At 69.3% G+C, this 109,087-nt stretch carries 113 protein-coding genes and 1 tRNA gene (1 of these 114 running past the window's edge); 52 read left to right on the top strand and 62 right to left on the bottom strand.

Annotation, left to right across the window (positions count from 1 at the left end):
* The 3 genes in view from AACZ75_RS03985 to AACZ75_RS03975 are tightly spaced (at most 20 nt apart) and all read right to left on the bottom strand, a layout consistent with a single transcriptional unit that may run on beyond the window.
* Positions 1-391, bottom strand: partial view of a TadE/TadG family type IV pilus assembly protein gene (locus AACZ75_RS03985; RefSeq protein WP_339871377.1) — the 5' portion only. 152 nt of this gene lie to the left of the window's left edge; only the first 391 of its 543 coding nucleotides appear in the window; its start codon is at positions 389-391; the stop codon falls past the left edge of the window.
* Positions 391-942, bottom strand: a complete 552-nt coding sequence (locus tag AACZ75_RS03980) for a TadE/TadG family type IV pilus assembly protein (RefSeq protein ID WP_339871376.1) — start codon at positions 940-942, stop codon at positions 391-393. Before AACZ75_RS03980 ends, AACZ75_RS03985 begins: the two co-directional genes overlap by 1 nt.
* A 20-nt stretch (positions 943-962) precedes the next feature.
* Positions 963-1,373 (bottom strand): pilus assembly protein N-terminal domain-containing protein, encoded by a 411-nt coding sequence (locus AACZ75_RS03975; RefSeq protein WP_339871375.1) that lies wholly within the window; start codon positions 1,371-1,373, stop codon positions 963-965.
* A 256-nt stretch (positions 1,374-1,629) separates the two neighbouring features.
* Between AACZ75_RS03975 and AACZ75_RS03970 the strand changes: the two genes are divergently transcribed.
* The 10 genes from AACZ75_RS03970 to AACZ75_RS03925 all read left to right on the top strand — a co-directional run bounded on the left by AACZ75_RS03970 (position 1,630) and on the right by AACZ75_RS03925 (position 11,127).
* Positions 1,630-1,809 (top strand): Flp family type IVb pilin, encoded by a 180-nt coding sequence (locus AACZ75_RS03970; protein WP_339871374.1) that lies wholly within the window; start codon positions 1,630-1,632, stop codon positions 1,807-1,809.
* Positions 1,810-2,032: 223 nt separating this feature from the next.
* Complete coding sequence (locus tag AACZ75_RS03965; RefSeq protein ID WP_339871372.1) at positions 2,033-2,212, top strand: Flp family type IVb pilin; 180 nt, start codon at positions 2,033-2,035, stop codon at positions 2,210-2,212.
* 116 nt (positions 2,213-2,328) lie between these two features.
* Positions 2,329-2,859: a prepilin peptidase gene (locus tag AACZ75_RS03960; protein ID WP_339871371.1), complete on the top strand. Its 531-nt coding sequence runs from the start codon at positions 2,329-2,331 to the stop codon at positions 2,857-2,859.
* Positions 2,860-2,985: 126 nt separating this feature from the next.
* The gene (cpaB, locus tag AACZ75_RS03955) at positions 2,986-3,885 is read left to right on the top strand and encodes a Flp pilus assembly protein CpaB (protein ID WP_339871370.1); all 900 of its coding nucleotides are present in this window, start codon (positions 2,986-2,988) and stop codon (positions 3,883-3,885) included.
* Entirely contained in the window at positions 3,882-5,306 is a 1,425-nt protein-coding gene (locus AACZ75_RS03950) for a type II and III secretion system protein family protein (protein WP_339871369.1), read from the top strand. The genes cpaB and AACZ75_RS03950 overlap by 4 nt, the downstream gene beginning before the upstream one ends.
* An 8-nt stretch (positions 5,307-5,314) precedes the next feature.
* Positions 5,315-6,007 (top strand): CpaD family pilus assembly protein, encoded by a 693-nt coding sequence (locus tag AACZ75_RS03945; protein WP_339871368.1) that lies wholly within the window; start codon positions 5,315-5,317, stop codon positions 6,005-6,007.
* A 7-nt stretch (positions 6,008-6,014) separates the two neighbouring features.
* Positions 6,015-7,523, top strand: coding sequence for a CpaE family protein (locus AACZ75_RS03940; RefSeq protein WP_339871367.1), 1,509 nt, complete (start codon positions 6,015-6,017; stop codon positions 7,521-7,523).
* 11 nt (positions 7,524-7,534) lie between these two features.
* A complete protein-coding gene (locus AACZ75_RS03935) occupies positions 7,535-9,160 on the top strand; it encodes a CpaF family protein (protein WP_339871366.1) in 1,626 nt (541 codons plus the stop codon).
* Positions 9,161-9,164: 4 nt separating this feature from the next.
* Complete coding sequence (locus AACZ75_RS03930) at positions 9,165-10,139, top strand: type II secretion system F family protein (RefSeq protein WP_339871365.1); 975 nt, start codon at positions 9,165-9,167, stop codon at positions 10,137-10,139.
* Positions 10,140-10,155: 16 nt separating this feature from the next.
* A complete protein-coding gene (locus AACZ75_RS03925) occupies positions 10,156-11,127 on the top strand; it encodes a type II secretion system F family protein (RefSeq protein ID WP_339871364.1) in 972 nt (323 codons plus the stop codon).
* Here the strand turns inward: AACZ75_RS03925 and AACZ75_RS03920 are convergent.
* Genes AACZ75_RS03920 through AACZ75_RS03910 form a run of 3 tightly spaced genes read right to left on the bottom strand, consistent with a single transcriptional unit; the run spans position 11,124 to position 13,250 of the window.
* Entirely contained in the window at positions 11,124-11,561 is a 438-nt protein-coding gene (locus AACZ75_RS03920) for an SRPBCC domain-containing protein (RefSeq protein WP_339871363.1), read from the bottom strand. The genes AACZ75_RS03925 and AACZ75_RS03920 overlap by 4 nt on opposite strands.
* 40 nt (positions 11,562-11,601) lie before the next feature.
* Complete coding sequence (locus tag AACZ75_RS03915; protein WP_339871362.1) at positions 11,602-12,933, bottom strand: MFS transporter; 1,332 nt, start codon at positions 12,931-12,933, stop codon at positions 11,602-11,604.
* Positions 12,930-13,250 carry a hypothetical protein gene (locus AACZ75_RS03910; protein WP_339871361.1) on the bottom strand — a complete coding sequence of 107 codons (321 nt, stop codon included), beginning with the start codon at positions 13,248-13,250 and terminating at the stop codon, positions 12,930-12,932. The genes AACZ75_RS03915 and AACZ75_RS03910 overlap by 4 nt, the downstream gene beginning before the upstream one ends.
* Between AACZ75_RS03910 and AACZ75_RS03905 the strand changes: the two genes are divergently transcribed.
* Positions 13,243-14,562, top strand: coding sequence for an amidohydrolase (locus AACZ75_RS03905; protein ID WP_339871360.1), 1,320 nt, complete (start codon positions 13,243-13,245; stop codon positions 14,560-14,562). The genes AACZ75_RS03910 and AACZ75_RS03905 overlap by 8 nt on opposite strands.
* Here AACZ75_RS03905 and dapE read toward each other — a convergent pair.
* Complete coding sequence (dapE, locus tag AACZ75_RS03900; protein ID WP_339871359.1) at positions 14,559-15,722, bottom strand: succinyl-diaminopimelate desuccinylase; 1,164 nt, start codon at positions 15,720-15,722, stop codon at positions 14,559-14,561. The two genes, AACZ75_RS03905 and dapE, sit on opposite strands and share 4 nt — an antisense overlap.
* Before the next feature lie 50 nt (positions 15,723-15,772).
* On the opposite strand from dapE, the gene AACZ75_RS03895 reads away from it, so the two are divergent.
* Both AACZ75_RS03895 and AACZ75_RS03890 read left to right on the top strand, forming a co-directional pair.
* Positions 15,773-16,249, top strand: coding sequence for a cupin domain-containing protein (locus AACZ75_RS03895; protein WP_339871357.1), 477 nt, complete (start codon positions 15,773-15,775; stop codon positions 16,247-16,249).
* A complete protein-coding gene (locus AACZ75_RS03890) occupies positions 16,233-17,498 on the top strand; it encodes an MFS transporter (protein WP_339871356.1) in 1,266 nt (421 codons plus the stop codon). Before AACZ75_RS03895 ends, AACZ75_RS03890 begins: the two co-directional genes overlap by 17 nt.
* 10 nt (positions 17,499-17,508) lie before the next feature.
* Here the strand turns inward: AACZ75_RS03890 and AACZ75_RS03885 are convergent, their stop codons facing one another.
* Complete coding sequence (locus tag AACZ75_RS03885) at positions 17,509-18,420, bottom strand: DMT family transporter (RefSeq protein ID WP_339871354.1); 912 nt, start codon at positions 18,418-18,420, stop codon at positions 17,509-17,511.
* A gap of 92 nt (positions 18,421-18,512) precedes the next feature.
* Positions 18,513-19,541, bottom strand: a complete 1,029-nt coding sequence (locus AACZ75_RS03880) for a 2'-deoxycytidine 5'-triphosphate deaminase (RefSeq protein WP_339871353.1) — start codon at positions 19,539-19,541, stop codon at positions 18,513-18,515.
* Positions 19,542-19,621: 80 nt separating this feature from the next.
* On the opposite strand from AACZ75_RS03880, the gene apaG reads away from it, so the two are divergent.
* Entirely contained in the window at positions 19,622-20,029 is a 408-nt protein-coding gene (gene apaG, locus AACZ75_RS03875) for a Co2+/Mg2+ efflux protein ApaG (protein ID WP_339871352.1), read from the top strand.
* 231 nt (positions 20,030-20,260) lie between these two features.
* Here the strand turns inward: apaG and AACZ75_RS03870 are convergent, their stop codons facing one another.
* Positions 20,261-20,779: a GcrA family cell cycle regulator gene (locus tag AACZ75_RS03870; protein WP_339871351.1), complete on the bottom strand. Its 519-nt coding sequence runs from the start codon at positions 20,777-20,779 to the stop codon at positions 20,261-20,263.
* Positions 20,780-20,992: 213 nt separating this feature from the next.
* Here AACZ75_RS03870 and AACZ75_RS03865 point away from each other — a divergent pair, with 213 nt between their 5' ends.
* The 3 genes from AACZ75_RS03865 (at position 20,993) to argF (ending at position 24,044) form a co-directional block, all read left to right on the top strand.
* Positions 20,993-21,814 (top strand): ABC transporter permease, encoded by an 822-nt coding sequence (locus AACZ75_RS03865; protein ID WP_339871350.1) that lies wholly within the window; start codon positions 20,993-20,995, stop codon positions 21,812-21,814.
* A gap of 136 nt (positions 21,815-21,950) precedes the next feature.
* A complete protein-coding gene (locus AACZ75_RS03860; protein WP_339871447.1) occupies positions 21,951-23,126 on the top strand; it encodes an aspartate aminotransferase family protein in 1,176 nt (391 codons plus the stop codon).
* Between the two features lie 3 nt (positions 23,127-23,129).
* Complete coding sequence (gene argF / locus AACZ75_RS03855) at positions 23,130-24,044, top strand: ornithine carbamoyltransferase (protein WP_339871349.1); 915 nt, start codon at positions 23,130-23,132, stop codon at positions 24,042-24,044.
* Between the two features lie 40 nt (positions 24,045-24,084).
* On the opposite strand, the gene AACZ75_RS03850 is transcribed toward argF, so the two are convergent.
* A complete protein-coding gene (locus tag AACZ75_RS03850; RefSeq protein WP_339871347.1) occupies positions 24,085-24,588 on the bottom strand; it encodes a pyridoxamine 5'-phosphate oxidase family protein in 504 nt (167 codons plus the stop codon).
* A gap of 73 nt (positions 24,589-24,661) precedes the next feature.
* On the bottom strand, positions 24,662-24,868 hold the full coding sequence (locus tag AACZ75_RS03845) for a hypothetical protein (protein ID WP_339871345.1): 207 nt from the start codon (positions 24,866-24,868) through the stop codon (positions 24,662-24,664).
* A 220-nt stretch (positions 24,869-25,088) separates the two neighbouring features.
* Here AACZ75_RS03845 and AACZ75_RS03840 point away from each other — a divergent pair, with 220 nt between their 5' ends.
* From AACZ75_RS03840 to AACZ75_RS03830, 3 genes are all read left to right on the top strand, one after another.
* Complete coding sequence (locus tag AACZ75_RS03840) at positions 25,089-27,881, top strand: hypothetical protein (RefSeq protein ID WP_339871343.1); 2,793 nt, start codon at positions 25,089-25,091, stop codon at positions 27,879-27,881.
* Between the two features lie 124 nt (positions 27,882-28,005).
* Complete coding sequence (locus tag AACZ75_RS03835; RefSeq protein WP_339871342.1) at positions 28,006-28,929, top strand: sulfite exporter TauE/SafE family protein; 924 nt, start codon at positions 28,006-28,008, stop codon at positions 28,927-28,929.
* A complete protein-coding gene (locus AACZ75_RS03830; RefSeq protein ID WP_339871341.1) occupies positions 28,929-29,735 on the top strand; it encodes a TIGR02186 family protein in 807 nt (268 codons plus the stop codon). The genes AACZ75_RS03835 and AACZ75_RS03830 overlap by 1 nt, the downstream gene beginning before the upstream one ends.
* Here AACZ75_RS03830 and AACZ75_RS03825 read toward each other — a convergent pair.
* The 5 genes from AACZ75_RS03825 to AACZ75_RS03805 are packed head-to-tail and all read right to left on the bottom strand — an operon-like array spanning position 29,695 to position 36,811.
* Positions 29,695-30,957: a winged helix-turn-helix domain-containing protein gene (locus AACZ75_RS03825; RefSeq protein WP_339871340.1), complete on the bottom strand. Its 1,263-nt coding sequence runs from the start codon at positions 30,955-30,957 to the stop codon at positions 29,695-29,697. The genes AACZ75_RS03830 and AACZ75_RS03825 overlap by 41 nt on opposite strands.
* A gap of 7 nt (positions 30,958-30,964) precedes the next feature.
* Positions 30,965-32,080 (bottom strand): histidinol-phosphate transaminase, encoded by a 1,116-nt coding sequence (gene hisC / locus AACZ75_RS03820; protein ID WP_339871339.1) that lies wholly within the window; start codon positions 32,078-32,080, stop codon positions 30,965-30,967.
* Positions 32,081-32,095: 15 nt separating this feature from the next.
* On the bottom strand, positions 32,096-32,803 hold the full coding sequence (locus AACZ75_RS03815; protein WP_339871338.1) for a hypothetical protein: 708 nt from the start codon (positions 32,801-32,803) through the stop codon (positions 32,096-32,098).
* On the bottom strand, positions 32,803-33,861 hold the full coding sequence (locus AACZ75_RS03810; RefSeq protein WP_339871337.1) for a DUF2125 domain-containing protein: 1,059 nt from the start codon (positions 33,859-33,861) through the stop codon (positions 32,803-32,805). Before AACZ75_RS03810 ends, AACZ75_RS03815 begins: the two co-directional genes overlap by 1 nt.
* Before the next feature lie 49 nt (positions 33,862-33,910).
* Positions 33,911-36,811 (bottom strand): ATP-dependent DNA helicase, encoded by a 2,901-nt coding sequence (locus tag AACZ75_RS03805; RefSeq protein ID WP_339871336.1) that lies wholly within the window; start codon positions 36,809-36,811, stop codon positions 33,911-33,913.
* Positions 36,812-36,869: 58 nt separating this feature from the next.
* Here AACZ75_RS03805 and AACZ75_RS03800 point away from each other — a divergent pair, with 58 nt between their 5' ends.
* Complete coding sequence (locus tag AACZ75_RS03800) at positions 36,870-39,545, top strand: ligase-associated DNA damage response DEXH box helicase (protein ID WP_339871335.1); 2,676 nt, start codon at positions 36,870-36,872, stop codon at positions 39,543-39,545.
* A complete protein-coding gene (gene pdeM, locus AACZ75_RS03795) occupies positions 39,542-40,273 on the top strand; it encodes a ligase-associated DNA damage response endonuclease PdeM (RefSeq protein ID WP_339871334.1) in 732 nt (243 codons plus the stop codon). The genes AACZ75_RS03800 and pdeM overlap by 4 nt, the downstream gene beginning before the upstream one ends.
* Here the strand turns inward: pdeM and AACZ75_RS03790 are convergent.
* From AACZ75_RS03790 to AACZ75_RS03775, 4 genes are read right to left on the bottom strand one after another with little or no spacing between them, the layout of a single operon-like run.
* Positions 40,200-40,982 (bottom strand): 1-acyl-sn-glycerol-3-phosphate acyltransferase, encoded by a 783-nt coding sequence (locus AACZ75_RS03790; protein ID WP_339871333.1) that lies wholly within the window; start codon positions 40,980-40,982, stop codon positions 40,200-40,202. The genes pdeM and AACZ75_RS03790 overlap by 74 nt on opposite strands.
* A complete protein-coding gene (locus tag AACZ75_RS03785; RefSeq protein WP_339871332.1) occupies positions 40,979-41,614 on the bottom strand; it encodes a YdcF family protein in 636 nt (211 codons plus the stop codon). Before AACZ75_RS03785 ends, AACZ75_RS03790 begins: the two co-directional genes overlap by 4 nt.
* A gap of 8 nt (positions 41,615-41,622) precedes the next feature.
* Positions 41,623-42,528 (bottom strand): FtsX-like permease family protein, encoded by a 906-nt coding sequence (locus AACZ75_RS03780; RefSeq protein WP_339871330.1) that lies wholly within the window; start codon positions 42,526-42,528, stop codon positions 41,623-41,625.
* The gene (locus AACZ75_RS03775; protein ID WP_339871328.1) at positions 42,525-43,235 is read right to left on the bottom strand and encodes an ATP-binding cassette domain-containing protein; all 711 of its coding nucleotides are present in this window, start codon (positions 43,233-43,235) and stop codon (positions 42,525-42,527) included. The genes AACZ75_RS03780 and AACZ75_RS03775 overlap by 4 nt, the downstream gene beginning before the upstream one ends.
* 72 nt (positions 43,236-43,307) lie before the next feature.
* On the opposite strand from AACZ75_RS03775, the gene AACZ75_RS03770 reads away from it, so the two are divergent.
* The 5 genes from AACZ75_RS03770 to AACZ75_RS03750 all read left to right on the top strand — a co-directional run bounded on the left by AACZ75_RS03770 (position 43,308) and on the right by AACZ75_RS03750 (position 47,396).
* On the top strand, positions 43,308-44,270 hold the full coding sequence (locus tag AACZ75_RS03770; RefSeq protein WP_339871327.1) for an MJ0042-type zinc finger domain-containing protein: 963 nt from the start codon (positions 43,308-43,310) through the stop codon (positions 44,268-44,270).
* Complete coding sequence (locus tag AACZ75_RS03765) at positions 44,263-44,808, top strand: phosphoribosyltransferase family protein (protein WP_339871326.1); 546 nt, start codon at positions 44,263-44,265, stop codon at positions 44,806-44,808. Before AACZ75_RS03770 ends, AACZ75_RS03765 begins: the two co-directional genes overlap by 8 nt.
* Before the next feature lie 77 nt (positions 44,809-44,885).
* The gene (hmgA, locus tag AACZ75_RS03760; protein WP_339871325.1) at positions 44,886-46,184 is read left to right on the top strand and encodes a homogentisate 1,2-dioxygenase; all 1,299 of its coding nucleotides are present in this window, start codon (positions 44,886-44,888) and stop codon (positions 46,182-46,184) included.
* On the top strand, positions 46,181-46,552 hold the full coding sequence (locus AACZ75_RS03755) for a hypothetical protein (RefSeq protein WP_339871324.1): 372 nt from the start codon (positions 46,181-46,183) through the stop codon (positions 46,550-46,552). The genes hmgA and AACZ75_RS03755 overlap by 4 nt, the downstream gene beginning before the upstream one ends.
* Before the next feature lie 40 nt (positions 46,553-46,592).
* Complete coding sequence (locus AACZ75_RS03750; protein WP_339871323.1) at positions 46,593-47,396, top strand: DUF1295 domain-containing protein; 804 nt, start codon at positions 46,593-46,595, stop codon at positions 47,394-47,396.
* Between the two features lie 102 nt (positions 47,397-47,498).
* Here AACZ75_RS03750 and AACZ75_RS03745 read toward each other — a convergent pair whose 3' ends face one another.
* Genes AACZ75_RS03745 through AACZ75_RS03685 form a run of 13 tightly spaced genes read right to left on the bottom strand, consistent with a single transcriptional unit; the run spans position 47,499 to position 59,613 of the window.
* The gene (locus tag AACZ75_RS03745) at positions 47,499-47,756 is read right to left on the bottom strand and encodes a hypothetical protein (protein WP_339871322.1); all 258 of its coding nucleotides are present in this window, start codon (positions 47,754-47,756) and stop codon (positions 47,499-47,501) included.
* A 54-nt stretch (positions 47,757-47,810) separates the two neighbouring features.
* Positions 47,811-48,809: a glucokinase gene (gene glk / locus AACZ75_RS03740; RefSeq protein WP_339871321.1), complete on the bottom strand. Its 999-nt coding sequence runs from the start codon at positions 48,807-48,809 to the stop codon at positions 47,811-47,813.
* Entirely contained in the window at positions 48,806-50,704 is a 1,899-nt protein-coding gene (gene edd / locus AACZ75_RS03735; protein WP_339871320.1) for a phosphogluconate dehydratase, read from the bottom strand. Before edd ends, glk begins: the two co-directional genes overlap by 4 nt.
* Positions 50,704-51,414: a 6-phosphogluconolactonase gene (gene pgl, locus AACZ75_RS03730; protein WP_339871319.1), complete on the bottom strand. Its 711-nt coding sequence runs from the start codon at positions 51,412-51,414 to the stop codon at positions 50,704-50,706. The genes edd and pgl overlap by 1 nt, the downstream gene beginning before the upstream one ends.
* Positions 51,415-51,450: 36 nt before the next feature.
* Entirely contained in the window at positions 51,451-52,917 is a 1,467-nt protein-coding gene (gene zwf / locus AACZ75_RS03725) for a glucose-6-phosphate dehydrogenase (protein WP_339871318.1), read from the bottom strand.
* Positions 52,918-52,952: 35 nt separating this feature from the next.
* Positions 52,953-53,573 (bottom strand): bifunctional phosphoribosyl-AMP cyclohydrolase/phosphoribosyl-ATP diphosphatase HisIE, encoded by a 621-nt coding sequence (hisIE, locus tag AACZ75_RS03720; RefSeq protein ID WP_339871317.1) that lies wholly within the window; start codon positions 53,571-53,573, stop codon positions 52,953-52,955.
* A complete protein-coding gene (gene hisF / locus AACZ75_RS03715; RefSeq protein ID WP_339871316.1) occupies positions 53,570-54,337 on the bottom strand; it encodes an imidazole glycerol phosphate synthase subunit HisF in 768 nt (255 codons plus the stop codon). Before hisF ends, hisIE begins: the two co-directional genes overlap by 4 nt.
* Positions 54,334-55,065, bottom strand: a complete 732-nt coding sequence (locus tag AACZ75_RS03710) for a 1-(5-phosphoribosyl)-5-[(5-phosphoribosylamino)methylideneamino] imidazole-4-carboxamide isomerase (RefSeq protein ID WP_339871315.1) — start codon at positions 55,063-55,065, stop codon at positions 54,334-54,336. The genes hisF and AACZ75_RS03710 overlap by 4 nt, the downstream gene beginning before the upstream one ends.
* Positions 55,062-55,664 (bottom strand): imidazole glycerol phosphate synthase subunit HisH, encoded by a 603-nt coding sequence (hisH, locus tag AACZ75_RS03705; protein ID WP_339871314.1) that lies wholly within the window; start codon positions 55,662-55,664, stop codon positions 55,062-55,064. The genes AACZ75_RS03710 and hisH overlap by 4 nt, the downstream gene beginning before the upstream one ends.
* Positions 55,661-57,097: an imidazoleglycerol-phosphate dehydratase HisB gene (gene hisB / locus AACZ75_RS03700; protein WP_339871313.1), complete on the bottom strand. Its 1,437-nt coding sequence runs from the start codon at positions 57,095-57,097 to the stop codon at positions 55,661-55,663. Before hisB ends, hisH begins: the two co-directional genes overlap by 4 nt.
* The gene (gene hisD, locus AACZ75_RS03695) at positions 57,094-58,401 is read right to left on the bottom strand and encodes a histidinol dehydrogenase (RefSeq protein WP_339871312.1); all 1,308 of its coding nucleotides are present in this window, start codon (positions 58,399-58,401) and stop codon (positions 57,094-57,096) included. The genes hisB and hisD overlap by 4 nt, the downstream gene beginning before the upstream one ends.
* Positions 58,401-59,282: an ATP phosphoribosyltransferase gene (gene hisG, locus AACZ75_RS03690; RefSeq protein ID WP_339871311.1), complete on the bottom strand. Its 882-nt coding sequence runs from the start codon at positions 59,280-59,282 to the stop codon at positions 58,401-58,403. The genes hisD and hisG overlap by 1 nt, the downstream gene beginning before the upstream one ends.
* A gap of 10 nt (positions 59,283-59,292) precedes the next feature.
* Positions 59,293-59,613 carry a YerC/YecD family TrpR-related protein gene (locus tag AACZ75_RS03685; protein ID WP_339871310.1) on the bottom strand — a complete coding sequence of 107 codons (321 nt, stop codon included), beginning with the start codon at positions 59,611-59,613 and terminating at the stop codon, positions 59,293-59,295.
* 269 nt (positions 59,614-59,882) lie between these two features.
* Between AACZ75_RS03685 and AACZ75_RS03680 the strand changes: the two genes are divergently transcribed.
* Entirely contained in the window at positions 59,883-61,085 is a 1,203-nt protein-coding gene (locus tag AACZ75_RS03680; protein ID WP_339871309.1) for an FAD-dependent oxidoreductase, read from the top strand.
* 10 nt (positions 61,086-61,095) lie between these two features.
* Here the strand turns inward: AACZ75_RS03680 and AACZ75_RS03675 are convergent, their stop codons facing one another.
* Both AACZ75_RS03675 and AACZ75_RS03670 read right to left on the bottom strand, forming a co-directional pair.
* A complete protein-coding gene (locus tag AACZ75_RS03675; protein WP_339871307.1) occupies positions 61,096-63,117 on the bottom strand; it encodes a TonB-dependent receptor in 2,022 nt (673 codons plus the stop codon).
* A 4-nt stretch (positions 63,118-63,121) separates the two neighbouring features.
* The gene (locus AACZ75_RS03670; RefSeq protein ID WP_339871306.1) at positions 63,122-64,525 is read right to left on the bottom strand and encodes a Mur ligase family protein; all 1,404 of its coding nucleotides are present in this window, start codon (positions 64,523-64,525) and stop codon (positions 63,122-63,124) included.
* Positions 64,526-64,606: 81 nt separating this feature from the next.
* On the opposite strand from AACZ75_RS03670, the gene AACZ75_RS03665 reads away from it, so the two are divergent.
* Positions 64,607-65,428, top strand: a complete 822-nt coding sequence (locus AACZ75_RS03665) for an LD-carboxypeptidase (RefSeq protein ID WP_339871304.1) — start codon at positions 64,607-64,609, stop codon at positions 65,426-65,428.
* Here AACZ75_RS03665 and AACZ75_RS03660 read toward each other — a convergent pair.
* Both AACZ75_RS03660 and AACZ75_RS03655 read right to left on the bottom strand, forming a co-directional pair.
* Entirely contained in the window at positions 65,425-66,273 is an 849-nt protein-coding gene (locus AACZ75_RS03660; protein WP_339871303.1) for a neutral zinc metallopeptidase, read from the bottom strand. The genes AACZ75_RS03665 and AACZ75_RS03660 overlap by 4 nt on opposite strands.
* 79 nt (positions 66,274-66,352) lie before the next feature.
* Positions 66,353-66,742 carry a hypothetical protein gene (locus tag AACZ75_RS03655; RefSeq protein WP_339871302.1) on the bottom strand — a complete coding sequence of 130 codons (390 nt, stop codon included), beginning with the start codon at positions 66,740-66,742 and terminating at the stop codon, positions 66,353-66,355.
* A 146-nt stretch (positions 66,743-66,888) separates the two neighbouring features.
* Between AACZ75_RS03655 and AACZ75_RS03650 the strand changes: the two genes are divergently transcribed.
* Positions 66,889-67,068, top strand: coding sequence for a hypothetical protein (locus tag AACZ75_RS03650; RefSeq protein WP_339871301.1), 180 nt, complete (start codon positions 66,889-66,891; stop codon positions 67,066-67,068).
* Here AACZ75_RS03650 and AACZ75_RS03645 read toward each other — a convergent pair.
* A complete protein-coding gene (locus AACZ75_RS03645) occupies positions 67,065-67,718 on the bottom strand; it encodes a methyltransferase (RefSeq protein ID WP_339871300.1) in 654 nt (217 codons plus the stop codon). The genes AACZ75_RS03650 and AACZ75_RS03645 overlap by 4 nt on opposite strands.
* A gap of 129 nt (positions 67,719-67,847) precedes the next feature.
* Between AACZ75_RS03645 and AACZ75_RS03640 the strand changes: the two genes are divergently transcribed.
* The 3 genes from AACZ75_RS03640 (at position 67,848) to AACZ75_RS03630 (ending at position 70,865) form a co-directional block, all read left to right on the top strand.
* Positions 67,848-68,927, top strand: a complete 1,080-nt coding sequence (locus tag AACZ75_RS03640) for a LuxR C-terminal-related transcriptional regulator (RefSeq protein WP_339871299.1) — start codon at positions 67,848-67,850, stop codon at positions 68,925-68,927.
* 132 nt (positions 68,928-69,059) lie between these two features.
* Positions 69,060-69,554 (top strand): hypothetical protein, encoded by a 495-nt coding sequence (locus AACZ75_RS03635; protein ID WP_339871298.1) that lies wholly within the window; start codon positions 69,060-69,062, stop codon positions 69,552-69,554.
* Positions 69,555-69,563: 9 nt separating this feature from the next.
* Positions 69,564-70,865: a surface-adhesin E family protein gene (locus tag AACZ75_RS03630; protein WP_339871297.1), complete on the top strand. Its 1,302-nt coding sequence runs from the start codon at positions 69,564-69,566 to the stop codon at positions 70,863-70,865.
* Here AACZ75_RS03630 and AACZ75_RS03625 read toward each other — a convergent pair.
* The gene (locus tag AACZ75_RS03625) at positions 70,862-71,821 is read right to left on the bottom strand and encodes a fatty acid desaturase family protein (RefSeq protein WP_339871296.1); all 960 of its coding nucleotides are present in this window, start codon (positions 71,819-71,821) and stop codon (positions 70,862-70,864) included. The genes AACZ75_RS03630 and AACZ75_RS03625 overlap by 4 nt on opposite strands.
* Before the next feature lie 133 nt (positions 71,822-71,954).
* Between AACZ75_RS03625 and AACZ75_RS03620 the strand changes: the two genes are divergently transcribed.
* Genes AACZ75_RS03620 through AACZ75_RS03610 form a run of 3 tightly spaced genes read left to right on the top strand, consistent with a single transcriptional unit; the run spans position 71,955 to position 73,520 of the window.
* Positions 71,955-72,359 carry a hypothetical protein gene (locus AACZ75_RS03620; protein ID WP_339871295.1) on the top strand — a complete coding sequence of 135 codons (405 nt, stop codon included), beginning with the start codon at positions 71,955-71,957 and terminating at the stop codon, positions 72,357-72,359.
* Entirely contained in the window at positions 72,359-72,556 is a 198-nt protein-coding gene (locus tag AACZ75_RS03615; protein ID WP_339871293.1) for a helix-turn-helix transcriptional regulator, read from the top strand. The genes AACZ75_RS03620 and AACZ75_RS03615 overlap by 1 nt, the downstream gene beginning before the upstream one ends.
* 37 nt (positions 72,557-72,593) lie before the next feature.
* Positions 72,594-73,520: an alpha/beta hydrolase gene (locus tag AACZ75_RS03610; protein ID WP_339871292.1), complete on the top strand. Its 927-nt coding sequence runs from the start codon at positions 72,594-72,596 to the stop codon at positions 73,518-73,520.
* Between the two features lie 6 nt (positions 73,521-73,526).
* Here the strand turns inward: AACZ75_RS03610 and AACZ75_RS03605 are convergent, their stop codons facing one another.
* The 6 genes from AACZ75_RS03605 to AACZ75_RS03580 all read right to left on the bottom strand — a co-directional run bounded on the left by AACZ75_RS03605 (position 73,527) and on the right by AACZ75_RS03580 (position 80,094).
* Positions 73,527-74,348 carry a DUF3298 domain-containing protein gene (locus AACZ75_RS03605; protein WP_339871291.1) on the bottom strand — a complete coding sequence of 274 codons (822 nt, stop codon included), beginning with the start codon at positions 74,346-74,348 and terminating at the stop codon, positions 73,527-73,529.
* A gap of 11 nt (positions 74,349-74,359) precedes the next feature.
* Complete coding sequence (gene ubiA / locus AACZ75_RS03600) at positions 74,360-75,292, bottom strand: 4-hydroxybenzoate octaprenyltransferase (protein ID WP_339871290.1); 933 nt, start codon at positions 75,290-75,292, stop codon at positions 74,360-74,362.
* A 115-nt stretch (positions 75,293-75,407) separates the two neighbouring features.
* Positions 75,408-75,611, bottom strand: coding sequence for a cold-shock protein (locus AACZ75_RS03595; RefSeq protein ID WP_300445832.1), 204 nt, complete (start codon positions 75,609-75,611; stop codon positions 75,408-75,410).
* Between the two features lie 232 nt (positions 75,612-75,843).
* Positions 75,844-76,605 carry an extensin family protein gene (locus AACZ75_RS03590; RefSeq protein WP_339871288.1) on the bottom strand — a complete coding sequence of 254 codons (762 nt, stop codon included), beginning with the start codon at positions 76,603-76,605 and terminating at the stop codon, positions 75,844-75,846.
* 43 nt (positions 76,606-76,648) lie between these two features.
* On the bottom strand, positions 76,649-77,761 hold the full coding sequence (locus AACZ75_RS03585; RefSeq protein ID WP_339871287.1) for a serine hydrolase domain-containing protein: 1,113 nt from the start codon (positions 77,759-77,761) through the stop codon (positions 76,649-76,651).
* Between the two features lie 71 nt (positions 77,762-77,832).
* The gene (locus AACZ75_RS03580) at positions 77,833-80,094 is read right to left on the bottom strand and encodes a TonB-dependent receptor (RefSeq protein WP_339871286.1); all 2,262 of its coding nucleotides are present in this window, start codon (positions 80,092-80,094) and stop codon (positions 77,833-77,835) included.
* Between the two features lie 152 nt (positions 80,095-80,246).
* Between AACZ75_RS03580 and ppk2 the strand changes: the two genes are divergently transcribed.
* Positions 80,247-80,996 carry a polyphosphate kinase 2 gene (gene ppk2 / locus AACZ75_RS03575; RefSeq protein WP_339871285.1) on the top strand — a complete coding sequence of 250 codons (750 nt, stop codon included), beginning with the start codon at positions 80,247-80,249 and terminating at the stop codon, positions 80,994-80,996.
* On the opposite strand, the gene gluQRS is transcribed toward ppk2, so the two are convergent.
* Both gluQRS and AACZ75_RS03565 read right to left on the bottom strand, forming a co-directional pair.
* Entirely contained in the window at positions 80,997-81,842 is an 846-nt protein-coding gene (gene gluQRS / locus AACZ75_RS03570; RefSeq protein ID WP_339871284.1) for a tRNA glutamyl-Q(34) synthetase GluQRS, read from the bottom strand. It lies immediately after the preceding gene.
* Between the two features lie 4 nt (positions 81,843-81,846).
* Entirely contained in the window at positions 81,847-82,992 is a 1,146-nt protein-coding gene (locus AACZ75_RS03565) for a cupin domain-containing protein (RefSeq protein WP_339871282.1), read from the bottom strand.
* 45 nt (positions 82,993-83,037) lie between these two features.
* Here AACZ75_RS03565 and AACZ75_RS03560 point away from each other — a divergent pair, with 45 nt between their 5' ends.
* The 4 genes from AACZ75_RS03560 to AACZ75_RS03545 all read left to right on the top strand — a co-directional run bounded on the left by AACZ75_RS03560 (position 83,038) and on the right by AACZ75_RS03545 (position 86,036).
* On the top strand, positions 83,038-83,691 hold the full coding sequence (locus tag AACZ75_RS03560; protein WP_339871280.1) for a DNA-3-methyladenine glycosylase 2 family protein: 654 nt from the start codon (positions 83,038-83,040) through the stop codon (positions 83,689-83,691).
* Positions 83,688-84,344: a trimeric intracellular cation channel family protein gene (locus tag AACZ75_RS03555; RefSeq protein ID WP_339871279.1), complete on the top strand. Its 657-nt coding sequence runs from the start codon at positions 83,688-83,690 to the stop codon at positions 84,342-84,344. The genes AACZ75_RS03560 and AACZ75_RS03555 overlap by 4 nt, the downstream gene beginning before the upstream one ends.
* Positions 84,345-84,479: 135 nt before the next feature.
* A complete protein-coding gene (locus AACZ75_RS03550) occupies positions 84,480-85,040 on the top strand; it encodes an HNH endonuclease (RefSeq protein ID WP_339871278.1) in 561 nt (186 codons plus the stop codon).
* Between the two features lie 189 nt (positions 85,041-85,229).
* The gene (locus AACZ75_RS03545; RefSeq protein WP_339871277.1) at positions 85,230-86,036 is read left to right on the top strand and encodes a transglutaminase family protein; all 807 of its coding nucleotides are present in this window, start codon (positions 85,230-85,232) and stop codon (positions 86,034-86,036) included.
* Between the two features lie 297 nt (positions 86,037-86,333).
* On the opposite strand, the gene AACZ75_RS03540 is transcribed toward AACZ75_RS03545, so the two are convergent.
* Together AACZ75_RS03540 and rpmB are read right to left on the bottom strand one after the other, a co-directional pair.
* Positions 86,334-88,070, bottom strand: a complete 1,737-nt coding sequence (locus AACZ75_RS03540) for a M1 family metallopeptidase (RefSeq protein WP_339871276.1) — start codon at positions 88,068-88,070, stop codon at positions 86,334-86,336.
* Positions 88,071-88,194: 124 nt separating this feature from the next.
* Positions 88,195-88,491, bottom strand: a complete 297-nt coding sequence (gene rpmB / locus AACZ75_RS03535; protein WP_339871275.1) for a 50S ribosomal protein L28 — start codon at positions 88,489-88,491, stop codon at positions 88,195-88,197.
* A gap of 225 nt (positions 88,492-88,716) precedes the next feature.
* Between rpmB and AACZ75_RS03530 the strand changes: the two genes are divergently transcribed.
* Positions 88,717-89,184, top strand: a complete 468-nt coding sequence (locus AACZ75_RS03530; RefSeq protein WP_339871274.1) for a DUF3617 family protein — start codon at positions 88,717-88,719, stop codon at positions 89,182-89,184.
* A gap of 11 nt (positions 89,185-89,195) precedes the next feature.
* Here the strand turns inward: AACZ75_RS03530 and AACZ75_RS03525 are convergent, their stop codons facing one another.
* The 5 genes from AACZ75_RS03525 to AACZ75_RS03505 form a co-directional block, all read right to left on the bottom strand.
* Entirely contained in the window at positions 89,196-89,612 is a 417-nt protein-coding gene (locus tag AACZ75_RS03525) for a hypothetical protein (RefSeq protein ID WP_339871273.1), read from the bottom strand.
* A gap of 86 nt (positions 89,613-89,698) precedes the next feature.
* Positions 89,699-90,271, bottom strand: coding sequence for a CarD family transcriptional regulator (locus AACZ75_RS03520; protein WP_339871271.1), 573 nt, complete (start codon positions 90,269-90,271; stop codon positions 89,699-89,701).
* 299 nt (positions 90,272-90,570) lie between these two features.
* A complete protein-coding gene (gene fdxA, locus AACZ75_RS03515) occupies positions 90,571-90,912 on the bottom strand; it encodes a ferredoxin FdxA (protein WP_339871270.1) in 342 nt (113 codons plus the stop codon).
* Positions 90,913-90,984: 72 nt separating this feature from the next.
* Positions 90,985-91,278 carry an RNA-binding S4 domain-containing protein gene (locus tag AACZ75_RS03510; RefSeq protein WP_339871269.1) on the bottom strand — a complete coding sequence of 98 codons (294 nt, stop codon included), beginning with the start codon at positions 91,276-91,278 and terminating at the stop codon, positions 90,985-90,987.
* Positions 91,275-93,755: a helicase-related protein gene (locus AACZ75_RS03505; protein ID WP_339871268.1), complete on the bottom strand. Its 2,481-nt coding sequence runs from the start codon at positions 93,753-93,755 to the stop codon at positions 91,275-91,277. The genes AACZ75_RS03510 and AACZ75_RS03505 overlap by 4 nt, the downstream gene beginning before the upstream one ends.
* Before the next feature lie 143 nt (positions 93,756-93,898).
* On the opposite strand from AACZ75_RS03505, the gene AACZ75_RS03500 reads away from it, so the two are divergent.
* The 3 genes from AACZ75_RS03500 to AACZ75_RS03490 all read left to right on the top strand — a co-directional run bounded on the left by AACZ75_RS03500 (position 93,899) and on the right by AACZ75_RS03490 (position 97,510).
* Positions 93,899-94,390, top strand: a complete 492-nt coding sequence (locus AACZ75_RS03500; protein WP_339871267.1) for a hypothetical protein — start codon at positions 93,899-93,901, stop codon at positions 94,388-94,390.
* A 251-nt stretch (positions 94,391-94,641) separates the two neighbouring features.
* Positions 94,642-94,718: transfer RNA gene (locus AACZ75_RS03495), tRNA-Arg, on the top strand.
* A gap of 245 nt (positions 94,719-94,963) precedes the next feature.
* The gene (locus AACZ75_RS03490) at positions 94,964-97,510 is read left to right on the top strand and encodes an ATP-binding protein (RefSeq protein WP_339871266.1); all 2,547 of its coding nucleotides are present in this window, start codon (positions 94,964-94,966) and stop codon (positions 97,508-97,510) included.
* A 5-nt stretch (positions 97,511-97,515) separates the two neighbouring features.
* On the opposite strand, the gene AACZ75_RS03485 is transcribed toward AACZ75_RS03490, so the two are convergent.
* Positions 97,516-97,938, bottom strand: coding sequence for a DUF983 domain-containing protein (locus AACZ75_RS03485; RefSeq protein ID WP_339871265.1), 423 nt, complete (start codon positions 97,936-97,938; stop codon positions 97,516-97,518).
* Positions 97,939-98,067: 129 nt separating this feature from the next.
* On the opposite strand from AACZ75_RS03485, the gene AACZ75_RS03480 reads away from it, so the two are divergent.
* Complete coding sequence (locus AACZ75_RS03480; RefSeq protein WP_339871264.1) at positions 98,068-100,980, top strand: hypothetical protein; 2,913 nt, start codon at positions 98,068-98,070, stop codon at positions 100,978-100,980.
* 12 nt (positions 100,981-100,992) lie between these two features.
* Here the strand turns inward: AACZ75_RS03480 and AACZ75_RS03475 are convergent, their stop codons facing one another.
* From AACZ75_RS03475 to AACZ75_RS03465, 3 genes are all read right to left on the bottom strand, one after another.
* Entirely contained in the window at positions 100,993-101,271 is a 279-nt protein-coding gene (locus tag AACZ75_RS03475) for an HU family DNA-binding protein (protein WP_339871263.1), read from the bottom strand.
* A gap of 112 nt (positions 101,272-101,383) precedes the next feature.
* Entirely contained in the window at positions 101,384-102,184 is an 801-nt protein-coding gene (gene fliP / locus AACZ75_RS03470; RefSeq protein WP_339871446.1) for a flagellar type III secretion system pore protein FliP, read from the bottom strand.
* A 23-nt stretch (positions 102,185-102,207) separates the two neighbouring features.
* Entirely contained in the window at positions 102,208-102,498 is a 291-nt protein-coding gene (locus AACZ75_RS03465; protein ID WP_339871262.1) for a flagellar biosynthetic protein FliO, read from the bottom strand.
* A 160-nt stretch (positions 102,499-102,658) separates the two neighbouring features.
* Here AACZ75_RS03465 and flgB point away from each other — a divergent pair, with 160 nt between their 5' ends.
* Genes flgB through fliE form a run of 3 tightly spaced genes read left to right on the top strand, consistent with a single transcriptional unit; the run spans position 102,659 to position 103,834 of the window.
* Positions 102,659-103,063 (top strand): flagellar basal body rod protein FlgB, encoded by a 405-nt coding sequence (flgB, locus tag AACZ75_RS03460; protein WP_339871261.1) that lies wholly within the window; start codon positions 102,659-102,661, stop codon positions 103,061-103,063.
* A 25-nt stretch (positions 103,064-103,088) separates the two neighbouring features.
* Positions 103,089-103,505: a flagellar basal body rod protein FlgC gene (flgC, locus tag AACZ75_RS03455; protein ID WP_339871260.1), complete on the top strand. Its 417-nt coding sequence runs from the start codon at positions 103,089-103,091 to the stop codon at positions 103,503-103,505.
* A gap of 8 nt (positions 103,506-103,513) precedes the next feature.
* Positions 103,514-103,834, top strand: coding sequence for a flagellar hook-basal body complex protein FliE (gene fliE, locus AACZ75_RS03450; protein ID WP_339871259.1), 321 nt, complete (start codon positions 103,514-103,516; stop codon positions 103,832-103,834).
* 14 nt (positions 103,835-103,848) lie between these two features.
* Here the strand turns inward: fliE and AACZ75_RS03445 are convergent, their stop codons facing one another.
* Genes AACZ75_RS03445 through AACZ75_RS03435 form a run of 3 tightly spaced genes read right to left on the bottom strand, consistent with a single transcriptional unit; the run spans position 103,849 to position 106,798 of the window.
* Complete coding sequence (locus AACZ75_RS03445; RefSeq protein ID WP_339871257.1) at positions 103,849-104,997, bottom strand: acyltransferase; 1,149 nt, start codon at positions 104,995-104,997, stop codon at positions 103,849-103,851.
* A gap of 57 nt (positions 104,998-105,054) precedes the next feature.
* Entirely contained in the window at positions 105,055-105,642 is a 588-nt protein-coding gene (gene folE, locus AACZ75_RS03440) for a GTP cyclohydrolase I FolE (protein ID WP_339871255.1), read from the bottom strand.
* 46 nt (positions 105,643-105,688) lie between these two features.
* A complete protein-coding gene (locus tag AACZ75_RS03435; protein ID WP_339871254.1) occupies positions 105,689-106,798 on the bottom strand; it encodes a 2OG-Fe(II) oxygenase in 1,110 nt (369 codons plus the stop codon).
* A gap of 158 nt (positions 106,799-106,956) precedes the next feature.
* Here AACZ75_RS03435 and fliQ point away from each other — a divergent pair, with 158 nt between their 5' ends.
* From fliQ to flhB, 3 genes are read left to right on the top strand one after another with little or no spacing between them, the layout of a single operon-like run.
* A complete protein-coding gene (gene fliQ, locus AACZ75_RS03430; RefSeq protein ID WP_339871253.1) occupies positions 106,957-107,220 on the top strand; it encodes a flagellar biosynthesis protein FliQ in 264 nt (87 codons plus the stop codon).
* 7 nt (positions 107,221-107,227) lie between these two features.
* Positions 107,228-107,998 carry a flagellar biosynthetic protein FliR gene (gene fliR / locus AACZ75_RS03425; RefSeq protein ID WP_339871252.1) on the top strand — a complete coding sequence of 257 codons (771 nt, stop codon included), beginning with the start codon at positions 107,228-107,230 and terminating at the stop codon, positions 107,996-107,998.
* Positions 107,991-109,067, top strand: coding sequence for a flagellar biosynthesis protein FlhB (gene flhB, locus AACZ75_RS03420; protein ID WP_339871251.1), 1,077 nt, complete (start codon positions 107,991-107,993; stop codon positions 109,065-109,067). Before fliR ends, flhB begins: the two co-directional genes overlap by 8 nt.
* The last annotated feature ends 20 nt before the right edge of the window (positions 109,068-109,087 follow it).

Genomic DNA, 109,087 nt, shown 5'->3' with positions numbered 1-109,087 from the left:
CGTCGGGAATGACGACCGTGCTGCCCGTTGTGCGGGCCGTCATGCCCGCGCCCTGGCTCCAGTCGACCTTGACCACACCATTGGCGTCGCGGGTCAGGCTGGAGGCCCGCTGTTGCAGGGGCGCGCTGGAAAAGGGCTTCATCACAAGGTCGCCGACCTTGAACACGTCGGCCATCTGGCTGGATTTGATCGAGTCGCTCTGGGCTACGAGGTCGGCCACCACGGCCGAGGCATGGCCCATCCGCTTCTGCGCCATATAGCCCTGGCAGAATTCAGCGAGGCCGAAATAGAAGGCGATCATCACCGGTGCCAGCATGGCGAACTCGACCGCCGACACCCCGCGCGGATCGTCACGCAGTCGGGCAAACAGGGATTTGCGCGCGGCGGCCATCAGTTGAACGGCTCGTTGCGGAACACGGCGGTGGCGGTGAGGTAGGCCGAGCCGTCCTTCAATCGCGACAGTCCCTCGTTCATGAAGGGGGTCACCAGCGGCTGTTTGTACCAGACGCGGATCAGCATCGTGCTGCCGGCGCTGCCGTCGTCATAACCCAGCCCGCTGGTCTGGAAGCTGCCGGAGGCCATCGGGTCGGGCGGGTTCGGCGTGCTGAAATTGGGAATGACCCGGACATCGACCGTCGCCCGGGCGTCGCAGTCGGCCTGGAATATGCTCATGCGGCCACACAGGGTGGTCTTGAACTGTTCCGCCGTCATTCCCGAGCTCTCGGCCCGACCGGTGCGGACCAGCCGGGACGTTTCCGCCGTGGCGTTGTCGAGGATCGAGTCGATCACGAAGACGAGGCCGAGCTCAAGAATGGCGAACATCATGAAGAAGAAGGGCAGGGCGACCATGGCGAACTCGACCGCGGTCGATCCGTCGCGGGCGCGCCAGAAACCGGTGCGCCGACGAAGGCCGGACCGAAGCGGGGCGCGCGGGCGGATCATGGCGACGCTCGCTCCGGCGATCAGGGGGTCGGGGTCGCGCGGAGCGAAGGCGAGCAGGATGAGGCGCAGGCCATTTCGGTCGCCTGGCCACCGCGCCAGATGCGGACCTGGCCGGCGCCGCTGCCGGCGGTGACGACGACCTGGCTTTGGAACACGGTGCGTCCGATGCTGTCGACGGCGACGATCTCGGTCACGCCGTAGCCCTTGCCGGTGATGTAGAGGGTGTTGGCGTCGACGACCGTGACGTCGGCGATCTGCGGATTGCCGACGATGACCGAACCGGCCGGGCCGCGGAGCTGGACCCGGGTCGACTGGTCGATGCCGACGTTCAGCGGCTGGGCCTGGGCCAGGGCCAGCCCCGGCAGGGCAAGGACGGCGACGGCCAGAACGGCCAGCCGGGCGAGGGGGCGTGTGGCGACGGATCGGGACATGGCGGCGGGGTTCCACTTTATCGAGGGCGCGCGCGAGGCGACGCGGACGAAGGTGCCTGCCAAACCTCAACAAAGTCTGAAACGGTCGGGTGGTATAGTAAACGCAGTGTAACTGAAAACTGACAGAGATTTCGTGGACGCTTTACTCGACTTTAATCAAGGTGCTGCATTGTCGGAATGTAAGTAGGGGTCAAGCGGGCAAACCGATGGCCCTCCTGGTGGAAATCGACTGCTCGCTCAAAGAAGGATACTGACCATGACCAACTTCGTTTCGCGCTTCATTTCGGATGAATCCGGTGCCACGGCCATCGAGTATGGCCTGATCGCCGCCCTGATCGCCGTCGTGATCATTTCGGCCGTGACCGCCCTGGGCTCGACCATCAAGACCAAATTCAATGCCGTCGTGACCGGCATGGGTGGTACCGCCGGCGCCTAAGGCCCCGACAGTCGTCTTGAAACCGGGAGGGCCGGAGCGGAAACGCTCCGGCCCTTTCGCTTGTCGGACCCGCCAACGAATTCAAGTAAACGTCCAGTAACCACGCCTGGCGACCCGACCTTAACCCACATGGGCGATTGTGATCCTGCGTTTTGGGGGTCAGGCGGGCTACCGGCTCCCCCGCCAACTGCTCGCTTCACTTCCACCCATGAGGAAAATCCAGATGACCAAATTTGTTTCGCGTTTCATGTCGGACGAATCCGGCGCCACGGCCATCGAGTATGGCCTGATCGCCGCCCTGATCGCCGTCGTGATCATTTCGGCCGTGACCGCCCTGGGCTCGACCATCAAGACCAAATTCAATGCCGTCGTGACCGGCATGGGCGGAACCGCCGGCGCCTAACGGCTCCGTCAGTCGTCTTGAAACCGGGAGGGCCGGAGCGGAAACGCTCCGGCCCTTTTGGTGTCCGGCGTGGCCATGGCCGGCACCGGGTCGAAACCCCGCTTTAACCGGCGCTCATGCACAACGGTCCGATGGACACCCTGACCCTGATCCTGCTCAGCATTCTTCCGGCCCTGGCCATCACGGCCGGATTGAAGGACCTGATCAGCATGACCATCCCGAACTGGATATCGGGCCTTCTGGTCGCCGGCTTCTTTCCCGCGGCCCTGGCGGTCGGCCTGGCACCCGTGGCCATGGCGGCCCATGTCGGCGTGGCGATCGCCGCCCTGTTCATCGGTGCCGGCATGTTCGCCCTGCGCTGGATCGGCGGGGGCGACGCCAAGCTGATCGCCGCCTCGTGTCTGTGGCTGGGCGTGACCGGTTCGGGCATGTTCCTTCTGTGGACCGGCCTGGTCGGCGGGCTGTTCTGTGTGGTTCTGATCTTCGCCCGCTTCTATTCCCGCCCCTATCTGCTGGGGGCACCCGGCTGGGTGGTCCATCTGATGGAGCCCCGGGGCGACATCCCCTACGGCGTCGCCATCGCGATCGGGGCCCTGATGGCCTATCCGTCCAGCGCGCTGCTCGAGAGCTTTTCGGCCGGCCTGTGAGCCGGTTCCGCCCGTTGCGGGGGTCTGTGCGGGCTTAGGGGCACGTTAACCCGCGCGCTTCATGGTCATTAACGGCAGGGGCCGGAACCCGAATCCGCGTCCGGGCGCGCCTGCCGGAGACCTTCGATGAAGCCCGCCCGTATCGTCGTCATCTGTATCGCCGCCGTTTCGGCCATCGGCCTCGCCCTCGTGGTGCGGTCCATGGGGTCCGGTGCGCCGACGGCCGTCGCCTCCGCCGCGCCGATCGTCGCGGCCGTCCCAATGGCCAAGGTCCTGGTGGCCGCCCGTGATCTGGAGCCCGGTCGCCGGCTGGCCGATTCGGACATGGACTGGAAAGACTGGCCCGCCGCCGACGTCAATCCGATGTTCATCACCGACGGCACCGTGCAGGTGCCGGGTGCCGAGGCCCCCGAGGCCAAGCCCGAGGGGGCCGTCGCCAGCGTCACCCGTGCCGCCACCAACCTGGCCACCGGCGGTGCCAAGAGCGACTATGTCGGCTCGGTCGTACGTGAACCCATCCTCGCCGGCGAGCCGATCGTGGGCCGCAAGATCGTCCGCGCCGGCGACAGCGGCTATATGGCCGCCTATCTGGAACCCGGTAAGCGGGCCATGGCCATCCGCGTAACCGTGGAGACCGCCGCCGGCGGCTTCATCCTGCCCGGCGACCGCGTCGACGTGCTGCTGACCCGCGAGACCAATCTGTCGAACGTCGGCAACGACGACTCCGACCGCTCAAAATTCACCTCCTCGACCGTGATGCAGAACGTCAAGGTCCTGGCCATCGACCAGTCGACCCGCGCCGGGGACGACGAACAGGCCGTGGTCGGGGCCACGGCGACCCTGGAGTTGGGGCCGCGCGACGCCGAGTCGCTGGCCCTGGCCAAGTCCGAGGGCGAGCTGTCGCTGGTGCTGCGGTCCTATGCCGACACGGGCGGTCCGTCCGGCGGCGTCGGTTCGGCGAACCGGCAATCCCAGGCCGTCCGCATCTATCGCGGCGGTGCCCCTGAAGTGGTGGTGGTCCAATGATGCGCCTGACCCTGCCCTGTATCGCTACAGCCGCCTGCGCCGCCGTGCTGGCCCTGGGCGGGCTCGCGCCCGCCTCGGCGCTCGCCCAGACCCGCTCGACCGTGGCCATGGGCGCGGCCCCGCAGCTGATCAATCTGCCGCGCGGTTCGTCGATGGCCATCGACCTGCCCAGCGATGCCCGCGACGTGATCGTGCCCAACCCGGTCGTGGCCGAGGCCATGCTGCACTCGCCGCGGCGGATCACCATCATCGGCCTGCAACCGGGCGAGACCGACGCCGTGATCCTCGATGGCACCGGCCGCACCATCCTGTCGCTGCGCATCCGCGTCGACGCCGGGGTTTCGGCGCTGCAGGACACTTTGAACCGGATCCTGCCCGGGTCGAATGTCCGTGCCGAGGCGGTCAATGACAGCATCATCCTGACCGGATCGGTCACCAGCCCCGGCGAGGCCGACCGGGTGACCCAGATCGCCCGCGCCTTCGTGGCGGCCCCTGAAAAGGTGCTGAACATGATGACCATTGCCGGTTCCGACCAGGTCATGGTCAAGGCCCGGGTGGTCGAGGTGCAGCGCACCGCCATCAAACAACTGGGTCTCGACGTCAGCGCCGTGCTGAACAACGTCGGCGACGGCCTGTCCTTCGCCCAGGCGGCGACCTTCGGCGTCGCCGGCAGTCAGCTGGGCGGCGGGGTTGCGACCTATACGGACAACTCCGGCGACGGGAATACGCTGACCGGCACGCTGCGGGCCTTCGAACGGGCCGGACTGGTGCGGATCCTGGCCGAGCCCAACCTGACCTCCGTCAACGGCGAGAACGCCGAGTTCCTGGCCGGCGGTGAGTTTCCGGTCCCTGTCGGTCGCGATGATCGCGGCAATATCCTGATCGAGTTCAAGCCGTTCGGTGTGCGCCTGGCGTTCCGCCCGATCGTGCTGTCGCAGGGTCGAATCTCCCTGCAGCTGTCGACCGAGGTGTCGGAGCTGACCACCTCGGGGGCCTTCACCCTGGGCGGCACCGCCAGCAATGCCCTGGTCGTGCCCGCGCTGAACGTCCGCCGGGCCTCCAGCACGGTGGAACTGCCGTCCGGCGGGTCCCTGATGATCGCGGGCCTGCTGCGCGAGGACACCCGCCAGAACATCGACCAGATCCCCGGTGCCGGTGACCTGCCCGTTCTGGGGGCGCTGTTCCGCTCGCGCGACTATCTGTCGGGCGAGACCGAACTGGTGATCATCGTCGAGGCCTACATCGTTTCGCCGACCGCGCCCGGCCGCCTGCAGACGCCGGCCGACGGTCTGCAGACGGCCACTGACGCCCAGACCATCCTGTTCGGGCAACTGAACCAGCAATACGGCCGCGCCGCCGATGCCGTCCCCGCCACCGCCCAGTCCGGCTGGCAGGGCCCCGTGGGCTATGTGATCGAATGAGGACGCCCGTGACCATCGTCAGATCCCCTGTGACCGTCGCGGCCGCCCTGGCCGCCGTTTTCGCCGCCGGCCTGGTCGTGACCGGGTGTGGCGGCGTGACCGCGGATGGTGCCGCCATGCCGCTGACCCCGATCTCGCGCTATTCGCTGCAGGTCGAGCCGGATCTGGACCGCATCGCCCTGGCCGTTCACGAGAGCGGCCTGTCCGGCACACAACGCGCCGCCCTGACCGCGCTCGCCGGCCGGTTCAACGCCGCCGGTGCCGACCATATCCGCATCGAGGCCCCGTCCGGCGACGATCCGGTCTCGGGCGAAGCCGCCTGGGGGGCCCGCGCCGCCCTGGAACAGGCCGGTGTTCCGAGCGATCGTATCCGCGTCGCCGCCTATACCGCGCCCGATCCGCGGGCCCCGGTCCTGGCCGGGTTCGAGACCTTTACCGCCCGGGTCCCGAACTGTGCCAGCCGCCAGGGCGACCTGGGCGGACGCTTCTCGAATCAATCCTCGGCCGGCCTCGGCTGCGCCATCACCGCCAATATGGCGGCCCAGATCGCCGATCCGCGCGACATCGTGGCTCCGCGGGCCATGACGCCGTCCGACTCGGGTCGGGCCGCCGTGATCTTTGACAACTACCGCAGCGGTCAGCCGACGTCGGCACCCCAGGATTCCCTGGTGGCCGGGCGGATCGCCCGAGCGGTGGAATAGCGACACCATGAGCAGCGCCTTCGCTCCCACGCCCTTCGAAGTCTCGGACGACGAGTTCGACCTCGACATGGACTTTGCCGCCGACGCGTCCGGGGCCCCGGTCGGGGCGTTTCCCGATGCGTTCGCCGCCGACATCAGTCCGCGCGAACGGCTGCAATTCACCAGTCCGGACGCAGCCGAGGCGGTGCCGGCTGTGGCCGGGTTCAATCCGGTCGGCGAGCTGGTGGCCGGGGCGTCGGCGGCCTTTTCCGCTCCGGTCCCGTCCGGTCCGGCGGGCATGCCGAGCATCGGCGAGGTGTCGGTACCGCGCATCGCCATTCACGTCTTCGCCGAACGGCAGGACACCCTGGCCGCTGCCGAGCGCGCCGGTCAGGACCGGCGCCTGTCGCGTGCCACGACCCAGATCCGCATCGGCGGCGTGGCCGCCGCGGTCGAGGCCTATCAGCATGAGCCGACACCGCCGCTGATCATCGTCGAATGCCTGAGCGACCCCGACACCCTGCTGCACGAGGTCGACCTGCTGGCCCAGGTCTGCGACTCCGGCACCAAGGTGGTGGTCATCGGCGCGACCAACGACATCCTGCTGTTCCGCGAGCTGATGCGGCGCGGGGTCAGCGAATATCTGGTGGCCCCGGTCCAGCCGCTGCAGCTGATCTCGGCCATCGGCGGTCTGTTCGCCGATCCGGCCCAGCCGTTCATCGGTCGTTCGATCGCCTTCGTCGGGGCGCGCGGCGGTACCGGTTCGTCGACCGTCGCCCACAACACCGCCTATGCGATGAGCGAGCGCATCGGGGCCAATACCGTCATCGTCGATTTCGACCTGCCGTTCGGCACCGCCGGGCTGGATTTCAACCAGGACCCGCTGAACGGCGTGGCCGACGCCCTGAGCCAGCCGGACCGGCTGGATTCGGTGCTGCTGGACCGGATGATGGTGCGCTGTACCGACAAGCTGAGCCTGTTCGCCGCGCCCGCGACCCTGGACACCGACTGGGACATCACCCCCGACGCCTTCGAGGAGGTCACGACGCGGATCCGTTCGACGGCCCCCTTCGTGGTGCTGGACCTGCCGCACACCTGGAACGCCTGGATGCGTCGTAGCCTGATCTCCGCCGACGAGGTGGTGGTGGTGGCGACGCCGGACCTGGCCTCCCTGCGCAACGCCAAGAACATGATCGACCTGATCCGCACCGGACGGCCCAATGATGCCCCGCCGCGTCTGGTGCTGAACCAGGTCGGTGTGCCCGGTCGACCGGAAATCCCGGCCAAGGACTTCGGGGCTGCCCTGGGCGTGCATCCCAGCCTGATCATTCCGTTCGAGCCGAAGGTGTTCGGGGCCGCCGCCAACAACGGCCAGATGATCCTCGACGCCGGGGGCAAGTCCAAGGCGGGCGAGGCGTTCCAGACCCTGGCCCAGATCGTTTCACGGCGCGAGCTTCCGCTCGTCGCCGGACCCAAGGGCAAGAGCGGGGCCGCGGGCACCGGCTCGCTCTTCGGCAAGCTGTTCAAGAAGCGCTGACGGGAACGCGAGTGTTCGGTAAACGTACAGCCCAGCCCGGGAGTGTCGCTCCCGCCCCCCGTCCGGCACCCAAGCCGGCCGCGGCGGCGCAGCCGACGGCCGGTATCCAGACGGAATCGTTCGGCTTCGGTGACGAGGATACCGCTCCCGTCCAACAGGCCACGGCGGGTGCGACCGCGGCAGGTTCGGCCGCCTCCTACGCGGCCAAGCCGGCCTCGCCGGCGGCCGATCGTCTCGATGCCCTGGCCGCGCGCCCGAAGGCGGCGGCCCAGCCCGAGGCCGGTTCCGGTGGTCCCGGCCCCAAGGCCACCCCGGGCTTCGAGCAGCTGAAGAAGGCCCAGGCGGTCGAGGTCGTTCGCGAGCAGTCCGACTATTACCATGCGACGAAGACCACCATCTTCAACGCGTTGATGAACACCATCGACCTGGCCCAGCTGGCCCAGCTCGACACCAAGGCCGCGTCGGAGGAAATCCGGGACATCGTCGCCGAGCTGGTGGCGATCAAGAACGTCTCCATGTCCGTGGCCGAGCAGGAGCATCTGGTCCAGGACATCGTCAACGACGTCCTCGGCTACGGGCCGCTGGAGCCGCTGCTGGCCCGCGACGACATCGCCGACATCATGGTCAACGGGGCCGGCCGAGTGTTCATCGAGGTCAACGGCAAGGTCCAGCTGACCAATGTCCGCTTCCGTGACAACACCCAGCTGATGAACATCTGCCAGCGGATCGTGTCGCAGGTCGGCCGCCGCGTCGACGAGAGCTCGCCGATCTGCGACGCCCGCCTGCCCGACGGGTCGCGCGTCAACGTCATCGCCCCGCCGCTGGCCATCGACGGCGCGACCCTGACGATCCGGAAATTCAAGAAGGACAAGCTGACGATGCGCAACCTGGTGGAGTTCAACTCCATCAGTCCCGAAGGGGCGCGCGTCCTCGGCGTCATCGGGGCCTCGCGCTGCAACCTGGTGATCTCGGGCGGCACCGGCTCCGGCAAGACGACGCTGCTCAACACCCTGACCGCCTTCATCGATCCGACCGAGCGGGTCATCACCTGCGAGGACGCGGCCGAGCTGCAACTGCAACAGCCGCATGTGGTGCGTCTGGAGACCCGCCCGCCGAACCTCGAGGGCCAGGGCATGATCACCATGCGGGATCTGGTCAAGAACTGCCTGCGCATGCGTCCCGAGCGGATCATCGTCGGTGAGGTGCGTGGCCCGGAGGCCTTCGACCTGCTGCAGGCGATGAATACCGGTCACGACGGCTCGATGGGCACGCTGCACGCCAACTCGCCGCGTGAGGCCATCAGCCGGATGGAATCGATGATCACCATGGGCGGCTACGGCCTGCCGTCCAAGACCATCCGCGAGATGATCGTCGGCTCGGTCGACGTCATCATCCAGGCCGCGCGTCTGCGTGACGGCAGCCGGCGCATCACCCACATCACCGAGGTCGTCGGCCTGGAAGGCGATGTGATCGTGACCCAGGACCTGTTCGTCTACGAGATCACCGGCGAGGACGAAAACGGCAAGATCATCGGCCGCCACCGGTCGACCGGCATCGCCCGGCCGCGCTTCTGGGACCGGGCCCGCTACTACGGCCTGGAACGGGAACTGGCCGAAGCCCTCGACGCGGCGGAGTAGCAGCATGTTGCCGATCCTCGCCGCCGTCCTGGCCTTCATCACCATCGGCAGCCTCGGTTGGGTTTTCGTCGGCGGCGACGACTCCAGCAGCGAGGCCGTGAAGCGGGCCCAGAGTTTCGGTACCCCCAAGGTCACCAACGCGCGCAAGGCGGCCACGGCGGCCAACACGCCCGAGGCCCGCCGCAAGCAGATCATGACGCAGCTGCAGGAGGTCGAGCGCAAGGAGCGCAAGGCCCGCATGACCATGGCGGCCAAGTTGAAGCACGCCGGACTGGCCATGACCATCCGCACCTTCTGGCTCGTCAGCGGCGGCCTCGGCGTGAGCGCCCTGCTGCTGGTCGTGCTGTTCACCTCCAACCTGCTGCTCGCCCTGGGGGCCAGCATTGTCCTTGGTCTGGGCCTGCCCCGCTGGGTGGTCGGCTTCCTGGGCAAGCGGCGGATGAAGAAATTCTCGTCCGAGTTCGCCAATGCCGTCGACGTCATCGTACGCGGCATCAAGTCCGGCCTGCCGGTCCACGACTGCTTCAAGATCATCGGCCGCGAGAGCCCGGCCCCGCTGGGTCCGGAATTCCAGCACCTGGTCGAGGGCATGGGCGTCGGCCTGACCCTGCCCCAGGCGCTGGACAAGATGTACGAGCGGATGCCGACGCCGGAGCTGAAATTCTTCGCCATCGTCATCTCGATCCAGCAGAAGACCGGCGGCAATCTGGCCGAGGCCCTGACCAATCTGTCGACGGTGCTGCGGGCGCGGCGGATGATGGGCGAAAAGATCAAGGCCCTGTCGTCGGAGGCGACGGCGTCGGCCGGCATCATCGGCTCGCTGCCGCCGGCGGTGATGATCCTGGTGACCATGACCACCCCCGCCTACATGATGGTGCTGTTCACCGACCCGCGCGGGCAGTTCATGCTGTTCGTGGCCGCCTCGATGATGGGCCTGGGCGTCTTCGTGATGAAGAAGATGATCGCGTTCAAATTCTGATGGGCAGGTCCTCGACATGATCGCGTTTTTCACCGACCCCCGGAACCTGTTGAGCCTGGGCGTGGCCCTGGCCGTGTTCGCCACCCTGGTCAGCCTGCTGGGGTCGTTGGGCGGCGAGGTCAAGCTGGAGAGCCGGATGAAGGCCGTCGCCCTGCGTCGCGACGAGCTGAAGCGCCGTTCGCGCCAGGCCATGGCCACGGGGCCCGGCGGCCTGCGACACACCGACGACGGCTTCAAGAAGCGCGTTGTCGACCGGCTGAACCTGAGCAAATTGATCGAGGATCCCAAGGTCACCGAACAGATGGCCCAGGCCGGCTACCGGGGACCGAAACCCCTGACGACCTTCTATTTCTTCCGCTTCTCGATGCCGTTCGCCTTTATGGCCTTCACGGCCTTCTATCTGTTTGTGTTCAATGATTTCGGCCTGCCGACGATGACGCGGGTGACGGCGGTGATGGCCTCGGCCCTGGCCGGCTTCTATGCGCCGAACATGTATATCTCGAACCGGATCTCGCAGCGCCGGACCTCGATCATGCAGGCCTTTCCGGACGCGCTGGATCTGCTGCTGATCTGCGTCGAGGCCGGGATGTCGATCGAGGCGGCCATCCAGAAGGTCAGCCAGGAGATCGGGGGCTCATCGATCGATCTGGCCGAGGAACTGACCCTGCTGTCGGCCGAGCTGAGCTATCTGCCCGACCGGCGCATGGCCTATGAGGGCCTGGCCAGGCGCACCAATCATCCGGGCGTCCGTTCGGTGGCCACGGCCATGACCCAGGCCGAGACCTATGGCACGCCGCTGGGCACGGCCCTGCGAACCATGGCCAAGGAGAACCGGGACCTGCGCCTGTCGGCGGCCGAGAAGAAGGCCGCGGCGCTGCCGGCCAAGCTGACGGTGCCGATGATCCTGTTCTTCCTGCCGGTTCTGTTCATCGTCATTCTGACCCCGGCGATCATCAACATCCAGGATACGATGGCCAAAGGCGGCTAGGGGGCGGTCAGGGCCTCGCGGCGCAGGCCCTCGGCCACCGCCTCGCAGGCGGCGCGCAGGGTCTTGCGGTGCCGGTCGTGGAACAGTTCGCCGCGCAGGCCGGAGAAGATGAAGCCGTTGGCGACGATACAGCTGCCCGGGACCAGCTCCTCGATCTCGAAATAGCGGACCACATCGAAGGCCCAGCCACGCTTCTCGGCCCAGATCAGCTGGGCATAGGGCTGCCAGTCGGCGATGCGCACCGTGGTCGGCCGCTGGGTCAGGCCGGGAATGGTCTCGGTCAGGCTGATCCGGCCGCCGAAGGCGATGGCACCTTCCAGTCCGGTCTCCACCGGATTCCAGCGGTTCCAGCCGGGCAGGTCGGACAGGATGTCCCAAAGCCGCTCGGTGCTGGCCTGAACTCCGACGCGTTTCTCGATCTTGGCAGTCTCCATGGGCGGGGTTTCGCACGGCTCCGTTGCGGAAGGAAGATGCTCAGCGGTTGCCTTCCGGACCCGGCTGGGACGCCGGAGGGGTCACGGACGACGGGCCATCGGCGGCGGGCGTCGCGGCCAGGGTCAGGCGACGCAGCTGCGGGCTGGTGAAGCAGACCAGGAAGGCGATCGCCAGCAGCACCGCGTTGGCCAGGAAGGGGGCGGGCATCGCCAGCTGGTACAGGGCGACGCCGATCACCGGCGGGCCGAGGAAGCTGAGACCGGCGACCGACATCATCAGCCCGGCCACGGAGCCCTGCTCATGATCGCCGACCGCCAGGGACGACCCGGCGGTGAAGCCCGGCCGGGCGAAGCCGATCCCCATAGAGATCACCGCATAGCCGACCACGGCCCCGAAATAGCCCGGCGCGGAGATGCTGAGCAGATTGCCGATCAGGGCGATCGCCGCCCCCCAGCGCATCAGGGCGTGGGGTTGCAGCTTCAGCAGCGGGATCAGGCCCCACTGCACCATCAGCGTGCCCAGCGCCCCGGCGAACATGGCCAGGCCGATAAAGGGCTGGGCCGCGCTGACGCTGGTCCCGCCGCGCCCCATCTCGTCGATGATGTGAAAGCCCAGCACCGAGATGTTGACCGCCTGGGTGCCGGTGACCAGCAGGCCGTAGATCAGGAAGGCTCGGACGCGACGGTCCTTCCACAGGCCCCGGCCGACCGCGTGGTCCGGCTTGCCGCTGGGCGAGGGGATACGCACGACCTCGCCGCTGGGCAGGCGTCGCCAGACCAGGAACAGTACCGCGGCCCCGAGGGCGGCGAAGGCATACATGGGGCCGGCCAGGCCGATCAGGGGCAGGACGAAAAAGGGAGCCAGCACCGGCCCGGCGACCGTGCCCAGCCCCTGGGCCGAGGCCAGCAACGACATGGCCTGGGTGCGGTCCGCCGGTCCGGTCCGGTCGGCGACATAGGCCTGGGAGGCGATCGGCGCGGCCGAGCCGAACACGCCGTAGACCGTCCGGGCCAGCACCATCAGCACGAAGGCCACGCCGACGCCGAGCCAGCCCTCGATCCCCGAGGTCACGGCCAGGCCGAATCCGGCCATGGAGGCGGTGAAGCCGCCGAGGCCGATCATGATCACCCGCTTGCGGCCCAGACTGTCCGACAGCCGGGCCCAGAAGGGCGAGGCCAGGGTCCACATCAGGGCCGAAATGGCGAAGGCGGCGGCGACGAGGGTGTCGGCCAGGCCGAACTCGCGACCGATGGCCGGCAGCACCGACTGCAGGCCCATATTGCCGGCCGCGGCGACCAGGCTGACGGCGAACAGGATCATGAAGGCCGGGGAGCGGGCGCTCAGGCTCCGGGCGGCGACGGGCTCGCTCATGCGGTGGCGCTGCCGCGGAGCGTGGGCCGCTTCAGGCGGATGTCGAATGGAGGAGTCTGGGTCACGACCGATTGCGCCTCCCGGGCCTTGCCGGCCGTCAGATCCATCCAAAGCGCCCTTGTCCGCACCGGGTTCCCCCCGACGCTGAAACGACCGGGCAGCGTCACGGCGCATCGGCGGCACCTCCGCGCCACGCTGCACACCCGGGCTTTCGCGAAGTCGATGGCCATCGGGTCAGGATCGGCGTTCGCCGCGCCTTGCACAAGGGATCGCGTACGGCCCATCATCACCCCGAACCGGGAGATGCCGATGTCCATTCGCCAGCTGATCACCGGGACCGCGCTCGCGCTGGTCCTGTCGGCCGGAGCCGTCCAGGCCCAGACGACGCATCCGGCCGCTGACACCGCCGTCGTGGCCGCCGCAGTCGAGGGGATGATGCCGGAGGTGGTCGGCTGGCGCCGCGACTTCCACCGTCATCCCGAACTGGGCTTTGCCGAGGTCCGCACCGCGGCGATCATCGCCGCCCATCTCGAGTCGCTGGGCATGGAGGTGCGCACCGGGGTCGGACGCACCGGGGTTGTCGGCATTCTCAGGGGCTCGCGGCCCGGCCGCACGGTAGCGCTGCGCGCCGACATGGACGCCCTGCCGGTGCTGGAAGCCACGGGTCTGGCCTTCGCCTCGACCGATACCGGCCAGTACATGGGCCAGACGGTGCCGGTGGCCCACGCCTGCGGCCACGACGCCCATATGGCCATGCTGATGGGCGCGGCCGGGGTGCTGGCCGGTATGAAGGACCAGATCGCCGGCACGATCGTCTTCATCTTCCAGCCGGCCGAGGAAGGGGCACCGCCGGGCGAGCCGATGGGCGGGGCGGCCCTGATGATCGCCGAGGGGGCCCTGGCCGATCCGCAGCCCGAGGCCATCTTCGGCCTGCATGTGGTGCCGGGTCGTCCGGGCACCATCTTCTACAAGCCGCAGGGGTTCATGGCCGCCTCGGACCGGATCGACATCACCCTGCACGGCAAACAGACGCACGGAGCCTGGCCGTGGCGCGGCATCGACGTGATCGCCGTGGCCGGGCAGGTGGTCGAGACGCTGAACACCCTGACCGCCCGCACCGTCGACCCGACCACCACCCCGACGGTGCTGACCATCGCCACCATCAATGCCGGGGTGCGCTACAACATCATTCCCGACGAAGCGGTGCTGTCGGGGACGTTGCGCACCTTCGACATCGCCCAGCGCGACGCCCTGGTGGCCCGGGCCGCGGCGGCGGTCGGTCATGTGGCCGAAGCCTATGGGGCCACGGCCGGGTTCGCGGTGAAACAGAATGCGGCCCTGGTCTATAACGACCCGGGCCTGTCCGCCTGGATCGCCCCGGTGCTGACCGAGGCGGCCGGCGCGGGCCAGGTCAATCCGGCCAGTCCGCCGACCACGGTGGCCGAGGACTTCAGCTATTTCCAGCACGAGGTCCCGGGCGTGTTCTGGCATCTGGGGGCCAGTCCCGACGGCGTCGACCCCGCCACCTCGGCCCCGAACCATTCACCGCAGTTCGACGTCAATGAAACGGTGCTGGCGGTCGGCGTCCGCGCCCATGTGCTGACGGCGCTGCGGTTCCTTGAGCGTTAGCCGAGCCGTTCGAACACGGTGGTGATCACGCGCTGGTAGACCTCGGTCAGGGCCTCGATCTCGGCCACCGGCACGCGTTCGTCGATCTGGTGCATGGTCTGGCCGACCAGCCCCAGTTCCAGCACCGGGCACATGGCGCGGATGAAGCGGGCGTCGGAGGTGCCGCCGGTGGTCGAGGCCACCGGGCGGTGGCCGCACGCCGCCTCGACCGCATCCTGCACGGCGTGGATGAAGGGGCCCGGCTCGGTCAGGAAGGCATTGCCCGAACACAGGTGTTCCAGCTCGATCCTCTGGCCCGAGGCGACCTGGGCCAGGCCGGCCTGGACATTGAGCCAGGCGATCAGCTCGTCACCGGTATGGGTCGGGTTGAAGCGGATGTTGAGCCGGGCCCGGGCCTCGGCCGGAATGACGTTGCTGGCGTCATTGTCGATGCTGATGGTGGTGATCTCGAGGTTCGACGGCGGGAATTCCGGATAGCCCTCGTCCAGCACGTGATCGTTCAGCGCCGTCAGCAATTTTGCCAGCACCGGGGCCGGATTGGCGGCGCGATCGGGATAGGCGACGTGGCCCTGTTTGCCGTGGACGGTGATCCAGCTGTTCAGCGAGCCGCGCCGGCCGATCTTGATCATGTCGCCCAGATGCATCGCGGACGACGGTTCGCCGACGACACAGGCGTCGATGGTCTCGCCCTCGGCCATCAGGGTCTGGACCACCCGCTTGGTGCCGTGCAGGGCCGGGCCCTCCTCGTCCCCGGTGATCAGGAAGGATAGGGAGCCGGCCGGCTCCCCCTCGGCCAGCAGACGCGAGACGGCGGCGATCCAGGCGGCGATTCCGCCCTTCATGTCGACCGCGCCGCGCCCATACAGGATGCCGTCGTGGATCTCGGCCTCGAACGGGGCGGCGGTCCAGGCGGCGGCCGAGCCGGTCGGCACCACATCGGTATGGCCGGCGAAACACAGGTTGGGCGAGGCCGCGCCGCGCCGGGCGTACAGGTTCTCGATGCCCTCAAAGGGCATACGACGGCAGTGGAAGCCGAGGCCCGTCAGCAGGGTCTCGATCAGGTCCATGGCCCCGGCGTCGACCGGGGTCACCGACGGTCGGCGGATCAGGTCGCGGGTCAGGTCGACGGGATCGATCAGGGCAGGGGGTGCGTCACTCATGGTCCTATGCTTTAGGGACATCGGACCAGCGCGAGAAGGGGCGACCCGACATGCCGAAGATCGAGATCGACACCGCCCCGACGGTGAACGGCACCACCTATCCCGAGGAATTCGCCGCGCCGTGCAAGCCGCGCCGTCGCCGGCGACTGGGCGAGGCGGTCGGACTGGACCAGTTCGGGGTCAATCTGCTGCGCCTGCCGGCCGGAGCCTGGTCGAGCCAGCGCCACTGGCATGAGACCGAGGATGAGTTCGTCTGGGTCGTGTCCGGCGAGGTGGTGCTGGTCGAAAACGACGGCGAGACGGTGCTGAGCGCGGGCGACTGCGCCGGCTGGAAGGCCGGGGTGGCCAACGGCCATGTGCTGCAGAACCGCTCGGACTCCGAGGCCGTGTTGCTGGAGGTCGGCAGCCGCAATCCCGGTGGCGACGGGGTCGACTATGCCGACATCGACATGGTCCTGGTGCGGGGCGGTGACGGCTACCAGCATCGCGACGGCACGCCCTACCCCAAACATGACCGACGCAGCTGAGCCGGCCCCGCCGGGGGCATCCGGCAGCGATCCGTGGAAACTGCGCGATTTCCGCCTGCTGTGGCTGGGGCGGCTGGCGGCCGTGTTCGGCATCCAGGTCCAGTCCTCGGCCCTGTTGTGGCAGGTCTATGAGATCGCCCGGCGCGACCATCCCATAGAGCAGGCCAGCCTGTATCTGGGACTGGTCGGTCTGGTGCAGTTCCTGCCGATGCTGGCCCTGACCCTGCCGGCGGGCGAGATGGCCGACCGGCGCGACCGGCGGATGACGGTGGTCGCCTCCATCAGCGTCGAGGGGGCCTGCGCCGTCGCCTTCCTGGCCATGGCGCTGCACGGCTCACCGCCGCTCTGGGGGTTGCTGACGGTGGCCTGTGTCTTCGGGGCGGCGCGCGCCTTTCTGGCTCCGGCCAGTCAGGCCTTCCTGCCGATGGTGGTGGGGATGAAGGCCCTGCCCAAGGCCATTGTCGCCCAGTCGCTGGCCTTCCAGACCGGGGCCATCGCCGGGCCGGCCCTGGGTGGGGTCATTGTCGGGGTCTCGACGCCGCTGGCCTATGGTGTGTCGCTGGGCATGTTCGCGGTCGGTCTGGCGGCCATGCTGCTGATCCGCACCAGCGGCCGACCGGTACGGCTGAACGGACTGATCCGGCGCTGGGCCGCGGTCAAGGAGGGGCTGCACTACGTCTGGTCGACGCGCATCGTCCTGGGCGCGATCTCGCTGGACCTGATCGTGGTGCTGCTGGCCGGGGTGGCCCTGCTGACCCCGGTGTTCGCCCGCGACATATTAATGATCGGACCGGAGGGCTTCGGTCTGCTGCGCGCGTCGTTCGGGGTCGGGGCCCTGGTCATGGCCCTGTATCTGGGACGGTTTCCGATCCTGCGGCGCGGCGGCGTGTGGATGTTCGGGGCGGTGGCGGTGTTCGGCCTGTGCACCCTGGTTTTCGGCCTGTCCAAGGTCGCCTGGCTCAGCGCCCTGGTGCTGTTCATCGGCGGGGCCGCCGACATGATCAGCGTCAACATCCGCCAGACCCTGATCCAGATCGCCACGCCCGATCACATGCGCGGCCGGGTCTCGTCGGTGTCGATGCTGTTCATCGGGGCCTCCAACGAACTGGGCGAGGCCTATTCCGGGGTCATGGTCCGGCTGATGGGACCGATCGGCGCGGCGGTGTTCGGCGGGGCCGCCGCCCTGGGCGCGACCGGCCTCTGGGCCAAATTGTTCCCGGGCCTGCGCAAGGCCGACCGGCTGGGCTAGGGGCGGATGCCTAGGCCGGCGCGCCGGGGTTGAGGGTCGGGACCACCTTCGGATCGGTCGTCAGGACCGCGCCGACGGAAGCCACCACGATACAGACGATGGCCAGCCATTGCAGGCCGCTGAGCTGTTCATGCAGCAGGAACAGACCCGCGACGGCCCCAAGGGCCGGTTCGGCGGACAGCAGGACGCCGAAGGTCCGCTTGGGGATGTGGCGGAGGGCGATCATCTCCAGCGAATAGGGCAGGGCGCTGGACACCAGGGCCACGCCGAGCCCCAGCAGCAGGACGGACGGGACCAGCAAGGCCGGACCGGCGCTGACGATGCCGAACGGCAGGATGACCACGGCGGCGGTGCTCATGCCCAGGGCAACCGACTGGCCGGCGTGCATGTGCGACAGCCGCTGTCCGAAGATGATGTACAGGGCCCAGAACAGGCCCGCCGTGGCCGCAAAGGCAATGCCGACCGGATCCAGCGCAAACAGGCCGCCGCGCAGCGGCAGCAGCAGCCCGAGGCCGATGACCGCGCAGGCGACCCAGACGAAATGGATCCAGCGTCGGGCATGGACCAGCGCCAGGGTCAGGGGGCCGGCGAATTCGATGGCGATGGCCGGACCCAGCGGAATGGTGCGCAGGGACAGGTAGAAGGTCAGGTTCATCAGCCCCAGAACCAGGCCGTACATCAGCACCCGCCCGGCGTCGGCCCGGCTGAGCCGGAACCGCCACGGTCGCCAGACGCAGACCAGCACCAGCGCCGACAGGCCGACCCGCAGGGTCGAGGCTCCTTCGGCACCGATGACCGGGAACAGCTGTTTGGCCCACGACGTCCCCACCGTCAGCGACACCATCCCGCCCAGCAGGGCCAGATAGGGCAGGGCCGTTATCGGGTGCGGAGTCGGGGCGGGGTGCGGGTCGGCGATCGACATGGCGACCGATATAGCGGGCCGGGCGAACCTTGCACCGCGGAAATCAGGCCCGGGTCATCCGGCGGCCGTGGCGGACTCCGGGGTCCGGTCCCTCACCAGGGCCGGAAATGCTTGCTCAGCTTCAGGCCCTGGCTCTGGTAGTGGCTGCCGCCCTCGCCGTAGAGGCGGGTCGGGCGTTCGATCAGGGGCTCATAGACCAGCCGCGCAACGATCTGGCCGTGTTCCAGCAGGAAGGGGGTGTCGTGGGTCCGCACCTCCAGCACGCCCTTGGAGCCTGCGCCGTGCGCCTCGTCCGTGCCGAAGCCGGGGTCGAAGAAGCCGGCGTAGTGGACCCGGAACTCGCCGACCGAGGGATCGATCGGGGTCATTTCGGCGGCCTGGTCGACCGGGATCTCGACATCATCGCTCGAGGCCAGAATATAGAATTCGCCCGGGTCCAGCAGCAGCTGGCCGGCGCGCAGGCTCAGGGGCTCCCAGAAGTCGCGCGGGTCGTGGCCGTCGATATGGTCGAGGTCGACGACGCCGGCGTGACGACGCCCGCGGAAGCCGACGATGCCATCGGTGGTGCCGTCCAGGTCGACACCGACGCTGCGGGTCTCCAGCTTGGGCGGTTCGCCGGCCTTGAGGCGCAGCTGGTTCAGCCGGGTGCCGGGCCGGACCAGGATGGAAAAGGTCTGGGGCGCGATCTCCAGATACAGGGGGCCGTCATAGCCTTCGGCCACATCGTCGAACCGGGCCCCGGAGTCGGTCAGCAGGCGCACGAAGACATCAACCCGGCCGGTCGAGCTCTTGGGGTTGGCGCGGGCGATCAGGCCTTTGGGCAGGGTCAGCCGCTCCTGCAGGCGGGCGATATAGACGCAGCCCTTTTCCAGCACGAAGCCGCCGGACAGGTCGATGGTGTGCATCGAGACGTCGGCGATCCGGTCCTCGACCCTGCGGCTGCCGGGCAGGAAGGAGGCGCGCACGCGCCAGGCCTGGTCGGACAGGCGCAGGTCGAGGCTGGCCGGCTGGACCTGATCGACGTCAAGCGGGGTGTCCGAGGTGATCGCGCCACCGGCGATCAGGGCCTCGATCGACTGGCAGGGCAGGATGCCGGGCGGGGTGTTTTCAGAGAACTGCATAGGGTCTGATTACACGTTTTTGCGGCCGGTCTAACCCCCGGGATGCTTGACGGCGGCGTCGGTTGCGGGACCATGGGGCCATGCATGACACCCACGCCTATGAAGCCGAGACCGACGGGATCGTCGTACGGGTCCGCCCCTCCTATCTGGCCGGCCAGTCCGACCCCGACTCCGGACGTTGGGTCTGGGCCTATCAGGTCGAGATCGAGAACCGCGGCCCGGCGACGGTGCAGCTGATCGCGCGGCACTGGATCATCACCGACGCCCGCGGCCAGATCGAGGATGTGCGGGGTCCTGGCGTGGTCGGGGAACAGCCGACCATTCCGCCCGGCGACAGCTATTCCTACACCTCGGGCTGTCCGCTGGGCACGGCCTCGGGCTCGATGGCCGGCAGCTATTCGATGACCGATACCGAGGGGCGAACCTTCGAGGCCGCGATTCCCGCCTTCAGCCTAGACGTTCCGGGCGAGCGGCGGGTGCTGAACTAGGCCGGGTCTCAAGCCCCGAAGGGGCGGGTGAGGGACTGCGTCAACCCGGATAACCGCAGTCCCGCCCCGTGTCCCGCCGGCGCAGGGCCAGCGGGGCGGACGGCGGCTCCATAGGAGCCATCTGTGTTGGTCGTTTGACCAAATTGCAAAGGGCGCACGAAACGAATCCGTGCGCCCCCGGCGCGTTCACGCGCCCGCGCTCAAGTAGCGCGAAGCGCGATAGCGCCCTTGTTAGATATACCGACGCAGGCTGCGGGCCAGTTCGGTGGCACCGTCCTTGTTGCCGCGGCGCACCTGGGGCTGGTAGGCGACCCGGGCGTGCTCGATGCAATAGACGCCTTCCGAGGCGCGGCGGCCGCAGAAGCTGAACTCGCGCGACGACGGATCACCGATCGGCCATTTGCACATGTGCGCACCCAGGGTCATCACCGTGGCGGTGCCGGGCATTTCCGGCGGACGCTCGGGCGTCGGCGGCACGGGAACGTTCGGGCGCAGCTGGGCCGTCTCGATGCGGCGCGGGGCCGACGGCTGGGCCGGAGCGTCCGGCCGCGGACGGGCGGCGCGGAAGGTGGTGCGCGCCGGCTGCGACGGCGCGGCACGGCCTGACAGGCCGAGGCGGTGCACCTTGCCGATCACGGCGTTGCGGGTCACGCCGCCGCCCAGTTGTTTGGCGATCTGGCTGGCGGATTGCCCCTCAAGCCAGAGCTTCTTCAGCGCGCCTACGCGGTCTTCGGTCCAGCCTGCGGTCATGCCACCCTCCCCGGGGTAAAACAGATCAATATCTAGGGGGCTGGCTCCGTTCTGGGGTCAGCACCTACCACCACTTGTAAACGAGACGTTAACGGACGCAATATCTGCGAATCAGTGTGTCCACAGAAACCACATGTTGAATCGGCGGTATGTGAAACGCCCTGTGGACGGCCCCGCCTTGCGCCGGGGCCTTGCCGGGGGCATCTGGCGGTCATGACCGATCTCGCCTCAACCCGCCCGTCCGGCCTGCCGCGGCCCCGTCGTCACAACGGGGTCAACTGGATCGGGGTACAGACCCTGTATCTGCGAGAGGTGCGGCGCTTCTGGAAGGTCGGGGCCCAGACCGTGGCCGCCCCGGTGGTGACGACCCTGCTCTATATGCTGGTCTTCGTGGTGGCCCTGAAGGATGCGCGTCCTCCCCTGCACGGCACGTCCTTCGCCGAGTTCGTGGCGCCGGGCCTGATCATGATGGCGGTGCTGAACAATGCCTTCGCCAATGCGTCGTCCAGCCTGATCCAGGCCAAGATCATGGGCACGGCCACTGACTTTCTCACGCCGCCGCTGAGCCCGCTGGAGCTGACCGTCGGCTTTTCGCTGGGTGCGGCGACGCGCGGCATCGTGGTCGGGGTGGTCACCGCCGTCTGTGTGCTGCCGTTCGCGAAGCTGGGCGTGGCCAATCTGTTCGCCATCGTCTGGTTCGGCGTCGTCGCCTCGCTGCTGATGGGTATGCTGGGCGTGCTGGCCGGTCTGTGGTCCGAAAAGTTCGACCACCTGTCGGCGGTGCAGAATTTCGTGGTCATGCCGATGACCTTTCTCAGCGGCACCTTCTATCCGATCGACCGCCTGCCCGAACCGTTTCGTTCGATCAGCCACTTCAACCCGTTCTTCTATCTGATCGACGGCTTCCGTGCCGGCTTCATCGGCCATGCCGACGGCAGTCTGATGATCGGGGTGGCGGTCAGCGCGGTCCTGACCCTGGCCCTGGCGGTGGCCTGCTGGCTGGTATTCCGCTCGGGCTGGCGGCTGAAGAGCTGAGCCGGAAACGACCCCGGGCTGGTGTTGACTAACCCCGGTGCCGGGTCGACAAGGAGAGACCCTTTTTCAGCGGTCCCGGCGCATCCTGCGGCGGGGCCGTCTCTCTTTTGGAGGTCCGACCGTGTCCAGCCATCTCATGGGTGTCTATAATCGTGCTCCGGTCGAGGTCGAGCGCGGCGAGGGGGCCCGGCTGTATGCGGCGGACGGCACCGTCTATCTGGACTGCGTCTCCGGCATCTCGACCAATGCGCTGGGTCATGCCCATCCCAAACTGGTCCAGGCGGTCAAGGACCAGGCCGAGAAGCTCTGGCACGTCTCCAACATCTTCAAGATCCCCGGCCAGGAGGCCCTCGCCGACCGGCTGTGCGAGAACAGCTTCGCCGACGTGGTCTTCTTCACCAACTCCGGGTCGGAGTCGGTGGAATGCGCGCTGAAGACGGCGCGCAAATACCATTCGGCCAACGGCCAGCCCGAGCGGATCGAAATCTACGGCTTTGACGGCTCCTTCCACGGCCGCACCTACGGAGCCATCAACGCCGCCGGCAACCCGTCCTATGTCGAGGGCTTCGGGCCGCGCCTGCCCGGCTACAGCCAGCTGGTCTGGGGTGACCGCGAGGCGCTGGAAGCCGCCTTCAGGAACCCGACCACGGCCGCCGTGATCATCGAACCGGTCCAGGGCGAGGGGGGCGCGCGCGCCATCCCCGAGGAAGACCTGCGCTGGATGCGCGAGATGGCCGACGCCAACGGCGTGCTGATCATCTTCGACGAGGTCCAGTGCGGCATGGGCCGGACGGGCAAGCTGTGGGCCCATGAATGGGCCGGCATGACCCCGGACATCATGGCCATTGCCAAGGCCCTGGGCGGCGGCTTCCCGGTCGGGGCCTGCCTGGCCACGGCCGAGGCGGCCAAGGGCATGACCGTCGGCGTGCACGGCTCGACCTTCGGCGGCAACCCACTGGCCATGGCCGTGGGCATCGCCGCCTTCGACGAAATCTCGAAACCCGAGACCCTGGCCAACGTCAACGAGATCGCCGGCTATCTGAAGCAGCAGTTGCACGGGCTGAAGGAACGCTTCCCGGACGTCATCGCCGACGTGCGCGGCAAGGGGCTGCTGATCGGCATCAAGCTGGTCCCGAACAATCGGGAATTCATGGGCTGGGCCCGTGACGAGAACCAGCTGCTGGTCGCCGGGGGCGGCGACAACTGCGTGCGCCTGCTCCCGCCGCTGATTCTGAGCCGCGACGAGGCGGCCGAGGCGATCGCCCGCTTCGAGAAGACCTGCGAGTTCGCGCGCGGCAAGATGGCGGGCTAGCGGATGGTGCGGCATTTTCTCGATATCCATCGGCTGTCGGCCGAAGACCTGCGCGGCATTCTCGACGACGCCCATGCCCGCAAGGCCGCCCGTCAGGGCTGGCCGAAGGGGCGGGTCGACGCCGATGCGCCGGCGGCCGATCACGTGCTGGCGATGATCTTCGAGAAGAATTCGACCCGTACCCGCTTCAGCTTTGACGCCGCCATCCGCCAGCTGGGCGGAGCCTCGATCATCGCCAATGCCGGGGACATGCAGCTGGGGCGCGGCGAGCCGGTCGAGGACACGGCCCGCGTCCTGTCACGCATGGTCGATGCCGTGATGATCCGCGCCAACAGCCATGACGATGTCGAACGCTTTGCCCGCGTCGCCACCGTGCCGGTCATCAACGGTCTGACCGACCGCAGCCATCCGTGCCAGATCCTGGCCGACCTGCAGACCATCGAGGAGCAGCGCGGGCCGATCGCCGGCAAGACGCTGGCCTGGGTCGGGGACGGCAATAACGTCTGTCACAGCTTCATGCACGCGGCCCCGAAATTCGGCTTCCGCTTCAAGGTCGCCTGCCCGGCCGACTATCACCCCGACCTGCGCGACCTGGCCCGGGGCGGCGATCACGTCACCCTGACCAGCGACCCGCGCGAGGCGGTGGCCGGAGCCGATGTGGTGATCACCGATACCTGGGTGTCGATGGGTGACGGCGACTACGAGGACCGGCTGGCCGCGTTCGAGGCCTATTCGGTCGACGCCGCCCTGATGGCCACGGCGGCCTCCGACGCGGTCTTCCTGCACTGCCTGCCGGCCCACCGCGGCGAGGAGGTCACCGATGCGGTGATCGACGGCCCGCAGTCGCTGGTCTGGGACGAGGCCGAAAACCGTATCCACGCGCAGAAGGCCGTGCTGGCCTGGTGTCTGGCGGGCTGAACGCCCCGACGCGGTGGCAAGCCGTCCTGTCGGTCCTCGTCTATCTCAGATTGACGTCCGCCACGCCGCCGGCGTCGGGCGTGGTGCCGGTCAGATTGGCCTTGGCGACCTCGTAGAAGAAGCGGACCGGGCCCTGGTTCGACAGCCAGATACGGCCGTCGTCGGCGGCGAAGCGCAGCAGGGTCAGGTGCGGGTCGTCCTTGCCGTCCGGATACCAGGCGGCGACGACCGGATTCCAGTATTCATCGATCCGCGCCCGGTCATGCGACTGTGACAGGGTGCCGTGGATGCAGGCCCAGACCTCCTGGTCCTTGGAGCCATAGGTGAACATGGCGCTCTGCGGGCCGGCGGCGACGTCGCGGGCCAGGTCGGTGTCGGTACGGGTGAAGAACCATATGGTGCCGGTCTCCGCCTCGCGGAAGGCGGTCATCGGCTGGCTGTGATAGCCGGGCTGGTCGAGGCCGAGCATGCCGGTGTTGGAGGCCTTCAGGTGGTTCCAGAATTCCTGCTCGGCCTCGGCGGCGGTAAGGGGCTTGTCGCTCATCGCTGTCTCTCCTGATCTCGGGGGGCTGGATCAGGAATGGGTGACGACGACAGTCGTTCCGGCCGGTACCCGCCTAGTAGGTTCGCTGCGGGACGCCGAGCACAGTGCCGAGGTGGATCGCCAGAATGAACACGGTCGCCGCCGACAGCAGCATGATGAAGCGCCACGGGACCATGCGCACGCCGCGCCGCGGATCCCAGGGTCGCGCGCCGCGCCAGCCGGAGAAAACGGTCATCGCCACGGCGGCGACCAGCAGCGTCAGGGTCAGGGTCAGGTTCACGCGTCAGCAGATGGCGGGCACCACGTCCCGGCGCAAGGCCGGAGTCCTTGCCAGAAGGTTAATCTTCACCTTCGGTTAACCATGATCAGGCGAGAAATCGGCGGGGCGGGCGCGCTGTCCACAGGAACATGGTGTGCCCCCTACATCTTGGGGTTAACCATGCGTTTACACCCCTGATCTGGGCGTCTAGCGTTCAGGTTACAGGTCGGGAGTCGAATCAGTGAGCGCAGCCGCGCCGTGGAGCGTGAAGGGTATCGAACCCAAGGCGCGTGAGATCGCCAAGGATCTCGCGCGGCGTTCGGGTATGACACTCGGCGAGTGGCTGAACACGATGATTCTCGAAGACGATGATGACGGGGTCGTGCCCCTGTCACGTCGCGACCATGCCGCAGACTCCATCGATCGCCGGGGCCGCTACCGGCGCGTCGACGACGCCTATTCCAGCCAGGACGCGCCGTGGGACCGGCTCAGTGCCTCGGTCGACGCCATCGCCGCCCGGCTGGAAGCCTCCGAGCGCCGGTCGACCGTAGCCATCCAGGGGGTCGACCAGGCGGTGACCGGGCTGGTCCGCCGGCTGGAAAGCCAGGATCAGAAGGGCGACGCCACCGGCCGCCGCATCGACGACATCGCCGAGGAACTGCGCGAGGGCCACAAGCGGCTGCGCCGGTTCGAACAGGAGGTCGGTCCGCGCACGGTCGAGACCTTCAGCAAGGTCGAGACCACCCTCGGGAACCTGGCCGGACGGCTGTATGACATCGAGGAGCGCCAGCGTTCCGGTGTGAACGAACTGCGTCAGCGCATGGACGCGGTCGAAAAGGTCGCCGGTCCCGGTACCGGAACCGACGTGATGGCGGCGGTGGCCGCCCGTCTGGACTCGGCCCAGGCCTCGACCGGCGAGGCCCTGCGCGGCCTGGAGCGGGCCTTTGCCGGTCTCGACCAGCGGCTGCGCGCGGCCGAGACCCAGGGCGGGCCGGACAGCTCGCGTGAGGCCGCCCGGTTCGAGAAGCTGGCCGAGACCCTGTCACGTCAGGTCGAGACCAATCGCGCCGAGATGATGCGCCGGCTGGACACCGCCGAAACCGAAAACCGCATGGCGCGGATCGAACAGACAGTCCTGTCGGTCGGCGAGCAGGCCCGGACGGCCGAGCAGCGCTCGGCCCAGGCCGTCGAGGCCATGGGGCGTGAGGTGCTGCGCATCGCCCAGAACCTGAACGGCCGGGTCAGCGCGATCGAGACGGACGTGCCGGCGCGGCTCGAGCGGCTCGGGACCACGCTGAACCAGAAGGTCGAGCAGGATATCGGGCGCTATGCCCAGGCCGTGGACCACAAGCTGGTCGCTGCCGAGGACCGTCACGTTCTGGCGCTGGAGAAGCTGGGTGGAGAGATCACCCGTATCTCCGACCGTCTCAGCGACCGTATCGCCCAGTCCGAGCGCCGCTCGTCCCAGGCGCTGGATGATATCGCCAAGCGTCTGGCCGACAGCACATCGACCGTCGAACAGCGCTTCGAGCGCACCTCGGGCGAACTGGCCGAACGGGTGCGGCTCAGTGAACAGCGTACCGCCCAGCTCCTGACCGACGCCCGTGACAGTCTCGAACAACGGAGCGCCGCCGCCGTCGAGAAGGCACCGGCCGCTCGTCCTGACTGGCGGGCCACCGCCTTCCAGGACGATGATTTCACCAGCAGCTTCGAGGATGACGCCGCCTGGACCGACGCCGCCATCACCGGAGAACCGGAGCCGACGCCGTTCCCGACTCCGTTCATGGAGCCCGAGGGCACGGCGGCCGTCGCGCCGACCCCCGCTCTGGCCCCGGCCCCCTCGGCCGCCGCCATGGCCGCAGACGTGGTGCGCGAGGCCGTGCTGCGCGCGCCGGAGCCGGATCCGGTCGCCCCGGCCGATTCTGAGCCGGTCAATGTTCCGTTCGGACGGTCGACCGCCGCCTCACCGCCGCGGGCCGGTTTCGGCGGTGCTGATGTGTCTGACGCCTTCGAGGCGACGGCAACCGCCGCGGCTTCGGTCGGGCCCGACACCGAGACCGACGACTTCGCCGCCGAGACCGATTTTGTTGATCCCCGGGCCCTGCGTGCCGCCGCCGCCGCCGGCCGGGCCAGCACGACCCGTCAGGCCATCGAGGCCGCCCGTGCCGCCATGGCCCCGGCCGAGCCCGAGGCACCGGCCCGTTCCGGCTTCGGTCTGAAGCGGGGCGGCAAGTCCCGGCTGCAGGAACGTCTCGACAAACAGGCCGCCCGCGACGGCGGCACCATTCGCAAGGCGCTGGGGGCCTCGGTCGCGGCGGTCTGTCTGATGGTCGGCGGCACCTATGCCTATGATCAGCTGACCGGTGAGGGCGGCCTGCCGCAGTTGCCGTTCGGCGGCTTCGGAAGCGGATTCGGCGACAACGCCACGGCGGGTCCGCTGCTGTCGATGGCCACCAGCCCGACGTCCGACCTGCCGCCGCCGCCGGCCGGGCCGGCGTCGGAAGAAGAGACTTTGTACGCCAGCGCGCGTGAACAGCTGGACGCCGGCGACGTGCTCGGCCTCGAGACCCTGACCCGGGCCGCCAGCCTGGGCTATGCGCCGGCCCAGCTGCATCTGGCCGGTCTGTTCCAGACCGGCGACAACGGCGTGGCGGTGAACCTCGAGGAAAGCCGTCTGTGGGCTCGCCGTGCGGCCGAAAGCGGCGATCCGCGCGGCATGCACGCCTATGGCATGTATCTGTTTGACGGCGTCGGCGGGCCGCGCAATCGGGCCGAGGCACTCGACTGGTTGCTGAAGGCGGCCGGACGCGGCCTGATTGACAGCCAGTACAATGTCGCCCGCATCTATGAGAACGGTGAAGAGGGCGTCGCCCCCAATGTCGGCGAAGCCTACAAATGGTACATGATCGCAGCGCGCGCCGGTGACGATGACGCCCGCGCCGCCGCCGAACGGCTGGGCGTGTCGGTCCCGGCTTCCGCCCGCCGCGTGGCCCGCGCCGCCGCGGAAAACTTCAAGGCCGCGCCTCTGGCCTGAATATTGATCGATGACATCCGCCTGTGGCGTGCATTGGCTGGCGAGTAGCCTCCCGGGCCGCTAAGAGGTTTTCACCGTCGCCCTTTCCGGCGCCTAGCGTTCGTTCCAGCCGAAGGCGCGTCCTTTGGATATCTATCTTCCGATCGCCGAGGTTTCGGTGAACTGGCCGTTCCTGGTGATCCTGGGCGCGGTCGTTGGATTCGTGTCCGGTCTGTTCGGGATCGGGGGCGGGTTTCTGATGGCCCCGATCCTGGTGTTCATGGGCATTCCGCCGACTGTGGCGGTGGCCAGCCAGGCCAGCCACGTCGTGGCCTCCTCGACGTCTGGCGTGATCAGCTATTCCGGCCAGGGGCTGGTCGACTATCGCATCGGCGGAATCATGGCCGGCGGCGGCTTCCTGGGCGCGCTGCTGGGCGTCGAGATGTTCCGCTATATGCGGCTGCTCGGTCAGGCCGACCTGGTGGTGGCCGTATCCTATCTGCTGTTTCTCGGCGTCATCGGTTCGCTGATGCTGAACGAGAGTCTGACCGCCATTCTGCGCCGCCGGCGCGGCGAGACGCCACCGCGCAAGGAACGGCGTCGCCCGATGTGGCTGTACGGCCTGCCCTTCCGCATGCGCTTCCCGCGCTCCGGACTGTACATCAGCGTCATCCCGCTGGTGGCGCTGGGCGGGTTCGTCGGCATCCTGTCGGCCATCATGGGGGTCGGCGGCGGCTTCATCCTGATCCCGGTCATGCTCTATGTGCTGCGCATGCGGGCCAGTGTCGTGGTCGGCACCAGCCTGTTCCAGATCATCATCACCACGGCCATCACCACGGTACTTCAGGCGGGCCGGAACCAGACCGTCGACATCGTCCTGTCGTCCCTGCTGTTGTTCGGGGGTGTCGTCGGGGCCCAGTACGGCGCGCGCCTGTCGGGCCGGTTCCGCGCCGAATCCCTGCGCGCAGTCCTGGGTCTCATCGTCCTCGCCGTCGGTGTCTATATGGGGCTGGAGCTGTTCATACGGCCCGGGGACCTGTTCAGCCTGGCCCCGGGGGTGTCGGACTGATGATGCAACTGCCCCCGCCCCCGCCGGCCTATGAGGCCCTGGCCCCGGAACGCTCGGTGGCGACCCAGGGCGACCTGCGGGTCGCCGCCGCCCTGACCGATGCCCGGGTGCGGGTCGACTCCAGCTTCAGCGGGGCGTCGATCGTCCTGTACGGCGCGGTGTTCAATCCGAGCGACCGGCCCGCCGATGTCGTGGTGGTGGTGCGGGGCCCGGACGCCCCGGTGCGTCTGGTCAAACGGTCCCGCAATCTCGGTGTCTGGCTCAACAGCCGGCCGGTTCTGTTCGAGGGGGCTCCCGGCTTCTACATGACGGCCTCGACCCGGCCACTGGGCGATATCGCCGACTTCGGCCAGCTGCGCCGGCTCGGTGTCGGTGTCGACCACCTGCGGATCGACGCCCCCGAGGAGGCCAGCACGGTGACCCGCTACGGGGTGCGCGACGTGGTCATCAGCCGGCTGGGCGAGGACTATCTGGACTGGCGCCGGGCCGTGATCCGGCTGCGCGAGGCGGCGGCCCTGTACAATACCGATCCGGACGGGGTCCAGTTCGTCGACAAGGGCTTGTTCCGGGCCGAGGTCGAGCTGCCGACCGTGGCCCCGACGGGCCAGTATTTCGCCGAGGTCTGGCTGTTCCAGGACGGGGCCCCGGCCTCGGTCTCCAACCTCACCCTGACGGTCGAGAAGGTCGGGTTCGAGCGTGAGGTCTATGAGTTCGCCCACCGCCGTCCGTGGCTGTACGGGATCCTGTGTGTGTTGCTGGCGGCCTTCACCGGCTGGGGCGCGAGCCGGATCTTCCGACGTAACTGATCGCGGACGGTCCGCCGGCTGGATCGAGGCTGTCGATCAGGGCCGTCGCCAGGTCACCGTGTCCGGCCACCTCGACCCGCTCCAGGGCCAACCAGCGCGCGGTCCGGCGCAGCTCTTCAGCCAGCGCCGCCGGGGTTTGGGCATCGGTGTCCGGTTCGCGCCAGGCTGCCTGGACGCGCAGGACCCCCGCCTTGCGATCGGCCTTCAGGTCGACCCGGGCGGTGATGGCCTCGTCCTGCAGGAACGGCAGCACATAGTAGCCGTGCACCCGCTTGTGCGCCGGGGTGTAGATCTCCAGCCGCACCCGCACGCCGAACAGGCGTTCGGTGCGCTCCCGAAACCAGATCAGATTGTCGAACGGCGACAGCAGGGCCCGGGCCGTGATGCGCCGGGGCTTGCGACAGGCCGGGTCCATGAAGGCCGGCCTGTCCCAGCCCTCGACCGTCACCGGGATCAGCTCGCCCGCCTCGACCAGCTCGGTGATCCGGGCCCGGGTGTCGGCCAGCGGCAGACGGAAATAGTCGCGCAGGTCTGCGGCGGTGGCCACGCCCATGGCCCGTGCGGAGATCCGGACCAGGTCGCGCTGGGCGTCGGCCGCGTCCGGGGTCGGGCGGTCGATGATGGCGGCGGGCACGACCCGTTCGGTCAGGTCATAGACACGCTCGAAGCCGCGGCGGGTGGCGGTGGTGATCTTGCCGGACCAGAACAGCCATTCCAGCGCCCGCTTGCCGTCGGACCACGACCACCAGCCGGGCGCGCCCCGCGGCCCGGTGGCGAAATCGCCGCCGGTGACCGGCCCGCGCTGCTCGATCTCGGTCAGGATGCCGTCGATATAGGCGCGCCGCTCGCGCCCGAAGCGGGCCGTGCCGCTCCACAGACCTTCCCCCGCTTCGGCCCGGGCCATCCGCCAACGGAACAGGGGCTGGCTCTCCAGGGGCAGCAGCGAGGCCTCATGGCCCCAGTATTCGAACAGGCTGGGGGTCCGGCCCCAGGCCTCGGCCTCCAGCGCCTCGCGTGGATAGTCGCCCAGGCGCGAGAAGGCCGGCAGGTAATGGGCGCGGCTGACGACATTGACACTGTCGATCTGGATCACGCCCAGATCGCGGGCGGTCTTGCGCAGGTGACGGGCCGTCGCCGCGTCGGGCCGGGCGACGCCGAACCCCTGGGCAGCCAGGGCGATGCGCCGCGCCTGGGCGGCGGAAAGGCGTACCGTCCGGGTCACACCGGGCCTAGCGGGCCGCGAACTCGCTGAGCGCGTCGATCACCGCCCGGTTCTGGTCCTCGGTGCCGACGGTGATGCGCAGGCAGTCGGGCAGGCCATAGCCGCCGACGGCGCGGACGATGATGCCCTTGCCGTTCAGGTAGTCGTTGGCCGCCGCGGCGTTGCGGGCCGCGTCCGGGAAACGCACCATGACGAAATTACCGGCGCTGGGCATGACCTCGAAGCCGAAGCCGCGGATCGCCTGGGTCAGGCGCGGCCGCCAGGTCTGCACGAGGTCGCGCGAGGCCTTCTGGTGCGCCTCGTCACCGAGGGCGGCGGTGGCGGCGTCCAGCCCGGGCACCGAGACGTTGAACGGCAGGCGGATGCGGTCAACCGCCTCGGCCACCTTCAACGGGGCATAGCCAAAGCCGATGCGCAGGCCGCCGAGGCCGTGGATCTTCGAGAAGGTGCGGGTGACGACGATGTTGGCGGCGTCGCGGGCCAGCGGGAAGGCGGTCTCCCAGTCGGGTTCGACCACATATTCGGCATAGGCCTCGTCGACGACCAGCAGGATGTGGGCGGGCAGGGCCGCGTGCAGGCGACGGATCTCCTCGCCGCTGTTGTAGCTGCCGGTCGGGTTGGACGGGTTGGAGACATAGACGATGCGGGTGCGGTCATCGACCTGCTCCAGCAGGGCGTCGACCTCGGCCTTGTAGCCGGGCTCCGGGGCCAGCTTGACCTCCGCCTGGTTGGCCTTGGCCGAGATGCGATAGGCGAGGAAACCGTACTGGCCGGTCACGATATTGTCGCCCGGGGTCAGATAGGTCTGGTTCAGCAGGGCGAAGACCTCGTCCGAGCCGTTGCCGAAGACCAGACGCTCGGGCTCCAGCCCGTGATGGTCGGCCACGGCTGCGCGCAATTTGGCGGCCCGGCCGTCCGGGTAGAGGTGGATAGTGCCGATGGCGGCGGCATAGGCCTCGCGCGCCTTCGCCCCGGCTCCCAGCGCATTCTCGTTCGACGACAGCTTCATCGGCTCGGCGATGCCGGCGATGGCGGACTTGCCGCCGACATAGGGGGCGATGTCGAGGATACCGGGCTTGGCGATCGGACCCTCGGCGGCGGCGGCGGTCGTGTCGTCGGTCATGCGGAATCCCTGGATTCAGAAGACGGGGGCCGCACCGATAATGCCGGCAAGGCTGCCCGGGGCACCGGTCAGGCGCGGGTCGTCCGCCTGCACATAGCCCGCCAGCATGAACAGCTTCAAGCCACCCGTCGCGATCAGGGGCGAGGCGACCAGTCCGGCGGCCTCGAGGGCGGCGACGATTTTGCTGTCGGGGAGGGGGCTGTCACTGACCCAGAAGGTTCGATCGTCGCCGGTGGGGCCTGACGGACGGGTCTCGATCATCAGGGCCAGGGGCTGACGGTGACGATCATCCGGCAGGGCCCCGGTGACGCGCAGGCCGGGTCGGGCCAGCAACTGACCCCACCAGGGTTTGCTGCCGCCCAGATCGATCAGGGCACGGCCGCCCGACTGGCCACGCTTGCGACCCCCGTCATTCACTGCCGCCAGCGCCGCGTCGGCGTCGGCGGCCACCTGGACCGTCAGGCCGTAGCGGTCGATCGCCAGGGTCCGGGCGGCTGGCCCCCAGACCGTCAGCACGGCCCCGGTCGCGGCGTCGAGCCGTCCCAGCAAGGCCCGAAGCAGGGGAATCTCGGCGGTCTCTGCCGTGTCCAGCTGGGCGCGAAGGGCGAGGATCTCGGCATCGACCGAAGTGCGGGCCCCGGCCTGGATCCGGGCCCGCAGCGCCGCCAGCAGATCCCGGTCGAGGGCATCCAGCGTCGCATCGACGGGCGGTTCCGTCAGCATCAGAACAGCTTGGGCGCGGAGGCCAGGGCGAACGGGCCCAGCCAGGTGCGGCCGTCGCGGAACACGAGGGGCAGGCTGACGGCCGAGGTGTCGCCGGTCAGGGCGGTCGCCGTCGCGGCTCCGGCGGCCGCGGCCCGGTCGACGCCGGAAACGCCCGAGCGCGCCAGTCCGGCCAGCGCCGGCAGGGGCTTGTCGGCGGTGAGGGCCACGGTGCCCTGCAGACGACCGCTGCTGTCCGCACTCAGGGTGTCACTGGACAGGGTCGCCGTGCTGACCCCGGCCTTCAACTCGCCGCGCACGGCGGTGAAGCGGCCGCCGGCCCTCGACCAGGCTTCCAGATCTCCGATCATGGCCGGGCCGCGCAGCCGGTCGCCTCCCTCGAGCGTGGTTTCGATCCAGCCCCCGACCGGTCCCTGGACGGCGAGGCCGTCCAGCACACCGCCCGGTCGCGCCCGGGCCTCGGTCAGACGAAACAGGACGTCGACCGGTCCGGTCGTCGCGTCCGCGCGGGCGCCGTCCGCCCCATGGGGCCGGGCGTTGATCTGCAGTTGCTCGGCCCGCAGGATCGGGAAGGGTGCGGCCCCGGGGTGGGGCGTGAAGACCGGCTTGTCCAGCTGGATGCGCAGATCGGGGAAACGGGCCTGGAGATGGCTGACGCTCATGCGCAGGGCCTCGCCCCGCAGCGCGACCTTGCCCATGTCGGGCCGGGTCAGCACCAGGCCGTCCGGGGCGATGACCACCCACCGATCGGGATTGTAGGTATTGGCCTCGGCGACCAGCGTCGGGGCCGAGATCGCGTGTCCGTCCGGCGCGGTCACCGTTGGATAGGCGACGGCGATCCGGGTGCGGAAGGGCCAGCCGGTGGTGGTGATCCGGCCGTGGCCGATATCCCAGCCCGCCGCCCGCATCGCGACGGCGCGGGCTTCGATGCCGGTCTCGATCCGGTGGGTCAGATAGAACCACCATCCGGTCCAGGCGGCCAGCAGGGTCAGGGCGATCAGCAGCGGCACATACAGGCCGGTGCGGCTGTGGCGACGGATCGGCGGAGTCACGGTCATGGGGGCTGACTATCAGGCGACCACGGCCAAAAAAAGCGGGATCTTCCCCTCAGGCGGGCGGTGGTGCCCCCGGGATCGCCAGAAAACCGGCGACCGTCTCGACCGCCTCGGCCAGGCCCATGCGCAGCACCTCGGTCCCCGGCGGCAGGCCGGCGAACAGACGGGTCGGGGTGGCGGCGTCCAGCATCACGAACACCCCCTTGTCGTCGCCGCGCCGGATCAACCGCCCGAAGGCCTGGGCGATGCGGGCCCGGGCCAGGGCGTCGTCATAGGCCCGGCCCTGTGCCCCCTGTCCGCCGAACCGCTCGCGCCGGGCGCGGTGCAGCAGGTCCGGGCGCGGCCACGGCACCCGGTCGAAGGCGAGGATGCGCAGGGACCGACCCGGCACATCGACCCCGTCGCGCACCGCGTCCGTGCCCAGCAGGCAGGAATCCTGTTCGGCCCGGAACACATCGACCAGGGCCCCGACCTCGAGCGGATCGACGTGCTGGGCGTAGAGGGGCAGGCCCTCGCGGGCCAGGTCCGGGCCCAGCCGCTCATAGACGGCCTTTAGGCGGCGGATGGCGGTGAACAGGCCCAGACCGCCGCCGCCCGCGGCCAGGAACAGTTCGCGCATCGCCGCCGCCGTCTGGCGGGCGTCGTCCTTGACCAGATCATTGACGACGATGACCCGGCTGTGGGCGGCATAGTCGAACGGGCTCTCGACCTTCAGGGTGCGGGCCGGGTCGATCAGCCGCGCCGCCCCGGTGCGCACCCGGGCCATGTCGAACGGGTCGCCGTCCCCGGTCGTCGCCAGTGGGTCGGACAGGGTGGCACTGGTCACCAGCACCCCGTGAGCAGGCATGATCACCGCCGCCTCCAGCGGCACGGTCGGATCGATCCAGTGGCGGCGCAGGGCCACGTCGTGGATGCGGCCGAAGGCGGCCTCGGCGGTCAGCCAGTCGACGAAGTCGGGATCGGCCTCGTCACTGCCCTCATCGAGCGCCGCCAGCATCGAGCGCCAGCCGGGCAGGGTCATGCGGGCCCGGCGATCAAGACCCCGCAGCGCCCCCTCGATGCGGGCGCGCTGCGATCCGTCCAGTTCGGTCGCCTCGTCGTCCAGCACGTCTTCCAGATGGCGCGACAGGGCCAGCAGCGGGGCCTCGACGGCGGCCAGGGCCCGGGCGGCGGCGCGCGCGGCCTCCAGAACCGGCTCGGTCACCGGCCGCAGCGCGCATTCGAGGCCGAACTCGGTGCCGCCCGAGCCGCTGTCGCCGGCGCGGGCCCGCAGCTGTTCCAGCGCCGCCAGCAGGAAGGTCTCGATCGGCCCGATCGGATTGACCTCGCCCGAGGCCGGGGCGATGCGGCCGGACACCCCTTCGCCCGGCAACTGGGCCGCGGCGCGCACGGCATCGTTCAGGGCCTTCTGCGCCGCCTCGTTGTCGGCACATAGGTCGCCCAGCCGCTGCTCCAGACCGCGTCCGCGTCGGCCCCGCCCCTCGGGACCGCGGATCCAGCGGCGCAGTTCGGCCGATTCCTGACCCGACAGACAGGCGGAAAAGGCGCTGTCGGCGGCGTCGAACAGATGGTGGCCCTCGTCGAATACGATCCGTTTCAGGGCCGCCGTCTCGCCGTCCTGTTTCAACCCCCGGGCCGAGCGGGCCCCGTCGAAGGCGGCCTGGGTCATGACCAGGGCGTGGTTGGCCACGACCAGATCGGCGCGGCGGCTGGCACGGATGGTCTTTTCGACAAAGCACAGCCGGTAGTGGGGGCATGCGGCGTGGACGCACTCCCCGCGCCGGTCGACCAGGTTGGCGGCGCTGGCCTGCTGGCCCGATCCCACGGCGAACAGGCCCGGCAGCCAGCCGGGATAGTCGCCGCCGGTCATGTCGCCGTCGCGCGAATGCAGGGCCCAGCGCGCGGCCAGGGCCATGCCGATCAGGTCACCATTACCCAGCTGGGCCGCCTGGACCATGTCCTGCAGGTTCAGCAGGCAGAGGTAATTCTCGCGCCCCTTGCGCACCACGGCCTTGCGCTTGCGCTCGGCCGGGTCGGGCCACAGGGCGGCGCTCTCGCGGTCGATCTGGCGCTGCAGGGCCCGGGTATAGGTCGAGACCCAGGCCGCACCCTGGTTGCGCTCGGCCCACAGCGAGGCCGGGGCCAGATAGCCCAGGGTCTTGCCGGTGCCGGTGCCGGCCTCGGCCAGAAGCATGCGCGGTCGGCCCTCCTCGTCGCGGGGGGAGAAGGCATAGGCCGCCTCGGCCGCATAGTCGGACTGGGTCGGGCGGGTCTCGTCCAGACCCGAGGCCTGCAACAGCTTCTCCAGCCGGATGCGGGCGGACTCCGAGTCGACCGGGGCGGATCCCGCCTCGCCGCGCGGGGCCTCGTCCTCCCATTCGGTCATCCGGCTCCAGACATCGAGGCCCGAACCCCGATACTGGCGGGCCCGCATCGGCTGGTGCTGCAAGGCCCCCGACACCCGCCAGCCCCAGCCCCAGCCCGCCTTGGACAGGGTCTCGTTCAGGGTCATCGCATCCTCGCGCCGCGGATAGGCGGGCCCGGCCAGTTCGCGCAGCAGGGCGTCGGCGGCGTGACGCAGGGCCACGGCCTGGGCCTCGGCCCCCTTCGGCTCGACCATACCGAGCGCCAGCGCCAGGCCGCTGGGCGACGGGGCGCAGAACCGGGCCGGGCGCACGAAGGCAAACAGCTCCAGCACATCCAGCAGATCGGGCGAGCGGGGCGGCGGGGCCAGCCCCAGACGCCGCGCGGTCAGGCTGGCGTGGGCGACCAGAACCGGGGCGGTGGTGAAGGCCCCTTCGGCCGCACCGCGCCCGATCCGGCGCGCGCCCGCCTCGTCGCAGATAGCGCCCGCGCCCGGCGGGATGGCCAGGGCGGGCGGCAGCCCCAGCCACGGCTCCGCACCGGTGACGGCGGGACGGACGGCGGCGTCGATGGCGGATTCGTCGGACACGGATCACAGATAGCGGTTCAGCGCGTGAAACGGAACGGGAACATGCTATAGGCCGGATGTGATCCCCCCGTCCGCTCCCGCAACGCTTCCCCCTCTCTTCGCCGACTGGTTCGCGTCGCGCGGCTGGTCGCCACGCCGGCACCAGCTGGAGATGATCGCGGCGGCGCAGGCCGGGTCGCATGCGCTGCTCGTGGCCCCGACCGGCGGCGGCAAGACCCTGGCGGGATTCCTGCCCAGCCTGATCGAATTGAGCGAACGCGGTCCGCGTCCGGCGACCGGTCCGGGCTCGGGCATTCACACCCTGTATCTGTCGCCGCTTAAGGCCCTGACCGTCGACGTCGAACGCAATCTGATGACCCCGATCCGCGAGATCGGGCTGTATATCCATGTCGAGAGCCGCACGGGCGACACCAAACAGTCGAAGAAGCAGCGCCAGCGCGAATTCCCGCCCGACATCCTGCTGACCACGCCGGAACAGCTGGCCCTGTTCTGTGCCTGGGAGGGCGCACGCAGCTATTTCGCCGATCTGCAGTGCGTGGTGCTGGACGAGATCCACGCCATCTGGAGCGGCAAGCGCGGCGACCTGCTGTCACTGGGTCTGGGCCGGCTGCAACAGTTCGCGCCGGGCATGCGACGGGTGGCCCTGTCGGCGACCGTGGACGATCCGGCGATGATCGCGGGGTGGCTGGCTCCCTCTTTTCCTTCCCCCATTTCGGGGGAAGATGGGCCGCGCAGCGGCTCGGATGGAGGCTCTGACCACGCCACGCCTGCCGACCCCCGGGGTGGGGCCGCCAGCCCCCATCCGTCTCGCTCCGCGAGCCACCTTCCCCCGCAGGGGGGGAAGGGAGTGGTTGTCGTTCGCGGCGACCCCGGCTCACCGCCCGTCATCGATGTGCTGGTCTCCGAAGGCCACGTGCCCTGGGCCGGCCATACCGGTCAGCACGCCATGCCCGAGGTCTATCAGGCCATCGCCGCCGCGCGCCTGACCCTCGTGTTCGTCAACACCCGTTGGCAGGCGGAGTTCGTGTTCCAGTCGCTGTGGGCCATCAATGACCAGAGCCTGCCCATCGCCCTGCATCACGGGTCTCTGGCGGCGGAACAGCGGCGCAAGGTCGAGGCGGCGATGGCCCGGGGCGAGCTGCGGGCGGTGGTCTGCACCTCGACGCTGGACCTCGGCATCGACTGGGGTGACGTCGATCTGGTGATCCAGCTGGCCGCGCCCAAGGGGGCGTCACGGCTGGTGCAGCGCATCGGCCGGGCCAACCACCGGCTGGACGAACCCAGCCGCGCCCTGATGGTCCCGGCCAGCCGGTTCGAGACCCTGGAATGCCAGGCCGCGCGCGAGGCGGTGGCCGAGAACGCCTTCGACTGGGAGCCGGTCCATGTCGGCACCCTCGACACCCTGGCCCAGCATGTGATGGGCGTGGCCTGTTCCGAGTCGTTCACGGTCGCGACCCTGCACGCCGAGGTGACCGGCTGCGGCCCCTATCGCGACCTGTCCTATGAGGCGTTCGAGGAGGTGCTCGATTTCGTCGCCACCGGCGGCTACGCCCTGCGCACCTATGACAAATTCGCCCGCATCGTGCGCGATCGCGACGGTTTCTGGCGGGTGCGCACGCCGCAGATCGCCCAGCGTCACCGGATGAATGTCGGCACCATCGTCACCGCCGCCACCCTGAGCGTGCGGGTCGCCTCGGGCCGGGGCGGGGCCCGGCGCACGCGCGTCGGCGGTCGCAAGATCGGCGAGGCCGAGGAGCATTATTTCGAACGGATGAGCCCCGGCGACACCTTCGTCTTCGCCGGCCAGGTCTGGGCCTTCCAGGGCATTTCCGGGCTGGACGCCCTGGTCACCCGGGCCACCGATCGCGACCCGAAAATCCCGTCCTACGGCGGTTCGAAATTCCCGCTGTCGACGTCGCTGGCGGTGCGGGTCCGGGCGATGATCCAGGACCGCGACCACTGGCGCGTGCTGCCCGTCGATGTGCAGGAATGGCTGGCGCTGCAGGAGCGGCGCTCGCTGATCCCGACGGCGGACTCCCTGCTGATCGAGACCTTCCAGCGCGGCACGCGGTATTTCATGGTCTGCTATCCGTTCGAGGGGCGATTGGCCCACACCACCCTGGCCATGCTGCTGACGCGGCGGCTGGACCGGGCCGGAGTCGGGCCGCTGGGCTTTGTCTGCACCGACTATTCGCTCGCCATCTGGGCCATCCGGCCGCTGGACGGCCTCGACTTCGACGACCTGTTCCAGCCCGACATGCTGGGCGACGACCTCGAGGCCTGGCTGGAGGAGAGTTTCATGATGAAGCGCAGCTTCCGCGACTGCGCCCTGATCGCCGGCCTGATCGAGCGCCGCCAGCCGGGGGCCGAGAAGACCGGGCGGCAGGTGACCTTCTCGACCGACCTGATCCACGATGTGTTGCGCCGCCACCAGCCCGATCACCTGCTGCTGCGCACGGCCCGGGCCGATGCGGCGGCCGGCCTGCTCGATGTGGCCCGGCTGGGTCAGCTGCTGACCCGGATCGGCGGCCATATCCGCGCCGTGGCCCTGGATCGGCCCTCGCCGTTCAGCGTGCCGGTGCTGGTCCAGATCGGCCGCGAACGGGTCGGCGGCGGCGCGGCGGAGATGATCCTGGAGGACCTCGCCTGTGGCTTCGACGAAGAAGCCCTGATCGCCGAGGTGATGGCGCAAATCCCCGATGAGCCTTCCTCGGCCGGGGAGGTAGGGCGATGAATGCGGCCCTGCGCCGGACCCTGTCACCCGCCCGCCATCCGTGCGGCGGCCTGCGCGTGCGTATTATGGGCGAAGCCTGTGTGCTGCGGACGTCGGGCGCGCTGTGGGTGATCGCCCACAACACCCTGATCGCCGCCGATCTGCATCTGGAGAAGGGCTCGGCCTATGCCGCCGGCGGCCAGATGCTGCCGCCCTATGACAGCGCCGCCACCCTGACGCGGCTGGAGGTCGAGATCGCGGCCCTCGACCCGGCACGGGTGGTGTTGCTGGGTGACAGTTTCCACGATACCCGCGCCATCGGTCGCATGGCCCCGGACGACCGGTCCCGTCTGGACCGGCTGGCCGCCGCCCGCGACTGGATCTGGCTGGAGGGCAATCACGACCGGCTGGCCCTCGGCGAGGACCTGACCGGCCTGACCGGCACGGTGGTCGAGGCCCTGTCGCTGGGCGCGCTGCGGCTGGTGCACGAGCCGCAGCCGGGCGATCAGCCGGGCGAGGTCGCCGGCCACCTGCACCCGGCGGCCCGGGTCGCCGCCCATGGGCGTGGCGTGCGCCGACCCTGTTTCGTCACGGACGGGGTGCGGGTGGTGCTGCCTGCCTTCGGAGCCTTCACCGGCGGGCTGGATGTGCGCAATCCGGCGATTGCCGGCCTGTTTACCGAACGGCCGATGGCTGCGGCGCTGGGACGGGACCGGGTCCATGCGCTGGCCTGGGCGGCGTTGCGGTAGGGTCTCTGACCAGAAGGGCATCCGACGCCGCCTCCAGCTCCCGCTCCAGCCGCGCCATGAACACATCCCGCTTCAGCCCCGCGGGGATGGGGGGCAGGAACTCATAGACGATGGTGCCCGGATAGCGACGAAAGCCATGCGCCGGCCAGTGAACGCCCGAGTTGGTGGCCATCGGGGTGCAGGGGCAGTCGAGGTCGCGGTACAGGGCGGCGATGCCGGGCTTGTAGTCGGGCTCGGCCCCGACCGGTACGCGCGTCCCCTCGGGGAAGATCAGCATCTGCCGACCCTCGGCGAAGCGGTCGCGCGCCTGGCGCACCATGGACTTCAATGCCTTGGCGTGGGCCGAGCGGTCGACCGCGATCATCTTCGTCTTGACCGCGAACCAGCCGAAGAAGGGCAGGGGGGCCAGCTCCTGCTTCATGATGAAACAGTTGTCCGGCAGGATGGCGAACGGCGCGATCACATCCAGCATGCTCTGGTGCTTGCCGGCGATCAGGGCTGCCCCGGTCGGGCGGTATTCGAGGCCGCGGAATTCGACCTTGACCCCCGCGATCCAGCGCAGGCCGAACAGGCAGAACCGGGCCCAGTTGCGGATCACCCACATGGCCTGGCGATAGGGCATCAGCAGGGCCGGCGACAGGCCGACGGCAAACAGCGCCATCGACAGGTACAGCCAGACGACAAACAGCAGGGAGCGGACGCTGGTCACGCGGGCGCGGCTTCGGTGGCGGCGATGTCAGCCTCGGCCGGCTCGCGGTCACCGGTCAATTTGTGCACACCGGCCCGCGTCAGGGCGGCGAGATACTTCATATATTCCAGCGTCATCCGTCGGGCGGTCACGGCCGCCTTCCACCAGCGCGTATCATCCAGCGACGGGGTCGAAACCGCATAGGGGGTCAGGGTCACGCCCGGCGCGGCGGAGCGGATCTCCACCAGGCTGCGCGGCATATGGTAGTCGGAGGTGACCACGATCAGGCTGTCATAGCCCTTGGTCTCCGCCCAGGCGGCGATCTCGCGGGCATTGCCGGAGGTGTCTTCGGCCTCGAATCCCAAGTCGACGCAGCAGTTGAACAGCCGGTTGGAGCCGGGGGTCAGGGCGCGCAATTCCTGGCGGCGGACCTCGCGGTTGACGCCCGAGATCAGCAGACGCCGGCCCTTGCCCTGTTCCAGCAGCCGTACCGCGACATTGACCCGCTCGGCCGACGGCCCGGTCAGGGCCACGATGGCGTCGGCGCGGGCCGGATCGTCAGCCGGGGTCAGGTTGCGGACCCGGTCCGCAAAGGCGAACAGGCCGACCAGCCAGACCAGGGCCAGAATCGCGATGAGAGTCAGAAACTTCATAGCCCTTCCTAACGCCGCCGTTGCAGGCTCGCCAGCGTTGTAATGCGCGCCGCGACCACCGCTACCGTAGCCGCCAGAAGCGGGCATGGCGAGAGCAACCACAGGTCGCTCCAGGCCAGGGGCAGGGCCGGGCTGAAGCCGTCGCTGCCGCCGAGGCCTCGCAGGCCGGCGACCAGCAGGGCGGCGGCGATGGCCCCGGCCGCCCCCGCCCCCGCGGCGAGCAGGCCGAACCGGGCCTGGTACAGACGGGCGATGGTGCCGTCTGTGGCCCCGTTCAGGCTCAGGGTCTCGATCACCGGGCGCTGTGCCGCCATGGCGGCGCGGGTGGCATAGGCGATGGCCGCGCCCGCCGCGAGCGCGGTCAGCAGGAAGGCGGCCCCGGCCAGCAGGGTGATGATCATGGCGGCGCGCTCGACCTCGCCGCGCCACAGGCTGTGGTCGTCGACACTGGCGTCCAGGCCGGCCTCGGCGAGAGCCCGGCTGAGGGTGACGGCGCTGGCGGGGGTGACCGGGTCCAGCCGCACGGTGACCAGATGGGGCAGGGGCAGGTCGGGCAGGACGGCGTCGCCGATCCAGGGGCGCAGCAGGGCCTCGGCCGTGGCGCGGTCCATGGCCTCGGCCTCGGCCACTCCCTCGACCCCGGCCAGGGTCTCGGCGGCGCGGGCGGCGGCCCCGGCCCCGGTCTCGCCGACGCGCGGCCGGACCTGGACCGTGGCCTCGGCGCGCAGCTGGCCGGCCCAGCCGTGGGCGGCCCGGTCGGCCGAGGCGGCCCCGACGGCGGCGAGACAGGCGAGGAAACAGAGGATGGCGATCAGCGCCGCCAGCCACGGCTCACCGGCGCTGTCGCGCGGCAGCAGGCCGGGCGACCGGCCGGTCAGGCGGGGACCCAGCCCCCGGGCCAGACGGGCGATCATCGACGGCTCCCGGCCAGTCGGCCGCCTTCCAGGCGCAGGATGCGGGCCCCGGACCGGGCCGCGAGGGCCTCGTCGTGACTGGCGATCAGAACCGTGGTGCCCAGCTGGTTCAGTGACTGGAACAGGCGCAGCAATCGCTCACCCATGTCCGCGTCGATACTGCCGGTCGGCTCGTCGGCCAGGATCAGGTCGGGGCGACTGATCACGGCCCGGGCGATGGCCAGCCGCTGCTTTTCGCCCCCCGACAGGGAGGGCGGGACCTCGGCCATCCGGTCGCCGAGACCGACCCAGTCCAGCATTTCGGTGACATTGCCGGCGTAGTCGGCGCGTTTCAGCCCGGCCAGCCGCAGCGGCAGGGCGACATTGTCAAAGGCGCTGAGGTGATCCAGCAGACGAAAGTCCTGGAAGACCACGCCCAGGCGTCGCCGCACGGCCGGGATGGACCGGCGCGGCAGGGAGGTGACGTCGTCACCGAACAGGCGCAGCTTCCCCGTCGTCGGTCGCTCGACCAGGGTCAGGAGCTTGAGCAGTGATGATTTTCCCGCACCGGACGGCCCGGTAAGGAAGTGGAAAGAGCCGCGCGGCAGAATGAGGTCGATGTTCCGAAGCACGCCGGGCGCGTCCGCATAGCCGAACCCCACGCCCTCAAGGCGGACGGTGTCGGCGGTGGAGTCGGGTTCGGCGGTGCGGCGGGGCGATTCGGGCATAGGTTACTTATTGGAATCGGGGCGGAATGTCGCCTCGACGGGAGGGGGCTCAACGCCTCGCAGTCAGACCACATGATACTGACCTGCCCGTCCTGCGCCACCAGCTATTTCACCCCGGACGATGCGATCGGTCCGGGCGGACGCCGTGTGCGCTGCAAGAGTTGCAGCCATGTCTGGCACGCCAGTTCCGATGAACCGCTCGAACTGAACGCCGCCGCGGTCCTGATTGCGGATTCGGAAAAGGCCGCGACCGTAGCGGGGGACCCTGCGCCGGGCCCGTCATCCGCCGCCGGATTCGGCAAGCGGGACGACGGCACCGAAACCCTGGCCGAGACCCCGGCCCCCGAACTGCCCAAGGCCTTCCGGGCCCGGGCCGAGCAGCAGCGTCGCCTGCGCCGTGCCGCCGCCCATGGGGCGGTCTGGGCCGGGATCGCCTCGGCCTTCGTCTCCCTGCTGACCGCCGGCTGGCTGTTCCGGGTCGAGGTCGTCGAACTGTATCCCCGTGCCGCCGCCGCCTATGCCGCGGTCGGGTCACCGGTAAACCCGACCGGTCTGGAGTTCGAGGCCATCACCGCCCGGGCCGCTCCCGGCGCGCCTGACCGGGTGCTGGTCTCGGGGGCCTTGCGAAACGTTCGCGCGACCGAGATCGTCGCCCCGCCGGTGCGGCTGGCCCTGCTGGATGGGCACGGGGCAGAGATCGGCCATGCCGTGGTGCGGATCGACGCCGCCCCGGTGCTGCCGGGCAAGGTCCAGGGGTTTGCCGTCCTGATCGCCGATCCGGGCAGCAAGGCCGCCGGTGTCGATGTGGTCTTCCAGTCGCCCGATCCCGTCCGTCGCCGTGCCGCCGCGCCCCACGCCACGCCGGTCCATCCGGTCCCGCGCCCCCTGCCCACGGCGGACGAGGGCGGCCTGCGTCCGGCCCTGGCCCCGGTGCCGGACCCCGACGACCTGCATCCGCTCGATGCCGTGCCCCTGCCTGCACCGGCTCTCGACACGACCGGGCACGAAGCGGTATCCGCCTCCCATCATGGCTGATGACCCCCAGGCCGCGCCGGCCACCCCGACCGTCCTGCTGCCCGAGTCCGAGATCCAGCGCATCGTCGCCGATCTGGCCGCGCGCATCGCGCCGGTCATCGACGACGAGACCGTGGCCGCCGTCCTGCTGACCGGCGGGCTGTGGTTCGCCGCGGACCTGACCCGGGCCCTGTCGCGGGTCGGACGCAATGTCCGCTTCGACGCCCTGTGGCTGGCCTCCTACGGCGACTCGCAGACCAGCCGTGGCCGGATCGACGTCTATGCGCCCTATCAGCGGCCGATCGTCGGCCGTCGTGTGTTGATCGTCGACGATGTGTTCGACACCGGCCTGTCGCTGGCCGAGGCCGTGCGCATCACCCGTGAGGCCGGGGCGGCCGAGGTGCTCACCTGTGTCTTCGCCCGCAAGCCCTGGCCCCTGCCGCGCGCGCCCGAGCCGGATTTCGTCGGCTGGGACGCCCCCGACCGTTTCCTGGTCGGCTATGGCCTCGACCACGCCGGGGCCCTGCGTGGCCTGCCCGACGTCTGCGCCCTGGACTGAATCGCCCCTTTGCCGCGGTCTGGACGGGTGACGCGCCCTGACGGTGGCGCTAAACCATCGGCAGGGAGATCCGCACCATGACGACTCGCGCCAATGCGCCCCACTACCAGTCCGGCTTCGGCAATCATTTCGCCACCGAGGCTGTGGCCGGGGCCCTGCCCGAGGGGCAGAATTCGCCGCAGAAGGCTCCGATGGGGCTCTATGCCGAACAGCTGTCCGGAACGGCCTTCACGGCCCCGCGCGCCGAGAACCGGCGCAGCTGGCTGTACCGGCTGCGGCCTTCGGCCCAGCACCCGGCCTACAGCCCCTTCCCGCAGGGGCGGCTGCGCTCGGGGCCCTTCACCGAGGCCGAGCCCAATCCCAATCGCATGCGCTGGGACGCCCTGCCGATGCCGGACACCCCGACCGACTGGGTCGAGGGGCTGATCACCTATGGCGGCACCGGTGACGCCGAGGCGTTGAACGGCATCGGTATCCATCTGTATGCGGCCAACCGCTCGATGGTCGACCGGGTCTTCTACGACGCCGACGGTGAGCTGCTGATCGTGGTGCAGGCGGGGGACCAGACCTTCGCCACCGAGATGGGACGGATCGCGGCGCGGCCGGGCGAGATCGTGGTCATTCCGCGCGGCGTGCGGTTCCGCGTCGAGTGTGACGGGCCGATCCGCGGCTATGTCTGCGAGAATTACGGCGCGGCCTTCCGCCTGCCCGACCTGGGGCCGATCGGGTCCAACGGCCTGGCCAACCCGCGCGACTTCCTGACCCCGGTCGCGGCCTTCGAGGACGTCGACCGCCCGACCGAATGCGTGCAGAAATACGCCGGACGACTGTGGACCACGACCTTCGACCACAGCCCGCTGGACGTGGTCGGCTGGCACGGCAATCTGGTCCCGTACAAATACGACACGTCCCGGTTCAACGCGATCGGTACGGTCAGCTATGACCATCCGGATCCCTCGATCTTCACCGTCCTGACCTCGCCCAGTGACACGCCGGGCACGGCCAATTGTGATTTCGTGATCTTCCCGCCGCGCTGGATGGTGGCCGAGCATACCTTCCGGCCGCCGTGGTTCCATCGCAATGTGATGAGCGAATTCATGGGACTGGTGTCGGGCGAGTACGACGCCAAGGCGGGCGGCTTCGCCCCCGGCGGGGCCAGCCTGCACAACTGCATGAGCGGCCACGGCCCCGACCAGGCCAGCTATGACAAGGCGATCAAGGCGGACCTCAAGCCGGTCAAGATCACCGACACCCTGGCCTTCATGTTCGAGACCCGGCTGCCGATCCGCACCACTCGCTGGGCCCAGACCACGCCGCTGATGCAGCTGGACTACGACGAGGTCTGGACCGGTTTCGACAAGGGAAACGTGACATGAGCCTGCGCCTGATGATGGCGGCCGCCGCCGCCCTGCTGCTGACCGCCTGCGCGCCGGTGGTCCCGATGCCCGACGGTCCGGTGGTGGTCGACCAGACTCCGACCGCCGCCGCCTGCGCCGCCCGCGGCGGCGAACTGCGTCCGGTCGGCCGGATGCAGAGCCTGCAATGCGTGATCAAATATGCCGATGCCGGCCGGCGCTGTACCGACGGGGATGACTGCCTCGGTGACTGCCGCATCGCGGGCGCGGCCCCGGCCCCACGTGAGGGTGCGCCAGCCGTCGGCCAGTGTCAGGTCAGCAGTGACCGCTTCGGTTGTTTCACCACGGTCGAGAACGGTCGGGCCGAGGCGACCCTTTGCATCGACTGATCCAGTGCATCCAGGCCCCGTCGGGACTCGTTTCTGAACCATGACCCTGACCGAGATCGCCGTCCTGCTGTCCGTGAACCTGGCCCTGATCGTCGGGGTGATGGTCGCCCTGTGGCTGGTGGCCCTGAAGGTGCGGGACGTCAGTTTCATCGACGGCGTCTGGCCGCTGGCCATGCTGTTCCTGGCCCTTGTCACCTGGCCACGGACCGAGGGCGATCCGGGACGCAAATGGCTGTTGCTGGGGATCGTGACCCTATGGGCCGCGCGCCTGGCCTGGCATCTGTTTCGTCGCTGGCGCGCGAACGGGGCCGACGCCCGCTATGTCGCCATTCTCAAGGATCGGGCCGACAAGGGCTGGAGCTTCGGCAAGACGGCCCTGGTGATCGTGTTTCTGCCGCAGGCGGTTCTGGCCTGGCTGACGTCGCTGCCGGTGCAGCTGGGTCAGGTGGCGGCGACGCCTTCGCTCGGGGCGATTGCCGTGATCGGCGCGCTTCTGGCTGTGGCCGGACTGGTGATCGAGACGGTCGGCGACGCCCAGCTGTCCGCCTTCCGCAGGGATCCGGCGACCCGGGGCACGGTGCTGGACACCGGTCTGTGGCGCTATACCCGTCACCCCAACTATTTCGGCGACGCCTGTGTCTGGTGGGGCCTGTGGCTGATTGCCGCCGAGAGCGGGGCGGTGGGCCTGTGGTCGATCGCCGGACCGCTGTTCCTGACCTTCACCCTGACCCGCTGGTCGGGCATCGGCATCACCGAGAAGGCGATCTCGAAATCCCGGCCGGGCTATGCCGACTATGTCGCGCGCACCAGCGCCTTCATTCCCTGGCCGCCCAGAAAGGCCTGACGACCAGAGCCCGGGCCCGCACGGAAAACCCCCGCCGCGGTTGCGACGGGGGCTGACCGTTCTGAAGGTAGCCGGGGGTCATGAGGCCCCGGCCTGGCCGGTTTACTGGGCCGGGATCGACGGCGAGGTGTTCGGCGTGTTTTCGGTGGTCATGCCACCGTCGGCGTTGCCGGCCTGCTGTTCGATGCGGTCGGCCTCGGCGTTGAGGGCGGTTTCCTCGGCTTCATTCGAGGTCGCGGCGGCCTGGGCTTCCAGGGCGTCGGCCTGGGCCTCGGCCTGCTTGTCGGCGGCGCTTTCACCACAGGCGGCGAGTCCGGCAAAGGCAAAGGTGGCGGCGGCGGCGATGATCAGTTTACGCATGGTAGGGCTTCCTTCCTGAGTGGAACCCCGATAACGCGGCCTTCCGAATTCGGTTCACGCCTCCGTGATAAAAATTCGCGGGCCCTGACGGAAATCCTCGAAGGCCACCCGGCCCGCGCCCAGCAGGGCGGCGTGTTTGTGCAGGATCACATGGGTCGGTATGGCGGCCATATAGTCCTGGAACCGACCCTTGCGCTCGAACCGTTCGCGGAACGGACTGGCTTTCAGGAAGTCCAGGATGCGCGGGGCGATGCCCCCGGCGATATAGACGCCGCCGCGTGCCCCGGTGGTCAGCGCGATGTCGCCGGCCACGCCGCCCAGAAGGGCGCAGAAGCGGGCGAGGGTCGCGCCGCAGGCGCTCCGGGGGTCGGCGAGCGCCGCCCGGGTGATGGCCGCCGGATCCTCGATCCCGCTTTCGCGACCGTCGATCTCGGCCAGGGCCTGATGCAGGTTGAGCAGGCCGGGGCCGGAGAGCAGGCGCTCGATCGACACCCGGCCATAGCGCCGACGCAGAATGCGCAGCACCGCATCCTCGACCGGATCGTTGGGAGCAAAACTGACATGGCCGCCCTCGCTGGGCATGGCGATCTGCCGGCCGTCGCCGTCGTGGATCAGGGCCGAAACGCCGAAGCCGGTGCCGGGACCGATCACCGCCAGGGTGGCGTTCGCCGCGCCCGCCCTGGGGCCGCCCAGTGACGCCAGCTGATCCGGCGGCATGATCGACGCGCCCCAGGCCTGGGCCTCGAAATCATTGATCAGCCGGACCGGGTCGAGGCCAAGGGTGGCGAGTTCCGGTTCCGAGACCCGCCATGGGGAATTGGTCAGGTCGATCTGACCGTCGGTGACGGGCCCCGCCACGGCGATGACACCGCCCGACGGCCGGTCCTTGCAGCCGTCGATGAAGGCGGCCACCCCGGCGAGGAGGGTCGGAAAGCGTTTGGCCGGAAAGCTCTCGATCCGGTCCAGCACGGGCGTGCCGTCGACCAGGTGGACCGTGGCGAAGCGGGCATTGGTGCCGCCGACGTCACCGACCAGCAGGGTGGGGGCGGTCATGCGTCGACTGCGGCATTGACCCAGTTGGGGTCGGAGACGTCCCGGATTTCGGGCTTGCCGCCCCCGTGCAGACCGCTGAAACAGACCGAGGCTCCTTGTTCGGCCGGGCTGACCCCGGCGCGGAAAGCTCCGAACAGCTCGCGGCCATAGCCCCAGTCCTGGGACTCGGTCGGCCGGGCCCGTTTGCGCGCCATCAGCTCATGCATTTCGATGCGGATATGCAGTTCGCCGGTCTCGGCATCGACGCGGATCACGTCACCGTCGCGGACATAGGCCAGCGGTCCGCCGTCGAGGGCTTCCGGGGTGACGTGGATCGCGGCCGGGGTCTTGCCCGAAGCGCCCGACATGCGGCCGTCGGTGACCAGGGCGACCCTGAAACCGCGATCCTGGAGCACACCCAGGCCCGGCGACAGACTGTGCAGTTCGGGCATGCCGTTGGCCCGCGGTCCCTGGAAGCGCACCACGGCGATGCCGTCATGGTCCAGCTCGCCGGCCTTGAAGGCGGCCAGGAACCCTTCCTGGCTGTCGAACACCCGGGCGGGAGCCTCGACGATGCGGTGCTCGGGCTTGACCGCCGAGACCTTGATCACGGCCCGGCCCAGATTGCCCTGGAGCAGGCGCAGTCCGCCCTCGTGGTCGAACGGGTCCGAGGCGGGGCGCAGGATGGTGGTGTCGAGGCTCTCGGTCAGGCCGTCGCGCCAGACCAGCTTGCCGTCGATCAGCAGGGGCTCCTGGAAATAGGCGGCGATGCCCTTGCCCATCACGGTGGTCACGTCGGAATGGATATGACCGGAACGGGCCAGCTCACGGACGACGAAGGCGACGCCACCGGCAGCCTGGAAGGCGTTCACGTCCGCGGTGCCGTTCGGATAGATCCGCGTCAGCAGCGGGGTGACCGAGGACAGCTGGTCCATGTCCGTCCAGTCGATGATGACCCCGGCCGCCCGGGCCATGGCCACCAGATGGATGGCGTGGTTGGTCGAGCCGCCGGTGGCCAGCAGGGCGACGATACCGTTGACGATGGCCTTCTCGTTGATGACGTCGGCCATCCGGCCCTTGCCGGTGCGGGCCAATTCGACCGCCCGCTGGGCCGCCGCCGCCGTCAGGGCGTCGCGCAGCCCGGTTTCGGGATGGACGAAGGCGGTCGAGGGCAGGTGCAGCCCCATCACCTCCATCATCATCTGGTTGGAGTTGGCGGTGCCGTAGAAGGTGCAGGTCCCGGGTGAATGATAGGACGCGATCTCGGTTTCCAGCAGGGTCGCGCGATCGACCTTGCCCTGGGCGTATTCGGCGCGGACCAGGGCCTTCTCGGCGTTTGGGATGCCCGAGGGCATCGGCCCGGCGGGGGCGAAGATCACCGGCAGGTGGCCGAAGGCCAGGGCCCCCATGAACAGGCCGGGCACGATCTTGTCACACACGCCCAGGCACATCACCGCGTCGAAGGCGTCATGGGTCAGGCCGATGCCGGTCGACATCGCGATCACGTCGCGACTGAACAGCGACAGCTCCATGCCGGGCCGGCCCTGGGTGACGCCGTCGCACATGGCGGGCGTCCCCCCGGCGACCTGGGCGGTGGCACCGACCTCGCGCACCGCGTCGCGGATCACCTCCGGGAAGCGTTCGAACGGCTGGTGGGCCGAGAGCATGTCATTGTAGGCGGTCACCACCCCGAGGTTGGGCTGGGTCCCCGACATCGCGGTCAGCTTGTCCTTGATCGGGGCACCGGCGAAGGCGTGGGCCCAGTTGGCGCAGCTGAGCTTGGCCCGGCCCACTTCGGCGCTGCCGGCGGCGTCCATGCGACGCAGATAGTCGGCGCGGGTGGCGCGGCTGCGGTCGACGATGCGGGCGGTGACCCCGGCGACGACCGGATGAATCTTGGGTTTGGCAGCGGCCATCAGGCAGTCTCCGTCCACAGGACCTGAAGCGGGACCCCGGCTTCAATCAGGGCAGCGATCGGCCGGGTGACCGGGTCACCGGCGGCCTCGCTCGCGAATACCGTCCGCTTGGCGTCGCCGGTCAGGGCCAGGATGACCCGTTCGGCCCTGACCAGATAAGGCAGGTTGATCGACAGGCGTTCCATCGACGGGGCCGCCCCGTCACGACCGGCAGGCACGCCCAGAACGGTCGGCTGAAGATGCGGGCTGAGCAGGCTTTCCAGGGTCGGGCTGCCGGGGAACATCGAACAGATGTGCCCGTCCTCGCCCATGCCCAGCAGCACCACATCGATACCCCCGATCTCGGCTCCCAGGGCCCGGGCGGCGATCAGGGCCGAGCGGTCGACGGTGATCGACGGGTGAAACAGGGGTACGAACCGGGCCGCCGCGGCCGGGCCGGTCAGCAGGGTGCGCTTCAGCAGACGCGCATTCGAGTCGGGTGAGGACTCGGGCACGTAGCGCTCGTCGACCAGGGTGACGGCGATCCTGGACCAGTCCAGGGCGGCCTCGGACATGGCCCGGTAGATCGGCCTGGGTGTCGATCCCCCGGCCCCGGCGAACACGGCCCGACCCCGCGCCTTGACCGAGGCCGAGAGCCCGTCGGTCAGCCGGGTGGCGCAGGCCCTGGCCCAGGACTTGGCATCCGCGAAGGTCTCGATGGTCGGGATCACAGGCGTCGTCCAGATCTGGCAGAGGGCAGGCGGTCGTCAGACATCGTTCTTGTTCCAGGCCCGATCGGTGTCGGTCAGCAGCTTGCGGGCCGAGACCGGCCCCCAGGTGCCGGCGGCATAGGGTTCCAGCCGCACGGCGGACTCCGCCCAGGCGCGGGACACGTCGTCGACCCATTCCCACGCCTTTTCCGCCTCGTCACGGCGTACGAACAGGGTGGAGTCTCCGGCCATTGCGTCGAGCAACAGCCGTTCATAGGCGATGCGGCGGCGCGGCGCGGCCTCGCCCTTGCCGTTCATACCCCACGACAGGGACATACGGATCGGCTGGAGTTGCATCCGCAGGTCAAGGCCGGGACGCTTGTTCATCACCGTCAGGGAGATGTCCTCGTCCGGCTGGAGTTCGATCACCAGCCGGTTGTCGCTGATGTCCCCGCTGTTGTCGTCGCGGCCGAAAATCGAATGGGGCACGGCCTTGAACTGGATGACGATCTCGGTGCGCTTCTCCTTCAGGCGTTTGCCCGTGCGCATGAAGAAGGGCACCCCCGCCCAGCGCCAGTTGTCGATATTGGCGCGGATGGCGACGAAGGTCTCGGTGTCCGAGGGCTGGCCGCGCTCCTCGCTGTAGCTGGCGGCCGGGGCCCCTTCGACGGTGCCGGCGATATACTGGCCGCGTACCGTGACCTTTTCGGCCGCCTCGGGCGTGATCGGGCGCAGCGAGCGCAGCACCTTGACCTTCTCGTTGCGCACCGAATCCGGGTCGAGGTCGGACGGCGGCTCCATGGCGACCAGACAGAGAAGCTGCAGCATGTGGTTCTGCACCATGTCCCGCAGCGCGCCGTACTCGTCGTAATAGGGCCAGCGATCCCCGACTCCGAAGGATTCGCCGATGGTGATCTGGACGTGATCGATGGTCAGGTTGTTCCACAGCGGTTCGAAGATGGTGTTGCCGAAGCGCAGGGCGATCAGGTTCTGGACTGTTTCCTTGCCGAGATAGTGGTCGATGCGGAAGACGCGCTCCTCGGGGAAGGCGCGGCGTACGGCCTCGTCGATCTCGAGGAAGGAGTCGAGGTCGCGACCGACCGGCTTTTCGATGACGATGCGTGAGCGCGGACCGGCCAGTCCGGCGGCGGCCATGGCGTCGACGATATGGCCGAACAACGAGGGGGAGACGGCGAGAAAGGCGGTCAGGTCGTCGTCGCCGTCGAGCCGGTCCTTCACCGCCTGGAGGCTGTCGGCGTCGGTCGCGTCGACCGCCAGATAGTCGAGCCGGGCGGCCAGGCGATCCCAGCTGGCCGGATCCCAGCCGCCGTCCGCCCGGGCCCGGGTCTCGACCGCCTCACGGGTGCGGGCGACAAATTCCGGCACCGTCTCCTCGCTGCGGGCGGCCGCGATGATCTTCAGTCCGTCGGGCAACAGGCTGTCCCGCTCGAGGAAATACAGCGAGGGCAGCAGCATCCGCATGGCCAGGTCGCCGCCGCCGCCGAAGAGAACCAGTGCCGCCATCGCGTGTGTCGCTTCCCGTCAGATTCGCTTCTGGGTCAGTGTTTGGCTGCTGCGGCCCTCTGCGCCAACACGTCGAGGACGTCCTGAAACACCAAGTTACGCGCCCGAAGCAGGACCAGCAGATGATAGAGCAGGTCGGCCGCTTCTGAACACACCTCTTGATCGGGTCCGGCCGCGCCGGCCAAGGCCGTCTCGACTCCTTCCTCGCCGACCTTCTGGGCGACCCGTTTGGGTCCTTCGGCCAGCAGGCGGGCGGTCCAGCTGGTGGCCGGGTCGGCGGCGGCCCGCTCGGCGATGGTCTGCTCCAGCCGGGCGATCCGGCCCAGACCCGGCGCATCCTCGGCCCCGAAACAGCTGATGCGGTTGAGGTGACAGGCGTTGCCGACCGGCCGGACCTTGAGGACCAGCGCATCTGCATCGCAGTCCGGCGTGATCGCGACGACGGACAGCCGGTCACCCGAGGTCTCGCCCTTGCGCCAGCGCCCGCCCCGCGAGCGCGAAAAGAAGGTGGCCTCGCCGGACGCGATCGTCTCGTCGAGGGCGGCGCGGTCCATATAGGCCAGGGTCAGCACCTGCAGGGTGCCGGCGTCCTGCACCACGACCGGGATCAGGCCGTCGCCCTTGGCGAAATCCAGGGTGTCGGGATCGAGGGTCACAGGCGCACCTCCTGGCCGGAATCCGAAAGGAAGGCCTTCAGGTGGGGAATGGTCAGGGCCCCGGTGTGGAACACGCTGGCCGCCAGGGCCCCGGACACATCGGCATCGCGGAACACGTCGAGGAAATGCTGCGCTGACCCGGCCCCGCCCGAGGCGATCAGCGGGATGGTCAGCCGCTCGCGCGCCGCCTTCAGCTGGTCGATGTCATAGCCTGAGCGGATGCCGTCCTGATCGATGCAGTTCAGCACGATCTCGCCGGCCCCGAGCGTTTGGACTTCGACGATCCAGTCCATCGTCCGTCGCCCGGCGGCGCGACGCGCGTCGGGATCGCCGGTGTATTTGTGCACGACCCAGTCGCCGTCCTCGAGTCGGCTGTCGACGCCGATGACGACACACTGGCTGCCCAGACGCGCGGCCAGCTCGCCGATCAGGTCCGGCCGTTCCAGCGCCGGCGAGTTGATCGAGACCTTGTCGGCCCCGTTGTCGAGACAGCGCGCCGCCTGGTCGACCGTGCGGATGCCGCCGGCGACACAGAACGGAATGTCCAGCAGCCGGGCGATGTCGCGCACCCAGCCATAGTCCAGCGTCCGGCCCTCGGGCGAGGCGGTGATGTCGTAGAAGACCAGTTCGTCGGCCCCTTCATCGCGATAGCGCGCTGCCAGCTCGCCGGCGTCACCCATGTCGACATGGTTCTCGAAGCGCACCCCCTTGACCACCCGGCCGTCCCTGACGTCGAGACAGGGGATGATGCGGCGGGCGGTCACGCCACGCTCGCCAGGGCTTCGGCGACGGTGAACCGCGCTTCGTAGAGCGCCCGGCCGACGATGATCCCGTCACAGCCTATGGCTTTGGCCGCAGCCAGGTCGGTGAGGGTGCCGACGCCGCCCGAGGCCTGGATCCGCAGGTCGGGACGCCGGGCCCGAACCTCGGCCAGAAGCTCGAGATTGGGCCCGGTCAGGGCCCCGTCACGGCCGACGTCGGTGATCAGGACGTGGCTCAGGGTGCCGGGCGGATAGCGATCCAGCGCGGCCCAGAGGTCGATTGCGGCGGCCTCGGTCCAGCCCTTGAGGGCCGGCACCCAACGCTCGCCGTCCGCCTTGACGTCGAGGGCCAGGGTGAGGCGCTCGGCCCCGAACTGTTCCAGCCAGCCGGCCACCGCCTCGGGCCGGGTGATCGCCAGCGAGCCGACCACGACGCGGTCGACCCCGGCCGCCAGCAGGGCGCGGATATCATCGTCAGAGCGGACCCCGCCGCCCGACTGGATGCGGATGTCGACGCTGCCCGCCAGCTCGCGGATCAGGCCATGCTGCATGGCGCGCCCGGCCTCGGCCCCGTCGAGATCGACGATATGGGCCCAGGTTGCGCCCGACAGGGCGAAGCCGGCCAGCCGGACGGCGGGATTTTCGTCGTAGCGGGTGACCTGGTCGAAACGGCCGTGCATCAGCCGCACGCAGACGCCGGCTTTCAGGTCGATGGCGGGATAGACAATCATAGCGGCAGACCCAGGAAATTCTGCAGAATGCGCGCGCCGGTGGCGGCCGAGCGTTCCGGATGAAACTGACAGCCCCAGCGGTTGGCCTTGCGGACCACGGCGGGGACGACGGTGCCGTAGGTGGCGGTGGCCAGGGTGGCGTCGCCGGCGGGGCAGACGAAACCGTGCACGAAATAGGCATAGTCGCCCTCGCGGACCCCGGTCAGCAAGGGGTCTGTCTGCACACCCTCCAGCCGGGTCCAGCCCATGTGCGGCACGGGCCGGTCGGGGCCGCCCTCCAGCTTGCGCACCGTGCCGGGGATCAGACCGAGCAGGTCGACCCCGCCGCCCTCGTCGCTGCGCTCGAACAGCAGTTGCTGTCCCAGACAGACGCCCAGCAGGGGGCGACGGAACGCGCGGATCGGCGCGACGAGTCCAAGCTCGTCCAGCCGCTGCATCGCATAGGCGGCCGCCCCGACGCCGGGCAGGATCAGCCGCTCGGCGGCGGCGATCCGGTCCGCATCATCGGTGATCACCACCGAGGCGCCCAGCCGCTCCAGCGCGAACTGCACCGAGGCGGTATTGCCGGCCCCGTAGCCGACGACGGTGACCGTGCTCACAACACCCCCTTGGTCGAGGGGATGACATCGCCCTCGACGCGGATGGCCTGGCGCAGGGCCCGGCCGAACGCCTTGTAGACGGCCTCGGTCTTGTGGTGGTCGTCGTCGCCGGTGACCGTGACATGGATGGCCGCGCCCATGGCCTCGGCCAGAGAGCGGAACACATGGGCGGTCAGGTCGGTGCGGTAGTCGCCGATGAACGGGGTGCGGAAGGTGCCCTCGAACACCGGATAGGGCCGGCCCGACAGGTCGATCGACACCGCGGCATTGGCCTCGTCCATCGGCAGGACGAAGCCGTAGCGGGCGATGCCACGCCGCTCGCCCAGGGCCTGTTTCAGCGCCTGACCCAGGGCGATGGCGCTGTCCTCAATGGTGTGGTGCGGGTCGGTGTGCAGGTCACCCTCGCACGCCAGCCGGATCGAGAAGCCGCCGTGCGCCGCGACCTGCTCCAGCATGTGATCGAAAAAGCCGACGCCGGTCGAGATGGCGACCGGGCCGGGGGTGTCGAGATCGACCGTACAGACGATGCGGGTCTCTTTCGTATCGCGCACGGCCTGACCCGTGCGGGCCGCCCGGACCGGAGCCGGACCGACGCCCAGGGCGGTCAGCAGCCGGTCATTGTCCTCGGGCCGGATCGACAGCGGCAGCCGCAGGCGATCGCCGGCCACGTCGACAGCGACGCCGAACTTCTCCAGGGCGGAGAGGGTGGCGGTGACGTCGACCGGACGGGCCATAACCACCGGCCCGACCCCCGCCTCGATCGTCATCACCCGGCCGAGGGCGGCGGCGATGCGCTTGCGCTCGGCACGCACGGTGGCAATCCGTTGGCCGGTCTCGACCATGCGCGACGGATCCAGTGCCTGCAGCGCCAGCCGAATCGAGGGCTCGGGCAGGGCATACGGTTCCAGCATCGCCGCCAGCCGGGTCAGTGTGGCCGGCTGGCCGAGGGCCGCGCCGATCCGCGCCCCGGCCAGGCCATAGGCCAGCGACAGGCTGCGCAGCACGACCAGATTCGCGTGGTCGGCGATGACCGCGCTTGCCGAGGGGGCGTCCGAGAATTCGATCAGACCCTCATCGACCACCAGCAGGGCCGGGGCGACGCGTCCGGCCATCTCGGCCACCGCCTCGGGCGCGCCGAGGGCGCGGATGACGACGGCTCCGGTCTCACGGTCCTCACCGGATCGGGCGTAGATGGCGGCCAGTCCGGCATAGGGCTGGGCCTCCGGCGCGGTGACGGTCAGACCCTCGCGGGCCGCCAGCCGCCACACCAGCTCCAGCCCGTGCGACAGGCCGCGCACGGGCAGCACCTGATTCACCGGCACGGCATAGATCTGCGCCATCCGGGCGGCCAGCACGGCCGGCTCGGCCGGATAGCGGTCCAGACCGTTGCCGTCGGCAACCAGCGGCGCGAACGGGGCGGGCAGGTTGATCATGACGCGCACCTCAGGTCGGCGGCCCGGGCGTGGGCCTCCAGACCCTCCAGCCGCGCCAGCCGGGCCGCGACCGGGGCCAGGGCCGCGGCCCCGGCGACGGTGACGCGCTGCACCGACATGGTGGTCATGAAGCTGCCCGTGGTGATGCCGCCCAGGGTCCGGGCCCCGCCGTCGGTCGGCAGGACATGGCTGGGTCCGGCGGCATAGTCGCCCAGGGTTTCGGCGGCGCAGTTGCCGACAAACACGGCTCCGGCGGCGGAAATTTGCGCCACCAGAGCCTCGGGGCTTTCGGTCTGCAGCGACAGATGTTCGGGGCCGTACAGGTTGGACACGGCACAGGCCTCGGCCAGGTCACGCACCTTGATGGCGCGCGCTTCCGACAGGGCGGCGCGGGCGATGTCGGCGCGCGGCAGGGACGGCAGCTGGGCCTCGACCGCCTCGAGGATGGCGGCGATGGCGGCCTTGCTGTCGGAGACCAGCAGCACCTGGGCGTCGGCGTCGTGTTCGGCCTGGCTCAGCAGATCAGCGGCGACGATGACCGGATCGGCGGCCAGGTCGGCGATGACCAGCAGTTCGGACGGACCGGCCGGCATGTCGACGGCGGGGCCGCCGGGCCGGGCGGCGGCCTGGCGCTTGGCCTCGGCCACCCAGGCATTGCCGGGGCCGAACAGCTTGTCACAGGGCGCGATCTCGCCGTCGTCGAGGGTGACGCCGAAGGTCAGGGCGGCGATGGCCTGGGCCCCGCCGATCAGCCACAGGTCGTCCAGCCCGCCCTCGGCGGCGGCCAGGATCATGGCCGGATGGGCGTCCCCGTCCCTGGTCGGCGGGGTCACGGCCACGCGGCGCGCGACCCCGGCTGCGGTGGCCGGAATGGCCAGCATCAGCAGGGACGAGAACAACGGGGCCGACCCGCCGGGCACGTAAAGACCGGCCGAGGCGATCGGCCGCCACACCAACTGCGAGCGCACGCCCGGCGTGGTCTCGATGATCGCCGAATCGACCGGCACCGTCAGCTGGTGAAAGACGCGGATATTGGCGGCCGCCATGGTGATGGCGCGGGTGTCGGCGGGCGACAGCCGGTCGCGGGCGGCGGCCACGCTGTCGCGGGTGATGGCGATGCGGCGCGGGGCCGCCCCGTCCAGTTTCAGGCTCCAGTCGGTGACGGCCGCCCCGCCGCGGGCCTGCACGTCGTCGAAGATGGCGCGCACGCCGTCGGCGACGCGCGTCTCGGTGCGGCGTTGCGGCCGGGCCAGGGCGGCGCGGCGACCATCGGTGTCGAGGGAAGACCAGTCGATCTGTCGCATCACATCATCTTCTCGATCGGCAGGACCAGGATGGCCGAGGCCCCGGCGGCCTTCAGCTTCTCCAGCGTCTCCCAGAACACGGCCTCCTGACAGACGGCGTGGACGGCGACGGCGTCGTCACGGCCCGACAGCGGCATGACGGTCGGCGACCCGGCGCCCGGCAGGATGGCGGTGATGGCGTCCAGCGCCGAGCGCGGCGCATTCAGCATCACATATTTGGCCCCCTGCGAGGACACGACGCCGCTCATCCGCTCGATGATACTGTCCAGCAGGTGCTGCAGGCCGGGTTCAGGCGGCTGGGGCGCGCGGATCAGCACCGCCTCGCTTTCCAGCACCGTCTCGCGCGCCATCAGGCCGTTGGCCTCCAGCGTCGCTCCGGTCGAAACCAGGTCGCAGATGGCCGCCGCCAGCTTCAGCCGGGGGGCGACCTCGACCGCGCCGCGCATGACCACGATGTCGGCCTTGACCTTCTGTGCGTCGAGATAGCGTTGCAGGATCCGCGGATAGGAGGTGGCGATGCGCAGCCCCTCCAGCGAGGCCGGGCCGGCGTAGTCCAGCCCCGGCGGCACGGCCAGTTTCAGCGTGCAGCGCCCGAAACCCAGCGGCATGATCACCTCGGCGGTGGGGCCGCCGTTGCGGGCTTCCTCCAGCACGTTCTCGCCGACGATGCCCAGATCGCAGACGCCGTCGGCGACGAAGGTCGGGATGTCGTCGTCGCGCACCCGCAGCAGGTCGATGGGGTAGTTCTCGACCCGATACAGCAGGTCATTGTTGCCCTTGATCACGCGCAGACCCGCGTCGCGGACGAGATCGAGACTGCGGTCGGCCAGGCGGCCGGATTTCTGCACGGCGATGCGAAGTCGCCCCTGGACGGTACTCATGATCGGAGACTCAGGCTTTCGTTTTCAGGCGATCCAGCACCAGGCGATAGCCCTGGTGCGGCATGTCTTTCAGGGACCGGGCCACCCGCACGACGGTGGTCGGGCTGGCCTCGGCCTCGGCGGCGATCTCGCGATAGGACTTGTCACCCCCGTCCAGCAGACGGGCCACGGCCCAGCGCTCGGCAAAGGCCCGCAGTTCCGCCGGGGTGCACAGGTCGGCCAGGAAGGCGTCGACCTCCGCGCGCGACCGCAGCGACAGCAGGGCATCGTAGAGGGCGTTGCGGTCGTCGGCGGCCTTGCGCGGGGCCTTGGGTGAGGGGGTGTCGCTCATGGCTTGTTCCACTATGCTGTAACGCTGGCACAGTCAAGGGGGCGCAAATCAGACGTCAGAGATTTGTGGGCGCCGGACCTGAAGGGCTTTGAAGCAGCGGGGTTGTGAAATTATTCGCGCGAACTTCCAGCATGGGTTCCACCGGCCCTATAATGGCGCAAAGCGGGAATGGTCAGTGGATACGCTGGCCGGGTTGGCACCCCGGAATCGCAAAACCCTGCCACTGTCGGCGGCCAGCCCGGGCCAGAGGGCGAGACTCGAGGAATGAATTGAAGATTCTGATCATCGGTGCCGGACACGCGGGCGGCACGGCGGCGGCCCTGCTGCGCCAGTACGGTCATGAGGGCCCGATCGTGCTGGCGGGCGCGGAAGCGGCGGCCCCGTATCAGCGACCGCCCCTGTCCAAGGCCTGGCTGAAGGGCGAGGCGGATCTTGAGGCGCTGCTGTTGCGGCCGGAAAGCTTCTACGCCGAGCAGAACATCGATCTGAGGACCGGCGTGACCGCCGCGGCGATTGACGCGGCGGGCAAGAGCGTGCGGTTCGCGGACGGGACGGTGGAGACCTATGATACCCTGATCCTGGCGACCGGCTCGACCGCGCGGAAGCTGGCCATCCCCGGGGCGGATCGGCCCGACCTGCTGGAATTGCGAACGCTTGAGGATGCGGAGCGGCTGAAGGCCGCCCTGCGGCCGGGCGCGCGACTGGCGGTCGTCGGCGGCGGCTATGTCGGGCTGGAGGCGGCGGCCTCGGCCCGGGCCCTGGGGGCCGAGGTCGTGGTGCTGGAGCGGATGGACCGGGTGCTGGCCCGGGTGGCGTCCGAGACCCTGTCGACCTTTTTCACCGACCTGCACCGGGCCCAGGGCGTCGACATCCGCACCGGGGTCGAGGTCACGGCCTTCGAGGACGGCGGCGTACGGCTGGCCGACGGTTCGCAGGTGGCGGCCGATGTCGTGCTGGTCGGGGTCGGTGGACTGGCCTGCGACGGGCTGGCGCGTGCGGCGGGCCTGGACTGTGACAACGGGGTGGTGGTCGATGAGTCGGCGCGAACCTCGGATCCGTCGATCTATGCCCTCGGCGACATGACCTGTCGCCCCCTGCCGGTCCATGGCGGCCGGATGCAGCGACTGGAAAGTGTGCCCAACGCCCTCGAGCAGGCCAAACAGGCGGCGGCGGCGTTGACCGGTCGCCCGGCCCCTGCGCCCGAGGTGCCGTGGTTCTGGTCGGATCAGTATGAGGCCAAGCTGCAGATCGCGGGCCTGCCGAACGATGCCGATCGGCAGCGGGTGCGTGGCGATCTGGCCGAGGGGCGGTTCGCGGTGTTCCATCTGAACGGCGACCGGATCGTCTGTGTCGAGGCGGTCAACGCCCCGGCCGAGTTCATGGGCGGCCGTCAGTTGATCGGCCGGGCCACGCCGGTCGATGCGGCCAAGCTGGCCGATCCGGCGGTGTCGATGAAGGCTGTGGCGGCCTAGCCGGTCCGGCCTACCGGGTCAGCCGCAGGCCCAGGCCCAGGCTGCGCGGCGGGCCCAGACCGGTGACGCCGGTCGCCGTCTGTGACACCTCGACATCGGCATCGAACAGGTTGTCGGCGGCCAGCCACAGGGTGGTTCCCGGGGCCAGGACCCAGCCGGCGCGCAGGCCCAGCGTCGTCGCCGGAGCCAGGGTGCGGCTGTTGAGGTCGTCGTCGAAGCGACGGCTTTCAAACTGGACGGTGCCCGCCAGGGTCAGCCGCGACGAGGCCTGCCAGTCCAGCCCGGCGGTCGCACTCCAGATCGCGGCCTGGGCCGGGCGCAGGCCGGTCAGTTGCGGAGCCTGACTTCCGCCGTCGAGACGGGCATCGGTGACCGACAGGGCTGCCCGCAGACGCAGCCGGTTCGACAGCCGCCGGTCGCCGGTCAGCTCCAGCCCGGTCGCAGTCACGGTTGCCGCGTTTTGCCGTTGACGCAGGACTCCGCCGGACGGCACAAACCCGGCGCGCGGGAAGCTGCCCGGCCCGGCCCCGATGGTGACATTGACGACGGCGTCCTCGATCACATTGCGGAACAGGGTGACGGTCCAGCCGCCGTCCCCGGTCGTGTGCGACAGACCCGCCTCAATGCCGGTCAGTCGTTCGGGGACCAGGGCGGCATTGGCCTCGGTCAGGTCATTGCCGACGCGGAACGGACGATAGAGTTCGTTCAGCGTCGCCGGCCGGAAGCTGGAATAGGCCGCCGCCCGGACGGCAAGGTCCCGGCCCAGGTCGCGGCGGGCGGCCACGCGGGCGCTGGTCACGGTGCCCGAGCGGTCGGGGTCGGTCTCGTCGAGGGTGGTCAGGCCGGTGGTCAGGCTGCGTTCCAGACGGTGCCCGTTCTCGCTGGTCCAGTGATCGAGCCTGAGCCCCCCGGCCAGCAGCCAGTCACCGCCGCGCCAGGCCCCCTCGCCATAGGCCCCGGCCACGCGGGTCTCACCTCCGGCGCGGCGACTGCGGGTGAAGCCGGATCCGAAATTGCCTGACCGTTCGTTGGTCTCACCCTCGGCGCTGCGGGCATCCAGCCCCAGCTCCCACTCCAGCCGCCCGCCGGCGATCGCCACGGCGCTGCGGCGCAGGGCGGCATTGAGGCCCTGGCCCGTCGCCGGGGTGTGGAACTGGTCATTGGCGGCCGTGGTCGCGCTGCGATCGGCGGCGACGGCGACCGAGCCGTTGGTCAGGTCGCTGCGGGTCTGCCACGCCTGCAGTCGCCAGCCGGGCCGGTCGGCGGCGGGCTGCCGGGCGAGGGTGGCGCTGAGGCTGGAGCCGGAGGCATTGGCCCGCGCCCCGGCCAGGCCGGACCCGCGATCCTCTTCCCAGGTCGAGGCGCGCAGCGAGAGAGCGGCCTGCCCCAGCGGTACATCGGCCCGCAGGGCGGCGCTGCGGGCGTCGAGATCCAGCGGCGTGTCGGCGGCTCCGGCCTGATCGCCCCGGACCGGCACATAGCCGTCGCTGGTGTCATACAGGCCCGAGGCGACCAGACGGACCGGGCCGAGGTAAACCGTCGTCGATCCGGCGAGGCGGCGACCGCCCCGGCTCGACAGGCCGGCGTCCAGCACGCCGCCGGCACCGTCGCGTTCGCGCAGGCCGATGACGCCCGTCAGGGCCCCGGCTCCATACGGACCCGCCCCGGCCCCGCGCACGACGTCGAGGCCCGACAGGCTCTCCGGTGCGACCCGCGACCAGATGACCCAGCCGCCGAACGGGTCGTTCAGCGGCACGCCGTCAAGCGTGACCAGGGTGCGCCCGGCCCCGGACGGGGCGATGGCGCGCAGCGAAATGCCTTGGGTCGTCGGACTGGCCGACAGGCTGGAGGTGCGCCGAAAGAGGGAGACCGCCGGGACCGTGGCCAGGGCCTCGTCGAGCCGCAGGGCGCGGCCGAGCGTCTCGTCGTCCAGCCGCACAACCGAGAAGGCCGCCTCGCCGGCCGCCGGTGGCAGGCGGGCGGCGGTGACGATGATCTCGGGCAGCGGGGCGGGGGGAAGCTGGATCAACACCGATTCACGCTCGCAGTCGCGTCAGAAGACCGGCCGCGAAGGTCGACAGGGTGTCGTCGCGGGCCCCCATGACGATGATGCGGTCGCCCGGCCGAGCCAGCGCCACAAGCCGGTCGCCGCAGGCGTCCCGGGTCGGCAGGGCCTCGGCATTGGCTCCGGCGGCGCGGATCCCGGCGGCGATGTCCTCGCTGCCGACGCTGCGGTCGGTGGTGCCGCCGTAGTAAACCGGCTCGGGCATCAGCAGGACGTCGTCGGCCTGCATGCGGTCGGCGAAGACCTGGACGAACTCCCGCTGCATCAGTTTCAGCGGGCCGAAACCATGCGGCTGGAACAGGATCAGCAGACGCCCGGGGAAGGCGTGCAGGGCGTCGAGGGTGGCGGCGATCTTGTCGGGGTTATGGGCGAAGTCGTCGAGGATGGTGATCCCGGCGGCGCGGCCGACCACCTCCATGCGGCGCCGGATCCCGGCAAAGGTCTCAAGGGCTGCGACGGCTTCGGCCAACGGCACGCCGAGGGCCCGCACGGCCCCCAGCGCCGCCAGGGCGTTGGCGACATTGTGGGCGCCGGGAACGTTCAGGGTGACCGGCATGCTGTCGCCGCCGGAGCGTTCCACCAGGTCGAACTTCATCCCGGCGGGCAGCGGTCGCAGATCGTGGACCGACAGGTCGGCGGCTTCATTGCCGATCGAGAAGGTCACGGCCCTGCCGCCATCGGACCCTGCGGCGAGGGCAGCGGTCTCGTCATTGTCGAGGTTGAGCACGGCGGTGCGGGCCCGGCCGGCGAAACCCCCGAACAGGTCGCGCAGCTCCGCCATCGACTTGTGGTCGAGCGAGATGTTGGAGACCACAGCCACGGTCGGGACGTAGCGGGCGATGGAGCCGTCGGACTCATCGACCTCGGACACGAACAGGTCGGGGCCGCCGATCAGGGCGCTGGCGAACGGATGATCGGCGTCGACGAAATTGGACATCACTGCCCCGTTCATCACCGTGGGCTGGCGACCGGCACGGTCAAGGATCCAGGCGATCATGCCGGTGATGGTCGACTTGCCGCTGGTCCCGGCGACGCCCACCGAGACGGGGGCAGCGTTGAACAGCTGTGACAGCAGTTCGGGGCGCGTGACGATCCGGGCCCCGACGCGGCGGGCGGCAGCGATGTCGGGGACCGTATCCTCGACCGCGCCCGTGGCGACGACGATTTGACCGGGGTCGGTCAGGCCCGAGCCGTCCTGCGGATGCAGGGTGACGCCGTGCGCAGCCAGCCACGCGAATTTTTCGGGCGACCGGCCCTGGTCGCGCGAGCGGTCCGAGCCGTCGATGCGACCACCCCGGCTCTGCACGATCATGGCCAGGGGCAGCATGCCGGATCCGCCGATGCCGCAGAAGAAATAGGAAGCGTTTGTGGTCATCTGGCTTGATCTGGAGGGCGAAACCGCGAAGGCTGGAACGGCCTGACTAGCACGGGCCCAGCGTGAGGCCAGCGGCCCAGTATGAAGATCGGCATCGTCAACGCCAGTTCGCGGCTGGATCCGGCCCGGGCCGAGGCGGTCCAGGCCTGGTTCGCGACCCATATTCCGGACGGCTCGGTTTCCGTGGTCTTCCACCCGGCCAGCTTCGGCAAGCACGGTCATTTCGGCGGCGATGACGCCAGCCGGGCCAGCGCCTTCGTCGAGTTCGCCAATGACCCGCGGCTGGACGCGGTGTGGTTCGCGCGTGGCGGGTACGGCGCGTGCCGGATCGCCGAGGCGGTGCTGCCGCGTCTGACCGGGGTGGCGCGCAAGAAACGCTATCTCGGCTATTCCGACGCCGGCAGCCTGCTGGCCGGCCTCTACAAGGCCGGCTTTCCGCATGTGGCCCACGGGCCAATGGCCTCGGATTCGGTGCGACGGGACCCGACTGCCTGGCGGGCCGTCAACTGGCTGGTCAGCGGTGACCCGGCCTCGCTGGAGCCGTCACTGGCGGTGGATCCGCGACCGGCCGTGGCTTTCAATCTGAGCATCCTCGATGCCCTGGTCGGCACCTATCTGGAGCCGGACCTGAGCGGCCATGTGCTGATGCTGGAGGATGTGTCCGAGCCCCTGTACCGGATCGACCGGATGATGTTCCACCTGACCGCCCAGCCGTCGATCCGACGCGTGGCGGGGATCCGCATGGGACGGGTCTCGGCCATCGTCGAGAATGACCCCGACTTCGGCATGACGGCCGAGGAGATCGCCCGCTACTGGTGCCAGCGGTCGGGAATCCCTTATCTGGGCGCGGCCGACATCGGCCACGATCGCGAGAACAAGATCGTGCCCTTCGGGCCGCGCTAGACGCCCGAGAAGGTGTCGCAGACGGCGGGGTCACCGGACTGGTAGCCGCGACGCAGCCATTCGACGCGTTGGGCCGAGCTGCCGTGGGTGAAGCCCTCGGGGCTGACGCGGCCGCCGCCGCGCTGCTGCAGGGCGTCGTCGCCGATGGCGTTGGCGGTCTTCATGCCCTCTTCCAGATCGCCGGATTCGAGCGCGACCGCACCGTTGGAGACGGCCGCGGCGTTGGCGGCCCAGACCCCGGCGTAGCAGTCGGCCTGAAGCTCCAGGGCCACGGAATAGCGGTTGGCCTCGGCCTGGCCGCGGGCGCGCTGCTGGGCGGCCTGCACCTGTTGCGAGGCCCCGGTCAGGGTCTGGACGTGATGGCCGAACTCATGGGCGATGACATAGGCGCGGGCGAAGTCGGCACCGGAGGCCCCGAGCTGGGTCTCCATGTCGCGCCAGAAGCCGAGGTCCAGATAGATGGTCTTGTCGGACGGGCAGTAGAACGGCCCCATGGCGGACTGGCCATAACCACAGCCGGTCCCGGTGCCCTGTTCGTAGAGCACGACGCGCGGGGCCTGGTAGCCCTGCAGGTTGGCGGTCCAGACATCGTTGATATTGGCTCCGACCACGTCGACGAACTGACCGGCCTGGTCCTCGGGGGTACCGGTGCGGCCGGCTTCCTGGACGCCCGCGCCGCCGAACTGGCTGGCCAGCTGGGTGGTGGTCGAGGGGTCGATGCCGAACACGAAATAGCCGATTGCGGCCAGCACCATCACGCCGATACCGCCGCCGGCCATGGCCCCGCCGCCCATGCCACGACGATCCTCAATGCCGCCGCCGCGACGTCCACCCTGCCAACGCATCTGTCCGCTCTCCTGCCCCGTTCACCTGCAAGCTAGGCCGGAACGCGGCAGAAGGCCAAAGGGATGCACGCGACGGCGTTTAGCGCGGTCCGCGATCCAGCCAGTCGTCGATCTGGGTCGTCCCGCTGACCACAGCGTCGCGCCGGGCCCGGGCGTGTTCAGGCGTGACGGTCGGATAGGGAGCATAGGCGGCCGGCGGCACCGGTTGTCGCGCGGCCTGAAGCTCCATCACCCGCAGCCGGGCCTCAAGGGCCTGTTGCCGGGCGAAGGCCTCGCGCTGGTCGGCCTCGAGCCGCAGCCGCTCCATCTCGTAACGGTGCCGGTCTGCCTGGTCGCGCGCCTGGTCGGCGGCATCAGGCCATGCTCGCGAATAAGGCTGGCCGGGTGGTGGCTGTGGCCCGACCTGCGCCGCGACGGGGGCGGCGCAGATCACGGCGGCGACGGTGGCGAGGGCGAGGGCCTTGGTCATGAAGGGGGAAATGGGGTCGGAAACGGTCCGGGCCAAGCGGGACCATTTGTCGCCGGTCCCGGTGTCCCCTCCCTGCGCAGAGGCCTGCAACCCTCGGGCCGGTCCGCCCATTGTTCCTGTCATCACCCTGCAACGAGGCAATCGATATGACCGACGTGAACCCCAAGACCCCCGGCTTCGGCCGTGACGAGGAAATGGAACAGACGCGGCCGTCGGACCGTCCGGCCAAGGCCGATCTGGACGGCGACGCGGCGGCGGCGGCGCACAAGCCGATATCCGTGTCGCCCGACCCGGACGAAGACGCTGACGAAGGTCCCGAAAGCTAGGGCAGGGCCCAGACGCGGGTGCGTTTGATCTCGTAGTCCTCGAGTTCGCGCGTGGTCGGGACGCTGTATTCGGCCAGCAGGTCCAGACCTTCGCGCGGGAAATAGGTGCGCTGCGGATCGCCGATCAGCACCCGGGTGCCGCGCGCCCGCGCCCCGGCCAGCCAGGCCAGGACGTCGGCGGCCATCGGCTGTTCGTAGCAGACATCGCCGGCGAGGATGATGTCGACCTCGGGTGGCGGGGCGGTCAGCAGATCCATCGCGGTGAAGTCGACCCTGACCCCGTTCAGGGTGGTATTGGCCGCCACCGCCGCGCCGCAGAACGGGTCGATGTCGGCGCACAACACATGGGCGGCCCCGGCGCGGGCGGCGGCGATGCCGACCAGACCGGACCCGGCCGCAAAGTCCAGCACCCGTCGTCCGGTGACCTCGTGCGGATGGTCCAGCACCCAGCGCGCCAGGGCCTGCCCCCCGGCCCAGGCGAAGGCCCAGAACGGTGGCGGCAGGCCCATGGCCCCCAGTTCCTCCTCGGTCAGCCGCCAGATCGGCGTCACCTCGTCGGCCAGCCACAGCGAAATCTCCGGCGCGTGCGGCACCGGCTGGACGCGCGTGTTGGCGGCGATGAAGGCGGCGGGATCGGGGATGCGGGTCATAGACCCCGGCTGGTGGGCGGCAAGCGGCGGTGGGTCAAGCGCACAGTATCACAGCCACTCCCGGTTGCTGCGGGCCTGTGCCACAGTGACGATCGAGACTCGCCACTTCCGCGTGATTCAGGGGCCCGTATGCCGACCGATCTGATCGACCGCATCTATGAGTGTTCCGTCGTGCCGGAGCTGTGGCCGAGCGTGCTGGACGACCTGGCCACCCTGACCGAGGCGCGCGGCGGTTTGCTGTTTTCGGCCCAGAAGGCCCTGTGCTGGACGGCCTCGGGCCCGGTGCGCGACGTGTTCGACGAATACGTCAATGAGGGCTGGTTCAAGCGGTGCAGCCGTCGGGTCTGCCTGATGAGCCAGACGGAGCCGTCCTTCTTCGTCGAACAGGATTTCTGGAGCGAGGACCAGCTGGAGGCGGATCCCATCTATCGCGACTTCTTCCGGCCGCACGGGCTGGGCTGGTCGGCGGGGACCGGTCTGCGGGTGCCGAGCGGCGACAATATCGTGTTCAGCATCGAGCGATCCTTCGAACGCGGCCCGATCGAGGCGGAGCACGTTGAACGGCTGAACTCCTTGCGCCCGCATCTGGCGCGCAGCGCCCTGGTCAGTTCGCGGCTGGGACTGCAGCGGGCCCGGGGGGCGGCCGAGTCCCTGACGGATCTGGGGCTGCCGGCCCTGCTGCTGGACGAAGCCGGGCGGGTGGTCGAGGCCAATGCCCTGATTCAGGCCCTGCCGGAGCAGGTCGGAGCGGGCGCGAACGAGCGCCTGGTGCTGGCCGATCGCGCGGCGCAGGCGCGCCTGACGGAAGCCCTGTCGACGATCACGGCGACGACGGGAGCGACGCCTTGCACCGTGCCCCTGCGCGACGCGGTCGGCCGGGCGACGATGGTCCTGCATCTGATGCCGGTGCGACGCTCGGCCCACGACATCTTCGGCCGGGGCTATGCCCTGCTTCTGGTCACCCCGGTGGCAGTCGATCGGGCCCCGTCGCTGGAGCTGTTGCGCTCACTGTTCGACCTGACGGTATCCGAGGCGCGGGTGGCGCGGGGCCTGGCCACCGGCAAGTCGCTGGAAACGATCGCCGCCGAGGGGGAGGTGGCGATCACCACGGTGCGCTCGCAACTGCGCCGGGTGCTGGAAAAGACCGGCTGCACCCGTCAGGCCGAAGTCGCCGTCCTGCTGGCCAGTGTGGCGGTGGCCCCGGCCTGACTCCGCAACAGCGGGGCGGTGGCTCTCAGAAACCCTGTTCGCTTCATCTGTTTGGATGACGACCGCGCGATCCCGGCCGGGCCAGGATGCGGTCATGACGCGGCCCGGCCGCGAGTCCAGGGAGACAGAGTGATGCAAACCTTCATGCGAACCGCCGCCGCGACCGGACTGGCGTTGGCCATGGCGCTTCCGGCCCCGGCCCTGGCCCAGAGGCGCGCCGAACCGCAGCTGCAGGTCTCCTACCCCACCGATGGCGCGATGGACTGCGACCAGTTGCTGGTCGAGATCGGTCGAATGGAACAGATTTCCGGCATCTCGGCCGAGAATGCCCAGAACGCCCAGAATCAGGGCGCGATGGCCGAGGGCGCGGCCGGGGTGGCCGTCAATGCGGCCCTCTATTCCGGTGCGCTGGGGGCCGTGCCCGGTCTGGGGGCCTTCGCCAATATGGCGGGGGGCGCTGCCCGCCGGAACGCCGAGGCCCGGGCCCGGGCCGAGGCCGAACGGATCCGTATCGCCGACCAGCGCCGCAGCCTGCTCAGCGGCATTTACCAGGGTCGCCAGTGCGGCGTAGCTGCCGCCCCGCCCGCGGTGGCCGCCGCGGCCCCTGCGACCGTTTCGGGCGACTGAGTCAGCTTCATGAGTTTCGACCGGAAATCCGACAGGTTTCGTCCTGTTCTCGTCCTGACGGCCGCCCTGCTGGCGGCAACCCCGGTGGCGGCGCAAAGCCGCCTCACGATCGGCCAGACGGTTCGGGGGGCGCTGACCAGTTCGGACGGCCGGCATCAGGATGGCTCTTTCGTTGACTGCTATGTGCTGGAGGCCCCGGCCGGCCAGCAGCTCGAGATCAACATGACGTCGCAGGCCTTCGACAGCTATCTGGCCGTCGGTGAAGGGTCGTGCGCCCGGATGAGCGCGATCGAGCAGGACGACGACAGTGGTGGCGGTCTGAACGCCCGGATCACGCGGGTAAGCGCCGGCCGACCGCTGATCATTCTTGCCAACAGCGTCGGGGCGGGCGCGACCGGTGCCTATGCCCTGCGTGCTGCCGCTGTCGGCGGAACTGCGACGGTCGGGGCAGCACCGGCGGCCCGGGGCAACCTGTCGGTGACCCGGCTGAACGTCGGCCAGACCGTAGATGGCACGCTGTCGGGTTCCGACCGGCAGCTGTCCGACAACAGCTTCTATGACTGCTTCGCCGTCCAGACCCGCGTGGGCCAGAGACTGCAGATCGACCAGACCTCGAGTGATTTCGACAGCTATCTGTCCGTCGGCACCGGCAGTTGCGAGCAAATGACCGCGGTGACGGGTGATGACGACGGCGGCGGGGGTCTGAACGCCCGGGTCCTGCGCGATGGTGACGGCGGCGTTCTGTACATTCAGGCGAACAGCATCGGTGCCGGCGCGACCGGTGCCTATCAACTGCGCGTGTCCCCGGCCCCGGGCCAGGGCGGGCGTGCCTCCGCTGCGCCCGCCAATCCGGCGCAGCGGTCTGCTGAATCGCGCGAATCGGGAACCGGCGTGACGCCCGCAACCGCACCCTTCTACTGGCTGAAACAGGACGCCGACACGATCCTGCTGGCGTCCGCCGGCTCGGTCCGACGCTCGGGCAATCTGGCCACCCTGACGGTTGTCACGGGCACCAGTCGCGAGACCATGGCCCAGAGCGACGGTGCCGGCTGGCTGTTGAGCCACTACGAAATCGACTGTTCCGGCGATCGTCTGCGAACGACGCGGGCTGCGGTCTATGACGCCCGGGGGGGACTCATGCTCGCAACGGACGGTGCCGGGACCTGGAACACTGTCGAGCCGAGCGCACCCAGTGCCCGCATTCAGCGTATCGCCTGTGAGGGCGAGCGCCCCGCGTCGCTCGAGATTTCGGGGACCCCGCTCTCGATCTCGACGGCCTATCGCGAAGGCCGCCTGCCGCCGCGACGCTAGTCGGGGGTCACCAGCGGCGCGGACTGCGGCGTCGTGGCCTGTCGCATCACCGCAAGGTAGCCTCCCGCCACCTCCATCGCCGCACCCTGTGGCTTGGCCCGGACGGCGCGATGCAGGGCGGCCAGCCGCCAGCAGGGAACGTGCATGAACAGGTGGTGTTCGGCGTGGAAATTGACCCAGTAGGGGGCAATGAAGGCGCGCTCCCACCACGAGGCCCGGGTGGTGCGGGCGGCGCGGAAGGCATCGGTGGCCGAGCCCTCGACACAGGCATGTTCGGCGATGTTGCGCAGCCGGGTCACCAGCGGAAACCAGGTCGCCAGCGGCAGCAGCCACAGGGCGAAGTAGGCCCACCACACGCCGGCCAGGGTCAGGCCCAGCAGCATGACGGCATTGACGATCAGGAAGGGGGCCACGGACTTGCCGGTGACCACCGCCCCCTCCGCGGTGTCCTCGTCGCGCTTGGACGCATAGGCGCGGAAGGCGAACAGCACCCGCTGTTTGAAGAAGGTCTGGCCGGTCAGGTCGCGGATGATCTTGCGGCGCAGTGAGGCGCGGGTGACCGGGAAGGGGGCCGACAGGACCAGGTCGGGATCTTCGGGGTTCTGGGCGTATTTGTGATGGCTGAGGTGATAGGGGCGGTAGTCGCCCAGATCGGCCCCGATCGGCACGGCACACAGCCAGTGACCGAGCCAGTCGTTGAGCTTCAGATCCTTTGCCAGCGCCCCGTGCGCGGCTTCGTGCATCAATATGGCCAGACCCAGCTGGCGGGTGCCGATGACCATGACGCAGAGCGGGATCAGGATCGGCCAGAGCACGCCCGCGAGCACGGCCAGGGCGATGATCCCCCAGCAGTGGGCCACCAGCAGCGGCCCGCGCCACGCCGACCGGGTCTGGAACGGTGCCCATTCGGCGGGGGTGAACAGCTGGGACGGGGAGACGCGGGGCGCGGCGGGCATGGAGCCATTATAGGCCGGTTTCGCGGGTCTTCAAAGGCAACGGGCTCTGTCAGGCACATCTGACATAAAGTCAGGTTGACATGACAAATCGGCACTGTAAGGTACCCCTGACATTACGTCAGGAGAACATGTCATGCTCGCTCTCGGAACATCGACCACCGCCGCGCACCGCAAATATGTATGGCGGACCCTGGCCTTCATGGGCGGCTATGTCGCCGTGATGGTGGCCACCATCTTTGGAGCCTTCGATGATATCCAGGGCAAGCCCTCGGCGTGGATCCTGGCGGCGGCGGTAACCGCTCCGATCGTCGGCCAGATCTGGGCGACCCTGATAATGATGCGCGACTCCGACGAGTTCGTACGCGCGGTGACGGCCAAACAGTTCATCATCGCCGCCGGTGTGGCGATGGCCCTGTTCACCGGCTGGGGCTTCGGCGAGTCCTTCGCCGGCGCGCCCCACGCCGAGGGCTGGATCATCTATCCGCTGTTCTGGGGCGTGCAGGGCCTGATCGCGCCGTTCATCCGGAGCTCGAACTGATGCGCAACCAGCTGAAACTGCTGCGCACCGAACGCGGCTGGACCCAGGAGCAGCTGGGCCAGCAGCTGGGGGTTTCGCGTCAGGCCGTCAACGCCCTCGAAACCGAGAAGCACGACCCCTCCCTCGACCTGGCCTATCGCGTCGCCGCGCTGTTCGACCGGCCGGTGGAAGCAATCTTCGACAATCCCCATCTCTGACTGAAAGTCAGATTAACCTGACATACTGGAGACCGAAATGTTCAACGCCTTCTTCAAGGCGCGGCCCCGGCTGCGCGCTGCCCTGTTCGGATTGGCCGTCTGTTCTCCGGCCTTCGTGGTCGGGATCAGCCAGGCCATGGCACAGCCGGCCCCGACTCCCTTTGCATCGGACCGGCTGTCGGTCGAGGTCATCGGGTCAGGCCCGGATGTGCTCCTGGTCCCGGGCTTCGGCTCGTCGCGCGAGGTGTGGCGGGCCGAGGCCGAGCGGCTGGCCCCGACGCACCGGGTCCATCTGGTGCAACTGGCCGGGTTCGCCGGCGAGCCGTGGAGCCACGGTGACGGGGCCTTCGTCGCGCCGGCGGTCGAGGCGCTGGCGGCCTATGTCGCGGCCGCCGGGCTGGAGCGTCCGGCGGTGATCGGCCATTCGATGGGCGGGCTGTCGGCCCTGATGCTGGCCCAGCAGCATCCGGACCGGGTCGGGCGGGTGATGAGTGTCGACAGCCTGCCGTTCTTCAGCGCCATGTTCGGGCCGCAGGTTACCAGCGCCAGCGCCCGGCCGTTCGCCGATCAGGCGGCGGCGTCGATATTGAACGCTGACGAGGCGAGCTTCCGCGCCGGCCAGGCGCAGACGGCGACCGGCCTGGTGCGGGATCCGGCGACGCGGACGGCGATGGTGGACTGGTCGATGGCCTCGGACCGTCAGGCCATGGCCGCGGCCATTCGCGACGTGATGACCACCGATGTCCGTCCGGGGCTGGCGACGATGACCACGCCCGTCTGGGCTGTCTATGCTGCCGACGCCGACGGCGGCACCCCGGCGGCCATGGCCGACACGATGTGGGCCGGCCAGTATGCTGACCTGCCGGGCGTGACCCTGATTCGGGTCGATGACAGCCGCCATTTCATTATGGCTGACCAGCCCGGGCGGTTCGCCGCGATCGTCGATCGCTTCCTGGCAGATTGAGGGGAATCAGGTCGCCGGTGCGGCCACGGGTTGGCCGGCGAACTCATCGGCATAGGCCCCGGCCAGCAGGGTGCGGAACTGGCTCAGCGGCAGGGTGATCTGATAGCCCCCCTCGGCATAGGGGCCGACCTGATACGGGCCGATCAGGAAGGTCAGGCCGCCCGCCTTGCCGTCGACCGTGCCCGGCGCGAGGACGAACGGTGTGGCCGCGGCGCGCGGACAGGCCCAGTCGCGGGCCCCGAGCGCTACGGGCGCAGTGTTGGGGCGGGCCTTCTTGGCCGTGTTGATCGCCGCACACAGGGCCTGGTCGAGGGCCGTCAGATCGGCTCCACGCCGGAACAGGCTGGCCGGGGTGACCATCTGTTTCAGGGCCTTGTCCCACAGCACGCCGGTGGTCTGGGTATTGGGATGGGCTCCACCGGAAAAGTCGAAGGCCTCGCGCCTGAGGCTGACCAGCTTGCCGGTCTCGGCGGCGGCAGTCAGGGTGATGGTCTTTTCATAGCGGCCGATGGCGGGATCATTGCCGGCCTCGCTGCGGTCGGCCTGGGCCCCCTCGACGAACTGGCGCAGCCGGCGGACTTCCTCGGCATAGAGGCGGGCGTGCAGGTCGGTCTGTGGCTTGATCGCCTCGGGCAGGATCAATTTGACCTCGGCGTATTCAGTGGTCAGGGCAAAGCCCATCGGGGCGGCGGCGTCGGCCGGGGTGATCTCGGCCGGGGCCTCGGCAGCGGGCAGGGGCGCGGGGGCCGGCTCGGCCTCGTTGCGGTTGCACCCGGCGAGGGCGGTGGCGGCAGCGGCGATCAGCAGCAGGGCGCGGCGTGCGGTCATGGAACGGTCCTTCATATCGGCCACCCTACAGTACCCAGGATGATGGCGAGAAGCAGGATCAACCCCGCCTCGCGGTTGGAGCGAAACAGGCGCAGGGCCAGACCCGGGTTGTCGGGACGCACCTCGCGGACCTGACGGAACAGATGTGCCGCCCACGGCAGCAGGGCGACGTAGAAGACCGGGCCCAGCCCGGCAGATGCGCCCGCAGCGACGGTCAGGATGACGGTGAGGATGTAGAAGAAGGCGACGCCGTCGCGCACCTTCGGGCCGAGTCGCCGGGCCGAGGATTTGACCCCGACCATGGCGTCGTCCTCGATGTCCTGCAGCGCGTAGATGGTATCGTAACCGAGGGTCCAGAACATGGCTCCGAGGTAGAGCAGCAGGGCGGACGACGTGATGGTGCCGGTCACCGCCGCGAACCCCATCAGCACCCCCCAGTTGAAGGTCAAACCCAGCCAGGCCTGGGGCCACCAGGTTATCCGTTTCATGAAGGGGTAGGCGGCGACGAGGACCAGCGAGCCGACGCCGAGCAGAATCGCCGTCAGGTTCAGGGTCAGCAGGATCAGCAGGCTGACCAGCGAACAGCCCACCACGAAGGCCCAGGCCTGTTTCACCGAAATCCGGCCGGACGGGATCGGTCGCAGGGCGGTGCGGGCGACCTCTGCGTCTATGTCGCGGTCGACGATGTCGTTAAAGGCGCAGCCCGCCGCCCGCATCAGACAGGCCCCCAGGGCGAAGGCCAGGACCAGCCAGGCGTCATACAGGTCGGGGGTCCGGCGGTCCTGGCTGAGGGCCAGGGCGAGACCCGCCCAGCCGGGGATCAGCAACAGCCAGATGCCGATCGGGCGATCAAACCGGCCCAGTTTCAGCCACGGCTTGAACGCCTCGGGCGCACGACGGTCGACCCAGTTGGCACCGGCGTCGGGGAGGGGGGCTGAACTCATGGCACAGCACTAGCGCGTCCGGCCCCGACGGGTGAAGGGGCCGCCAATTGAAAACGGGCGCAAAGCCCGAAAGCCCCGCGCCCGTCTGATCTCAACGTCCGAAGGGACGCTCGGCTCAAAGAACCTTGAGGTCGATCGCGGAGGTCTTGCCGCGCTGGGATTCCAGCTCGTACTCGACCTTGGCGTTCTCATCGAGGCCCTGCAGACCAGCCTTCTGAACGGCGGTGATGTGGACGAAAACGTCCGCGCCGCCGCTGTCGGGCTGGATGAAGCCGAAGCCTTTGGTGGGGTTGAACCACTTGACCGTGCCGGTCGCCATATCTGCGCTCTCCATAAACGCGCTTCTCCAGGCGGGTTCTCACGCGGAGGAACCCGACAATCCATCTGGACGGCTCGTTCAGGCGAAGGAGCAAGACATGGGTTTGGACCCCACGCAAAATCCGGACTGCGAGGGTGTTTTCTCGCGTCTGCCGATCACGGTCAACCCGTAACGATTCGCGCGCCCGGCGAACCGGACCGGTTGGGCCGGCGTGAGGCCGGGCCCGGACAGGTCAGGCGCACAGGCTCCGGGGGGCTCCGTCGAGGTGCAGATGGTCGTGATGCTGGCGGTTGTAATCGGGGCTGAGGACCGTCGAGAAGACGCGGCAGGCCCCGCCGCGAATGCGTTTGAGAAAGCGGCGCGCGTCCGGGCCGATCCGTCCCTCGCCCGTCCAGTCCCCGGCGATGGAGATGACCCGTCCGTCCTCGAGCGTCACCGCAGCGACGTCGAGAGCATTGGCCCGGGCATGTTCGCTGGGCCGGTCATCGGTCCCGGTGCGGCCGTAGATGCGGCGGCACGAATAGCTGCCGTAGTTCTGCACGCTGGCGACCGGGGAACCGAGGATGTCACGGGCGGCCGGCTGCAGGACCTGACGGTCCCAGATGACGTAGCGCATGGCCATCGGGCACTGCATGACCAGACCACCAGGGGCCAGGGGCGTGACCGCGCCGCCGGTGATGCGCACGGCACCCCGGACGACGCAGAAGTCGCCGTCGTTGCGGTCCGGAGCCCGTTCAACCTCGACCCCGGCCTCGCGCAGGACCTGGATACAGGCATCGGTGACGGCCTTGGTCTCTTCCGGGGCGGCCGTGCGCGGGATATCGAAATCGGCGACCTTGGCGGCGGTGGCCTGACCGATCGGATGGCTCAGATCCAGCGGCTTCCACGGCAGGTCCTGATCCGGCGCGAAGGCGTTGAGCAGGGCGAAGCCGGCGCAGACGCCCAGCGCCAACTCCCACAGCAGGTTCCAGAAGTCGGCGAAATCACGATCCATGTTCGCCAAGACTAGCCTTCGCCTGTGACGGCGGAAAGGCGGTTCAGGCGGCGATGATCGGAACCAGGCGTTCGGCGAGGGCCTGGACGGCGACACGCCCGGTCTGACCGTCATTGCTCAGGATGATGACGCCGGTCCCCTTTTCCGGCGCGAGCAGGATCAGGGCGTGCCACAGGGTGTTGGACCCCTCGTGCGCCAGAATCCGCCCGGGGCCGTCGACCCCGGCCCACGGCACGGTGCGGACCAGCCAGCCGGCGGCATAGCCGGGCGGCGGGCCGTCCGCCGGGGCGGCCAGCCAGTTCATGGACGGCGGTGTCAGCCAGTCGCCGCCGTTCGTCAGGAAGAGTCCGGCGAAACGCGCATAGTCCGCCAGGCTCATGTGCACGGTGCCGGCCGGGCCCAGGGCCCTGGGATTGTCGGCGAAGGGGCTGGCGGGGTCGACCGGCGAGGTGTTGTGGCCCCAGGGCGCGGGGTCCGGCGGCGGACCGAAGCCCGCGCTGTCGAGCGCCAGGGGCGCGAACAGCTCGGCGCGCATCGCCTCCTCCCACGATCCGCCGGTCGCGGCCTCGATCGCGGCGCCCACGAGGATATAGTTGGCGTTGCCATAGGCGAAGGTCCCGACCGGTCCGGACGGCGGGCGGGAAAAGGCCCGGGCCGCGATGGCGGCGCGCTGGTCCATCAGCGACCGGGAATCGTCGCGGGCGGTCATCAGCCAGTTCAGGCCGATCACATCGGCGTCCATCAGCCCGGCACGGTGGTGCATCAGGGCGGTCAGGGGCACGTCGGCCCAGGCCGGATCCACGCTCAGGTCCGGAAAGGCCCCGGCGACGGTCAGATCCCGGCGCATCCGCCCCTGTTCCACCAGCCGGGCGAACACGGCCGCGGTCATGGCCTTGGTGTTGGACCCCAGATGCCAGCGATCATTGAGGCTCGCCGGCTCGGTGCCACCGCGCCGGCGCACGCCACGCACGCCGGACCAGCCCAGGCCGTCACGCGTGATGATCCCGGCCGCCAGGGCCGGCGGGGCCGTCGTCTCGAAGACCGCGTCGAGGGCGGCGTCCGCGCTCCCGACGTTCGCCCGGGCGAAGGCGGGCAGGGCGGCGAGGCCGGGCAGGGCAACGAGACCCCCCATCAGGGTGCGGCGTGTGGTGATCATCACTGGGTCCCGTCCATGTCCAATCCCGGAGGGTGACCCGAAAGCCTGTCGAAGGGCAACGCTGCCGCCGGCTAGAAGGCGAAGCGCAGCCCGGCCATCATCAGTCGCGGTGCGCCCGGACGGGCCCCGGCCGGCGCGAAGCCGACGTTATAGACTTCGTCGGTGGCGTTCTGGACCGTGGCGAACAGGGCGGCGGACGGAGTCAGCTCGATCTCGGCGGCGAGGTCCAGCAGGGTGCGGGCCTCGACCCGTTGGCCGGCCGGGACCGGGCCGGACCCGGCCACGGCTCGGACCGCGCTGACGTGGTTGACGGTGGCGTTGACGCGCCAGGTTCCGGCATCCAGCCCGGCATTGAGGGCCAGCTGGTGACGCGGCAGATAGGGGAGTTCGTCGCCGGTCCGGACATTGCCCCACGGCTCGTAGCCGGAGTTGAAGCTGCTGCCGAAGCGACCGTCGCTGAGGGTATAGACCAGCGACAGCGGGGCGCTGAGGCGCCAGCCCAGGGCGTCTCCGGCGTCCCAGCCGGCGGTGACTTCCAGCCCCTTGACCTCGACCTCGCCGCCCGAGAACTGATCCCCGATGGTGCAGGCTCCACCGGTCGAGGCGGTGCAGGTCCCCAGCAGATTGTCGTAGGCGTTGAGGAAACCGATCGCCTCGAACGACAGGAAGCCGCGATCGAAGCGCAGACCGGCCTCATAGTTCCACGAGGTCTCGGGATCGGCGGTCGAGCCGGGGGCGGCGTTGGCGAAGCCACGGTGCGCGCCGGCCACCAGTTTGAGCTCGCGGGTCACGTCCCAGGTCGCCCCGATCCCCGGCAGCCAGACATCGACCGAGGTCTCGACCACGCTGGTCGGGGCGGTGCGCGACGGCGGCGCGGTGGGATAGTCGACGCGCGTAAGGTCGATGGTCTCGTAGCGCAGCCCGGGCGTGACCGTCAGGCGGCCGGCGGTGATGGTGTCGCGGGCGAAGACGGCCCAGGCCTCGGCCGAACTGACCCGGTTGGCCTGGGCCCCGTCGATGCCGCGGGTGGTCAGACTCATGACCCCGTCGGCCATGCGGTAGACGTCGTCGCGCTGGAACCGGTCCTCGCTGTCCTCGTGATAGCGGGCCGACAGTTCCAGCTGGTGGCCGAGGCCACCGGCGTCGAAGCGGGCGGTCAGGACCGACTGGATACCCTCGGCCAGATACACGCGATTGTTGTTGCGGACGCGCAGGCCACGAGCGGCGCTGGTGAAGCCGGGCGCGCCGCGGACGATGGTCATCGAGGCGGCATTGGCCACCGGATTGGCGAGGACGGTGCTGATGCCGACCCAGGCGGTATCGGTGCCGTTGCGAACATCGTTCAGCTTGTACCAGGCGCGGGCGGTATCGTGGCGATAGGCGACCGTGGTCAGGTTGAGGCCGGGGGTCAGGTCGAGGCTGTGGGTCAGCTGCAGGGTTTCATGGGTGACGTCCATCACATCCTGCTGGCTGCCGGCGTAGCGACGGAAGGGGTCGGCGGTGAAGTCCTGCAGGGTCAGGCCCAGATAGGTCTCGTCCGAATGTTCGTCATAGGTCTGGTATTTCAGTTCCAGGCGCTGGGCCGGGCCGTGGCCGGGGGTGGAGCGGGCGGCCAGTTTGAGCACGGTGTCGTCGATATCGAACCCGGTCGATCCGCCGGAATCGAGGCGTTTGAAGCCGCCGGACTCCTCATGCAGATGTTCGAGCAGACCGCCGACCTGCCAGGCCCCTTCGGTCGGAACCCAGCCGCCGATCGTGCCGTGGGCGCGCCGGCCTTCGAAGTCGCCCGCCAGCAGCTCGGCCGTGCCGGACAGGCCGCCGGTGGCGTCACCGGGAATGGCGGTCGAGAACAGGTTGATCGCGCCCCCGGTGGTCATCGGGCCATATTTGATGGCCCCCGGTCCCTTGGTGATCTCGACGCCGCTGATGCGCACCAGCCGCGGGAAATAATAGGCCGAGGGGGCCGCATAGGGAGCCGGGGCGATCGGGACGCCATCCTCGAGCAGGGCCACCCGGGCCGAGCGATCGGTGCCCGAGCCACGAATGCCGATATTGGGCCGCAGGCCGAAGCCGTCCTCTTCCTGGAGCACCACACCGGGAGCCTGGCGCAGGATGCGGTTGACGTCGGCATAGGAAAAAGTCTGCAGCTGTTCGGCGTCGAGGAAGGTGGCGGCCCCACCGACGTCCCGTGCCTGGGCCCGCGACCCGGTGACGATGACCGGGGCCAGAACCGTCGGGTCGCCACCATCCGACGCCGCGGTCATCGGGGCCTCGGCGGCGGCAGCGACAGGGATCAGGGCGGCGACAGCGACGGAGGCGAGCAGGCGGATCATGCGGGGAGTCTCGTGCGGGGGTGTTTGTTCGCGAGTGCGAACCGTTATCAGGATGGGGGCGGTGTATAGGAATGAGATCGATTTGCAAGTGCATCTGCTGCGGTGGCCCGGGATCGCCTTGATCCCGGCCCGCGGACGGATCAGGATCGGGCATGGGCAAGAAGCGCGACGGCTACGGCAAGACTCTGGAAGGGCTGCAGGAACTGCTGGTCGAGACCCAGGCCTGGGTCATCGCCGAAGGGGGGCGGCCGCTGATTGTGTTCGAGGGTCGGGATACGGCCGGCAAGGACGGCGCGATCAAGCGGGTCACCGAATTCGCCGCCCCGCGCCAGACCCGGGTCGTGGCCCTGCCCAAACCGACCGATCGGGAGACCAGCCAGTGGTATTTCCAGCGCTATGTGCCGCACCTGCCGGCGGCAGGGGAAACGGTGATCTTCAACCGCTCCTGGTACAACCGGGCCGGGGTCGAGCCGGTGATGGGGTTCTGCACGCCGGCGCAGTACGAGCATTTCCTCAAGGACGCGCCGCATTTCGAGCGGATGCTGACCGACGACGGCATCGTGCTGATCAAGCTGTGGCTGGACATCAGCAAGGGCGAACAGGCCAAGCGGCTGGAAGAGCGGGTCGCGGATCCGCTGAAACGGTTCAAGGTGTCGCCGTTGGACAAGGAGGCCCAGACCCGCTGGGACGCCTATTCGCTGGCGCGCGACCGGATGCTGGCCGACACCCATACCCATGGGGCCGGCTGGACCGTGGTGGCGACCGACGACAAGAAGACCGCGCGACTGAACATCATTCGCCACATACTGCGGACCCTGGGCGGGCCCGGTGCGAAGGCGGAACGGCCGGACCCCGACGTGGTCTTCCCCGCTGACGGGGCGGCGGGACGTCTGGCTCCCTGATCAGAAGCCGAGTTCGGCCCGCAGGGCGGCGGGACGGACCCCGGCAGCCCGGATTTCGGCCAGGGTCACCGACCCGTCGCGCTTGGCGAAGCGCTTGCCGTCGGGCCCGAGCAGCAAGCGGTGGTGGCGATAGACCGGCGTCGGCAGGTCCAGCAGGGCCTGCAGCACCCGCTGCACCGAGGTGACCGCGATCAGGTCCTCGCCGCGAATGACATGGCTCACGCCCTGGGCGGCGTCATCGATGACGGTGGCGATGACATATCCGGCCCCGATGTCCTTGCGTCCCAGCACCATGTCGCCGAGCGTCTCGGGCCGGGCCGTGTGGCGACCGGGACCGGCGGTTTCCTCAAGCCAGTCCAGACCGTCGAATCCGCCCAGACGGTCGCGGGCCCGGTCCAGCGACAGCCGCCAGGCGAAGGCCTCGCCCGCCTCCAGTCGGGCCGCCTCGTCCTGTGGCGCGTGCGGGCCGCCGTCGAAGGCCCGGGCGTCGGCGGGATCGTCAGCGTGGGGGGCGACCCCGGCCAGGGCCAGCCGCTCCTTGCGGGTGCGGAAACAGCGGTACAGGACGCCCATCTGGCGCAGGCGCTCGAGGGCGGCGTCATAGTCGGCGCGGTGGTCGGACTGGCGGCGCACCGGGATCTCCCAGTCGAGACCGAGCCAGGCCAGGTCCTCGCGCACCCCTGCCTCGAACTCCGGACGGCAGCGGGTAAAGTCGGTGTCCTCGATGCGCAGCAGGAACCGCCCGCCGGCATCGCGCGCCGCCTGCCAGGCCGTCAGGGCCGAAAAGGCGTGTCCCCGGTGCAGTCGCCCGGTCGGGGAGGGAGCGAAACGGGTGGTGAAGGCCAAACGCTCAGACCCGCTTCAGCGTGCCGCCGGCCTCGGCCGCGGCCACAGCCGCGCGCAGGGCGGTCTCGTCCACGGTCTCGAATTCGGCGCACAGGTCTTCCAGGGCGAAGGTCGGCTGGCTGAAGGCCCAGTGCAGGGCCTCGGCCAGCGGGCCCGATGCGGGCGGCGGCGGCCCGGCCGGCCGCAATAGCGTCAGGGGCTTGCGCACCGGCAGGCCGTAGGCGGGCAGGCGCGGGGCCAGTTCCGCCTGTTTGCCCGCGACGGTGTCGCGCAAGCCGGGGGAGGCGGCCAGTGCGGACAGCCGCTGCCCGAGATCGGCCAGATGGCGCTGCAGGGCCGCACCGCCGTCCGCATGCGCGGGAGGGAAATAGGCGCGGAAGGCGGGGTCCTGCATCGCCACCGACTCGAGCAGGCCGAACAGAATCCGGCCGTAGAGGGCGGCGACGGAGAAGGTCACATGCAGAGAGGCATTGCCGCCGTCGACCGGGCCGTCGGCCAGGGCGTCGTGATACCAGCCGCGCGGCAGATACAGGACGTCGCCCGGCCGCATCCGCACGGACCGCATCAGCGGGCCGCGGGTATGCTGGTAATACGGACGCGGATCACCGCCGTCGCCGGGCATGGTGACGGGGGTGTCGGCCCGGGATTCATAGAGTTGCCAGGTTTTTTCCCCGCTGATGTGGACGGCGAAGACGTCGTGCAGGTCGAAATGGGTGCCGAAGGCCTGGACCCCGCCGAACGAGGCATAGGCATTGGCTCCGACCGATGCGCCGAAGGTCCGGGCCAGCATGTCGGCGAGGGTGGCCAGTTCAGGCGTGAGCGTCTGGATGTCGTCGGCGATCAGGCTGGCCCCGGTCGAGAGGAAGACATCAACCCGGGCCGGGGCGGGACGCAGCACCTCGCCGGTCGGGGTGCGGGTCCGGATGCAGTATTGATCCGGCGGGATCGGCGTACCGTCACGCACCAGCTTGAGATTGGCGGCGGTCCAGATCGCGCTCTGGCCCAGCAGGCCGTTGAGCCGGTCCCAGTCGAAGATGTCGGCCTTGGCCGGACGCTCGCCGGCGGGAATATGTAGCGGTTTGCGGTCGTGATAGTCGGCCATGAAGCGATCGGGCGTGATCGGATGCAGAAGTTCGGCCAGGGTGAGCATGGCGCGACGCTAAAACCGTCCGCTGTCGCTGTCGACCGAGGAACCATGAACACCTGTCCGGGCCCCCGTGAAATCGCCGCCGCGCGCGCGGCCCTGGCGATGACCGACCCGCGTCTGGCCCGGGCCCAGGCGCAGACGCCGGTGTTCGAATGGCGCGCGCGGACCGGGGGCTTCGAGGGGCTGTTGCGGATGATCGTCGAACAGCAGGTGTCGGTGGCCTCGGCCGCAGCCATCTGGGAACGGGTCCGCGACGGCGTGGGCGAGATCACGGCCGAGCGCGTATTGGCGCTGGACGTCGAGGCCCTGCGCGGCTTCGGCCTTTCACGGCCCAAGGCCCGCTACGGCCATGAGATCGCACGGGCCCAGGTCGAGGGCCGTATCGATTATGATGATATGGCCAGGCTGGACGACGCGGCCGCCGTGGCGGCCCTGACCGCGATCAAGGGCGTCGGTCGCTGGACGGCCGAGACCTGGCTGATGTTCTGCGACGGTCGCAGCGACCTGTTTCCGGGCGGGGACGTGGCCCTGCAGGAGGCGATGCGCTGGGTCGACCGGGCCGCCGCGCGGCCCAGTGAGAAACAGGCCTATGCCCGGGCTGAAATCTGGGGTCCGCACCGTGGTATTGCGGCACATCTGCTGTGGGGATGGTATGGCGGGGTCAGGCGCGGCGAGATCGTGCTGGAGGAGCCCCCGCCGTGATACCGACGCCCAGCCTGGATGTGATCAGCCAGCCGATTCTGCCCACCCTGTTCCTGCTGGACTATGTCGGGGTGTTGGTGTTCGCCGCCACCGGGGCGCTGGCCTCTGCGCGTGAGAAGCATGACCTTGTGACGATGGGGTTTTTCGCCGCCATCACCGGTGTCGGCGGCGGCACGCTGCGCGATCTGCTGATCGGCGCGCCGGTATTCTGGGTGCAGGACTGGAAATATATGGCCGTGTGTTTCGCCGGAGCGCTGGCAGTCTGGTTCCTGGGACGGCGCGAATGGCGTTTCCGGGCCCTGTTGTGGCTCGATGCGATCGGCCTGGCCGCCTATGGCGTAATGGGGGCGGCCAAGGCCGGGGCCATGGGGGTGACGCCGCTGGTCTGTATCGTCATGGGCACGCTGACGGCCTGTTTCGGCGGCATCGTCCGCGATCTGCTGGCCGGCCAGCCGTCGATCCTGCTGCGCCGCGAAATCACCGTCACCGCCGCCATCCTGGCCGCCGGCTCGTTCGTGGCGATGAAGGCGCTGGGTCTGTCGAATGTCGCCGCGGCGCTGGTGGCGATGCCGCTGGGCTTCGGCCTGCGGGCCGGGGCCCTGGCCTGGGGCTGGAGCCTGCCCGGCTTCCCAGGCGCGCCGTCGCGGGGGTAAGGTCGCCGCACCGGTACGCAGACGGCATGGCGGAGCCGTCGAATCGCGGCTAGGCTGCTATCTGCCTGACAAGGGAAGGAGACGTGTCTTCAGTCCTGTCGCCTCTTTTTCCCTCCAGCCCGCTGGCAGGGCCTGATGCAGGTCCAGTCCCGCTCCCCGTCCGGATGGCCCGCGCTGGTGCTGAACGCCGACTTCCGTCCGCTGTCCTATTATCCGCTGTCGATCTGGCCGTGGGAGGAGGTGGTGAAGGCCGTTTACCAGGAGCGGGTCGATGTGGTCTCCACCTATGAAAAGGTGGTGCGCAGCCCGTCGATGGAAATACTGCTGCCCAGCGTGATCGCGCTGAAAACCTATGTGGACCAGAACCGGCAGCCCGCCTTCACCCGCTTCAATGTCTTCCTGCGCGACGGCTTCACCTGCCAGTACTGCGGCGACGTGCGCGACCTGACCTTCGATCATGTGATTCCGCGCAGTCGGGGCGGCCGCACGACCTGGGAGAATATCGTCGCGGCCTGTTCGCCCTGCAATCTGCGCAAGGGGGGACGCACGCCGCAGCAGGCGAGTATGCCGATCCACCGCGAACCGCACCGACCCAACTCGTGGGAGCTGCAGGAGCGGGGACGGAAATTCCCGCCGCATTTCCTGCATCAGAGCTGGCTGGACTACCTGTATTGGGACATCGAGCTGGAGCCGTAGAGCGAAATCGGATGAGCCGACAGCAGTCCAGCCCGGCTCTGATTTCGCTCCGGTTTGAATCTGGATCCTTTTCTGGATTCAGGGCGATTCGACCTGAAACGGGAATGGTCCAGGCCGCACCACCCGGTTCGGTCATCGGTGCACGGGTTGCAGGCCGGCGCGTGGAGCGATACGGCCGCAGCGGCGTTGATGTCGCCTTCCCTGAATCGCAAGGCCGTCATGAAACTCCGCGTCCGTTCCGAGCTCGTCTATCGCTTTGATCCGCCGACGGACGCGATCTTCCAGATTCACGCCGCCCACTGGCCGGGACAGCGAATCCTGGAGGAGACACTGGTCCTTACCCCGGCGGTGCCGTTCAGGGAGGACGATGCGGCCGACTTCGGTGCACGACCCCTGCGGGCCCGCCTGTCGGGGGAGGTGACGGTGCTCTACGAGGCCCTGGTCGACAACGGGCAGCTGGCCGGGTTGCCGCCCGGCGCGATTCAGCAGGACTGGACCGATCTGCCGGCCGATGTGCTGACCTATCTGTGGCCCAGCCGCTATTGCCCGTCCGACCAGTTCGGCCGGTTTGTCGAGCGCGAGTTCGGCACCCTGTCCGGCGGGGCCCGGGTGCTGGCCATCGTCGCCTGGATCGCCGAAAACGTCGATTATCGCTTCGGCGTGTCCGACAGTGAAACCACGGCCGCCCGGACCTTTATCGACCGCGCCGGGGTCTGTCGCGACTTCACCCATCTGGGCATCACCCTGTGCCGGGCCGCGGGCATTCCGGCGCGGGCCGTCAGCGCCTACGCCGATCAGCTGACGCCCCCGGACTTCCACGCCGTGTTCGAGGTCTGGCTGTCGGACGGCTGGTGGCTGATCGATCCGACCGGCCTGGCTCCGATTCCCGGCCTGGTCCGTATCGCCAGTGGTCGGGACGCGGCTGACATTGCCTTTCTGAGCACCCAGGGCACCTGCGAAATGATCCGTCAGGCGATTACGGTGGAGGCGGTGTGATCACCCGGTCCGGGTTGCGCTTGCCGGCAGCCGGGTTCGCGTCGGCCACGGCGCGATGATGCAAGGCTCGCTTTCCCGAAGGGGCCGGAGCCGGCTCCGCGACAAAGAGGCCGCAACGATAACAGACATTGCCCTGTCGCCGTTCTGACCAGCCAAAGCAATGCTGACACGCAAAGCGCCTCATGACCTTGATCACGGGAAGCTTCATGGCTCGAAAAGACAAACCGCACACCGGCGTTTTGTCAAGCTGGGGCCGCTCACATGTCGTTGAGCGGAACGGGGCCGCGGCGTCGTGTGTCAGTTTACGGGGGCGGTGTCGGCGGCCTCTCGCGCCTTCCAGCGTTCGATGTGGTCGAGACGGCGCAGGACCCTGTCAGCAGGATCGATCAGGACGTGAGCCCCGGCCGGCACAGTCAGGCTTCCGTGGTTGCCGGTCATCGGCAGGGTCGTCAGGGTACCGTCGATCTCGATCTCGATCGGCATGGGGAAGGCCCCGCCGTCGCCGGTGACCCACTCCAGTTCCAGCCGGTCGCCACTGCGGGTCTGGCGCAGATCCGGAAGGCCCGCCTGGTAGAGATAGGCGCGGAAGAACCAGGTCAGGTCCCGGCCGCTCTCGTCGTTCACGAGGGCGAGGAAGTCGCCGGTCGAGGCGAAGCGGGGGCCGAAATTGCCCGGGCGCGGATCGGGACGGCCGTACACCAGCCGCCGAACGGCGGTGAAGAAGGCCTCGTCGCCGATCAGCAGGCGCAGGGTATGGGCGATCAGCGAGCCCTTGTTGTAGATGTCGAGGCCCGGCCCCTTGTCGCCGTCATAGACTTGGGCCCCGGTGCGCACTTCGCCGGAGACGACCGGATGGACGTTGAGCAGGGCCTGGCGCTGTTTCAGCAGCGACGCCTGCATGGCCCGGTCGCCGTGCAGCCAGCGGTCGTAGAGGGGCTGCATATAGGTGCCCAGACCCTCATGCAGCCACATGTCGTCGGCGTTGACGTTGGTCAGCTGGTTGCCGAACCATTCGTGCGACAGCTCGTGATGCAGCAGCCAGTCGAAGCCGCGCCCGTCCAGTCTGTAGCCGTTGCCGTAGGCATTGATGGTCTGGTGCTCCATGCCCAGGTGCGGGGTCGAGACCACGCCCATCTTCTCGTCCCCGAAGGGGTAGGGGCCGACCGTCGCCTCGTAAAAGTCCAGCATGCGCGGAAATTCATCGAACAGGGCCCGGGCCCGGTCGGGGTCGTCGGTGGGCAGGTACCAGTAGATCATCGGCACGGTATTGCCGTAGCGGCTGGTGTAGTCGGCGCTGAGCGCGACATAGGGAGCGATGTCGAGGGCCACGGCATAGGTGTTGGGCCGCGTCGCGCTCCAGCTCCAGGTGGTCCAGCCGTCGCCCTGGTCGACGACGCCGGTGAGGCGACCGTTCGCCGGGGCCGACAGGCCGGTCGGGACGGTGATGTGCAGGTCGACGCGGTTCGGCTCGGCCAGCGGATGGTCGATACAGGGCCAGAACAGGTCGCAGCCCTCGCCCTGGACGGCGGTGGCGACCCACGGCCGCCCGTCCGGGGTCGTCGCCCAGACGAAGCCGCCGTCCCACGGCGGGTTCGGGGCCACCCGGGGCCGACCGGCATAGGCGATGCGAAGGTTGACCGACTCACCGGTGGTGAGGGCGCGCGGCAGGTCGACGGTCAGGTGCCCGTCGGTATTGGCCCAGTGTCCGGCGGAAACCGGCATCCCGTCGACCGCGATGGCGGAGATGTCGAACACCGTGTCCAGCTCGACCGCCAGCTGCGACACCGGGGCGGTGGCGGTAAAGCCGAGCCCGGCCACGGCGCTGAGGGCGCGGGCCTCGGGACTGACGCGGAACGACAGGTCGGCATGGTCGAAGCGCAGCGCCAGCTGGGCGGCGGTGCGCGGCTGGTCGGTCTCGAGGGTGAAGGCGGTGGAGACGCGCGGCCCGGGCGGCGGCGGCGGGGTCGTGGCACAGCCGGCCAGGGTCAGGGCGGCGACTGCGGGCGCGGCAAGTCGGGCGACGGTGGCGGACACGATGAACTCCGGAGATGACCGGAGCGAGGGTAGGGCGAAGGGCCGCGGGCGCAAGGGTGATCACGGGCAAAGAAAAAGGCCGGTGTCGCCACCGGCCTCGTTCAGAATCGGGATGCAGAGCCGATCAGGCGGCGGTCTGTTCCGCCAGCTTGGCCTTGACCTGACGCTTGATGCGCTGGGCGGCGGTCGAGAGCTTCTCGTCGCGCGCCTTGACGATGAAGGCGTCCAGGCCACCCTTGTAGTCGAGGGTGCGCAGCGCAGCGTTGGAGATCCGCAGGCTGAAGGACTGGCCCAGCGACTCGGACGCCAGCTTGACCGTCTTCAGCGACGGCAGGAAGCGGCGCTTGGTCTTCACATTCGAGTGGCTCACGCTGTGGCCGACCATCGGGCCGATACCGGTGAGTTCGCAACGACGAGACATCGTCAGATCCTTAAAGGTCACATCCGGAAACAGGGAGCCGGACGCATGAAACAGGAACGCGCGGGCAAATGTCCCGCGCGAGAGGGGGCCGTATAGAGGACGCGTGGTCCGGACGTCAAGGCCGAACCGGCATGTCCGGAGTCGAACGGGGCTGTTCAGCCGCCGTTCAAATGACACCATATAGAGACTCTATCGATGACGACGTTTTCAAACCGAGGGGCGACCATGAAACCTTCTGCTCTGCTGACCCGCACCCTGGCGACCGCCGTTCCGGTCCTGGCCGGTGCCCTGATGCTGGGTGCATCGGCGGCGGCTCCCCAGACCCCGGCACCGGCCCAGACCGTCCTGCCCGGCTACTGGGAATATACGACCAGCGCCCTGGGCGTGGGCGATACCGAGACCAAATGCGTGCGGCCCAGCGAGATCAATCGCTTCTTCGGCGGGCTGTCGACGCGCCGCTGGCAGTGTACCTATCCGGTGCGGGTGGTCGGTAACGGCCAGGCCCGGTTCGAGGGGGTCTGTCGCGATCCCAAGGGACGCAGCGTCAATGTCCGGCTGAACGGGCCCTATGATGCGGAACATTTCCGCTTTCGTGGCGGGGCCCAGCTGGCCCGTGGCCTGCCCTATATTCCGGCCAGCATCACGGCGCGCCGCATCAGCGCCCAGTGTCCGGCCAACGCCGAATATTTCTGAGTGCGGGCGGGTCAGCCTGCCGTTGGACAGACGGCAAGCTCGGCCCGCCTGTTCAGTTGCTCCGGGTCTGACGAGGGTCGGGCCGGCGTCGTGTCGTCCATACTGCTGACCGTGAAGGACCAGGGGTCGCCCCGCCCGGCGCGAAGCGCCTCGAGGCGACTCCAGACGGCGGCCACGCGTTCCTCGTCCAGGGTGGTCAGGCCCTGGGCCCGTTCGTCGCTGTCGATATGGCCGGTGATCGTCGCCGCCCGGCGCGACCCGTCGGTCGATCCGACCAGCGCGTAGACGGTATCAAGGAGACCAGCCGCCGCGGGCTCGAGGTCGGCTCGCCCCGATCGAAAGTAGACGCTCACGGTGCGGCAGTCCGCCGACGCTTGTGGTGGGGTCGACAGGGCGGCGACCGCTGCGGCCGCAATCATGATCAACATTGGTCCATCCTCCCGTGCGGAACTCTGGACAGCAAAACGCCCGCCGTAAAGGCGGGCGTTCCGGTTCGTCAGATGGCGTCAGCGGATCAGGCGGCTTCGGCTTCAGCCTCGGCTTCGGCGGCCGCAGCGGCGATGGCGGCCGGCGACAGCACGGCCTTCTTGGCGCTGAGCGACTTGGCCAGCAGTTCGACGGCGGCCCCCTTGTCGATGCGGTTGGCCGCAGCGACTTCGCGGGCCATGCGGTCGAGCGCCGATTCATAGAGCTGACGCTCGGAATAGGACTGTTCCGGCTGGCTGTCGGCGCGGTGCAGGTCGCGAACCACCTCGGCGATCGAGATCAGGTCACCGGAGTTGATCTTGGCTTCGTATTCCTGGGCGCGGCGGCTCCACATGGTGCGCTTGATGCGGGCCCGACCCTTGAGGGTGGTCAGGGCCTTGGTAACCACATCGTCGGCCGCCAGGGTGCGCAGCCCGGCCGTCTTGGCCTTCTTGGTCGGAACCCGCAGCGTCATCTTCTCGTGGTCAAAGGTCACGACATAGACTTCCAGTTCCATGCCCGCGACTTCCTGGACCTCGACGGCGGCGACCTTGCCGACGCCGTGCGCCGGATAGACGACCGCGTCGCCAACCTTGAATTCCAGACCGCTCTTGCTCGTCATGTCATTCCTTTCCCGGCAGCAGTGGCGGGCGAGTCGAAAACACAGAGACGTCAAATCCTCTCCGTCGGCGGGGGCCGTCGGAGGGGACAGGCTTAGACATCATTGCGGAAACGGATCACCAAACCTCTGGCCGACCCTGCCTTCGTGGGCGGGGTTCTGTCGCAAACGCGGGCGGGGCGAATAATTCGCTGACCGCCCGACCCAATGACGATGAACCTATCACAAAATGCCGGAATTTCAAAACATCCGCAGGCCCGCCCGCGGAGAGGGACGTCACCGGTCCGACGTGGACCCGGGGATCAGGAGCCCTTGCCGGGTTTGGGGGAGAAATATTTCTCGAACTTGCCGGTCTCGCGCTCGAATTGTGCAGCGTCGGCGGGGGCTGTGCCCTTGACGGATATGTTGGGCCAGACCTTGGCATATTCGGCGTTGACCTGGAGCCATTTGCCGTCGGGCTCGTCCTCGGTGTCGGGGACGATGGCGTCGACCGGGCATTCCGGTTCGCACACGCCGCAGTCGATGCATTCGTCCGGCGCGATGACGAGGAAATTCTCGCCCTCGTAGAAACAGTCGACCGGACACACCTCGACGCAGTCCATGAATTTACATTTCACGCAGGCGTCGGTGACGATGTAGGTCATGGCGGGGCTGGAATACCGGCGGACGTTGGGGGAGGGAATGGCCTGCGGACATGACCCCGGGCCGGGGCCCTGTCAACCGCCGGGCATGACCGGGTCCACCGGGACATAGAGGCCGCGGGCCTCGGCCGAGCCGCCACGGCGCGTCCCGAGCGCGGCGACCCGCAACTCGACCAGACGGCCATCGAGGGCGAAGACCAGGGTGTCGCCGACCTGCACCGGTCGGGCCGCCCGGTCGAGGCGGGCCTGCCGTCCGTGGCGGGTCAGACGCACCGCCCCGCGGTCGACGAAGGCGGTGGCCAGCGACCGGGTGCGCAGGAACCGGGCCCGCCACAGCCAGATGTCGATGCGACAGCCGGAGGGCGTCATGCCTTGGGTGTCGTGCGTCGACGGGTCGCGGCGCGGCGGCGCGGCGCGCGCGGTGTCACCGGAGTCAGGGCGGCCAGGGCGGCGAAGGGCGAGTCCTTCGGCGGCACGACCGGCCGTCCGGGCCGCTCGGGCGTCCGGGCCGGTCGCAGGGCGGCTGTCAGGGCCCGGGCCTCATCGGCGGTCCAGCCCAGTTCGGCCAGGACCGGGGCGGGCAGGGTACCGTCCTTGCCGCGCCGGTCGGCGGCCCGATCCAGCGCCTCGACCGGCACGGCCCAGCGTCCGACGGCACGCAGGCCCCAGGCCGACAGGGTCCGGGCCGAAGGCGGCGGATCGGGCAGCCGGGTGAGACCATCGGTTCGGGGCCGGAACGGCTGATCCGCGACGAAGGCGAGCGCCAGGGCGCGGGCCCGTGGCTTCAAGACATCGGGCAACCAGACGGAGTGGCTACCCATGCGCACGGCGAAGGTGCGCAGGGTGCGGCGCTCGGCCGGGCTGAGGGCGTGGAGGTCGCGCTCGACCTCGGCCCGGTCGATGACGCCGCCGGCCTCGACCAGACGGAAGGCCAGGCCCCGGGGCAGACCCTTGAGGGTGCCGCTGTCCAAAGCCCGGCGCAGGCGACGCAGGGATTTCAGCGCTCGCCCGGCCTCGGCCGCCAGCCAGGCCTCGATGCGCTGACGGGCGCGGTCACGCGTGGCGACGGGGCCGAGGTCGCCGAGCAGGCGCACCCGGGGGGCAAAGGGATCGCCGCCGGTGATCCGCGCCGCCTGGGCCCCCTGCCACAGGACCATGCCGTCCGGGGTGACGGTGAAGGCGTCGTCGCTATCGGCGGTCAGACTGCCCAGCCGGCGGGCGATCTCGGGGCTGACGGCGCGACCCGCGGCGGCCTTCAGGGTGCGGTCGGCGAGGGTGGAACCGCCCTTGTCGGGCGCGAAACGGACCCCGTCGAGATGACCGACCACTTCGCCCTCGACCGTGACCCGACCGTCCGCGGCCACCTCGGCGGCCAGGTCGGGGCGGTCGTTCAGTGAGCGCATCAGGGCGGTGGTGCGGCGATCGACGAAGCGGGCCGTCAGCCGCTCGTGCAGGACATCGGACAGCCGTTCCTCCAGCACCCGGGTCTGGTCGCGCCAGTCCCTGGCCTGGTCCAGCCAGTCGGCGCGGTTGGCGATGTAGGACAGGGTGCGGACCCCGGCCAGCCGGGCCGAGAGCTGGTCGATCTGGCCGTCGTCGCGGTCCAGCCGGGCGAAGCGGGGTGCGATCCAGTCATTGTCGAGCCGCCCGCGTCGCCCGGTCAGGGCCTGGAAGATCTCCTTCGACAGACGGGCATGCTCGTCGAGGGTGGTCTTCTGGAAGTCGGGCAGCTGGCAGGCCTCCCACAGTCGCATCACCGCCCCGCGCGAGCGCCCGATGCGTTTGACGTCGTCATCGGCCATGGCCCGGCGCAACAGGGTCTCGTCCAGCGCCGGGGCCGCCAGCTTCAGCCCCCGGACGCCCGGCGTCTCGACCAGCGAACGCAGCAGGTCGGGCAGGGTGTCGAAATCGAGCCGGGCGTTGCGCCACTCGGCGGCCACAACGGGATCAAAGCGGTGCTCGACCACCTGGTCGACCAGGTCGGTGTCCAGCCCGTCGCATTCGCCCGTGACGCCGAAGGTGCCGTCGCGCAGGTGACGACCGGCGCGGCCGGCGATCTGGCCGATCTCATGGGCGTGCAGCCAGCGGGTGCGGGTGCCGTCGAACTTCCTGAGACCGGCGAAGGCGACATGGTCGACGTCCATGTTCAGCCCCATGCCGATGGCGTCGGTGGCCACCAGAAAGTCGACCTCGCCGGACTGGAACAGTTCGACCTGGGCGTTGCGGGTGCGCGGCGACAGACTGCCCATGACCACCGCCGCCCCGCCGCGCTGGCGCCGGATCAGCTCGGCGATCGCGTAGACCCGGTCGGTCGAGAAGGCGACGATGGCGCTGCGCCGCGGCAGGCGGGTCAGCTTCTTCGAGCCGTCATAGCTGAGGGTCGACAGGCGTTCGCGGGCGATGATCTCGAGGTCGGGGATCAGGGCCCGCATCAGCGGGGCCATGGTGCCGGCCCCCAGGAACATGGTCTCGAACCGGCCGCGGGCGTGCAGCAGCCGCTGGGTGAACATGTGACCGCGCTCGGGATCGGCGACCAGCTGGATCTCGTCGACCGCGAGGAACTCCACCTGGCGTTCCAGGGGCATGGCCTCGACGGTGCAGACGAAGAACCGGGCCCGCGGCGGCACGATCTTCTCCTCGCCGGTGATCAGGGCCACCGCCGCCGCGCCGCAGCGTTTGACGATCCGCTCATAGATCTCGCGCGCCAGCAGGCGCAGCGGCAGGCCGATCATGCCCGAGGCGTGACCCAGCATCCGTTCGACCGCCAGATGGGTCTTGCCGGTGTTGGTGGGGCCCAGGACCGCGACGACGCGCGAGGGGGCCAGACCCGTGGGGCGATCACTCATGATGCGATGAAGGTGGCGATTCGCGGGGCATTGCTCAAGTCGTATCCGCCGGTCGACGGGGTCGCAGGCCGGATCGAGGATTTCGCTTGCTGAACGCGGCCCGGACCGCACATTGGGGGCGACCCCCTTTCCGGAGCCTGACCTTGACCGAAACTGCCCCCGCCGCCCGCAAGCCGATCGCCTGGCCGATGCTGATCCGCCAGGCCCACCTGTTCCTGGGCATGCTCATCGCGCCCAGCGTGCTGCTGTTTGCGATCACCGGCGGGTTGCAGATCTTCCGGCTGCAGGAAAGCCATGAGGGCTACACCCCGCCGCCGATCCTCGAGAAGCTGGGCCGGATGCACATGGACCAGGTCTATGCGCTGAAGAAGCCCAAGGCCGCGCCGGTCGTGGCTCCGGTCGAGGCGGCCGCCCCGGCGGCGGTAGTGGTCGAGGCCGCCAGGCCGGAACCGAAGCCCGCCCCGCCGCTGTCGAAGCTGCTGCTGCAGTGGTTCTTCACCCTGGTGTCCGTCGGCCTGGTGCTGTCGACCCTGCTGGGCATGTGGATGGGGGCCATGGTCAGCCGCTCGCGCGTCACCGCGCGCTGGCTGCTGCTGGCCGGTGTCGTTCTGCCGATGCTGATGTTGCTGGTCTAGGGCTGCCGAAGACCGGACTTAACGGAGCGTGGTTAACCGGCGGAACAGGGGTGAAACGAATCAGGACCGAATCACTGACACTGCCGTATTCGGGGTTTGTTCCCTACAAGATGTTGTATCTTAAGGGTGATTAACCACTATCAGGACGGCGGGCCGGGCGCTGCGGCGTGCGGGGCCGGTGGGGAAAATTTACCCTGCCGCGGCCCGTTGCGCTTCCCCCCCGCCCGCCGAGCCGCTAGGTCAGCGTCCGTGACCCCGTAGCTCAGCCGGATAGAGCAAGGCTTTCCTAAAGCAGAGGTCGGGGGTTCGAGTCCCTCCGGGGTCGCCATTCATCCGTGCCCGTGCGCACCGGTCTGCAGCATGGCCGCCCTTCGATCGGGCGCAGTTGACGCCGGAACCGCACCGCTCGACTGGCCCGCGACCGGCTTGAGACTGGCGAAGGGTCAGACCCCTGTCGCCGTGGGCGTCCGGCAGACGGCCGCGCCGGGTCACCGGGTTTCGGCATTCACCGTTCTTCCATGGTTCATCGCTAGGTTCGCGGGTTGCGGCAGAACGCACGCGCTCGAGACCGACATGCACCCCAACGACATCTCCACGGTCGATCATCGCTGGATACAGGTGGCGCAGCGCCTGTTTCCGGTGTGCGGGGCCGTGGCCCTGCTGGCCATTGGCGCGATCTGGAGTGCGGTGTTCTGGCTGATCTGGTGCCTCGGCTTCCTGATGGTGACCCGGTCCGCCTGGTACAAGGCCCACGTCGTGGCGCGTTTCAGGAACCCGGATACGGCGATCGTCATCGACGTTGCGGCGCTGATCGCCTGTCCGATCCTGCTGGCCGTGGATGAGGCCAGTCTTTCAGCGGCGGTGTCGCTGCTGGTCTCGATGATTGGTCTGCAACTGCTGGGGGCCGCGTTCAGAAATGCGCCCCGGCTGGGTCTGATCTGCGCGTCCCCGACCGTCGTGCCGATCGCCATGGCCCTTTCGGACCGCGCCATGTCGGCTGATGTGCTCGTTCTGAGCGGTCTTACCCTCCTCGGGTTCGCGGCCTTCTTCGGGCCGGCCTGGATGATCTATCGCGACGATCGAAGCCGGGTCGAGCGTGACCACCGGGCCCAGTTGGCGACCGTGGCGGCGGCCCGGAAGACCGCGGATGAGGCGGCGACTGCGCTGGGCAAGCAGGTCGAGTATCTGCGGGGCATTCTCATGACGGTGCCCGTCGGTGTGGCGATCTATGACGAAGACGACTGCCTGCAGGAGTGGAACCGCGAATATGCCAGGGCGGCGAAGGACGCGTCGATCCAGCTGGCGAAAGGCAAATCCTTCGCCGCGTTGGTGGCCACAGGAACGGCGTACTCGGTCGCTGATGCCGACCCCGCCGCCGGGGCGGCGCTTTCCCGGCGAATGAAGGCCCGCAAGTCCGGTCGCACGATCACACAGCGGCAGGCGAACGGCCGTTGGTACCAGATCAGGGACCGCAAGCTGCCGGCAGGCGGCATGGTGTCGATCGCAGCGGACATCACCGAACTCAAGGTCCGTGAGGAACTGTCGCTGACGCTGTTCGACGACAATCCTGTACCGCTCTGGATCCTGAACCCGGTCACCCTGGCGTTCGTGCGGGTCAATGATGCCGCGATTGCCCTGTTCGGCTGGAGCCGGGAGGAGTTCACATCCCTGAGCATGTGGGACGTGCTGGCCCCCCGCGAGCATGACGCCTTCGTCGCGGAGATGGCGGCGTTCGGGAATGACAAGACCCGACTGTCGTCGCGCCCCTGGGCCTACCGAACCCGTGCGGGCGCGGAGCTTCAGATCAAGTCCCAGTCCGCCGTGGTCGATACCATCGATGGCGGACGCGGTCGCATGCGGGCGATGTGGGACGTAACGGCGCAGGTCCAGGCCGAGACACGCCTGATTCTGAGAACCCGACAGGCGGCCCGGTCCAGACAGGTTGCCGAGCGTGCCAGCGCCGCCAAGTCCGAGTTCCTGGCCATGATGAGCCATGAGCTTCGCACCCCTCTGAACGGAGTTCTGGGGACCGCGCAGGCGCTGGCCCAGACCCCTCTTGCGCCCGAACAGAGCAACCATGTCCAGATGATCCTGCAGTCCGGTCGCGGCTTGACGACGGTGCTGAACGACGTGCTCGATCTGTCGAAGATCGAGGCCGGTCGCCTGGATGTCGTGCCCGGTCCGGTCGATGTGGCCGGTATCCTCGGGGACCTGGCCGGGCTCTGGCAGGCGGTGTCCGACGACAAGGGGGTCGCGTTCAGCCTGGTTGTCGCGCCGGATCTGCCCCCGCTGATCTCGACCGACGGCCAGAGGCTCCGGCAGATCGTCTCGAACTTCATTTCCAATGCGCTGAAGTTCACGGACGCCGGCGAGGTCACGGTCGTGGCCCGGTGCTCAGACCGCCCGGCGGATACCTTCACCATCGCGGTGACCGACACCGGAGCCGGTCTGAGTGCGGACGAGCAGACCAGGCTGTTCAAGGCATTCAGCCAGCTGAACACCGGCTCTGTCAGGGCCTTCGGCGGCACCGGCCTGGGGCTGGCGATCAACAAGCGGCTGGCGATGCTGATGGGGGGCGACGTTTCCGTGGTCAGCGCGCCGGGCGCGGGCTCGACCTTTTCGGTGACGCTGCCGCTGATCATCGCCGTGGCGGACGCGGTCGAGGCGGTGGAACCGGAAATTGAATTGCCGGCACAGTGCGCAATCCTGGTGGCCGAGGACAACCTCACCAACCAGGCCGTGGTCCGGGCCCTGCTGGGCGGATTCGGCTGGGACCTGACCTTTGCCGACAACGGCGCGAAGGCCGTCGAGGCCTGTCAGAGCGGCCATTTCGACCTGATCCTGATGGACATCCATATGCCGGTCATGGACGGTCTGGAGGCGACCCGGACCATCCGTGCGCTTCGGTCCGCGATGGCCGGCGTGCCGATCATCGCCCTGACGGCAGATGCTTCGAATGGTGACCGCAGGAAATTCCTGGACGCCGGCTTTGACGGTCATGTCCCCAAGCCGATCGAGATGGAGGTCCTGCTCATGGGCATCGCGAGCGCGCTCTGCGCGAAAGGCTCGGAACCGCAGAATTCGCAAGACGTCGACCGGCCCGAGTTGCAGGTGGCCTGACAGCGTCAGTCCGGACGGCGACCGCGGGGGCCCGTCCCGGCCCCGTGCTTGCCGACGCTCGCCCATTCGGCCTGGGCGGCCTTGTGAATGAACTGCTCCGAGACCATCCAGCCCTTGAACGGCCGCAGGGTGGCCAGGCACATCAGGATCAGCAGCGGCAGGGTGACGATCAGATGCATCCAGATGGGCGGGTGCAGGATCAGGTCGAAGGCCATCAGACCGATCATCCCGATCAACCCGACCGCAGACATGACGAAGAAGGCCGGGCCGTCGGCCGGGTCGGCGAAGCTGTAGTCCAGACCGCATTCCGGGCAGGAGTCGCGGATGGTCAGATAGCCGGTCAGCAGCGGCCCCTCGCCACAACGGGGGCAACGGCAACGCAGACCGGTTGACAGGGTGCTGAGGCGCGGATGTTCAACGTCGGTCATGCCGGGGGTGTCGGCCCCGGCGGGCGAGGTTGCAAGCGTCGTCAGTGTCGCGGGCCGGGCGACGAGGGCGGATGACCGGTCATTCTCCGTTAACCGCGATTAAAGGGCTTCGCGCGAGTGTGCGCGCGTATGTCCGGGGTCTCATCCAGCAAGCGCATCCTCAGAACGACCGTGGCGGCTGCCGCGGCGGGTGCCGTGGTGCTGTCGCCGCTGGCTCCGCTGGCCGAGGAATTCGGCGCGTCGGTCGCGCCCATCGAAATTCGCGTCGGGGCCAATCCCCGCTTCACCCGGGTCGAATTCGCCGGGGTGATCGGGGCCCGATCGCAGGTGCGGCGCGAGGGCCAGGCGGTCATCGTGCGGATCGGTGCCACCGCCGCCCCCGACATCTCGCGCCTGCGGGTCGATCCACCCAAGGGGGTCGCGAGTGTCGAGACCCGGTCGGTGCCCGGGGCCACGGAGCTGGTCCTGACCCTGGCCGAAGGGGCGGACGTCCGCAGCGGCAACGCCGACGGCGCCGTGTGGCTGAATCTCTATGCCCCGGGCACGGCCGCACCGGCCGAGGCCCCGGCGGCGACCACCGCCGCCGCTGCGGTCATTCCGGTGACGGCAACCGCAACGGCGGACAAGGTCTCGCTGAATTTTGCCTGGACCCAGCCGGTCGGCGCGGCCGTGTTCCGCCGCGGGGCGGCGGTCTGGGTCGTATTCGATACGGTCGCGCGGCTGGACATGGCCGGAGCCCGGACCCTGGGGCCGGCGACCGATGCCCGCTGGGCGGCCGGAACCGACTATATCGCCGTTCGCATCGCCGCCCCCGACAACCTGCCGGTGTCCGTGATCAGCCAGGGATCGGCCTGGACCGTGGTGATCGGCGGGCAGCCCGTCGCCGCCGCGGGCGTCGAGGTGACGCGCGCCGAGAGCGGAGACCAGGCGCTGGTCGTGCGGATGGCCGGATCGACCCGGACCGTGTGGCTGACCGACCCGCTGGTCGGCGACCGTTTCGCGGCCGTGACGGCCCTCGCCCCGGGCAAGGGTCTGGGCCAGCGTCGCCAGACGGTCGACATGACCCTGCTGCCGACGGCGCACGGGCTGGCGATCGAGACCCCGACCGACGATCTTCGGGTCACCGCCGACGGCGACCTGGTGTCGCTGACGCGGCCGGGCGGGCTGATCCTGTCGCCGCCTTCGGTGCTGCTGGCCGCGGCGCAAACACCGACCGGCGCACCGCAAAAGGCCCGGTTCGCCGCCCTGATCCTGCCGGAATGGAGCGAGGCCGGTCCGGGCGGCTTTGCCCCGCGCTTCCGCGAGCTTCAGAACCGGGCCGCCGGGGAGTCCCAGGCCGCCGGCCAGAATCCGCGGGCCCCGATCGAGGCCCGGCTGGCCCTGGCCCGGTTCCTGGTCGCTTCAGGGCTGGGCTATGAGGCCGTCGGGATCCTGAATTCGATCATCGACCAGGCTCCGAACATGGCGGGGGAGGCCGAGGTTCGCGGCCTGCGTGGCGCGGCCCGCGTGTCGATCGGCCGCATCCAGGAGGCCCAGGCCGATTTCGCCGCCGGTGCCCTGGCCGGCGATCCGTCGGCGCGGGTCTGGCAGGGCTATATCGCCGCCCAGCAGGGCGACTGGGCCGAGGCGCGACGGGGCTTCATCGCCGGCGCTTCGGTCATCGACAGCTTTCCCGAGGCCTGGCGCGCCCGTTTCGGAGCCGCCCATGCGCTGGCGGCGTTGGAGACCGGTGACCTCGACGCCACCAAATCCCTGCTGGCCTACAGTTTCAGCCAGCCGACGAGCGCGGCCGACCAGCTGGCGGCCCGGCTGGTCCAGGCGCGGCTGTTCGAGCTGCAGGGCGAGGGCAACCGGGCCCTGGCCGTCTACAAGGCCGTGGCCCGGGCCCCGCTGGACGGCATCGCCACGCCGGCCAAATTGGCCGTGGTGCGGATGGAACTGGACCGCGGCACCCTGAAACCCGATGCAGCGGCCGACCAGCTGGAATCGCTGCGCTGGCGCTGGCGCGGGGACGCCACCGAACTGGCCGTGATCCGGCAGCTGGGCAGCCTGTATCTGTCGCAGGGCCTGTACCGGGAGGCGCTGACGGCGCTGCGCGGGGCCGGTACGCGCATGGCCGTCCTGCCCGGGGCGGCCGATCTCCAGGCCGATCTGTCCAACGCCTTCCGCAGCCTGTTTCTCGAGGGCGGAGCCGACGGCCTGCAGCCGATCCAGGCCCTGGGGCTGTTCTACGACTTCCGCGAACTGACCCCGGTCGGGGCCGACGGGGACGAGATGGTGCGGCGGCTGGCGCGGCGGCTGGTCAATGTGGACCTGCTGGACCAGGCGGCCGAGTTGCTGAAACACCAGGTCGACAACCGGCTGGAGGGTGTGGCCAAGGCCCAGGTCGCGACCGACCTGGCGACCGTGTATCTGATGGACCGGCAGGCGGAGAAGGCGCTGCAGGCGATCTGGAGCTCGCGCACGACGCTGCTGCCCAACGCCCTGAATGCCGAGCGTCGGGCCCTGGAGGCCCGGGCCCTGATGGATCTGGGCCGCTTCGATCATGCACTGGAGGTGCTGGATCGCGACACCACGCCGGCGGCGGCGGAGGTGCGGGCCGAGGTGTTCTGGAAACAGGAAAACTGGGCGGGCGCCGCGGCCGCGTATGACAAGCGGCTGGGGGAGCGCTGGAAGGCGTCGACGGTGCCGCTCACGCCGGCCGAGGAGAGCCTGCTGATCCGGGCCGGGGTCGGTTATTCGCTGGTCGATGACCAGGGGGCGCTGGCCCGGCTGTCACGTGACTATGCGCCGCTGGTGCCCGGGGCCCGTTCAGCCGGCGCGCTGCGGATCGCCCTGGCGGGGCCCAATGGCGGCGACGTCAATCCCGCCGATATCGGCACGGCGGCCGGTGGGGCTGATACGTTCGCCGGATGGGTCACGGCGATGAAGGCTAGGTTCAGGGAGCAGACCGGCGGGACCCGCACAGCTGCGACCCCCGCCCGTCCTCAAACCCAGGCTCCGGCACCGGCGGCCGCTGCGGGACCCGCAGCCGCCGCCTGACCGAATAGGGTCCTAGCTGTTGACCGCATCCTTGAGCGGCTTGGACACGCGGAAGCGCACGGCCTTGGAGGCGGCGATCTTGATGGTCGCGCCGGTGGCCGGGTTGCGGCCTTCGCGGGCGGCACGGGCGGCGGTGTCGAAAACACCCAGGTTCGAGATGCGGACGTCGCCGCCGGCCATCAGGCTCTTGTGAATGTTCTTGACGATGGCTTCGAGCACGCGGCCGGCGTCGGCCTGCGAAACGTTGGCGTCCTTGGCGACGGCAGCGATGAGTTCAGCTTGTGTGGTCATGGGTCGTTTCCAAAAAAGGCCGCCCGATTTCCGGGCGAGACCAACCGATCAACGCGTGTTTTGGTGCGCTTGGCAAGCGGTGCTTGCCGCTTGGGTCACTGACGGTGGGGATTCAGCCTGTTCCGGAGGCCCGCTGGAAGCTCTCGACCAGGCTTCCCGCGACCAGTCTCCAGCCATCCACGAGCACAAAGAAAATCAGCTTGAAGGGCAGGGAAACCACCACCGGCGGTAGCATCATCATCCCCATGCTCATGAGCACGCTCGCGACCACCAGATCGATCACAAGGAACGGAACAAAAAGAAGAAATCCGATTTCGAAGGCCGTCTTCAACTCACTGATCATGAAGGCCGGAGTGACCACCCGCAGGGGCAGGTCGGGGGCCGCGGTATTCGCCTCCACCTGGCTCAGCCGGGTGAACAGGGCGAGGTCGCTGCGATCGACCTGGGCGAGCATGAAAGTCTTCACAGGTTCGGAGGCCGCATCGAAGGCCTGGGGCAGCTCCATCTGCTCATCCAGCAGCGGGCGGATGCCCGAATCATAGGCGTCCTGCCACGTCGGGGCCATGACGATGGCGCTCAGAAACAGGGCCAGGGAAACCAGAACCGCGTTCGGTGGCGACTGCTGCATGCCCAGCGCCGTGCGCAGCAAGGACAGAACCACGATGATTCGCACGAAGCTGGTGGTCATGATGACGATGGACGGGGCCAGCGACAGGACGGTCATCAGCCCGACCAGCTGCACCACCCGCGTGGTCAGGCCGGCCCCGGTGCCGAGGTCGACATTGATGGCCGCGCCGGTCTGGGCCGCTTCCTGGGCCAGGGCGGCCAGCGGCCACAACAGGCACAGGGCGGTGGTCAGCAGGGACAGCAGGGCCGCGCGTTTGACCTCGGCCCGGGTGGGGATGGCGAACAGGGCCTGACGTGAAGCCCGAGCGGTCACGCGTCGGTCTCCGTCAGGGGCGGGGCCGGCTGACGCGGCTCGATCAGCTCGCGGCCCTCGCCCAGCAGGATCAGGCGTTCCTCGTCATCGATCCGGACCAGCACCAGACGGCGGGCCGGGTCGAGCACCAGGGTCTCGACGACGCGCAGACGGCGTTCGCCGCGTTCGGCGCTGATGCGGGCCATCAGCTGCGGCGCGTAGCGTCGGGCGGCCCAGGCGGCGAGGCCGATGATCCCGAGGGTGAAGGCCAGACCGAAGACGGCGCGGGCAAGGTCGAGGAAGTTCATTCAGAAATGGCCCCGCCGGCGACACCACCGCGATCGGGGGCCGGCGCATGGAGCCTTGCCGATCGTGGTTAACGGGTCGTTTAGATAACTCCGCGTTAACCATGCAGGCGGCATTTTCTGCCCATCTGAACGGGCGCGCCGCGTCTGACGGGAGGAAGCCATGGGCTTTTCCGACCTGCCCCTGCTGGACCAGATCAAGGGTCGCATGTCCTGGCTGGACGAACGTCAGCGGGTCATTGCCCAGAACGTGGCCAATTCGGACACGCCGGGATACGTGGGCCGTGATCTCAAGGCCCCGACCGATTTCGCCGCGGCCCTGCGCCAGGGGGGAACCCTGCAGATGACCCGGACCAGCGCGAATCACATCGCGCCGGCCGCGCCGCAGAACCGGTTCCAAACCAGTGCCGCGCCCGATTCCGAAACCACCCTGGATGGCAATACGGTGGTCGTCGAGGAGCAGATGCTGAAGATGGCCGAGAGCCGCATGGCCTATGACGCCGCAATCAGCTTCTACCAGAAGTCGATGAACATGCTGCGCACGGCCGCCCGCGGGCCGGGTCGCTGACACCATGAGCGAGGATCGATAGAGCATGCCAGACCCCGTCGCCCGCAACAGCGCCATGGGCGTGGCCGCCTCGGCCCTGAAGGCCCAGCAGTCGCGCATGCGCGTCATCGCCGAGAATATCGCCAACGCCGAATCGACGGCGCGAACGCCTGCGGGCACCCCCTATCGGCGTCAGATCCCGGTGTTCGAGGCCCGTAACGTCGACGGGGCCACGGGCGTGACCCTGGCCGAGGTGCGGCCGGACCAGAGTGAGTTCCGCAAGGAATATGATCCCTCGCACCCGGCCGCCGATGGTGAGGGCTATGTGCTGCGGCCCAATGTGAACTCGCTGGTCGAGGCCATGGACATGCGCGAGGCGCAGCGGGCCTATGAGGCCAACCTCAATGTGATCGAGACGGCGCGGGCGATGGACGCCCGCATTCTCGACCTGCTGAAGAAGTGAGGCGCTAGATGATCAACCCCATGATGGCGGCGCGCGCCTATTCCTCGGTCCAGGGCGGAGCCATGCCGACCGAGCTGACCTCGGCCACGGCCGGGGCGGGCGCGGCCCAGGGGGCGGGTTTTTCCGACCTGCTGCAAAACGTCATGGGCGACCTGACCCAGTCGACCAAGGCCGCCGAAACACAGATGGCCAGTTCGGTGCAGGGCAAGGGCAGTCTGATCGATGTGGTCACCGCCGTGACCTCGGCCGAGGCCTCGCTGGAAACGGTCATGGCCGTGCGCGATCAGGTGATTCAGGCCTATCAGGAAATCATGCGGATGCCGATCTGACGATCGGCGACCGTCTATCCCTCCAGCGACACGACCGGACCGCCGAGGCGCACCGGGCGCGGTGACCGCGCCTTGAGCCAGGCGCGGATGCGGGTCTGGAGCGGATTGTCGATCCCGAAATGGAAGGCGAAGGCGAAGCCCACGGCGGCCGCGACCCCCAGGGTCCACAGGGCCCACTGGGCTGCGACCGGCAGGTCGAAGCGGGCGATGGCGACATTGGCCACGCCGAACCAGGCGATACGCACCACCTCATTGGTCATGAACATGGAAAACGAGACCTGGGCGGCCTTCTCGACCCATTTCGACGGACGCGGAGTCGGAACGGCCCCGGCGGCGAGGATGATCACCGAGATACAGACGAGGGAGGCCAGCGCGTGTTTGTCGACGAGCTGGATGGCGGCCAGGCTGACGGCGGCCACGACCCCGGCCCAGCGGGCCAGACGGGGATCGATCCAGACCTTCTGGGCGAAGCCCGCCAGGGCCATGCCCAGCACGAACAGCGGCAGGGCGCGGAAGAAGCCGTAGCGCAGCGGCATCTGGTAGACGGGATAGTCGAGCAGGGCCCAGCACAGCTGGTTGGCCAGCAGATAGCCGACCACCCCCAGCGCGAGGATCGACCACGGCCCCAGCCGGGTCAGGCCGCGCAGGACCCATGGAAAGGCCAGGTAGCAGCCGATCAGGGCCGAGATTGACCAGGTCGGCGCGTTCCAGCCGAGGCCGCCGGGAATGCCGAACGCCTGGACCAGACCGATCTGGGCCGGCAGCTGGTCCCACTGGAACCATTCCGGATTGCGCGGCGGAACCCCGGCGGCGGTGCCCAGCACGACCATGGCAATCAGACCCAGGCTCATGATCAGATGGGCGGGCCAGACCCGCAGCAGGCGCTTGAGGACGAAGGTGCCGGGCGACAGCGCGCCCCGGCCCAGCGCCGCGCCATAGACCCGCATCAGCACATAGCCGGAGTCGATCAGGAAGAAGTTGGTGAGCAGGAAACCGCCCCGCTCGAACACCGGATGGACGTCTTCAGCCAGGGCCACCGGCCCCGCGCCCTGGAAGTGATGCAGGATGATCAGGGCGGCCACGATGAAACGCAGGGCATCAAGCCAGCCACCGCGGACGATGGGCGTTGTTTCCTTTTGGGTCGAAATGGCGGTCCAGGTCATGATTCCGGCCCTCCTGACCGGTGTTCACGCCTGTCGCAGCAAGGTTCGGGCCGGAGGCTAGCCGCGCACCAGCCGGAGGAATTCCTCGCGGGTACGCGGGTCGTCGCGAACGACCCCGAGCAGGGTGCTGGTGCTCAGGGTGGCCCCTGGGACATCGACGCCGCGCAGGGTCATGCAGCTGTGTTCGGCCTCGATCACCACGCCGACCCCGGCGGGGCGCAGGACCTCGTGAATCGCGTCGGCGATCTGGGCGGTCATCTTCTCCTGGATCTGCAGCCGCTTGGCATAGCCGCGCACGACCCGGGCCAGTTTGGAGATGCCGACGACGCGGTCGGTCGGCAGATAGCCGACATGGGCTACACCGACGACCGGCAGCATGTGGTGTTCGCAGAAGCTGACGAAGCGGATGTCCTTGAGCACGACCAGCTGATCGTAGCCGCCGACCTCCTCGAAGGTGCGTTCCAGATAGGCGCGCGGCTCGACCTCGTAGCCGGCGAACAGCTCGCGATAGCTGCGGGCGACGCGGGCGGGCGTGTCGAGCAGGCCCTCGCGGTCGGGGTCGTCGCCGGCCCAGCGGATCAGCGTACGGACGGCGGCCTCGGCCTCGGACTGGGGGATGGCGGGTTCGGTCGGCGAGTCGGTCATGCGGTCAGTCATAGTGCGGGAGGCGATGAAAGGGGAGCGGTGACGCTCAGACGATTGGCTGCGGCCGGTCGCGGATCCACTGCGACAGCAGCCATTTCTCGCCGGTGACCGGTGGCAGGCCGGCGTGCAGGGTGCGCGGATCAACCCGCCCGTCCGGTTCGACGTTGAAGAACAGCAGGGCGTCCCCGGTCCTGCCGCCGAAGCGCCAGTCCAGCTCGGGGAAGGCCGTCTCGCCGCCGGTATAGTCGGCGTTGAGATAGGTCAGGAAGGTGGCCTGGCGCTGACCCTGCTCGGCCAGGGTCCCGGCCAGGGCCGGGGCTTCGGGATTGAGGAAGTCGAAATGCGGCTCGTAGCGCTGGCCGATGTCGTAGCGCAGGATGTTGCAGGGCTCGAAGGTCGCGGTGTCGAGGCCCGGGGCGGCGGCGGCCATGCGGGCCCGCATCAGGGCCAGGACCAGGTCGGTGTCGAGCAGGCTGAAGCCGGCCCCGCTGCTGGTGCGCATGCCGTCCGGACGACGGCCGCCCTTGTCGGCGTCATAGACCCGGGCCGGGACCAGCCGGGCGCGGGCGCGCTGGATGATCCAGGCGCAGACGGCCGGGGTGGTGAAGCCTTCGAAGACCTGGACACGCGGGGAGTCCGAGATCGTGCGGGCGACCGGCGGGGTCAGCCAGGCCTTGAGGTCGACCGCCTTGCGGGCCCGGGCCCACAGGGCCGGGTCAGGGTCGGGGCGCTCCGCGGCGGCGGCGACGCCGTCATCGTCGGTCAGCAACACCAGCTGGACCCGGGCGTCGGCGTCACCCCGGTCGGCGGCCGTCTGCAGCCAGTCGAGGGCTGTTTCCCAGCTCTGCGGACGGCCGACGCCGACCGCGGCGAGCACGGCCACCCGTGCGGCGGCCTCGGCCTGGCCCAGTTCGGCGGCCCGGGCCAGCAGCACCGCCCCTTCGTTCGGCTGGAACGGCGCGGCGCGACCGACCAGCAGGCGGGTGCCCAGCCAGGTCATCGACGGGACGTGACCCTGGCGCGCGGCCCGGTCCAGCCAGGAGACGGCGATTTCGTGCCGGCCCTCGCGATCGAAGATGCGCGACAGGGCGAACTGGGCGTCCCCGTCACCGGCGACGGCACGGCGATGGATGTCTTCAGTGGCCAGCGAGCTCATGGGGCAGCCATAACATCGGTGCCGCCCGAGTGCAGCGGATTTTGCGGTCGGGGCGGGTTGCGGGGACGAACCGGCAATTCGTGCGCCCTGAAGGGGTTTCCTAACTCCGCATTAACCATGGTCCCGGCATTTTCTGCCCAGTATCGTTGGAGCTGAGAATGAGCGGCGCTGAAGTTCTGGATGTCGGGCGTGATGCCCTGTGGCTGACGATTCAGCTGTGCGGCCCCATGCTCCTGGTGGCCCTGGTGGTCGGGGTCAGCATCGGCCTGTTCCAGGCCCTGACCCAGATCCAGGAACAGACCCTGGTCTATGCGCCCAAGATCATGGCGATCTTCGTTTCCCTGCTGCTGTTCCTGCCGGTCATGGGGTCGCTACTGGGCGGGTTCATGCGGACCATCGCCGCGCGCATCGCCGGGATGTGAGCGCGAGGTGGAACCCTATGCCACCGCCGATCAGGTCTGGGCCGGCGGTCTGATCTTCGCGCGCATCGGCGCGATCCTGATGATGATCCCCGGCGTCGGCGAAACCTATGTGCCGCCGCGCATCCGCCTGGCCCTGGCGCTGTCTGTATCCCTGGTGGTGTGGCCGATCGTCGGCGGGGCCCTGCCGGGCCTGCCCGCCAGTATCGGCAGCATGGCCGGATGGGTTTTGCGCGAGGTGATTACCGGCCTGATGATCGGTGGTTTGCTGCGGGCCTTCATGACGGCCCTGTCGACGGCGGGTGAGGTGGTGTCGATGCAGACCACGCTGAGCTTTGCCCAGACCGCCAATCCGATGCAGGCACAGCAGGGCTCGACCCTGGGGGCCTTTCTGATGCTGCTGGGCACCACCCTGATCTTCGCGACCAACACCCATCATCTGTTCATCGCCGGCCTGGTGGGGTCGTACGAGCTGGTGGCGCCGGCCAGGCCGCTGATGGTTCAGGATTTTGCCACCCTGGCCATCCGCACCATCGCCGACAGTTTTGCCTTGGGGATTCAGCTGGCGGCCCCGGTGATCGTCTTCGCCCTGGTGTTCAACATGGCGTCTGGCCTGGTGGCGCGGGTGATGCCCGCCTTCCAGATCTTCTTTGTCGCCTCGCCGCTCAGTGTCATTCTGGGCCTGTCGATTTTCTCCCTGTCGCTGGGCGTGATCGGAACGGTCTTCATCGACCGCTACCGCGCCCTGGCGGGGATTTTCGCGGGGACGGCCGGTGGCTGACGCGCCCGATCCCGAGTCGAAAACAGAAGAGGCGACACCGCGAAAACTCGCGGACGCGCGAAAAAAGGGGGATTCTGCCAAATCCCCGGACGTCGCCTCGACCCTGAGTCTGATGGGGGCGACGGCGGTGATCTTTATCAGCGGCGGCTGGTTCGCCGGTCGGCTGGCCGAGGACCTGCTGCCCTTCATTGCCCGGCCCCACGCCCTGATGGGGGCGTTGAACGCCGGCGGCGGTGCCGAGATCGGCTATCGCGCCGTCTGGGCCGCCGCCCCGTTCCTGGGGGCCGTGATGCTGGCCACGATCCTGGGTGGGGCCGGCGGCAACCTGGCCCAGTCTGGTCTGGTGTTCAGTGCCGAGAAGATGAAGCCGAAGCTGGAGAAGCTGAGCCCGATCGCCGGATTCAAGCGCATCTTCGGCCCCGACGGACTGATGCAGTTCGTGAAGACCTTCTTCAAGCTGCTGGCGATCGGGGTCATCTGCTGGCTGGTGCTGAAGTCCCATTTCCGTGACTTCGAGACCATGGCGGCGCTGAGTCCGGCGGCCATTCTGCCGGCGGCGCGGGATCTGGTGATCGCCCTGCTGGCGGCCGCCCTGACGTTCCTGGCCTTCACCGCGGGCGCGGACTACCTGTGGCAACGCTACCGCTTCGCCAAGCGGATGATGATGACCAAAGAAGAGACCAAGGAAGACTACAAGCAGGCCGAGGGTGACCCTCATGTGAAGGCCAAGCTGAAGCAGATCCGGGCCCAGAAGAGCCGACAGCGGATGATGCAGGCCGTGCCGACGGCGACCGTGATCGTCACCAACCCGACCCACTATTCCGTGGCCCTGCGCTACGAGCCGGACAAGGGCGACGGCGCGCCGATCTGTGTGGCCAAGGGCGTCGACGCCCTGGCGCTGCGCATCCGCGAGGTGGCCAGGGAACACAGGGTGCCGATCGTCGAGAATGTGCCGCTGGCCCGGGCCCTGTACGCGGCGGTCGAGGTCGACGAGAGCATCCCGCGCGAGCATTTCGAGGCCGCCGCGCGGGTCATCGGCTTCGTCATGCAGGGGCGGAAGAAGCGGTAGAATGGAAAAGGCGTATGCTA

The organism is uncultured Brevundimonas sp. (genome assembly GCF_963975535.1).
Taxonomy (GTDB): domain Bacteria; phylum Pseudomonadota; class Alphaproteobacteria; order Caulobacterales; family Caulobacteraceae; genus Brevundimonas.
The sequence above is the reverse complement of the archived record's forward strand: the minus strand, read 5'-3'. Positions and strand labels throughout refer to the sequence as shown.

Excerpts from the sequence above, each read along its gene's own strand:
- AACZ75_RS03980 (WP_339871376.1), bottom strand. The coding sequence starts at position 942 with ATGATCCGCCCGCGCGCCCCGCTTCGGTCCGGCCTTCGTCGGCGCACC.
- AACZ75_RS03465 (WP_339871262.1), bottom strand. The coding sequence starts at position 102,498 with ATGAACTTCCTCGACCTTGCCCGCGCCGTCTTCGGTCTGGCCTTCACC.
- hisB (WP_339871313.1), bottom strand. The coding sequence starts at position 57,097 with ATGATCAACCTGCCCGCCCCGTTCGCGCCGCTGGTTGCCGACGGCAAC.
- AACZ75_RS03770 (WP_339871327.1), top strand. The coding sequence starts at position 43,308 with ATGATACTGACCTGCCCGTCCTGCGCCACCAGCTATTTCACCCCGGAC.
- AACZ75_RS03530 (WP_339871274.1), top strand. The coding sequence starts at position 88,717 with ATGAAACCTTCTGCTCTGCTGACCCGCACCCTGGCGACCGCCGTTCCG.
- dapE (WP_339871359.1), bottom strand. The coding sequence starts at position 15,722 with ATGAGTGACGCACCCCCTGCCCTGATCGATCCCGTCGACCTGACCCGC.
- AACZ75_RS03915 (WP_339871362.1), bottom strand. The coding sequence starts at position 12,933 with ATGAGCGAGCCCGTCGCCGCCCGGAGCCTGAGCGCCCGCTCCCCGGCC.
- AACZ75_RS03490 (WP_339871266.1), top strand. The coding sequence starts at position 94,964 with ATGCACCCCAACGACATCTCCACGGTCGATCATCGCTGGATACAGGTG.
- rpmB (WP_339871275.1), bottom strand. The coding sequence starts at position 88,491 with ATGTCTCGTCGTTGCGAACTCACCGGTATCGGCCCGATGGTCGGCCAC.
- flgB (WP_339871261.1), top strand. The coding sequence starts at position 102,659 with ATGGGCTTTTCCGACCTGCCCCTGCTGGACCAGATCAAGGGTCGCATG.
- AACZ75_RS03655 (WP_339871302.1), bottom strand. The coding sequence starts at position 66,742 with ATGACCAAGGCCCTCGCCCTCGCCACCGTCGCCGCCGTGATCTGCGCC.
- AACZ75_RS03685 (WP_339871310.1), bottom strand. The coding sequence starts at position 59,613 with ATGAGCGACACCCCCTCACCCAAGGCCCCGCGCAAGGCCGCCGACGAC.
- flgC (WP_339871260.1), top strand. The coding sequence starts at position 103,089 with ATGCCAGACCCCGTCGCCCGCAACAGCGCCATGGGCGTGGCCGCCTCG.
- AACZ75_RS03885 (WP_339871354.1), bottom strand. The coding sequence starts at position 18,420 with ATGTCGATCGCCGACCCGCACCCCGCCCCGACTCCGCACCCGATAACG.
- AACZ75_RS03870 (WP_339871351.1), bottom strand. The coding sequence starts at position 20,779 with ATGACCGCAGGCTGGACCGAAGACCGCGTAGGCGCGCTGAAGAAGCTC.
- argF (WP_339871349.1), top strand. The coding sequence starts at position 23,130 with ATGGTGCGGCATTTTCTCGATATCCATCGGCTGTCGGCCGAAGACCTG.
- hmgA (WP_339871325.1), top strand. The coding sequence starts at position 44,886 with ATGACGACTCGCGCCAATGCGCCCCACTACCAGTCCGGCTTCGGCAAT.
- AACZ75_RS03670 (WP_339871306.1), bottom strand. The coding sequence starts at position 64,525 with ATGACCACAAACGCTTCCTATTTCTTCTGCGGCATCGGCGGATCCGGC.
- hisC (WP_339871339.1), bottom strand. The coding sequence starts at position 32,080 with ATGACCGACGACACGACCGCCGCCGCCGCCGAGGGTCCGATCGCCAAG.
- cpaB (WP_339871370.1), top strand. The coding sequence starts at position 2,986 with ATGAAGCCCGCCCGTATCGTCGTCATCTGTATCGCCGCCGTTTCGGCC.
- AACZ75_RS03645 (WP_339871300.1), bottom strand. The coding sequence starts at position 67,718 with ATGACCCGCATCCCCGATCCCGCCGCCTTCATCGCCGCCAACACGCGC.
- AACZ75_RS03860 (WP_339871447.1), top strand. The coding sequence starts at position 21,951 with ATGGGTGTCTATAATCGTGCTCCGGTCGAGGTCGAGCGCGGCGAGGGG.
- AACZ75_RS03780 (WP_339871330.1), bottom strand. The coding sequence starts at position 42,528 with ATGATCGCCCGTCTGGCCCGGGGGCTGGGTCCCCGCCTGACCGGCCGG.
- AACZ75_RS03640 (WP_339871299.1), top strand. The coding sequence starts at position 67,848 with ATGCCGACCGATCTGATCGACCGCATCTATGAGTGTTCCGTCGTGCCG.
- AACZ75_RS03620 (WP_339871295.1), top strand. The coding sequence starts at position 71,955 with ATGCTCGCTCTCGGAACATCGACCACCGCCGCGCACCGCAAATATGTA.
- AACZ75_RS03830 (WP_339871341.1), top strand. The coding sequence starts at position 28,929 with ATGATGCAACTGCCCCCGCCCCCGCCGGCCTATGAGGCCCTGGCCCCG.
- AACZ75_RS03925 (WP_339871364.1), top strand. The coding sequence starts at position 10,156 with ATGATCGCGTTTTTCACCGACCCCCGGAACCTGTTGAGCCTGGGCGTG.
- AACZ75_RS03810 (WP_339871337.1), bottom strand. The coding sequence starts at position 33,861 with ATGACCGTGACTCCGCCGATCCGTCGCCACAGCCGCACCGGCCTGTAT.
- hisG (WP_339871311.1), bottom strand. The coding sequence starts at position 59,282 with ATGAGTACCGTCCAGGGGCGACTTCGCATCGCCGTGCAGAAATCCGGC.
- AACZ75_RS03750 (WP_339871323.1), top strand. The coding sequence starts at position 46,593 with ATGACCCTGACCGAGATCGCCGTCCTGCTGTCCGTGAACCTGGCCCTG.
- apaG (WP_339871352.1), top strand. The coding sequence starts at position 19,622 with ATGCATGACACCCACGCCTATGAAGCCGAGACCGACGGGATCGTCGTA.
- AACZ75_RS03650 (WP_339871301.1), top strand. The coding sequence starts at position 66,889 with ATGACCGACGTGAACCCCAAGACCCCCGGCTTCGGCCGTGACGAGGAA.
- AACZ75_RS03580 (WP_339871286.1), bottom strand. The coding sequence starts at position 80,094 with ATGATCCGCCTGCTCGCCTCCGTCGCTGTCGCCGCCCTGATCCCTGTC.
- AACZ75_RS03880 (WP_339871353.1), bottom strand. The coding sequence starts at position 19,541 with ATGCAGTTCTCTGAAAACACCCCGCCCGGCATCCTGCCCTGCCAGTCG.
- AACZ75_RS03525 (WP_339871273.1), bottom strand. The coding sequence starts at position 89,612 with ATGTTGATCATGATTGCGGCCGCAGCGGTCGCCGCCCTGTCGACCCCA.
- fdxA (WP_339871270.1), bottom strand. The coding sequence starts at position 90,912 with ATGACCTACATCGTCACCGACGCCTGCGTGAAATGTAAATTCATGGAC.
- AACZ75_RS03445 (WP_339871257.1), bottom strand. The coding sequence starts at position 104,997 with ATGACCTGGACCGCCATTTCGACCCAAAAGGAAACAACGCCCATCGTC.
- AACZ75_RS03815 (WP_339871338.1), bottom strand. The coding sequence starts at position 32,803 with ATGCTGACGGAACCGCCCGTCGATGCGACGCTGGATGCCCTCGACCGG.
- ubiA (WP_339871290.1), bottom strand. The coding sequence starts at position 75,292 with ATGAGTTCAGCCCCCCTCCCCGACGCCGGTGCCAACTGGGTCGACCGT.
- AACZ75_RS03960 (WP_339871371.1), top strand. The coding sequence starts at position 2,329 with ATGCACAACGGTCCGATGGACACCCTGACCCTGATCCTGCTCAGCATT.
- AACZ75_RS03510 (WP_339871269.1), bottom strand. The coding sequence starts at position 91,278 with ATGACGCCCTCCGGCTGTCGCATCGACATCTGGCTGTGGCGGGCCCGG.
- AACZ75_RS03850 (WP_339871347.1), bottom strand. The coding sequence starts at position 24,588 with ATGAGCGACAAGCCCCTTACCGCCGCCGAGGCCGAGCAGGAATTCTGG.
- AACZ75_RS03910 (WP_339871361.1), bottom strand. The coding sequence starts at position 13,250 with ATGGACATCGGCATCTCCCGGTTCGGGGTGATGATGGGCCGTACGCGA.
- AACZ75_RS03940 (WP_339871367.1), top strand. The coding sequence starts at position 6,015 with ATGAGCAGCGCCTTCGCTCCCACGCCCTTCGAAGTCTCGGACGACGAG.
- glk (WP_339871321.1), bottom strand. The coding sequence starts at position 48,809 with ATGACCGCCCCCACCCTGCTGGTCGGTGACGTCGGCGGCACCAATGCC.
- fliQ (WP_339871253.1), top strand. The coding sequence starts at position 106,957 with ATGAGCGGCGCTGAAGTTCTGGATGTCGGGCGTGATGCCCTGTGGCTG.
- AACZ75_RS03775 (WP_339871328.1), bottom strand. The coding sequence starts at position 43,235 with ATGCCCGAATCGCCCCGCCGCACCGCCGAACCCGACTCCACCGCCGAC.
- AACZ75_RS03485 (WP_339871265.1), bottom strand. The coding sequence starts at position 97,938 with ATGACCGACGTTGAACATCCGCGCCTCAGCACCCTGTCAACCGGTCTG.
- AACZ75_RS03590 (WP_339871288.1), bottom strand. The coding sequence starts at position 76,605 with ATGGATCGTGATTTCGCCGACTTCTGGAACCTGCTGTGGGAGTTGGCG.
- AACZ75_RS03550 (WP_339871278.1), top strand. The coding sequence starts at position 84,480 with ATGCAGGTCCAGTCCCGCTCCCCGTCCGGATGGCCCGCGCTGGTGCTG.
- AACZ75_RS03565 (WP_339871282.1), bottom strand. The coding sequence starts at position 82,992 with ATGCTCACCCTGGCCGAACTTCTGCATCCGATCACGCCCGATCGCTTC.
- AACZ75_RS03435 (WP_339871254.1), bottom strand. The coding sequence starts at position 106,798 with ATGAGCTCGCTGGCCACTGAAGACATCCATCGCCGTGCCGTCGCCGGT.
- AACZ75_RS03475 (WP_339871263.1), bottom strand. The coding sequence starts at position 101,271 with ATGACCACACAAGCTGAACTCATCGCTGCCGTCGCCAAGGACGCCAAC.
- AACZ75_RS03520 (WP_339871271.1), bottom strand. The coding sequence starts at position 90,271 with ATGACGAGCAAGAGCGGTCTGGAATTCAAGGTTGGCGACGCGGTCGTC.
- hisD (WP_339871312.1), bottom strand. The coding sequence starts at position 58,401 with ATGCGACAGATCGACTGGTCTTCCCTCGACACCGATGGTCGCCGCGCC.
- zwf (WP_339871318.1), bottom strand. The coding sequence starts at position 52,917 with ATGGCGGCACTGGTTCTCTTCGGCGGCGGCGGCGACCTGGCCATGCGG.
- AACZ75_RS03595 (WP_300445832.1), bottom strand. The coding sequence starts at position 75,611 with ATGGCGACCGGCACGGTCAAGTGGTTCAACCCCACCAAAGGCTTCGGC.
- edd (WP_339871320.1), bottom strand. The coding sequence starts at position 50,704 with ATGGCCGCTGCCAAACCCAAGATTCATCCGGTCGTCGCCGGGGTCACC.
- AACZ75_RS03610 (WP_339871292.1), top strand. The coding sequence starts at position 72,594 with ATGTTCAACGCCTTCTTCAAGGCGCGGCCCCGGCTGCGCGCTGCCCTG.
- AACZ75_RS03505 (WP_339871268.1), bottom strand. The coding sequence starts at position 93,755 with ATGAGTGATCGCCCCACGGGTCTGGCCCCCTCGCGCGTCGTCGCGGTC.
- AACZ75_RS03920 (WP_339871363.1), bottom strand. The coding sequence starts at position 11,561 with ATGGAGACTGCCAAGATCGAGAAACGCGTCGGAGTTCAGGCCAGCACC.
- ppk2 (WP_339871285.1), top strand. The coding sequence starts at position 80,247 with ATGGGCAAGAAGCGCGACGGCTACGGCAAGACTCTGGAAGGGCTGCAG.
- pdeM (WP_339871334.1), top strand. The coding sequence starts at position 39,542 with ATGAATGCGGCCCTGCGCCGGACCCTGTCACCCGCCCGCCATCCGTGC.
- AACZ75_RS03970 (WP_339871374.1), top strand. The coding sequence starts at position 1,630 with ATGACCAACTTCGTTTCGCGCTTCATTTCGGATGAATCCGGTGCCACG.
- AACZ75_RS03975 (WP_339871375.1), bottom strand. The coding sequence starts at position 1,373 with ATGTCCCGATCCGTCGCCACACGCCCCCTCGCCCGGCTGGCCGTTCTG.
- AACZ75_RS03635 (WP_339871298.1), top strand. The coding sequence starts at position 69,060 with ATGCAAACCTTCATGCGAACCGCCGCCGCGACCGGACTGGCGTTGGCC.
- AACZ75_RS03895 (WP_339871357.1), top strand. The coding sequence starts at position 15,773 with ATGCCGAAGATCGAGATCGACACCGCCCCGACGGTGAACGGCACCACC.
- AACZ75_RS03660 (WP_339871303.1), bottom strand. The coding sequence starts at position 66,273 with ATGCGTTGGCAGGGTGGACGTCGCGGCGGCGGCATTGAGGATCGTCGT.
- AACZ75_RS03905 (WP_339871360.1), top strand. The coding sequence starts at position 13,243 with ATGTCCATTCGCCAGCTGATCACCGGGACCGCGCTCGCGCTGGTCCTG.
- AACZ75_RS03545 (WP_339871277.1), top strand. The coding sequence starts at position 85,230 with ATGTCGCCTTCCCTGAATCGCAAGGCCGTCATGAAACTCCGCGTCCGT.
- AACZ75_RS03710 (WP_339871315.1), bottom strand. The coding sequence starts at position 55,065 with ATGATTGTCTATCCCGCCATCGACCTGAAAGCCGGCGTCTGCGTGCGG.
- AACZ75_RS03890 (WP_339871356.1), top strand. The coding sequence starts at position 16,233 with ATGACCGACGCAGCTGAGCCGGCCCCGCCGGGGGCATCCGGCAGCGAT.
- fliE (WP_339871259.1), top strand. The coding sequence starts at position 103,514 with ATGATCAACCCCATGATGGCGGCGCGCGCCTATTCCTCGGTCCAGGGC.
- AACZ75_RS03865 (WP_339871350.1), top strand. The coding sequence starts at position 20,993 with ATGACCGATCTCGCCTCAACCCGCCCGTCCGGCCTGCCGCGGCCCCGT.
- AACZ75_RS03605 (WP_339871291.1), bottom strand. The coding sequence starts at position 74,348 with ATGACCGCACGCCGCGCCCTGCTGCTGATCGCCGCTGCCGCCACCGCC.
- AACZ75_RS03560 (WP_339871280.1), top strand. The coding sequence starts at position 83,038 with ATGAACACCTGTCCGGGCCCCCGTGAAATCGCCGCCGCGCGCGCGGCC.
- AACZ75_RS03615 (WP_339871293.1), top strand. The coding sequence starts at position 72,359 with ATGCGCAACCAGCTGAAACTGCTGCGCACCGAACGCGGCTGGACCCAG.
- AACZ75_RS03785 (WP_339871332.1), bottom strand. The coding sequence starts at position 41,614 with ATGAAGTTTCTGACTCTCATCGCGATTCTGGCCCTGGTCTGGCTGGTC.
- AACZ75_RS03930 (WP_339871365.1), top strand. The coding sequence starts at position 9,165 with ATGTTGCCGATCCTCGCCGCCGTCCTGGCCTTCATCACCATCGGCAGC.
- AACZ75_RS03630 (WP_339871297.1), top strand. The coding sequence starts at position 69,564 with ATGAGTTTCGACCGGAAATCCGACAGGTTTCGTCCTGTTCTCGTCCTG.
- AACZ75_RS03950 (WP_339871369.1), top strand. The coding sequence starts at position 3,882 with ATGATGCGCCTGACCCTGCCCTGTATCGCTACAGCCGCCTGCGCCGCC.
- AACZ75_RS03745 (WP_339871322.1), bottom strand. The coding sequence starts at position 47,756 with ATGCGTAAACTGATCATCGCCGCCGCCGCCACCTTTGCCTTTGCCGGA.
- AACZ75_RS03765 (WP_339871326.1), top strand. The coding sequence starts at position 44,263 with ATGGCTGATGACCCCCAGGCCGCGCCGGCCACCCCGACCGTCCTGCTG.
- folE (WP_339871255.1), bottom strand. The coding sequence starts at position 105,642 with ATGACCGACTCGCCGACCGAACCCGCCATCCCCCAGTCCGAGGCCGAG.
- AACZ75_RS03755 (WP_339871324.1), top strand. The coding sequence starts at position 46,181 with ATGAGCCTGCGCCTGATGATGGCGGCCGCCGCCGCCCTGCTGCTGACC.
- AACZ75_RS03965 (WP_339871372.1), top strand. The coding sequence starts at position 2,033 with ATGACCAAATTTGTTTCGCGTTTCATGTCGGACGAATCCGGCGCCACG.
- AACZ75_RS03625 (WP_339871296.1), bottom strand. The coding sequence starts at position 71,821 with ATGCCCGCCGCGCCCCGCGTCTCCCCGTCCCAGCTGTTCACCCCCGCC.
- AACZ75_RS03665 (WP_339871304.1), top strand. The coding sequence starts at position 64,607 with ATGAAGATCGGCATCGTCAACGCCAGTTCGCGGCTGGATCCGGCCCGG.
- AACZ75_RS03480 (WP_339871264.1), top strand. The coding sequence starts at position 98,068 with ATGTCCGGGGTCTCATCCAGCAAGCGCATCCTCAGAACGACCGTGGCG.
- AACZ75_RS03585 (WP_339871287.1), bottom strand. The coding sequence starts at position 77,761 with ATGATCACCACACGCCGCACCCTGATGGGGGGTCTCGTTGCCCTGCCC.